The sequence below is a fragment of the Flavobacterium sp. KH_035 genome, from assembly GCF_057839565.1.
The window spans coordinates 2,594,003-2,709,345 of sequence record NZ_CM174492.1; the positions used below are offsets into that span (position 1 = coordinate 2,594,003).

Here is a 115,343-nt window from a genome sequence, read left to right on the forward strand (position 1 = left end):
AGAGACCTATAAAATATTAAAAGAATTTACAGCTATTAATTTTGTGCTACTGGATAAACATTGGGATATAATTTCAGGATATTCAAGACAAGATTTAAGCAGAGCATTATCATCAGATCATTTGGCCTATGTTATCTATACTTCAGGGAGTACAGGAAGACCTAAAGGAGTAATGATTGAACATAAAAATATTGTAAATTTCATTGTTTCTCAGGTTAAGACATTTAATGTTGATTCGAGTGATGTTATTTTGCAGTTTTCAAACTTTGCATTTGATGCCTCTGTTGAACAAATTTTTATAGCGTTGTGTAGCGGTAGTAAATTGGTTTTAATAAGCAAAGAAAAAATACTTGATACAGACAATTTTCTTAATTTTCTTGATGACCAAAAAATAACACATTTCCATACTACTCCGAGTATGTTAAACACCTTAGTTCCAAGAGTAGATTTAAAATTCTTGAAAAGAGTAATTGTTGGAGGGGAAATTTGTAATAAAGATTTAATACTAAGCTGGAATAAGGATTATGAATTTTATAATAAATACGGGCCAACAGAAGCAACAATAACATCTACTATATCTTTTTATGATAAGTGTGTTTGTAATTTTGAAGTTAGTATAGGAACTCCTGTAAACAATACTCATATCTATATTTTAGATTCACAAATGAGCTTATTACCTATTGGTGTAGTTGGTGAGCTATGTATAAGTGGAGCAGGGGTTGCTCGTGGTTATTTAAATCAGGAAGAGTTAACCCGAGAGAAGTTTATAGAGAATCCATTTAAAGAGGGCGATAGAATTTATAAGACGGGAGATTTAGCACGTTGGCTCCCTGATGGTAATCTGGAGTTTATTGGCAGAAAGGATAATCAGGTTAAAATCCGTGGTTATCGAATAGAGCTTGGTGAAATCGAGAATGTATTGTCATCGATAGCAGGAATCAGCCAGTGCTGTGTATTGGCTAAAGAGGATTCAAATGATACCAAACGTTTGGTTGGTTATGTTGTTGTTGAAGGTAAGCTGGACAGGGCTGCTTTACAGGAACAGTTGAAATTAAGTTTACCGGAGTATATGGTTCCTATGATTTGGGTTGAGTTGGCAGAGCTGCCGTTGACGTCAAACGGAAAACTGGACAGAAAAGCTTTACCGGATCCAGATAGTTCAGATTTGTCTACAAAAGAATATGTGGCTCCACGGACAGAGACAGAACACCAATTGGTTCAAATCTGGGAGAATTTGTTGGGAATAGAGAAGGTTGGAGTTCATGATAACTTTTTTGAGTTAGGAGGTCATAGTCTACTGGCTACCCGATTGGTATCGATGATCCGAAAGGGATTATCCATAGAAATATCTATCAGGGAAGTCTTTGAATATACGACGATCGCAACGTTAAGTTCGCATGTATCATCTCAATCAGTTGGGATATTACTACCTGCAGTTATTGTAGAGAATCGTCCGCAGCAGATTCCTTTGTCTTTCAGTCAGGAGCGATTGTGGTTTTTGGATCAGTTGCAGGGAAGTAGTAGTGAATATCACATTCCTACTGTTCTTCATCTGGAAGGGGCCTTAGACGCATCGATATTAGAACAAACGCTTCAAAGTATTGTATCTCGTCATGAGGTTTTGCGTACTATTCTTTTGTCAGAAGATGGTATAGGGTATCAGGAGATAATAAGTCCAAAGGACTGGATATTGGATCAGGTTGATATAACAGATACTTCATCATTTGAAAGTCTGTTACAAAATTATCTGATGATGCCTTTTGATTTATCAAAAGATTATAAATTAAGAGCTTGTCTGTATGATTTAGGAAACCAAGAGTATATCTTAGCTTGTGTATTTCATCATATTGCCAGTGACGGCTGGTCAAGCAGTATTTTGGTAAATGAATTCATGGAGCTTTACAGCGCGCTTCAATCGGGAAGAGCGGCTGTTTTGCCTGAGCTTTCTTTGCAATATTCAGATTATGCGATCTGGCAGCGAAAATATTTGGAAGGAGCTGTTTTGGACTCTCAGTTATCGTATTGGGAAGAGAAGTTAGAGGGAGTAGGTACTTTATCATTGCCAACAGATTATGCTCGTCCATCGATTCAAAGCACAGCAGGATCGAATGTTTCTTTAACCCTTGATAAGAATTTTAGTGATTCTTTAAATGCCTTGTGTCAGGCAGAAGGAGTTACATTATTTATGTTGATGTTGTCAGCCTTTAAGGTATTATTGTCGCGTTATAGTGGTCAGGATGATATTTGTGTTGGAACGCCTATTGCGAATCGTACCCAATCAGAGTTAGAGGGCATGATAGGCTTTTTTGTCAATACACTGGCACTTCGCAGTGATCTGAGTGGTAATCCAGACTTCAGGGAACTTTTAAAAAGAGTAAAAGAAACTACCCTTGGTAGTTATGATCATCAGTTGGCTCCATTTGAGAAAGTAGTAGACCGTGTGGTTACTACCCGTGATATGAGCATGAGTCCATTGTTTCAGGTGATGTTTATATTACAAAATACACCTGAGATGTCTGCAGGAGGAAAATTTGAATTACAGGATATTACTATCTCAGGTTATGAGGTTAAAACTTCTAATTCTAAATATGATTTGACATTGCATGTATTTGAAAATAATAATGGTATTACTTTGAATATGGGGTATTATACAGCTTTGTATGATAAAGTTACAATTGATCATATGTTGTTGCATTACAAAGAATTATTAGTTAGTATTGTAAATAATGTCACCAGGCCAATAAGTCTTTTGCCAATGTTAAGAGTAAATGAAGAGCATCAATTATTACATTTATTCAATGATACAATATTTGCATATTCAAAAGATAAGACACTGGTTGACTTGTTCGAAGATCAGGTTAAAAGAACCCCAGATGCTACGGCTATAGTTTTTGAGGATCAGGTTATAACTTATAAGGAACTGGATGAGCGTTCGAATCAATTGGTTCATTATTTCGAATCTGTAGGTATGGTTGAAGATTCACGAATAGGAATCTTGTTTAACAGAAGTTTCGATATGATCATTAGTATCTTGGGGGTTCTGAAATCAGGATGTACTTATGTTCCTTTAGATCCTTCATTACCTTCAAAAAGATTATCCTATATTTTAGAGGATTCAAATATTAATTTTATCCTTTATAAGGAGGAATCTTTATTGTCAAGTTTATCTGTTTCAGAATTTATTTTCTTTTTAGATATAAAAGAATCTTTAAATTATGAATCTTCAAAAGTTGAGAAAGAAAGGGGTTATGATTCAGTTGCTTATATTATGTATACTTCGGGGACTACAGGAGTTCCTAAAGGAATTTCTATTAATGACGAAAATATAATTACCCTTATTAATGATCCCTTAAGTAAGATTTCTGTTAATAACTTAGATCGGGTACTTCAATGGTCTAACTATGCTTTTGACGGATCAACATATGAGATTTTTGGAAGTCTTTTAAATGGTGCTTGTCTTTATTTAATAGATAAATCTACAGCTTCAGATGCAGGAGTTTTATCTCAAGTCATCAGTAAAAATGAGTTAAGTGTTGTTTTTATTACTACAGCATTGTTTAATTCTTTAGCAGAGTATGATTTGTCCTTATTATCTAGTTTAAGATTGTTGTTATTTGGAGGAGAAAAAGTTTCAGTTTCTCCTGTTAAAAAGATTTTATCAGCATTGGGTCCAGACAAGATACTTCATGTTTATGGTCCTACCGAAACAACAGTATACGCTACCTGCTATGAGATTTGTGAGATATCTGATGATGCAGAAACGATTCCAATAGGTAAGCCTTTATCGAATACAAGTTTATATATCTTAGATTCAAAATTGGAGCTTTTACCCATTGGAGTAGTTGGAGAATTATGTGTTGGAGGATCAGGAGTAGGTCGAGGTTATTTGAATCAGGAAGAATTAACCAGAGAGAAATTTATAGAGAATCCATTTAAAGAGGGGGATATAATTTATAAGACGGGAGATTTGGCTCGTTGGCTTGCTGATGGTACTGTAGAATTTATTGGCAGAAAAGATGATCAGGTTAAGATTCGTGGTTATCGAATAGAGCTTGGTGAAATCGAGAATATATTGTCATCGATAGCAGGAATTATTCATTGTTGTGTATTGGCTAAGGAAGATACAGTTAACAGTAAACGTCTGATTGGTTATGTTGTTGTTGAAGACAAGCTGGACAGGGCTGCTTTACAGGAACAGTTGAAATTAAGTTTACCGGAGTATATGGTTCCTATGATCTGGGTTGAGTTGGCAGAGCTGCCGTTAACGTCAAACGGAAAGCTGGATAAGAAAGCTTTGCCGGATCCTGATAGTTTAGATTTGTCCACGAAAGAATATGTTGCTCCACGCACAGAGACAGAGCACCAATTGGTTCAAATTTGGGAGAATTTGTTGGGAGTAGAGAAGGTTGGAGTTCATGATAACTTTTTTGAGTTAGGAGGTCATAGTCTACTGGCTACCCGATTGGTATCGATGATCCGAAAGGAATTGTCTATAGAGGTTGAAATTGCAGATGTCTTTGAGTATACGACGATCGCAACGTTAAGTTCACATGTATCGCTTCAATCAAAAGGAGTATTATTGCCTACTGTTGTTTTGGAAGATCGTCCAAAGCGTATCCCATTATCTTTCAGTCAGGAACGATTGTGGTTTTTGGATCAGTTGCAGGGAAGTAGTAGTGAATATCACATTCCTATTGTACTTCGTCTGGAAGGAGCGTTAGACACATCGATATTAGAACAAACGCTTCAAAGTATTGTATCTCGTCATGAGGTTTTGCGTACCATTCTGTTATCAGAAGATGGTGTAGGATATCAGGAAGTCATAAGTGAAAAGGAGTGGATCCTTGATCAGGTCGTAATAAGTGATAGATCATTATTTGAAAATATCCTTCAGGATTATCTAAGAATTCCTTTTGATTTGTCAGCAGATTATAAGTTACGAGCTTGTTTGTATGATTTAGGAGATCAAAAATATATATTGGCCTGCGTGTTTCACCACATTGCCAGTGATGGCTGGTCAGGTGGTATCTTGGTAAATGAGTTCATGGAGCTTTACAGCGCGCTTCAATCGGGAAGAGCGGCTGTTTTGCCTGAGCTTTCTTTGCAATATTCAGATTATGCGATCTGGCAGCGAAAATACTTGGAAGGAGCTGTTTTGGACTCTCAGTTATCGTATTGGGAAGAGAAGTTAGAGGGAGTAGCTACTTTATCGTTGCCAACAGATTATGCTCGTCCATCGATTCAAAGCACAGCAGGATCAGTTACTTTCGTTGTATTAGAAAGAGAACTCAGCGAATCTTTAAATGCTTTGTGTCAGGCAGAAGGTGTTACATTATTTATGTTGATGTTGTCAGCCTTTAAGGTATTATTGTCACGTTATAGTGGTCAGGATGATATTTGTGTTGGAACGCCTATTGCGAATCGTACCCAATCAGAGTTAGAGGGCATGATAGGCTTTTTTGTCAATACACTGGCACTTCGCAGTGATCTGAGTGGTAATCCAGACTTCAGAGAACTTTTAAAAAGAGTAAAAGAAACTACACTTGGTAGTTATGATCATCAATTGGCTCCATTTGAGAAAGTAGTAGACCGTGTGGTTACTACCCGTGATATGAGCATGAGTCCATTGTTTCAGGTGATGTTTGATTTTCACAATGAGGTCGAAAGCTCCAAAGTAGAAAAGCCAAAGTTACAAGATCTTACGATTGCAGGTTATGAGCATTCACATATGACCTCCCAATTTGATTTGATGTTTAGTATATCCGAATCTGATTTGGATATTTCGATAGGAATCGGTTATTGTACGGCTTTGTTTGAGAGATCTAGCATTGATCGTATGCTTCTTCATTATAAAGAATTACTTCTTAGTATTGTAAGAGACATTAGTCAGCCTATAAGTGATCTTGGGATGTTGACAAAAGAGGAGGAGTACCAGTTATTGCATTTATTCAATGATACGAGAGTTGCTTATCCTTTGGACCAGACTGTTGTTGATTTGTTCGAAGAGCAAGTTAAGAAGACCCCTGCTGCTATCGCAGTAGTTTATAAGGGAACAGAGTTAACTTATAAGGAATTAGATGAAAAGTCGAATCAATTGGGGCATTATTTAAAAGATCAGGGCGTTGAACGTGATACTTTGGTAGGTATTTGTTTGGAGCGTAGTGTGGATATGCTTATAGGTATCTTGGGTATTTTAAAATCAGGCGGTGCTTATGTACCGATTAAACCGGATTATCCTGCATCTCGTATTTGCTATATTGCTCAGGATACAGGATGTTCTTTGATGCTTACGGACAGAGTGAATTCAGGTGCATTGGGAGATATCTTATCGGATATTATGATGATCGTATTGGATGGTACTTCAGCTGTGTATTCTAATTGTTCATCAGAATCATTAGGATTAACTTATTTACCTGATTCTTTAAGTTACGTTATTTATACTTCAGGAAGTACAGGATCTCCTAAAGGAGCAATGATTGAGCATTCGGGGTTACTGAACCATCTTCTGGTTATGATAGATGATTTGGATATGGACAGTACGAGCGTTGTAGGCTTTACGGCACCTTTTACTTTTGATATTTCCGTATGGCAATTGTTGAGCGGTTTATTATGCGGAGGACGTATTGCAATCTATAGCGAGTCGATGATACTGAATACTGATGATTTTCAGAATGCCTTATGTTCTTATGGAGTTACCCATCTTCAGTTAGTTCCTTCTTATATATTGAGTTTATTAGAGACAGGATCCAGGAAAGGCTTGGAGGATCTGCGTTATTTTCTGGTTACAGGTGAAACTGCTACGATTTCATTGTTAGAATCCTGGTTTTCGATGTTTCCTTCTGTTGCAGTAGTAAATGCTTATGGACCAGCTGAGGCATCAGATGATGTTAGTCTTCATGTTATGCATGAGGTACCTTTGGGAGGTGTTGTGCCTATAGGTAAACCAGTTTCGAATATGAAATTGTATGTTGTAGATTCATTTGATAATTTATGTTCACTGGGAGTTACTGGCGAGTTATGGGTTAGTGGGGTAGGTGTAGGTCGCGGTTATCTGAATCAGGAAGAGTTAACCCGAGAGAAGTTTATATCAAGTCCTTTTGCAGAAGGCGATAGAATTTATAAGACTGGAGATTTAGCACGTTGGCTCCCTGATGGTAATCTGGAGTTTATTGGCAGAAAGGATAATCAGGTTAAAATCCGTGGTTATCGAATAGAGCTTGGTGAAATTGAGAATGTATTATCTTTTATACCAGAAATTAGTCAGTGTTGTGTACTGGCCAGGGAAGATGAAGGTGGAATCAAACGTTTGGTCGCTTATGTAGTTTCGCAGGGTAAGTTGGATAAGATTTATTTGCAACAGCAGTTGAAATTAAGTTTACCGGAGTATATGATTCCTATGATCTGGGTTGAGTTGGCAGAGCTGCCGTTAACGTCAAACGGAAAGGTGGATAGGAAAGCTTTACCGGATCCTGATAGTTCAGATTTGTCTACGAAAGAATATGTGGCTCCACGGACAGAGACAGAACAACAATTGGCTCAAATCTGGGAGAACTTGTTGGGAGTAGAGAAGGTTGGAGTTCATGATAACTTTTTTGAGTTGGGAGGTCATAGTCTACTGGCTACCCGATTGGTATCGATGATCCGAAAGGGATTATCCATAGAAATATCTATCAGGGAAGTCTTTGAATATACTACAATAGAACAACAAGCATCACTTGTTGATTTTTTTGAATTGGATTTTGATGAAGATGAAGAAGAGTATAATGAAAGTATTAAACTATAATAAAACTATTAAAATATAATTTTTAACCATGAACGTAGAAATTTTAAATATTCTAAAAGAAGCTCATAATAAAAAAGTTAAAATTGGTATTGATGAGGATTCTTTGACAATAAAGTCCGTTAATCCTATAGATTCTAATTTATTGCAAAAAATAAAAGAAAATAAGGAACTAATAATTAAATATATTGAGAAACGTCAAGTTAAAAAACAAATAAATATTTTACCAAAGGTTACCAGTTATGATCGAAATTCTATTATAGAAATTCCATTGTCATTTGGACAGGAGCGTTTGTGGTTTTTGGACCAATTACAAGGAAGTGTAGAGTACCATATGCCTGTTATTTTGAAATTAAGTGGAGAAGTATGTTTTGCCTCTTTACAGACTTCTTTTAATAAAATGATTGATAGACATGAAGTGTTACGCACCAATATTCGTTCTGAAAATGGAGTGGGATATCAAGAATTAATTTCAGCTGAAAATTGGGTTTTAGGACAGGAATTATTAAATGATGATTCTAATTTGGGAAAAATTATTTCGAAGTTTATAAAATTACCTTTTGATCTGTCAGCAGATTATAAGTTACGAGCTTGTTTGTATGATTTAGGAGATCAAAAATATATATTGGCCTGTGTGCTGCATCATATTGCTAGTGATGGCTGGTCAGAGGGTATCTTGGTAAATGAGTTTATGGAGCTTTACAGCGCGCTTCAATCGGGAAGAGCGGCTGTTTTACCTGAGCTTTCTTTGCAATATTCAGATTATGCGATCTGGCAGCGAAAATATTTGGAAGGAGCTGTTTTGGACTCTCAGTTATCGTATTGGGAAGAGAAGTTAGAGGGAGTAGGTACTTTATCATTGCCAACAGATTATGCTCGTCCATCGATTCAAAGCACAGCAGGATCGAATGTTTCTTTAACCCTTGATAAGAATCTTAGTGATTCTTTAAATGCCTTGTGTCAGGCAGAAGGTGTTACACTATTTATGTTGATGTTGTCAGCCTTTAAGGTATTATTGTCGCGTTATAGTGGTCAGGATGATATTTGTGTTGGAACGCCTATTGCGAATCGTACCCAATCAGAGTTAGAGGGCATGATAGGCTTTTTTGTCAATACACTGGCACTTCGCAGTGATCTGAGTGGTAATCCAGACTTCAGAGAACTTTTAAAAAGAGTAAAAGAAACTACCCTTGGTAGTTATGATCATCAATTGGCTCCATTTGAGAAAGTAGTAGACCGTGTGGTTACTACCCGTGATATGAGCATGAGTCCATTGTTTCAGGTGATGTTCGTACTGCAGAATGCGTTAGAAAATTCGGGTAAAACAGGAAAAGGTTTGGAAGGAGTTACACTTTCAGGTTATGAGTTTGATACTTTTAATTCGAAAGTTGACCTAACGTTGACTGTTTCTGAAAATAATGACGGTATTATAGTAGGTATAGTGTATTGTACTGCTTTATTTGATAAGGCTACCATTGATCGTATGCTTTTGCACTATAAAGAATTACTACTTAGTATTGTAATTGATATCGATCAGCCAGTAGGCAGTTTGTCGATGTTGACAAAAGAGGAAGAATACCAACTATTGCATTTATTCAATGATACAACAGTTGCTTATCCAAAAGATAAAACTATAGTTGATTTGTTCGAAGAACAGGTGAAGAAGACTCCTGATGCTATAGCTGTGGTTTATGAAGGAGAAACATTAAGTTATAGGGAGTTAAACGAGAAGTCGAATCAACTGGGGCATTATCTAAGAGAACAGGGTGTTGAACCGGATACTTTGGTAGGTATTTGTCTGGAGCGTAGTCTGGAGATGCTTATAGGTATCTTGGGTATTTTAAAATCAGGGGGTGCTTATGTGCCTGTTGATCCTGATTACCCGTCGGATCGTATTGGTTATATGCTTGTTGATGCCGGTATTAAACTGGTATTAAGCAGGGAAGATAGCCATAAGATTCTGGCAGATTATAAGGATATTGCTGTTTTGTTATTGGATAAAGATTGGGCGAAGATCTCTGTTAATCCTACAACAGCACTAAACGTTGCATTATCACCAAGTCATCTGGCTTATGTAATTTATACCTCAGGAAGTACGGGTAATCCTAAAGGTGTCTTGATAAGCCATAGTAATGTTGTTCGTTTGTTTAAGAATGAATCCTATTTATTTGATTTTGGGACTAATGATGTGTGGACATTGTTTCATTCATTTTGTTTTGATTTCTCGGTATGGGAGATGTATGGTGCCCTGCTTCACGGAGGTCGATTGGTAGTTGTACCAAAAGCAGTAACAAAAGATGCTATTTCGTTTAAGGAATTATTGATAAGTGAAGGGGTAACGGTTTTAAATCAAACCCCCGGATCGTTTTATGCACTTCAACAGGAATTTCTCACGGGAGGTTTTAATCATTCGCTTCGTTATGTAATATTTGGAGGAGAAGCCTTGAATCCTATTTATTTAAAAGACTGGAAAGCGTCTTATGTTGATTGTAAAATGATTAACATGTATGGAATAACGGAGACCACGGTGCATGTTACTTATAAAGAGCTTAATGCAGAAGATATGTTAAATCCTGTTAGTATGATAGGTTCCGCTATTCCTACTTTAGGCTGTTATATTTTAGATGACAATTTAAATTTGGTACCGGTGGGAGTTATCGGAGAACTATGTGTAGGGGGAGCTGGAGTAGCCAGAGGTTATCTAAACAGGGAAGAATTAACCAGAGAAAAGTTTATAGAAAATCCTTTTGTAGCAACAGACCGATTATACCGATCAGGGGATTTAGGGCGTTGGCTTGCTGATGGAAATATAGAGTATATTGGCAGGAAAGATAACCAGGTTAAAATTCGTGGTTACCGAATAGAATTGGGAGAGATTGAGAATGTACTATCATCAATACCCGGAATCAACCAGTGTTGCGTATTGGCCAAAGCAGATGCAGGCGGTAATAAACGTCTTGTTGGCTATGTGGTTTCGGAGGGCAAGCTGGATAAGGGTGATTTGCAGCAGCAGTTAAAATTAAGTTTGCCTGAGTATATGGTCCCTATGATTTGGGTTGAATTGGAAGAGATACCGTTAACCTCAAATGGAAAGCTGGACAGAAAAGCTTTACCAGATCCTGATAGTTCAGATTTGTCTACAAAAGAATATGTTGGTCCGCGCACTGATACTGAAAAGCAACTGACAGAGATTTGGCAGAATTTGCTTGGAGTAGAGAAAGTAGGTATTTATGATAATTTCTTTGAGCTGGGAGGTGATTCTATTATTTCTATTAGATTGATCTCAAAAATAAATGAAACTTTCAATCAACGAATTCAATTACGAGATCTTTTTAGATATAGCAATATAGAGCGGTTTTCAGTTTTAGTATTAAATAGTGATCAATATGATAATAAGATAGAACAACTTTACAAAACAGTTGAGTCTGAAATAATATCGTTGCGATTATCAGTCATGAATTCTATCGCGAATTCAGATTTGGTAGAAGATATTTATCCTATGACTGATGTTCAGCAAGGGATGATTATGGAATCCTTGGTGGATCCAAGTTTAGGAGTTTTTCATGATCAGATGTTGTTTCCTTTTCAGGATGTCTCTTTCGATCTTGCTAAGTTTAATAAAGCGATTTCATTATTAATTGAGAAACATTCAATATTTCGTACAAGTTTTAATTTTTCAGATTATGATCAACCCATTCAGATTGTATCTAAGAGAGTTTACTTTGATATAAAACAAATAGATTTAAGTCTATTTGATAAAGAGAATCAGGAAAGGAAAATTGAAGAATTTTTGATATCAGAGCGAGCTATTCCTTTTGATATTCAGGAAGGCTCCTTATATCGTTTTAGTATTTTTAATATAGATAATAGTCATAAGGTATTTGTTTACCAGTTTCATCATTCTATTATGGATGGCTGGAGTGTTGCCTCATTTATTACCGAACTTTACAAGACTTACTTTGAATTAAAAAAAGGGAACGATTCTTTTTTAACTACTTTACTGGCTTGCAGCCAACGTGATTTTATCATCAAGGAATTGATCGCTAAACAAGACGTTGATGCGGTTTCTTTCTGGAAAGAAGAGTTGTCAGGATATAAGTATTTGGATATTTTTTCGGAGGAAACAGAAATAACAGAGTATTATACAAAACAATATGATCTTTCTTTTTTGAATGCTCTAAAGAAACAATGTAGAGATTATAATTTAACACTCAAAAGCGTCTTGTTCGGAGCTTATATTTATGCTTTGCAGATGTTTACCTATGAAAAAGAGCTTACAGTTGGACTGGTGGCAAATAATCGTCCCTCCATTAAAGATGGAGACAAAGTTTTGGGGTGTTTTTTAAATACTTTACCAGTACGATATGTTTTTGAGTCGGAAAAAAGCTGGTTGTCGTATTTTGAAAGCATCGAAAAAAAGATGAATGAAATAAATCTCTATGGTCATTTGACTTTTTTTGAGATTAAACGTCTTATCGGGATAGATAGAGATGATTCCTTTTTTGATGTCTTATTCAACTATATTGATTTCCATGTTTATAATGATATCATTTTGGAAGATACTTCGACAAATATTCCAGTCTCCAATGATGATGTAGAAAGTAACAAGGGATTAAAAACGACTTCTTTTGAGCGAACTAGCTCGAGTTTAAATTTGACAGTAAATTTAACTGGAGGAATGGGAGTTGAGTTTCAATATGCTTTGCATAAGAACTTCAAGTCAGAACTATCTTTAGAACGTTTTCATACATATCTGGATAGTATCTTAAATTGTTTTACTGATAAGCTTGATAGCCATGTAAGTGTGGGCTTAATTTTGCAGGAAAAGGAGTCCCACCAGTTATTGTATTCATTTAATGATACGACAGTTGCTTATCCAAAAGATAAGACTGTAGTTGATTTGTTTGAAGAACAGGTGAAGAAGACTCCTGCTGCTATAGCAGTAGTTTATGAGGGAGCAGAGTTAAGTTATAAAGAATTAGATGAGAAGTCAAATCAGCTTGCAAATTATTTATTAACTACTATCTCAATTAATTCGCAGTGTTTAATTGGGGTTGTTTTGGAACGCAGTGATTGGTTAATAATATCATTTTTAGCTATATTAAAAACAGGATCTGTGTATGTTCCTATAGATCTTAATTACCCTGAGGAAAGAAAAGAATATATAAAGAAAGACAGTGGTTGTAGTATAATTATAGATGATTTATATCTGAGTTTATTCAAAGATACTATTTCCGATTATGCAGTTGCTTTACCGCGTATTGTTATAAATTCAGATGATCTGGCTTATGTTATTTATACTTCGGGAAGTACAGGGCAACCTAAAGGAGTGATGATTGAACATAAAAGTATAATCAATACAATCTTATCTCAAATTTCTGCTTTTAGTATCACAAATATTGATAGTTCCCTTCAATTTGCTAGTCCTTCATTTGACGCTTCAATTTGGGAGATATGTATTTCGCTTTTTAGTGGTTCTCGATTATGCATTATAAAAGAAGAAGAAAAATCTAATATAGAATTTTTTAGAAACTTTATAGTAAATCATACAATTACTTTTGCAACCTTACCTCCTGCATTTTTACAATTATTATCCGTTGAAGATTTAAAGGGGATAAAAACTTTAGTTACTGCAGGTGAGTCAATACCTTTGGCATTAGCAAAGAGATTTTCTCAGGATTATAATTACATCAATGCCTATGGTCCTACCGAAGCTAGTATTTGTGCGACAATTTTTCAGGGAGATATAAAGAATATTGTTTCTATTGGCAAACCTATAGATAATACTAGTGTTTATATTATAGACCAAAGGGGGCAACTTTTACCTATTGGTGTAGTTGGTGAGCTATGTATAAGTGGAGCAGGGGTTGCTCGTGGTTATTTGAATCAGGAAGAGTTAACCCGAGAGAAATTTATAGAGAATCCATTTAAAGAGGGCGATAGAATTTATAAGACTGGAGATTTAGCACGTTGGCTCCCTGATGGTAATCTGGAGTTTATCGGCAGAAAAGATAATCAGGTTAAAATCCGTGGTTATCGAATAGAGCTTGGTGAAATCGAGAATGTATTGTCATCGATAGTAGGAATCATTCATTGTTGTGTATTGGCTAAAGAGGATTCAAATGATACCAAACGTCTGATTGGTTATGTTGTTGTTGAAGATAAGCTGGACAGGGCTGCTTTGCAGGAACAGTTGAAATTAAGTCTACCGGAGTATATGGTTCCTATGATCTGGGTTGAGTTGGCAGAGCTGCCGTTAACGTCAAACGGAAAACTGGATAAGAAAGCTTTACCGGATCCTGGTAGTTCAGATTTGTCTACAAAAGAATATGTGGCTCCAGTCACAGATACAGAACACCAATTGGTTCAAATCTGGGAGAATTTGTTGGGAGTAGAGAAGATTGGAGTTCATGATAACTTTTTTGAGTTGGGAGGTCATAGTCTACTGGCTACCCGATTGGTATCGATGATCCGTAAAGAGCTTTCCATAGAAATATCTATCAGGGAAGTCTTTGAATATACGACGATCGCAACGTTAAGTTCGCATGTATCATCTCAATCAAAAGGAGTATTACTACCTGCTGTTGTCGTAGAAGACCGCTCAGGACGAATTCCTTTGTCTTTCAGTCAGGAGCGACTTTGGTTTTTGGATCAGTTAGAAGGCAGTGTTGCTTATCACATTCCTACTGTTCTTCATCTGGAAGGAGTATTAGATACATCGATATTAGAACAAACGCTTCAAAGTATTGTATCTCGTCACGAGGTTTTGCGTACTATTCTATTATCAGAAGATGGTATAGGGTATCAGGAAGTCATAAGTGAAAAGGAGTGGATCCTTGATCAGGTTGTAATAAGTGATAGATCATTATTTGAAAATATCCTTCAGGATTATCTGATGGCTCCTTTTGATTTGTCAGCAGATTATAAGTTACGAGCATGTTTGTATGATTTAGGAGATCAAAAATATATATTGGCTTGTGTGCTGCATCATATTGCCAGTGATGGATTGTCAGGTGGTATCTTGGTAAATGAGTTCATGGAGCTTTACAGCGCGCTTCAATCGGGAAGAGCGGCTGTTTTGCCTGAGCTTTCTTTGCAATATTCAGATTATGCGATCTGGCAGCGAAAATATTTGGAAGGAGCTGTTTTGGACTCTCAGTTATCGTATTGGGAAGAGAAGTTAGAGGGAGTAGGTACTTTATCATTGCCAACAGATTATGCTCGTCCATCGATTCAAAGCACAGCAGGATCGAATGTTTCTTTAACCCTTGATAAGAATCTTAGTGATTCTTTAAATGCCTTGTGTCAGGCAGAAGGTGTTACACTATTTATGTTGATGTTGTCAGCCTTTAAGGTATTATTGTCGCGTTATAGTGGTCAGGATGATATTTGTGTTGGAACGCCTATTGCGAATCGTACCCAATCAGAGTTAGAGGGCATGATAGGCTTTTTTGTCAATACACTGGCACTTCGCAGTGATCTGAGTGGTAATCCAGACTTCAGAGAACTTTTAAAAAGAGTAAAAGAAACTACCCTTGGTAGTTATGATCATCAATTGGCTCCATTTGAGAAAGTAGTAGACCGTGTGGTTACTACCCGTGATATGAGCATGAGTCCATTGTTTCAGGTGATGTTTGATTTTCACAATGAGGTCGAAAGTTCCAAAGTAGAAAAGCCAAGACTACAAGACCTTGAAATCTCAGGTTATCAGTATACAGATGCTACATGCCAATTTGATTTGATGTTTAGTATATCCGAATCTGATTTGGATATTTCGATAGGAATCGGTTATTGTACGGCTTTGTTTGAGAGATCTAGCATTGATCGTATGCTTCTTCATTATAAAGAATTACTTCTTAGTATTGTAAGAGACATTAGGCAGCCTATAAGTGATCTTGGGATGTTGACAAAAGAGGAGGAGTACCAGTTATTGCATTTATTCAATGATACGAGAGTTGCTTATCCTTTGGACCAGACTGTTGTTGATTTGTTCGAAGAGCAAGTTAAGAAGACCCCTGCTGCTATCGCAGTAGTTTATAAGGGAACAGAGTTAACTTATAAGGAATTAGATGAAAAGTCGAATCAATTGGGTCATTATTTAAAAGATCAGGGCGTTGAGCGTGATACTTTGGTAGGTATTTGTTTGGAGCGTAGTGTGGATATGCTTATAGGTATCTTGGGTATTTTAAAATCAGGCGGTGCTTATGTACCGATTAAACCGGATTATCCTGCATCTCGTATTTGCTATATTGCTCAGGATACAGGATGTTCTTTGATGCTTACGGACAGAGTGAATTCAGGTGCATTGGGAGATATCTTATCGGATATTATGATGATCGTATTGGATGGTACTTCAGCTGTGTATTCTAATTGTTCATCAGAATCATTAGGATTAACTTATTTACCTGATTCTTTAAGTTACGTTATTTATACTTCAGGAAGTACAGGATCTCCTAAAGGAGCAATGATTGAGCATTCGGGGTTACTGAACCATCTTCTGGTTATGATAGATGATTTGGATATGGACAGTACGAGCGTTGTAGGCTTTACGGCACCTTTTACTTTTGATATTTCCGTATGGCAATTGTTGAGCGGTTTATTATGCGGAGGACGTATTGCAATCTATAGCGAGTCGATGATACTGAATACTGATGATTTTCAGAATGCCTTATGTTCTTATGGAGTTACCCATCTTCAGTTAGTTCCTTCTTATATATTGAGTTTATTAGAGACAGGATCCAGGAAAGGCTTGGAGGATCTGCGTTATTTTCTGGTTACAGGTGAAACTGCTACGATTTCATTGTTAGAATCCTGGTTTTCGATGTTTCCTTCTGTTGCAGTAGTAAATGCTTATGGACCAGCTGAGGCATCAGATGATGTTAGTCTTCATGTTATGCATGAGGTACCTTTGGGAGGTGTTGTGCCTATAGGTAAACCAGTTTCGAATATGAAATTGTATGTTGTAGATTCATTTGATAATTTATGTTCACTGGGAGTTACTGGCGAGTTATGGGTTAGTGGGGTAGGTGTAGGTCGCGGTTATCTGAATCAGGAAGAGTTAACCCGAGAGAAGTTTATATCAAGTCCTTTTGCAGAAGGCGATAGAATTTATAAGACTGGAGATTTAGCACGTTGGCTCCCTGATGGTAATCTGGAGTTTATTGGCAGAAAGGATAATCAGGTTAAAATCCGTGGTTATCGAATAGAGCTTGGTGAAATCGAGAATGTATTGTCATCGGTACGTGGAATCAGCCAGTGCTGTGTATTGGCTAAAGCGGATTCAAATGATACCAAACGTTTGGTTGGTTATGTTGTTGTTGAAGGTAAGCTGGACAGGGCCGCTTTGCAGGAACAGTTGAAATTAAGTTTACCGGAGTATATGATTCCTATGATCTGGGTTGAGTTGGCAGAGCTGCCGTTAACGTCAAACGGAAAGGTGGATAGGAAAGCTTTACCGGATCCTGATAGTTCAGATTTGTCTACAAAAGAATATGTGGCTCCACGGACAGAGACAGAACACCAATTGGCTCAAATTTGGGAGAATTTGTTGGGAGTAGAGAAGGTTGGAGTTCATGATAACTTTTTTGAATTGGGAGGTCATAGTTTACTGGCTACCCGATTGGTATCGATGATCCGAAAGGGATTATCCATAGAGGTATCTATCAGGGAAGTCTTTGAATACGCGACGATCGCAACGTTAAGTTCGCATGTATCATCTCAATCAAAAGGAGTATTACTACCTGCTGTTGTCGTAGAAGACCGCTCAGGACGAATTCCTTTGTCTTTCAGTCAGGAGCGACTTTGGTTTTTGGATCAGTTAGAAGGCAGTGTTGCTTATCATATTCCTATTGTACTTCGACTTGAAGGAGCGTTAGATGCATCGATATTAGAACAAACGCTTCAAAGTATTGTATCACGTCATGAGGTTTTGCGTACTATTCTGTTATCAGAAGATGGTATAGGGTATCAGGAAGTCATAAGTGAAAAGGAGTGGATCCTTGATCAGGTTGAAATAAGAGATGTATCATTATTTGAAAATATCCTTCAGGATTATCTAAGAATTCCTTTTGATTTGTCAGCAGATTATAAGTTACGAGCATGTTTGTATGATTTAGGAGATCAAAAATATATATTGGCCTGCGTGTTTCACCACATTGCCAGTGATGGCTGGTCAGAGGGTATCTTGGTAAATGAGTTTATGGAGCTTTACAGCGCGCTTCAATCGGGAAGAGCGGCTGTTTTGCCTGAGCTTTCTTTGCAATATTCAGATTATGCGATCTGGCAGCGAAAATATTTGGAAGGAGCTGTTTTGGACTCTCAGTTATCGTATTGGGAAGAGAAGTTAGAGGGAGTAGGTACTTTATCATTGCCAACAGATTATGCTCGTCCATCGATTCAAAGCACAGCAGGATCGAATGTTTCTTTAACCCTTGATAAGAATCTTAGTGATTCTTTAAATGCCTTGTGTCAGGCAGAAGGTGTTACACTATTTATGTTGATGTTGTCAGCCTTTAAGGTATTATTGTCGCGTTATAGTGGTCAGGATGATATTTGTGTAGGTACTTCTATTGCGAATCGTACTCAATCAGAGTTAGAGGGTATGATTGGTTTTTTTGTAAACATCTTGGCACTTCGCAGTGATCTGAGTGGTGATCCAAGTTTCAGGGAACTCTTAGAAAGAGTAAAAGAAACTACACTTGGGGGCTATGACCATCAGTTGGCTCCATTTGAAAAGGTAGTGGATCGAATGATTACTGCCCGTGATATGAGCATGAGTCCATTATTTCAAGTTTTATTTGTACTGCATAATACACCTGAAGAGTCAGGGAAATCAGAAAAAGATTTAGAAGGGGTTAAACTTTCAGGTTATGAATTTGACTCTGTTACTTCTAAGTCAGATTTAACATTGAATGCATCTGAAGGAGATTCAGGCCTTATATTGACTATAGAGTATTGTACAGCTTTATTTGATAAGTCCACGATTGATCGTATGCTTTTACATTACAAAGAGCTTTTGATTTCTATTTTGGGAGATATTACTCAGCCAGTAGGCACTTTGTCGATGTTGAGTGCAGAGGAGGAGGAGCAGTTATTAAATATTTTTAATGATACTGAATTAATTTATCCTGAGGATAAAACGATAGTTGATTTGTTTGAAGAACAGGTTAAAAGCACACCGGAAGCTATAGCATTGGTTTATGAAGATCAGGTTATGACGTATAAGGAACTCGATGATCGTTCGAATCAATTGGTTCATTATTTCGAATCTGTAGGTATGGTTGAAGATTCGCGAATAGGAATCTTGTTTAACAGAAGTTTCGATATGATCATTAGTATCTTGGGGGTTCTGAAATCAGGATGTACTTATGTTCCTTTAGATCCTTCATTACCTTCAAAAAGATTATCCTATATTTTAGAGGATTCGAGTGTGAATTTCCTTCTTTACAAGGAGGAATCCTTATTGTCAAATTTATCTGTTTCAGAATTTATTTTTTTCTTAGATATAGCAGAATCATTAGCTTTAGAAACGTCTAAATTATCCTACACAATAAATCCGGTTTCCGTTGCTTATATTATGTACACTTCAGGAACTACAGGTAATCCAAAAGGAGTGATGATCACGCATAATAATATTGTTAGTTTGTGTAAAAGCTGTGATTATATTTCATTAAATTCAGATACAGTCTGGTTGTCCACAGGATCTATTTCTTTTGATGCTACGACCTTAGAATTTTTTGGTACTTTATTAAATGGAGGGCAATTAATATTAGCAGATACTAGCTCATTATTAAACATCGTTAGTCTGAGAGACCTTATTATAAAACATAGCGTTACCACTATGTGGATGACGGCTTCCTGGTTTCATCAAATAGTTGAAGATGATATATGTGTTTTTGAAAATTTGACTGATTTATTAGTAGGAGGAGACGTGGTTTTGTTTGCTTATACCAATAAATTAAAAGAACATTATCCAGAGCTACATATTGTCAATGGTTATGGACCTACAGAAAACACTACTTTTTCTACGACTTACAGTATTGATGAAGTTACTTATAAGAACCTTCCTATTGGTAAACCTATTAAAAATAGTCAGGCCTATATCTTAGATTCAAAATTGGAGCTTTTACCCATTGGAGTAGTTGGAGAATTATGTGTTGGAGGATCAGGATTAGGTCGAGGTTATTTGAATCAGGAAGAATTAACCCGAGAGAAGTTTATAGAGAATCCATTTAAAGAGGGGGATATAATTTATAAGACGGGAGATTTGGCTCGTTGGCTTTCTGATGGTACTATAGAATTTATTGGCAGGAAAGATGATCAGGTTAAGATTCGTGGTTATCGAATAGAGCTTGGAGAAATCGAGAATGTATTGTCATCGATAGCAGGAATCATTCATTGTTGTGTATTGGCTAAGGAAGATACAGTTAACAGTAAACGTCTGATTGGTTATGTTGTTGTTGAAGATAAGCTGGACAGGGCTGCTTTGCAGGAACAGTTGAAATTAAGTTTACCGGAGTATATGGTTCCTATGATTTGGGTTGAGTTGGCAGAGCTGCCGTTAACGTCAAACGGAAAGCTGGATAAGAAAGCTTTGCCGGATCCTGATGGTTTAGAATTATATGTAAAAGAATATGTTGCTCCAGTCACAGATACAGAACACCAATTGGTTCAAATTTGGGAGAATTTGTTGGGAGTAGAGAAGGTTGGAGTTCATGATAACTTTTTTGAGTTGGGAGGTCATAGTCTACTGGCTACCCGATTGGTATCGATGATCCGAAAGGAATTGTCTATAGAGGTTGAAATTGCAGATGTCTTTGAATATACGACGATCGCAATGTTAAGTTCACATGTATCGGTTCAATCAAAGGGAGTATTACTGCCGGCTATTGTTGTTCAGGAAAAAGAAGATCGTACGCCATTATCTTTCAGCCAGGAACGATTGTGGTTTTTGGATCAGTTGCAGGGAAGTAGTAGTGAATATCACATTCCTACTGTTCTTCATCTGGAAGGAGCATTAGATACATTGATATTAGAGCAAACGCTTCAAAGTATTGTATCTCGTCACGAGGTTTTGCGTACTATTCTATTATCAGAAGATGGTATAGGGTATCAGGAAGTCATAAGTGAAAAGGAGTGGATCCTTGATCAGGTTGTAATAAGTGATAGATCATTATTTGAAAATATCCTTCAGGATTATCTGATGGCTCCTTTTGATTTGTCAGCAGATTATAAGTTACGAGCATGTTTGTATGATTTAGGAGATCAAAAATATATATTGGCTTGTGTGCTGCATCATATTGCCAGTGATGGCTGGTCAGGTGGTATCTTGGTAAATGAGTTCATGGAGTTTTACAGCGCGCTTCAATCGGGAAGAGCGGCTGTTTTGCCTGAGCTTTCTTTGCAATATTCAGATTATGCGATCTGGCAGCGAAAATATTTGGAAGGAGCTGTTTTGGACTCTCAGTTATCGTATTGGGAAGAGAAGTTAGAGGGAGTAGGTACTTTATCATTGCCAACAGATTATGCTCGTCCATCGATTCAAAGCACAGCAGGATCGAATGTTTCTTTAACCCTTGATAAGAATCTTAGTGATTCTTTAAATGCCTTGTGTCAGGCAGAAGGTGTTACACTATTTATGTTGATGTTGTCAGCCTTTAAGGTATTATTGTCGCGTTATAGTGGTCAGGATGATATTTGTGTTGGAACGCCTATTGCGAATCGTACCCAATCAGAGTTAGAGGGCATGATAGGCTTTTTTGTCAATACACTGGCACTTCGCAGTGATCTGAGTGGTAATCCAGACTTCAGAGAACTTTTAAAAAGAGTAAAAGAAACTACCCTTGGTAGTTATGATCATCAATTGGCTCCATTTGAGAAAGTAGTAGACCGTGTGGTTACTACCCGTGATATGAGCATGAGTCCATTGTTTCAGGTGATGTTTGATTTTCACAATGAGGTCGAAAGTTCCAAAGTAGAAAAGCCAAGACTACAAGACCTTGAAATCTCAGGTTATCAGTATACAGATGCTACATGCCAATTTGATTTGATGTTTAGTATATCCGAATCTGATTTGGATATTTCGATAGGAATCGGTTATTGTACGGCTTTGTTTGAGAGATCTAGCATTGATCGTATGCTTCTTCATTATAAAGAATTACTTCTTAGTATTGTAAGAGACATTAGGCAGCCTATAAGTGATCTTGGGATGTTGACAAAAGAGGAGGAGTACCAGTTATTGCATTTATTCAATGATACGAGAGTTGCTTATCCTTTGGACCAGACTGTTGTTGATTTGTTCGAAGAGCAAGTTAAGAAGACCCCTGCTGCTATCGCAGTAGTTTATAAGGGAACAGAGTTAACTTATAAGGAATTAGATGAAAAGTCGAATCAATTGGGTCATTATTTAAAAGATCAGGGCGTTGAGCGTGATACTTTGGTAGGTATTTGTTTGGAGCGTAGTGTGGATATGCTTATAGGTATCTTGGGTATTTTAAAATCAGGCGGTGCTTATGTACCGATTAAACCGGATTATCCTGCATCTCGTATTTGCTATATTGCTCAGGATACAGGATGTTCTTTGATGCTTACGGACAGAGTGAATTCAGGTGCATTGGGAGATATCTTATCGGATATTATGATGATCGTATTGGATGGTACTTCAGCTGTGTATTCTAATTGTTCATCAGAATCATTAGGATTAACTTATTTACCTGATTCTTTAAGTTACGTTATTTATACTTCAGGAAGTACAGGATCTCCTAAAGGAGCAATGATTGAGCATTCGGGGTTACTGAACCATCTTCTGGTTATGATAGATGATTTGGATATGGACAGTACGAGCGTTGTAGGCTTTACGGCACCTTTTACTTTTGATATTTCCGTATGGCAATTGTTGAGCGGTTTATTATGCGGAGGACGTATTGCAATCTATAGCGAGTCGATGATACTGAATACTGATGATTTTCAGAATGCCTTATGTTCTTATGGAGTTACCCATCTTCAGTTAGTTCCTTCTTATATATTGAGTTTATTAGAGACAGGATCCAGGAAAGGCTTGGAGGATCTGCGTTATTTTCTGGTTACAGGTGAAACTGCTACGATTTCATTGTTAGAATCCTGGTTTTCGATGTTTCCTTCTGTTGCAGTAGTAAATGCTTATGGACCAGCTGAGGCATCAGATGATGTTAGTCTTCATGTTATGCATGAGGTACCTTTGGGAGGTGTTGTGCCTATAGGTAAACCAGTTTCGAATATGAAATTGTATGTTGTAGATTCATTTGATAATTTATGTTCACTGGGAGTTACTGGCGAGTTATGGGTTAGTGGGGTAGGTGTAGGTCGCGGTTATCTGAATCAGGAAGAGTTAACCCGAGAGAAGTTTATATCAAGTCCTTTTGCAGAAGGCGATAGAATTTATAAGACTGGAGATTTAGCACGTTGGCTCCCTGATGGTAATCTGGAGTTTATTGGCAGAAAGGATAATCAGGTTAAAATCCGTGGTTATCGAATAGAGCTTGGTGAAATCGAGAATGTATTGTCATCGGTACGTGGAATCAGCCAGTGCTGTGTATTGGCTAAAGCGGATTCAAATGATACCAAACGTTTGGTTGGTTATGTTGTTGTTGAAGGTAAGCTGGACAGGGCCGCTTTGCAGGAACAGTTGAAATTAAGTTTACCGGAGTATATGATTCCTATGATCTGGGTTGAGTTGGCAGAGCTGCCGTTAACGTCAAACGGAAAGGTGGATAGGAAAGCTTTACCGGATCCTGATAGTTCAGATTTGTCTACAAAAGAATATGTGGCTCCACGGACAGAGACAGAATACCAATTGGCTCAAATCTGGGAGAACTTGTTGGGAATAGAGAAGGTTGGAGTTCATGATAACTTTTTTGAATTGGGAGGTCATAGTTTACTGGCTACCCGATTGGTATCGATGATCCGAAAGGGATTATCCATAGAGGTATCTATCAGGGAAGTCTTTGAATATACGACGATCGCAACGTTAAGTTCGCATGTATCATCTCAATCAAAAGGAGTATTACTACCTGCTGTTGTCGTAGAAGACCGCTCAGGACGAATTCCTTTGTCTTTCAGTCAGGAGCGACTTTGGTTTTTGGATCAGTTAGAAGGCAGTGTTGCTTATCATATTCCTATTGTACTTCGACTTGAAGGAGCGTTAGATGCATCGATATTAGAACAAACGCTTCAAAGTATTGTATCACGTCATGAGGTTTTGCGTACTATTCTGTTATCAGAAGATGGTATAGGGTATCAGGAAGTCATAAGTGAAAAGGAGTGGATCCTTGATCAGGTTGAAATAAGAGATGTATCATTATTTGAAAATATCCTTCAGGATTATCTAAGAATTCCTTTTGATTTGTCAGCAGATTATAAGTTACGAGCTTGTTTGTATGATTTAGGAGATCAAAAATATATATTGGCTTGTGTGCTGCATCATATTGCCAGTGATGGCTGGTCAGAGGGTATCTTGGTAAATGAGTTTATGGAGCTTTACAGCGCGCTTCAATCGGGAAGAGCGGCTGTTTTGCCTGAGCTTTCTTTGCAATATTCAGATTATGCGATCTGGCAGCGAAAATATTTGGAAGGAGCTGTTTTGGACTCTCAGTTATCGTATTGGGAAGAGAAGTTAGAGGGAGTAGGTACTTTATCATTGCCAACAGATTATGCTCGTCCATCGATTCAAAGCACAGCAGGATCGAATGTTTCTTTAACCCTTGATAAGAATCTTAGTGATTCTTTAAATGTCTTGTGTCAGGCAGAAGGTGTTACATTATTTATGTTGATGTTGTCAGCCTTTAAGGTATTATTGTCACGTTATAGTGGTCAGGATGATATTTGTGTTGGAACGCCTATTGCGAATCGTACCCAATCAGAGTTAGAGGGCATGATAGGCTTTTTTGTCAATACACTGGTACTTCGCAGTGATCTGAGTGGTAATCCAGACTTTAGGGAACTTTTAAAAAGAGTAAAAGAAACTACACTTGGTAGTTATGATCATCAATTGGCTCCATTTGAAAAGGTAGTAGACCGTGTGGTTACTACCCGTGATATGAGCATGAGTCCATTGTTTCAGGTGATGTTTGTATTGCAGAATACACCGAAAGAGTCAGAGGAAGTAGAAACAGGTTTAGAAGGAATTTTACTCTCAGGTTATGAATTTGAGCATGTTACATCTCAGTTTGATTTGATATTGAATGTCTCTGAAGGTAATAATGGAATTGGATTAGATATCGTGTATTGCACAGACTTGTTTGATAGGGCTACTATTGATCGTATGATGTTGCATTACAAAGAATTATTGATTGGCATTGTGAGTGATATCACCAGACCAATAAGCATTCTTCCGATGTTAACAGTAAATGAAGAGCATCAGTTATTGTATTCATTTAATGATACGACAGTTGCTTATCCAAAAGATAAGACTGTAGTTGATTTGTTTGAAGAGCAAGTGAAGAAGACCCCTGATGCTATAGCTATTGTTTATGAAGGAGAAGCATTAATTTATAAGGAGTTAGATGAGAAGTCAAATCAGCTTGCAAATTATTTATTAACTGCTATCTCAATTAATTCGCAGTGTTTAATTGGGGTTGTTTTAGAACGCAGTGATTGGTTAATAATATCATTTTTAGCTATATTAAAAACAGGATCTGTGTATGTTCCTATAGATCTTAATTACCCTGAGGAAAGAAAAGAATATATAAAGAAAGACAGTGGTTGTAGTATAATTATAGATGATTTATATCTGAGTTTATTCAAAGATACTATTTCCGATTATGCAGTTGCTTTACCGCGTATTGTTATAAAGTCAGATGATCTGGCTTATGTTATTTATACTTCGGGAAGTACAGGGCAACCTAAAGGAGTGATGATTGAACATAAAAATTTAATTCATTTATGTTTATGGCACAAAAGAATGTATGCTGTTACTGCAAAAAGTAGAAGTTCTTTGTTTTCAGGAATTGGTTTTGATGCAAGTATTTGGGAAATTTGCCCATATTTAGTTTCAGGAGCCAGTCTATATCCTATTTCAGATAAAATACGATATGATTTGGATCAATTCTCCAAGTTTGTGCTTGAGAATTCTATTAGCCATAGTTACATACCAACTTCATTATGTGAAAGTATTATAGAACAAGAAATTTCTTTACCAAATCTTGTTGTTTTAACAGGAGGAGATGTGTTACGTTTAAATAAACAGGTTAATATTGATATTTATAATAATTATGGACCAACAGAGAGTACAGTAGTTGCAACGACTTATAAAGTAGCTAGTACTCCACTAACTAAAATTCCTATTGGAAAACCAATAGATAATACTATGGTTTATATCATGGATGAAGCTCACCATCTTTTGCCAATTGGTGTAATTGGGGAGCTATGTATAGGAGGGGCAGGTGTTGCTCGTGGTTATCTGAACAAAGAAGAATTAACCTGGGAGAAGTTTATCTCGAATCCTTTTATTGAAGGGGATAGAATTTATAAGACTGGAGATTTAGCACGTTGGTTGCCTGATGGTAATCTTGAATTTATCGGTAGGAAGGACGATCAGGTTAAGATTCGTGGTTATCGAATAGAGCTTGGTGAAATCGAGAATGTATTGTCATCGATAGCAGGAATCATTCATTGTTGTGTATTGGCCAAAGAGGATTCAAATTATAACAAACGTTTGATTGGTTATGTTGTTGTTGAAGGCAAGCTGAACAGGGCTGCTTTACAGGAACAGTTGAAATTAAGTTTGCCTGAGTATATGGTTCCTATGATTTGGGTTGAGTTGGCAGAGTTGCCGTTGACGTCAAACGGAAAGCTGGATAAGAAAGCTTTGCCGGATCCTGATAGTTCAGATTTGTCTACAAAAGAGTATATTGCTCCGCGTACAGAGACTGAAGGCAAACTAGCTCAAATTTGGCAGAATTTGTTGGGAGTAGAAAAAGTAGGAGTTTATGATAACTTCTTTGAATTGGGTGGTCATAGTTTACTGGTCGTAAAATTAGTTGCTACTATTAATAAATTGCTCAATACTAACATAAACATTATTGATATATTTAAATATCCAACTATATATAATTTTGTTGAGAATATGAATTCATTGCTTTCTTATAAAAATGATATTATGATACCATTACAGGAAGCAGGAAATAAAAAAGAGATCTTTTTAGCTCCTCCCGGAAGTGGAACAATAAACTCTTATATACAATTAGTGAAGCTATTAGGAGAAGATCAACCAGTTTATGCATTTCAATCCCCTGGTTTGGATGGAAAATCACCAATTTCAAAATCTATTGAAGAGATGGCTTCCACATTTATTATAGAAATGCAAAAATTAAATCCAAGTGGACCTTATAGACTAGGGGGATATTCTTTTGGAGGAATTGTTGCTTATGAAATGGCATCACAATTATTAAATGACGGTTTTGATGTTGAAGAATTATTAATTTTTGATAGCTCCCCTTTAGAATTTAGTTTTCCAAAAGAGGAAAACATAGATCAAGAAGAAGTATATAGAGATTTGTTAAAAAAACTAGTATATGCAATACTAGGAAAAGATTTTAGTTCTTCTGATTTAGTTCTCGAAGATAAAACAAAGGAAGAGCAAATTACGCAGGTGAGTAAATTATTAAACAACTCAAAATTTAAAATAAGTGAGGAGGATATAAGAGGGCATTTGGAAGTTAATATCTGTAATAAAAATTATAATTATTTGCCTCGGGAAGAAAAATTAGATATATCAATTGTTTTATTTAGAGCAATGTATGTATTAAGTGAAGGAGAAAATGAAAAGGAAATAAATTTGGTTCAAAATGATAATGAAGAATTTGATTATGGATGGCAAAGGTATACTACTAAAGAGGTAATTGTACACAATATTCCTTCTACCCACTTAAATATGTTAGATAATATTCATAGCAAACAAGTGTGTGATATTTTGATTGATTTAAATAAACTTGTCTTATAACTACATATTAAATAAAAAAATAGAAATGAAAGTATAAAAAAAGAAATGTAAAAGAAACTCCAAAAACCAAACCTCTGGACTGAAAGTGCAGAGGTTTGGTTCCACGAGAGACTGAAAGTCTCTCTATTTTAAACTTAGATAAAAACTCTAAAAACTGATATCAGCTCAATTTAAAAACTAGTATTTTTATATTCTTTCATATTACTAAAGTACTGCAATAAATTGCAGGGTTTTAAACCCCGATCTGAGACCAATAAAGTACAGTATTACAACTATAAAGGCTATTTCTAATATAAGAATGCCTTATCTAAAAAATTATATAAATAAATTATAAAAATGAATAATCAGAAATTATTTTTAAAGCCTAATGTGGTAATTGAACCGTTGTTTAATAATTGGTATGCGTGGAGTCATTTGATTTCTCCTGCCACTAGTGCAATGAATATAACCGGTCGAAATTTAAAAATCATGAACTCTTATATTCAGGCACCCTCTGCCCATGCAGCTGCAGTAAAAAACCCAAAAATGTTAGGAGGTCCCTTTATTGATTACGAAGGAAAAAGGGTAGATGAAATTCAAAAATTAAAAGAAGAAACCTTGGAGAAGCAGAAGGATATGATCGCTTTTAGTGAAGCAATAAATACACTGGATGCTCTTTTAAAAAATAAAGCAAAGGGCTATTCTTTAGACCCTTTATATGAGGAAGTACCTGAAATACTTAAAGGATATGTAGAGCTTTATTATGATTTAAATAATCAATCTTCTTTTCGCTTTTTTGAGCCTCTTTTGTATCATAGCAAATTTTACAACCCTGATTCGCAAAGTATATTGTTGTGGTTGACAGAAAATGATGAACGTCCTTTTGTTTTAAGTACACCACGTTTAGCAGATGCAGATAAAATTCACTTAGATATTCCGTTTAACCATAAAGGTTTAGACGAGTTGAGCAAGATGAAAAAAAATCCTAGTGATGTAAATTCTATTAAACAACTATTAGGAATAAGTAATGAACAAGAGCACCTTTTTGACTCTTTTTTTACGACTGAAGCTCCAAAAGAATATGAAAAATATCAAGGAGATAAGGTAAGAATGAGATACTTTGGGCATGCTTGTATTCTTGTAGAAACGAAAGATATTAGTATAATGCTGGATCCAGTAATAAGCTATTACGGTTATAACCAAGAAATAGAAAGGTTTTCAGACATGGATTTACCGGAAACTATTGATTATGTACTTATTACCCATAATCATCAGGATCATATTTTGTTTGAAACATTAATTCCCCTGCGCCATAAAATTAAGAATATAGTTGTACCAAGATCATCTAACGGTGCTCTGCAAGATCCAAGTATAAAATTGATGTTGAATGCTCTAGGTTTTTATAATGTTATAGAAATTGATGAAATGGAAGCCATTAAGTTTAGTGATTGTGTGATTACTGGTGTTCCTTTTGTAGGAGAACATTCAGATTTAAATATACAAGCAAAAATATGTCATCATGTTAGTGTAGGGGATTTTAGAATGCTTTTTGTTGCAGACTCATGTAATATTGAATCAAGGCTCTATCAACATGTTCAGGAAATATTAGGAGATGTAGATGTATTATTTTTAGGAATGGAGTGTGATGGAGCTCCTTTGTCATGGCTTTATGGACCATTATTAACAGAAAGTTTAGCTAGAGATAAAGATCTCTCACGGAGGTTAGCTGGCTCAAATTTTGAAAGAGGGAAAGGACTAATCAATGCTTTTAATGCAAAAGAAGTTTACGTTTATGCTATGGGACAGGAGCCGTGGTTAGAGTTTATTAGCAGTATTAAATATACAGATGAATCGAATCCAATTGTCCAATCCAATAAACTTATTGACTATTGTAGAGAAAGAGATATCATTTCAGAAAGATTATTCGGTGAAAAAGAAATTTTTTACAATCACTCTCCTAAAAGTATAATTTAAATAATTTAGGACTTTAATTTTTATTAATTCTTATACTTTATTAGAAATTGGTTAATGTTTCAGAGTTAGTTATATAAGGTTTTTTATTTCTAACATAATGAAATAGAGTAAATATTAATCATGAATAATTTATAGAAGCCGTTTCAATAGTGAGACGGTTTCTTTCTTTATATTTGTGACTCTTTGATCAGTTTGGCATATTTAATTATCGATTAATAGTTGATTATATATGAGGTTCAAACATTAAAAAAAAATAAAACGGTTCTTTTATCTTATTCGTTTGATGATTTAATTACAGAGAAACACCTTGTTCGGATAGTTGACCAAGTAGTCGAGTCAATAAACAACACCCAGCCTCTTTTAAAAGCTTACAGTAAATAAGATAATCAAGCTTATATCATCCAAAAAAAAAAATTAAAAGTAATGTTGTAAGCTTATATGACCAATATTTATTCATCACGAAAAATAGAACTGGTACTTCGTGAAAACATCAATTTTATGTGGCTAACTTCTATGGCTATTGTGGATCACAATATGATTAATAGTTTTAGAAGTGATAAACTTAAAGAGAGTTTTAAAGAAATCTTCAAGCAGGTATTTTTTTGATACTGGCATCAGAAGGATTTATTAATCTAAAACAAATCTATACGGATGGTGCCAAGATAGAAGCTCAGGTAGGCAGATACATTTTTATATGAAGAAATAATATAAAAAACATCAAAGCAAAATACTCACTCAGCTCGAAGAACTATGGGATTACGTTCAGAGTATTGATAATGAGTGTGATGTGGATATTGAACTCACAAGATTCAAGGAAATTAACAAAGAAGTAACCCAGAAAACTGTAGCAAAAATATATACCAAACTCTCTGGCAACCAAAAGGCAATTGATCATCAACTTAAAATTACTCCTTTAATAAATAGAAATAAACACTTTCTCGTCCTAAAAAAAACTAACTATAATTCTTCTGGCAAACGGAATGTTTATCCACAAAGAGAAGTTAAATGGAATAAATGAAGTAGTAAATAACATCGCACTTATTGCATTTCAATAATTTTTATACTTATTCTGCTCTTTCTGAAAAGTAAATCTCCTTATTCTTCCAATTAACACTTCAAGCATCATCAAAATTTATTTTAAAAGCTTAGCATCCCTTTCATTTTGCATCGTTGAGCTTATCATTTTGATAGGTATTAGCAAGTTGAAAAATAAATATATACTGCAATATGATGATATTTAGTGTTTTGGTTTTATTGGATTGTTTTGGCACATCAATTGCATTTAAAGGGAAAATCAAAACAATAATTTTATGGTGTAGGTCATCACCGTAAGATTAAGTTTGAAAACGAAAAGAGTTTTCTGGATTTGCTTAGAATAGTATAGATAAATGTAAAACATTGTAAAATAAAAGAGATGAAAGCAGATAAAATAAGAAAGAAGAACATAGAAAAACTGGGTATATCAAATAAAGGTAGACGGCAAAAAGACAGAGTCATCAACTTAATGGTGTTTTCTATAGTATTCTTTATTGCACTTTTGATGATTTCGCAAATAGTATAAAACATAATTTGTTGGGCGTAATTAATAAAAAAAATAGATTTTAGTGGTAAAAAAGAGAATGAAAAAAGGAGAATATCTTCTCTTTCATATGGTAAGATATGTGTGTTTAAATCAATTGAAACGTCTTTTTTTGGAGATATAGAACCTATGCCACTATGTGTTAAACAAAATTATACTCAGCGGGTTATAACATAATTAATTAAGATATATAAGAAGTAAAACTCGCAGCAACGATGAGTTTTACTTTTCTTGGTTTTATATAAAATGGTTGATGAAAATAATTTAAAAATGACTATTTCAAAATGATAAAATCATATCATTTTGAGATGTTTTTTTTACAGCCACAAAGGCTACTGTAATTGTAATGTGTCAGGTAATAAGGGGGTTAATGCGAATTGGTAAACAGTAAAAATCTATTGGTATGTAATTTGAATATTGTACGTTGTATCTCCATCCCCTCAAATAAGAAGGAAACTAAAAAAGATTTACACCAAATCATATGAGAACCATCGAATGTAAAATAGGACCTACTCAGAGAAACTATATGCTTTCTAAACCCATACAAAATCCAACAACATTTTTGCCTCTTAAAGTGGCGGAGGATTCGGGGGATTTTATTATTGAAAAAGCCCGACCCGTTCATACCTTTTGGATAAAACAAATTTGTGAAGTGACACTTGCATCAGCGATAGCTCGTGGAACCGGAATTTCCGGACGCTCTCCCGAGTTGCTGGAAACAAAGATGAAAAAAGGAGAAGCTGTCATCGCTTTTGCATCAGATGGGAGATGGGCAGGTTTTTCTTTTATCTCTTCCTGGGAAAATGGAAGCTATGTCTCTAATTCCGGATTAATTGTAGCTCCAGAATTCAGACATACCGGACTTGCCAAAAGGATAAAAAGAAAAATTTTTGAGCTCAGCCGACAGAAATACCCCGATGCCCGTATATTTAGCCTAACTACTGGTCTTGCCGTAATGAAAATGAACCATGAACTCGGTTTTGAGCCAGTTACTTATTCCGAACTGACTACAGACGATACTTTCTGGGAAAACTGTAAATCATGTGTCAATTGCCCTATATTGATGAATAAGGACAGGAAAAACTGCTTGTGTACGGCTATGCTTTACGATCCAAAGCAAAAAGGAGCGGAGATGAATCTGGTAAAAGATTTAGAGATTACGCAATAGTATTGCAGATATTGCCTGGGATTTCAACCGTAGGACACAATACACTACCACGATCTAAATATTTTAAATTTTAAATGTCATTTTATAAACACCATTTTAATATTTTGGAATTGGCAAATAAAATTTGCTAGTTTTACTGAAAAACAAATCTTGATAAAAGAATAACATACCTGCCTCTCTTTTTAATTGCTATCATTTCACAACGAAAGTAAAATGATACAACAGGTATTAAAACTTCTTCCGGAATTGTACGCAAATCTTCTGAGAGTTAATTTTTGAAGTAAAGAATTTTGATGAATTAATTCTTGAATCTGATTTGGGTTTAGATGATAAGACATTTAAAAAGACAAGATAATTATTTAGAGAATTAGAATATGCAAGAACAACTTACTGAGATTATAAGGCAAGTTTATCATAAAAGAAACAGAAATCTATTTACATTTTTAACAGGTGCAGGAATTTCTGCAGAAAGCGGTATACCAACTTATAGAGGAGTAGATGGCATTTGGATAAAAGGAACTAAATTTCATAAACCAGAGGAGTTTGGAACGTTTAAATATTTTAAAGAAAATCCCGAAGAAGTTTGGCAATATTCACTGTTTAGAAAAAAGATGTTTGAAAATGCTCAGACAAATGAAAGCCATCATGAAATCGTAGAAATTGAAAATCTTTTACAAGACAGGTTTCATTTATTAACTCAGAATATAGACAATCTACACCGACGTGCCGGTATTGAAAGAATCTATGAAATACACGGAAAAACCAGAGAAATTAAATGTTCGAATGGATGTAAAGGAATAGAAAATTTACCAGCTGAAATTGAAGGTAAAGATATAGATGAAGATCTAACAGAAAAAGATATCGAATTGCTAAAGTGCAAAGAATGTGGCAGCTGGATGAGACCAAACATTTTATGGTTTGATGAATATTATGATGAAAAAACCAATAAAAAATTCAGTTCTTTAAAAATTGCTAAAAACTCAGGAGTCCTTTTTATTGTGGGAACATCGGGAGCAACAAATTTACCAATGGCAATTGCTGAAACAACCTTAAAATATGGAGGAACAATAGTTGATATTAACACTGAGAATAATTTATTTACAGAACTTATTAAAGAGAAGAAAAATAAAATGATCATTCGGGAAACTTCGACCGAAGCATTAAAAATAATTCGGGAAATATTGGAAAACATAACAAAAGAATAAGCTGTTTTAAAAGCAAAAATTATGTGCGAAACTGGGAAAGAAATTAAGCTTTGTACTTGCGTTCCAAACGGGATGAATAGAATTGTACACAACAAAAAATCCCGAAGATTTAAAAATTTGCCTAAAGAATTTACCTGGACATTGCGAAAATATATTGGCTTTAGTAATTCCATGATGGAGGGAATGATAACTTTTCCACTCGATATGCTATCAGAAGATCTTACGACCGAAAAAATGCTTGTTGATCTTAATAGTAGAAATTGTTTTGATTTTGATTATAAGCCTAATGAAGGAGATAATCTTCAAATTTTTACTCCTGAAAAGTACTCGAGACAGTTTTTATCTTTCATCTATAGAAATGGGGAATGGATAGCTGATTTTTATGACGGTTTCAGAGATGCAACTGAAAAAATAAATCATGGGAAAGTATATTTTGACGAAAAAACTGAAAATGATTAAAAAATCGGTTAAAAAAACTGCCAAAATTCTAAAGTGATTGCCCTTTTAGGGTTTGTCGACTTTATAACTTTTAATGGTTAACAACTATTATTAGCTCAATTTTTAAATATTCAACCTACCACTGGTCTTGCTAATAAAAACGAATCATAAACTCGATTTTGACGGATAAAGAAAAAAAATCGAGGTCATTAAAAATCAACAAACACTATAAAAACTATTACAGATATTGCCTGCGGTTTCAACCGCAGGAGCACAATGAATTTTCAGGATACTTTTCTTTGTAAGGCTTGAAGAAACCAATTTCGGCATAAAACAACAAAACCCTCAACATTGTTGAGGGTTTTGTTTTCCGCGGAGAAAGAGGCTCCGCCACCTGTATCGTAAGCTCCAGTAAACACTGGGTGTCATGTTATGTCAAAAATAGAAGGGCACTAATAAGGCACTCTTGAAATTCTAGGGTTTGGAAACCTCTGTAAATGTAGGAAAAAAAATCGAAAAACAGCCGAAAAAATGAGAAATGAAATAAAGCTTTTAATTTAAAAAAAAACCTATTCCCAAGAAATTGTAATCGTCATTTGTAATGTAACATAGTATTCTTGTAAAAAAAGGCTCGAATTTCCACTAGATATTGAAACTATCTTTTTCAATCCTAAATATTCCATATACTCCTCAAAGGTTAAAATCGTATTATTACTATTTGTTTTCATTGCACTTTTAATAATTGCCTTGTCTGAGGTTACAAAAATAATTTTTGAAGTTCCTATTGTATTTTGCCCCACATTGAACATTAAATGTATATCCCAAACAAAATTTGATCTACTATCTCCGAACAAATTAAATTCACTATTTATTAAATTTTCAATACGACTATATATAATGCAATTGGTTCGGGAAATATTTTTAAAAATGTTTTAGCCATTGGAGCTATTTCAGTAAATATATCAAGTTGAAATCCGTTGGTATTTTTTCTACCAAATTAATTTGGGTAAAAAAGGAGTCCAATTAGTCCCATCATGATATTCAATCTGATCAATATAATTAGCACTTTTTGGGAAAGGAGTCGTATTTATCCCCGATAAAAAACTATAAATAGAATTGCATGCCTTTTCCACGGAATTATACTGAAATCTTGGGTCAGTTTTAGGAGGGTTAAAAGAAGGCATTACAGTACCATTATTAGTTCCATAACATTTTTCTGTATAACAGTTACAATTTGCTAAATATGGGGTTCCACCATTTTTGATTAGAAGTAATGAATCACTTAATTTTAGTTCATGGTAAGAGAAATGATTTGTTGCAGCATCTACTGTAACAGTAATTTTTATATTTTTCCCTTTTTCTAGTATACACTTGAAATTACTATTAATATCTAAATTTACTAGTAGTTCTTTTAGATTTGGAATGGCATTTTCAAGTATCTGCAATTCAGCCTTATATATTGGAGAAGTGATTTCATGGTGTGAAAGAGGATGAATTAGATTATGTAGCAAACCAATGATTTTAATAATATCAGAAGTATCAGCATTAATTTTTTCTAAAAATAATTTCGTTTTTGCGAGCAATGAAGTTAATTTATAGTCTGCAATTTGTGTGAATTCTGAATCAACTAATTCATAGGCAGGCACCAAATCCTGTATTAACTCCTCAACAGATTTCCTAAAATAATTAGTTGCGGCGGGATAGTCTGGACGTACTTTATCATGAAGATATTGAACAGCCTTTTCATAATTAGTTAACCCTTTAACAAGTATTGGTTTGGAAATTAGATTATGATTTATAGTCTCTGTTCCAACATAAATTTCTAATGTAGACCATGACTTATCATTATGAACCTCAAATTGTCTTTTTGCCAACTCAAACCAATGCCTATCATATGTTGAAATAAATTTTTGATAATTTGCAAATTCATTCCGTAAAATATCTAAAATTGGTAAGCGATTACCTGCATCTAGTCCAATGAAAACATCATCAAGAAATAATATTTTTAACTCTATATTAGTTGGATTTTGCAGTAAAGAAGCTAAATATAAACAAATGGCAATCGCTGATAATCTTGCTTCATTAAGAAAATCATTATAATTTCCTGCGATTGTTACCCCATCTTTAATTATCTCTAATCTCAAATCAGATGTAGTATACCATTCTGTTTTCCAACCGATATAATTAAAATTTAAAGGAAGAAGCAGATAATTAAGTTGAATGTTAAAGTCAGTGAAGTATGAACTTAGTAAACGATTTAGCTCCGAAAAAACTAAATCTAACGTTGATCTTAGGTGAATTTCATAATTAGGTAATTCAATTATTGCATTTTTATGGCATCTATCATTTCTTGTATATGCATTGAATGTTAAATCTTTTTGAAGTTGTTCCCATTTACTTTTGAATCTAAAATTTCCACCACTGGCTAACGGTATATGATTACCTAAAAGTGACAGAACAATTAAATCAAATAAATTAGGTCTTTCTTCATTATGTAAATAAACTTTTAAAAGGTCTGTATAATCTAAAAAACCTTTCACCAGTGATGCTGTTTGTATAAATTGAATATTATTATTCGATGTATTGCTCCCAAACGTATATTCTTCATATGTGTTAGGAACAATCTGCAAAGGTGATGAATTACTAAATTCTGAAAAATTTATTTTAATTGATCCTTCTAAATGGTTTAAATATCTGTTTTTAACAAAAGGAAATGAAGGTACAATAGATCTTGAAAAATAATTATTCATAGATTTATATAAAGAACTTTTCCCACTTCCATTTTCTCCGTAAATTAAAACATTTTCTCCGTTTGGTAATGTTAAAGCATCATATGTTCCGCAATAAGCTCTACAGTTATCAATTTTTAGTGCTACAATTCGTTTTGTCATCTAATTATAAAAATTATTTTCGATGTCTTTTATCTCATCAATATTTAAAATTTGTAGTAAACTTATATTTATATCATTACTTGGATGACTTAGATGCCTGTATATTGCATCTATTGAATAAAAATCGTTTGTTTCAGTCTCTGGTAGATTGTTTAAATACTCCGAAATTTTGATATTTGAATTTTCAAATTGATCGGAAAAATATATTTCATAAACCATTGCATCAATTAATCGTTCAAAAAAAAGAACAGCTTCTGAATTTGCAGGACTATTTAAAATATAATCAACAATTTTACTAAATTGAATTTGTTTTTCATTTGGTATAATTGGGATCTCAATAGCTTTAATTTCAGATAAAGTAATATTTTTTGTTTCATCGATTTCATTTATATGCTCTAAGTAAAATTTTCTAAAAAAATATCTACTGGAAAGCAATGACAAAACATATTTTGATTCAAATCCATATCGATTAATCACAATACCAACGGTATTAGTGCTAAATACTAATTTTGAGTCATAGTACGCTGTACTGAATCTAATATAAGAAGTCAAAGACCTTTGCAGTAATATTTTATCTTTAAGATTAAAAAAATCTTTGGAATTAAATTTAGATCCTTCTTCTATAAAACTAATATCTTCTTGTCTAATTTGAAAATTTTTAAAATTGCCTTTTTTATAATATGGATAATTATCATTATTATTAAGGTTTTGATCTGTATACTCTTTTATATTTATTCCTTGCGATATATTAGCTATCTCTCCTAGCAAAGCAAATTGCAGGGACTTTTTATTTTGATTATTTAGAAATAGGTCAGTTTGAATGTTTTTATATTTTTTTTTAAATGTACTTACATTAGTATCAAATTGCTGTTTGTTATTAATACCTGCCATATCACCAAATAAAGAATTTAAATCATTCCTTATTTCTGTTTTTGATTTTTGTATTGCTTCTAATGGGATATCATAGAGAAAGTACCACAATGCATAGAAAGATTGTTGAGTCCTGCGACCATTTTCAATATTGAAAATTATATCTAAGTTTTTATTTAAACTCACTATTGAACTAATTTCAGAATCTGAAAGCAAGTTCTTTAATTTTCTTATGAAATTAAATTCAAAGTCATTTGCCGACCTTATGAAATTGCCGGTTAAAACTGTATCTTCCAAAACTTTTGTTATTTCATTTTTAGATTTAACCCTAAAATTAATTTTATTCACAACTTTATATATATCAACATCTTTTGGGGAAAAATCAGCTGGCTTTTCAGCCCGATTCCATGTAAATTGAAAATAAGCTAGAGCTGTATAAATATTTTCATTTTCCATTCTAGAATTATTTTTCCTAATATAAAACCAATCTTTATTATTATTATGTATACCTTTAATAGTAGTTATTAAATCTCTTGAAATATAAGAATTCCACATTTCAAAAGTGTCTTCTTTAATAGGATAGGGTTTATTATTTAATCTAATAAATAAGTCAATTGGCTCAAATTCTGCATTGTTTTTATAATTGATTTCAACAAACCATAAATCAAAATTTTTAATTTTATCCTTTTGATCAGTAGTTAATTGCTCAAATTTTTTGCTGTGCAAATTATTTAAGATGCTATTTCTTAGATATAAAGAGAATCCATTTTTATCAGAATATCGTACTTTGTTATTTTCGTCCAAATATGGTTCATTTATAAAACCTAGAATACTAAGTAATCTTTGCTGGCCATCCAAAACCTCTGATATTCCATCACTTCGTTTAAAAACAAATATTGGTGGCAACTTTATACCTAAAAGAATACTTTCTATAATTGCCGAAGATTTCTTTTTATTGATAACTTCATTCCTTTGATAAGGTGGACGAATAAGAAATTTATTACGAGCCATTTGGCGGCAAATATCCATTATAGCAATAGAAGAAGGCTCTGGTTTATTTATTCGAAGCTCATCAAAACTAACTCTTGCTTCTGTCTCAGGAGTTATTTCTTGGTTTCTTTGCTTAAAATCCGAGTTATATTGGAGATATAGATTAAAGTCGATTTCAAATTTCTCGGAGAAAAAACTTGAAATAACTTCATATCTATTATAAAGTTCTTTTGCAAAAGAACTTCTAATCATCTCATATGATTCAATATTATCGTATAAATATTTACCGAGTTCATCTATTATTTCATCATTAATCAAATATAAGGACAGTTCTTCATTTTCCATTATTGAAAAGGCCCAAAATAAGCACTCCGTAATAAGTCTATTATATTGGCTGCCTTTTTTGGGAAATCTTGATTTAACCTTCGTAATCAAATTTATTTTTTCAATAAAACTTGCATAAATTTGTTGAATTTCAGTTTCGTTTATACTTGAAAATAAAAATTCGTAGTACTTAGAAATAACAGTATCTTTTTTTACAGCGTAATACTTTATTGGAATTTTATGTAGTACTAATAATTGCCTGATTTTCTTTAAAATAATCTCATTGTTAGACTTTTCAAAATGCAGTAAATTTGAAACATCTCGATATAAAATACGATCACTAAGTAACTTCTTCTTGAAGAAGGAATTTAAATCATCATCAAAATAGACAGCATTATCAATTTCAGTTGGTTTAAGCGGAGTAATTCCTGAATTATATCTTTTAAAAATTTCTTTTTTTACGACGTCTTCCATTTCTTCATCAACTAAATTTTGGCTATGGAAGCTAAATTCAATTATTCTAAGTTTAGTTTCCCAAAATAAATCCTGCAACTGAATTTCCAAATCCTTAAAGGATTTATTTGCTATACTGGCTACATCTTCAAGCTTTTGCAAGCCATTCTTTTTAAGCTTAAATTCGTTATTAATGAATCTTAAAATGGTCTGATATCTCTGTCTGCCATCTATTACTTCAACAATTTTTGAGTTTCTGAAATAAATTAATGGTGGAATCTCAGTTCCTAGTAAAATACTTTCAATAAAATAAGTAGCTTTTTCATCATCCCAAACATAGTTTCGTTGATAAAAAGGTTTATAATTAGTCTTTTCAAGTCTTTCAGGATTATTAAAAAGAACTTCAATTGACATTACTTTTGGTTCAATCTTAATTTTATTTTCAAATATTTCTCTAATATCCATTTAATATGATTGTGTTAAAAGTTAAGTTTATTGACGAACAATTTTTTGTTTTTGATGAACAAATTATATTTTTAGTTTTTCTTTGAATGAAAAAGTTTTTTACTATAATTTGTTCCCGAAATTCCTTTGTTTATATATCCCTAGAATTTGACCTACCCAATTAGATCAATTTTAATCTGAACATTGAAAAATATCTATCAATATGCTAAGTTATTGAAAATATTTTATAAAATAAAAACCAGGATTTTACTTTTCTTGGTGTAGAATTGGGTGTAAATATAGCAAAACCGTAATTATAAAGACTTATCGCAAAAGGATACGACTCGAACTTTGGTCGAGAAGGTTATACATATATTGATTATCAAATTTACAATTGCTTGGGTCAACAATACGTTACAAATATTTTCTGTAATTTTTTACGTTATATAGTACCTAAAAAAGACAAATTATTACTTTGTAATTAAACCCCTCTATAAAGTTCAAATCTTAATAACAAAATACGCATAGTAAAGAATAATTTTAACTAAGGCTCAATCTTCAAGTAATCTGCTTTTTGTAATTGATTTGCCCTTTTTAATGATATTACTTTTCACTGAAAGGGAACTTAGTAAAATCTTTGTAATCAGTTTTTTCATTGTTTGACTTTCTATACACAAGCATGAAAGAATTGGTTCTACCCGTTCTTCACATTCAAATCCAAATTCAACTCTTGTTTTTCAAGTATTTAAAAATCAATACAATTCAAAAGCAAATTAAATTTCGACTCTCTCAATGTTGATGATTGTTCTTTTCAATATGTTTAGAATTTATTGTCGTTTTACTTAAATTTGTATAAAAACATTTAAGGTGAGAGAAATAAACTGGAACAACTTTAAAGCAAAATTTAACGGAAAAGAATCATCTACATTTGAGAGTTTAGCCTATCAGCTATTTTGCTACGAGCATAATTTAGACTATGGAATCTTTAGATTTAAAAATCAAACAGGTATTGAGACTGAACCGATCGAATGTGATGGTAAAATGGTTGGATTTCAGGCCAAATATTATGATACAAAAATTTCAGATAATAAAGCTGACATAATTGATTCCCTAAAAAAAGCTAAAGGTAAAAATCCAAATCTGGATATCATCTATCTGTATATAAATAAAGAATTTTCGGAAAGTTCCAGCAAAAATGGCAAAGATCCACAATACAAAATTGAGATAGAAGAAGACGCATCAAATCTCAATCTTCAAATTGAATGGCGAGTACCTAGCCATTTTGAAATACAATTGGCATCCCCACAGAATGCCCTTTTGTTTGAGCATTTTTTTAGTTTGGGCAAAGATGCAGTAGATTTCATTAATGCAATTGTTGACCATACAGAAAACCTTCTATTTCCAATACAGGATAGCATCAACTATGGGATTTCTAAAATTCAGATAGATCGCACTGAGGTATTGGAAGCAATTCAGTCATCAGGTAATTCTAAGATTATAATTATTAGTGGAGAAGGAGGTTGTGGAAAAACAGGTGTTATTAAAAGGTTGCATAGCCATGCTGGAGATAAAATACCTTTATACATCTTTAAGTCTACAGAATTCAAAGTAGAGGATATAAATACCTTTTTCAAGAGGTATGGCAATTATTATCTACAGGATTTTCTTGAAATCCATAAAGATGAAAATGAGAAGATTGTAGTAATTGATTCAGCTGAAAATCTTTCTGAGATAGAAAATCAAGAACCTTTTAAGGAATTTGTGTCAGCATTATTGGCAAATTCATGGAAACTCATATTCACAACTCGTCTAACTTACCTGGATGATTTGAAATTCCAGTTTATTGAAATTTATCGCCTTCCTTTTGAACATTTGCCAATTAGCAAACTAACGATTACAGAACTTAGAGAATTATCAATCGAACATGATTTTGAATTACCAAAGGATGAATCCTTTATTGCATTACTGACCAATCTATTTTATCTGGACGAGTATCTTGAGGATTACGCTAACCGCAGTGAAGCACTAAACTCACGACAGTTTACAAAAGTAGTTTGGCAGAGGAAAATTCAAAAATCTTCGTACACTGCAAGCAATATCCATATTCAGCGAGAAAATTGCTTTCTGGAGATAGCCAGACTAAGATCCGGTTCCGGCAGCTTTTTTGTAATTCCAAACAATCATTGCACTCCGGAGATTCTTAATTTACTGCTAAAGGATGAAATTATTGGTTACGACAGTACAAGTGGAGGATATTTCATTACCCACGACATTTATGAAGAATGGGCATTGGATATAATTATTGACAGAAACTTTGTTAACTCTAGTAATTATAGCGATTTTTTTTCTGCAATAGGAACTTCGCTTCCGATTCGAAGGGCATTTAGAAAATGGCTGTCAGGAAAGCTCAAAAATAATGTTGAGGATATAAAGACACTTATTAATCATGTCTTCTTTGTAAAATCAGAACGTACTTTTTGGGATGATGAAGTAATAATTTCAATCATGCTGTCAGATTATGCATCAGAGTTTTTTTGTGAATTTGAAACTTTTATTCTTGAAAATGATAAATTCATTTTAAGAAAGATGTGTTTTTTATTGCGGATTGCTTGTAAGGAAGTTGATGATATGATGTATCAATTACTAGGAGAAAAGGATAATATCAACTTAGGATACATTTTTACCAAACCAAAAGGAACAGGCTGGAGCAGCATAATTGATTTAGCATATCACAAGATTACAAATTTTTCATATGAAGATTTAGCATTTGTTGTCCCGGTTTTCGAAGATTGGATGGAAAATAATAAGCGTGGTAATACTACTCGGAATGTTGCATTATTTTCATTGCATTTTTATAAAGATATCCAATTTAACGAAGAGAGACGATACAGTTCAAATTTAGAAAAGAACCTAATAAAATTAATTTTAAATGGTGCGTTAGAAATAAAAACGGAGCTTAAAGAAATTTTAGATGAAGTAATATTAAACAGATGGACAAAACACAAGGATCCATATAATGAATTGTGCATGAGATTGCTTACATCCAAACCTGAATGCATCTCTGCAATACTTGCTTTACCGGAGCAGGTAATACAAATCGCAGATTTGTTCTGGTTCAAGGGAGACTCAAAATCCGAAAATCCATATAGCTCAGATTATGGTATGGAGAAATGCTACGGTTTACGCAGTTCTTTAAAACATGATTATTTCCCTGCAAGTGCATTACAGACACCTGTATATATGTTGTTGCAGTTTTCAATGCAGAAAACGGTAGACTTTATACTCAATTTCACAAATAAATGTGTTAAACTATATGCTGTATCGGAAAATGACTTGGATTCGGTTATGCAGATTGAGTTGCATATCACTGATGAAATTGTGCAAAAACAATATGCTAGTCATAGTTTATATCAAATGTTTAGAGGAACCGCATCGCCTGTTACGCCTTACTTATTGCAGTCAATGCATATGGCTTTAGAAAAGCGTCTGTTGGAGATGGCAGAAAAGACAGAACCCAAAGTGATGGAAAGTTGGTTACTTTATTTGCTTAAAAGATCAGAATCGATATCAATAACAGCTGTTGTGGTAAGTGTTGTCCTTTCGCAACCAGATAAATTCTTCGAAGTAGCCAGCGTCCTATTTAAAACTATAAAATTATATCATTTTGATAATTTTAGAATGTCCAACGAACTCCAAAGTAAAAGTTTATATTCTCTGGGTTATGGAATGGATTACAAGATAAAGACCTTTGAAGATGAGAGGATTAAAACTTGTGAAGATAAGCACCGTCAAACTTCCCTTGAGAATCTGGTAGTCAACTATCAATTTTTCAAAAATAATGATATTACAGATGAAGATGCAGACTATAGGCAGACAGAAATCTATAAGATAATTGATGCTACATATTCTAAACTACCAACCGACGGTGAGGAAACCAAACAAGATTCAATTACTAGATTGGTTTTAGCTCGTATTGACAGAAGAAATATGAAACCGATTATAACGCAGGAAGATAATAAGCTTGTAATAGATTTCAATCCCACTTTAGAACCTGAGCTTGAAGAATATCGACAGGAAGCAGTGCAAAAAGATTTCAATATGATGCGTTTTAGCTCACTTAAATTGTGGGCTGAATATAAATTTAACCCTGAACGTAAATATGGAGATTATCCCCAATATGAAAATAATCCTCAATTGGTGTATGAAGAAACAAGGCAAGTTATTGATATGCTTAACAATCCTGATGAGAATAGTTTTCCTTCATTCAATAGAGATATACCTGCATATACCTGTGCAGCATTGATAAGATTTCATTCTGCGGAACTAAATGATGAGCAAAAAGCATTTTGCAAGACGATTATCATGGAGTTCGCAGTATTGCCACTTCAGGAAGGTTACCAATATCAGATAGCTGATGGGGTTGAAGTAGCAATTAATGCTTTGCCTTATTTAATAGAAGACTTTCCCGATGATGTACCAAGTCTAAAATTTGTTTTACTATTCATTCTTTTTGATACTTATCCTATTGGGGAATATAAGAGAGTGTGCGATTATGCAATTGAAGCGATGTACAATAAGTTATGGTCATCTTCCGAAACATTGGCCAATAGTATCTTAACTGGGTATTTGCAATTTGCCCCTCTATATGAAAGCGCCAAACAGGAATATAGGAAAAAGAATGTACGTTTTCATCATGATGATTCAGGGTCAATTATTCGGGATAATTTTATAAAAAAGTATAAAAAGGAGATTGAGAATTTCATTTTAAACGATTTCGGTTTTAACTATATAAATAGCGAAGGAAGTTCAATATCAGTCCTAGAAACTGCATTTAAAATTATACCGGTCGAAACAAAAAATTTGCAACATTTATCTTTTGTTAAATCGATCCTTCCGAAACTTTTTGGGGAATTTCTGCCTGAGAATAGAGATAGTAAATTAGACTACCGACAAAGTAGAAGGTTTTTCAAGCGATTCACGTATTTTATATTACATCGACAAACAGCTGAAGTAGAGTTTTTTTTAGAACCGTTGCTCGAAAATTTTTCTCATTCTCGTGAGCTGAACTCTTTGCTCGTTGAAATGGTTTCCGCTGAGGATATATTAAATACGTATGATATATTTTGGATGGTTTGGAATAAAATTTACCCTTCTTTTTCAAAATTGTTACAAGGCAATAAACACTATCATTACGAAAATGAACTAATACATACTTATCTTCTAGCTTGGCCTTATTGGAAAGCTTCTGCAAAACAATGGCGCAGTCTTAAAAATCGTGAAAAGCAATTTTACGTAAAAATTATAGCTGAAAATGGCAATCATCCAGCTGTACTGTATTCAATTGGAAAGCTATTAAATGATATCGGTAGTGATTTTCTAGATGATGGAATTATCTGGATTAGCGATTTATTGACGGTTCGTACCTACTCCGATTTAGAAATTAATACAATCTATTATTTGGAAATAATTATTCGGAAGTATATTTACTTGAACAGAAATAAAATAAAACAGAATATAAGAATTAAAGGAAAGGTCTTACAGATTTTAAATTTCCTTATTGACAGATCATCTGTTAGCGCATATTTATTAAGGGAAGACATAATGTAGTTTAAATCGATATTAGGTGGCCAATATCACTGATTTTTACAGTAGCTGTAAGCCACAGTTGTCATTAAAAATAGAATACCGAAAAATAGAGAAGATATGTTATGTTTTATGAAGTGAAGAACATTAAGAAAGGACCGTCTAATTTGTGACATATTAAGTTTTTATAGCTAATGTATTGATAAACTAAGTTCATTTGTAAGGCATAATTGATATTTTAGGCAGTCAGATTTCGTGAATTTACCTTTATTATACCATCAATCAGAGACACTAGAGAAATAGATTAGAGCCAAGCAATTAGTCGTTAATGGGGTAATACTCATAATCCCAATCATCAAAGTCGTCGACATTAACTTTAAGAAGATTTCTTTTAAAAGAGTCTTCACTTAAAAAATGGTGAAAAAGCTTCATAAAAGCTGAATGCGATTCAATCTTATCAAGATCAATTATGTTTATACCAGGTTTGGTTGATTCGGCAATAAAAGGTAAAATAGCGCTAAGCGAATCTAACTTGTCATATTCAAGGCCTTCGTATTTCTTTATTTTTATGTTGTAATGACCTGTTTGCCCGTCAATTTCAAAGTCGTATGCCGTTAATCCCTCAGTAGGTAGAATTTCCATTCTAAATCTTACTTTATTAAAGTCAGGATCAACTTTATATTTTTCAAACCGGTCCCAAAAACGGTCCTGATCGTCTTTAATTTCTTTTATCAGTCGGGAACAGTTTGCAAGAAAGATTACCTCCCCGGAAATGATCTCATATCCTGGTCCTGACGACCCGTCACCAAACTGGGTGTATGACATACTGAAGTTAAAAAGGCACCTAAATTTTCTATATTTCGTTTGTGCAAATGTTTCATACAATGAGATCTTCATTATAATTGCTATGAGATTCTGCAGAAGATCCTGCGGCATAGTAGGCAGCAATATTTCACAATAAGGTATATCACGATACAGCTTTTTAATACCTGTATTTTGGTTCTCTAATTTCGAAATAAGCGATTCAAGCTTCTTGATTTTTTCATTAAGGCTACTTTCTATGCTTATTGCTTCCTGCAAGTGTGGAAAATACTTGTTCCGAACAGGGAGACAATCAGTCAATTTAACCTGAATATCATCCCAAGAGAAAAATATTACATTTATTCCATGATTACGGCTTGCCGCCATACATGCGTTTTGAATTTCTTTATTTTTTTTTATTGTGGTTGCAAAGAATAAACTTTCTACAGGATGTGGGAAATCTTTAATTTGTTTTAGCGTTTCCGAAAGATCGGAAAGTAGTTCTCTAATGATAGAGTTTGGAGACCGATTAATATCTTTCTTCTTAGCCTGAATTGCAGTTTTTAAAACAGGACTATATACATCTATCCCATGCTGGGCATTCCCTTTAGTACCATACTCTTCAAATGTATTGGTGGCATGAATAGCATTAAACAAATCTTTGAGAAATGTTTGAAATTTGTATTCGTCACCTAACGGTTCATATTGATAGTTCATGTTATAGCTGAATAGTTTTTGTTGTTAGTTATTAAAAGAAGACCTGTGATCGCGTTCTTAACCAGTATGCCTCAGGTTGGGGCAAGTTTTCAAAATTTATGTAAACGTATAATTCTTAGTCTTGTATTTCCTCTTCCGAATTATCATCACGTTTATTTGAAAATCGGGCGTCCCAGAATTTTTCCCACTTCAGCTCGCCGTTCTCATACCATACCATATATTTGCGGGTTTTCATTGGGTGCTCATCACTTCTGACACTCTCATTAAGTGCATTTTTAGACCGGTAATGATCAGCGAACCATACGATTTCTTTATCTTCTGCAACTAACCTGGCTAAAAACTCATCTTTTGGTACCAGCGTCATTTCCTGTTTATCGTAATTAGGGCGACTAAGGATATGATTAATTGCCATAATTTCTTCCTTATCATCCAGAAATATTTGCTGCGACATCTCACTGATGCCAAGCAAATCCCTGACTACTTTGGATGGTATATATATTTCATCCTCGCCACCTTCAACCGTATTTTTAGTTACGCTGGTCACTGTGTACTGCATGATTTTTTCCTCTCCGTCAGGAGGTAGGTAATATTCTTCTTTATCGTAATTTTCGCCAATCCACTTCATCCATACCACATCAGTTGGATTGCTATAGATATCTGTATCGGGTGAACTTACCATCCTGTCGATAGATTCCACAAAGGAACTGCGGCCAGAATGGTTTTTAACGATGTCCAGCAAGGCTGGCGTCTGCCCCTTTTCGATAAGCACACCGCGAATATCTACACTGGAACGGATATAGGCTTTGGAATCATGAACGGCGGTATAATTAAATAGGGCGAGCCATTCTTTATCAGTGCCTTCGGTGCGCAAATCTTTATCGTTGATATGTAACCATCTATTAAAATTAATAACAGGTTCACTTTCCACAGCCACTTTCACCTGCTCGTCCGGTGTTCCTATTTCCAGCATTTCCAGGGCAAGCGGTTCTTTAACGATCCAGTTATCCTCGATATCCGGCATTTCTTGATGAACCGCTATCGCCAAAAATTCGGAAGGGTTATCTACATTTATTATCTGCATATAGTCATTAACAAACTCTGAGGTATCTTTATGAGGCAGGTAATCGGATAAATAACCCTGAATATAATGCACCGCCAGCCAGGTATATTTTTCCTCTTGGGTAAACAGTTTGCTTTTTGAGCCATGACTAGCTTCGGTAAATCCGTTACCATTACCTGCGGTTCTCCTAAAGCCTAAAGATTTCATATATGCAATAGCAGCTGAAATCGCCCATTCATAAACCGAAAGGTCTTCGAGACCAAAATGATCAAGGTAAGCTTTTAAAAATTTATCGCCGTTATTCGCCGGCTTTGTTTCCTTATCCACAGACTGGTATTCCAGAAAATCATCGAATGAGCGTTTGATTACGTACCAGGCCAGGTCATGAACGATGGGATAAATTTGCTCGCCGCCTTTTGCCAGGGCATCTCTATCGAGCTCAATAAATTGAAAAGATTCTACTTGACGCGGCCGCGCATGCAAGGCCTGTTCTCGGCTAATTGCCCCTAAATAGAACGCCTTTTCAACCACTGAGCGGAAGCCGGTCCTGACAAGGATATCAGGATGGTTGCCCGGTTGAGCAAAAACATTTGCCAGTGCCCATTCTGCCAGCTCTTGTAGTGAGTTCTTATCTTTCAGTCTGGAGGCTACCCCTAAAGTTATCGCGGCCAGGTCTTCCTGTATCTGCGGATCGTTGCATGGGAATAGTTTATCCAGCAACAATTTAAACTCCTTTGGTTGTTTGATTGCCCAGCCTGTCAGCGCGGTGCGAAGGCGCTCCCTGAACGACTGATCCAAGGAGGCGAGTGCCCATCCAAATATAAGCGGGTATTCATTGTGTAGCGAAAGTTCGGCTAGGTAAAGATCGCCTTCCCCATTAAGGTCAATAACCCCTTGCAGGTCGTAGCGATAAAACTGGCTACTTTTGTCCTCACCCAGTTCATGAATATCGTGGTGATCCATGCCAAGCCAGATTTTGTCGCGGTCAACTGCCGTAGGTTGCTGTATCAATAAGCCATGAAGGTATTCCGAACCGAAATAATTTGCTGCCGATGTTGCTGAAGGATAGATAAGAGTGCGAAATACAAAATGACGGCTCATATGGTCTGCAAAATACAAGCGGTCAATATTTGCCTTGAATGAGGAGGCTACTTCCGTTGGGGCCTGAATCAATGCCGTAGCCTGTAATTGCTGAATTGTGGCCGGTGAAAATCCCTCACTTAAATAACCATTTTGTCCAATTAGGAGGTTGTGTTTATGAAATAGCGTGTTGGTAATCTCTTGAACGATCCGAAGGTTAACCAATTGCTTTTCTGTTCGCCTCCTACTTTCTGGTACAGCTCGCAGAAATTCCGGTATTGCAGTTAATTCCCCATTTATAATACCATCTACATACTTTTCAGCCATAATCACTTCCATGATCGATTGATAGGTGAGTGTATAATTTACCTGCTTCTTCTTCATTGCTCCCGTACCAACCGGAATCTCGCTTTTAGTCATGAAAGCATTATTTACCAAAAATTCAATGGCTCTTTCCACTTCTTCGTTTGCTAAATAATTTAAAGAATCACCCTTCAACAGGGAAAACAGGTCTGCATGTGAGATCTCTTGTTTGGCATAAAATACTTCCGAAATGGCTTCGATTGCCTCTCTTATCGGGTTACGGGCAGTACCAGGGTTCTTTACCTTCTTGTATTCCTCATCCATCCGATCAATTTTTTCATTGAGCAGGTCATTTTCAGCAGTGAGTATCTGGTCTTCTGCAGTAAGCTTTTCACCTTCATATAGTTTACAGAATAAACGCAGGGCATAAAGACTGTCAATACCACGGATAAGTGATCTTGGCTCCACGGTGATGTCAAAATGCTTGAAATATTTATCAACCACTTCCTGAACCGGTATGTCACCTTCGCGTGGAATTTCGATTACCTGGAAATTAGGATCTGCAGGCAATTCCTCGTCATTCAGGAAATATGGCCTCGCGGTAAATGCAAAACGTACCCTTGGATAGCGGCCTGTGAGGACAACGCTTTCTCTTATTCGGGCATACCACTCCGGCCAGTGGTCAGTATCCTCCTCTAAGCCATCGATGCATATTATCACTTTTGTCGACTCATTTTTTAATTCCTCACCAGCCTTAATAGCTTTAGCGGCTTGGTGGTCGGCGCGGAAGGCAAGCGTTTCGAGGGCGGATAACATTTCATTCTTGTTCCAATCGTTAATATCCAGTGCCTTTTGTAATAAAGTCTTCCAATCTCCATTTGGTGCACCTTTAGCCCTGATGATTAGTGCGGGAACCTTTTGATGATTCAAACGGAGATCTACTGTATTGGAAAACGCGTGGGTCTTCCCGGTACCGGAATTACCAAGGAAAAGTCGGCCAAATTGAGATACTTCATCCTGAATTTTGTCTACTACGACCGCTAAGTCAAGATCGGCGATACGGTCAAGCATTGCTGATAAACGCTTGGGCAGGCCAATCTGGAGATCACTTGGACGCCATGCCTCCAGCTCTATAAACAAATCGCTGCTAACAGGCATGGGTTGAACTGAAACAGTGGGCAGCTTGTTATTGCCTTCTTGTATTGCTGTGATCAATGGCAATAAGGAAGATAAGTTATGATCAATATTAGTTTGTATGGCATTCAGTTCCATTAGAACAGAGCTGCCTTCTTTCAGGGTGTCAGTAAATCGTGAGATAAGGGAAGTTGCATTTTGCAATATTTTAGTGGTTTCCCCGACACGGCCAAGCAACTCCTTGCGGTAATCCTGGCTAAATAATATTTGTTGGATATGCTCCTGAATAACACCAGGCCCATGTAATTCCGGAATATAGCGTTTGTCAATCCAGCCGGCTTTTTCCAATTCGAACTGATCCACCAATTGCTTATGGGTGACCACATCACGTTCGAACCAGAATTTATTCATACCCTCATTATCACCCTCTAACAACTCATTTTGCATGTCCTGCTCGAACCACCAGGTAAATGTCGTGTTGCTATATGACAACTTTATTTTAGCGTTAAGCTGATCTACCCGTGATTCTTCAGTTTTGGCCACTGGAACCTTACCTTTACCTATTTTGATAGAGTTGAGGGATCGGGGAACACAAATAATATATTCTACAATCCTTTTACGGAATTTTAAAGCTGTATTTACAGACTTTTCTATTTGTGTTATCTGACTATCCTGCATAGCAGTTATGAACCATTTCGCCTGCACGGCAATTAGGTCACCGTTTTTTAGTTCTGCATATGCCTCGATCCCGCCATCGCCACCAGCACCATTGACCACACGAAATTTTATAAGATCACTTCCGTATTTTCGTCGCAGGTAACGCTCAAATATCTGAGTACAAAAAGTTTCAAATGCATTTTGCGGGCTGTCACTGTAGGTTTTAAAATTGTTAAAGTCCATTAGGCTATAGGTATATATAAACATGTCTTGGACTAGCAGTCCATATCTGCATGTTACAAGTTATTATCAAGTTAAAATTTGGCTTCTTAAAAAATAAATTTCATTGTAACTCCCGAAATCATAACTAATAAAACTATAGTCTATGTATGACCAGAGAAGAGGCAGTCTATTTTAGTGGCTATAAGAAGAGGTGATATTATTTGACCCAAATTGATAAAGTTATAATTTTATTTAATTCGTAAAAGGATTCCCATAGAAAATTTTGGTAAATGGCTTAATATATCTGATAAGGATTGTATAGCTGATTACAATAAGTTATTCTAAATTGAGGAGGCGATAATCTTACACCACACTAGATGCGTCAGAATCTTAATATAACATAAAATAGATCGGATAACTAGCCCTTAAAATGGTACAACTACATAATATCATTGTTCTAAAAGGGTTGGGATTTCACCTGCCCCTTATCTCCAAGTTGACCTTTATCGAAGCCCACTACAATGTGAAATATCTGATGCTGCCTGATTTATAACTGAAATCTCCCAGAGAGATGAAGGACATATGGATGTTCAGGACTCAATCACTTTCAGCCTTCTTACATATTCTTCCAAACTTTTAGGATCGTTGCCCTCATCCAGAGGGCGGGTGCTTTTTTTCCAAAAAGGAATGAGAGAAATCTGTTCATTAATTTAAATTATTGATTGGTATTTGGGGTTGTGCAATATCCACCACAAGCATGTCCAACCAGATTGTCTGATTGGGCTATCATTTTAGGTCACGAAGTGCCTGAGTTTATGAAAAGGGCTTGGGGCGTTACAGAAAAGAGCAATATTAGTCATTTTTATTTTAAAATGCTAGATGATATGATACTACGTCAACGTAAAAATTATGCTTTTACCATTATCAAGTACTTTTTCATATTTTAAAAAGTTTACTTTGCTACTAAGTCTACACATGCTGCTATTTCACCTAAAAAATGTTTAAAGTTGTTACTTTTAAAATTATTTAATGCAGCCAATATCAAACTTTTAAAATTTTTACCATTTCCAAATTCTTGAAACTTACCGAGTAAAAAAGTTAAAATAACCAAATTAATTTCTTATGTCTGAAGATGTATTGGTATAATGTTCTTCAATGATTTTAAAAAATGTAACCAAAAAAATATTATTCGAAGTTCCTCCTCCGTGTTCTTCAGAGTGATTGTATGATTTTCGCAAAAATTGTTCAAATTCCTTTTCAGAAATATATTCAAATAAATTGGGCCGATACATTTTCATCAAACCAATTCTATTAATTATAAAAAGATGTCTAAACATCTTTTTATAATTCTTCAAAATTAAATAGTGATTGGATATTGACATTTAATTCTTTGGCAATAGCAAACAATGTTTCAATTTTCGGATTAGTTTGACCTCTTTCAATTTTTCCTATGTGATTTTTTGCAAGTCCAGTTCTTAATCCTAATTCTTCTTGTGAAATTGGCTTATCAGTGTCTTTATTAATACACTGATTTCTCAGATGCATTATCCTTTTTCCTAATTGTATTCTCTCCTTTTTAAAGCCATTTTCTTCCATATTATAAAAATCGCTTTTAAAAGGAATAAAAAAGGCAATCTGTAGATTGCTTTTTTGAAAAAAATTATTATATTTGATTTTAATAATTAAATTTGCGATACTTCATTTAAAATATTTGAAGCATTCGCTTTGAATCTCGTCCTCAAAACTGGTAATTTTAACACGCGAGATGATAAGTGCAAATGCTCACGCCTTAAAGGGTGTGGGCTCACTTATTCGCGTGTGGGTATACCAGTACCTTGAGGGCAATAAGCTGAGTACCCACGCCTCTTTTTTTGGCTCTATTGCAGAATTTTCTCGGCTTTATTCTTAGCGCACTTCACTATTAAATGGTCTCGTAGTTACTTATTGTCTAACCAATAAACCTGCTTGCTTATGAACTAAAAAAGATTAAAGCCATTATTTAGCCTGCGCTGCCTTATTTCCTTTTGAGTTAGTCACATTACAGTTGCAGGCTATTAAAAACCGATGAATTAAGTCATGGTTTCAGTATGCTTCCTAATTGAAACTAGACAAAAAAAAGGCCCTCTAACCCGTCGACAAACTAGTATAGAGGACCAAAGCTAATAAAACTAACGTCTCATTAAACTAACCCAATATTATGAAAACTTTTTCATTAAATAAAGGGTTGGCGTCACTTTGGTATCCGTTTATTTTCGGGTTTTACCTTTTTTGCACGCCAGCCTTAGCAAGGAATCCCTTGCGGTTTTCCGTTTCACAACAACAATCTCAAGTCATGGGTACCATTACCGATGGTACAAATCCCCTTCCTGGTGTCAGCATTACAGTCAAAGGCCAAAAAAAAATAGTCTTTTCGGATTTCGATGGCAAATTTGCCATAAATGTATCTCATAACGATACCCTGATTTTTACTTACCTTGGTTTTAAGACCGTAACAATTCTTGTTGGGGATCGCAAAGTAATCAATGTGCAAATGCGGGAAGATGCGACCTCCTTACAGGAAGTAAGGATCAATGCCGGTTACTACTCTGTAAAGAACAGTGAACGCACCGGAAGTATTTCAAAAATCAGTTCAAAAGATATCGAAAAGCAGCCTGTCACCAATGTGTTGGCGGCTATGCAGGGACGAATGGCAGGTGTTAATATTACTCAAAATTCAGGTGTTGCCGGAGGCGGTTTCGATATACAAATCAGAGGACAGAACAGTTTACGCTCTGATGGGAACAGGCCGTTATATATTATTGATGATGTTCCTTACTCCTCGGATGCCGTAGGTTCTGATCTGACAGGGATTGTGCTCCCCGGACCGACAAGTCCTTTAAGCAGTATCAATCCAGCAGATATAGAAAGTATTGAAGTTCTAAAAGATGCCGATGCAACCGCCATTTACGGTTCAAGGGGAGCAAACGGAGTGGTACTTATAACCACTAAAAAAGGCAAGGAAGGCAAAACAAGATTTACTGCAAATGTATCGGGTGGATTTGGCTCTGTGACTCGCCTTATGGAACTTATGTATACACAGCAGTACCTGCAAATGCGCAGGGAAGCTTTTATCAATGATGGTATTCCTTACGGTCCAACCGATTATGATGTCAATGGAACATGGGATCAGAACCGCTATACAGATTGGCAAAAAGTGCTCATTGGAGGAACTTCAGAAATTAATGATGTTCGAGCTTCCATATCTGGAGGCTCTTCCCAAACGCAATTTCTTATCAATGGTAATTTTCATAAGGAAACCACAGTTTTTCCCGGCAACTACAATTACCGCAAAGGAAATCTGCATGCAAATCTGAACCATGAATCTGAAAACAAAAAATTTCATATCAATTTTTCTATGGGATATACTGCGCAGGAAAATAACCAGCCGGGAATTGATATAACCCAACAAGTTATTCTTCTTCCTCCCAATGCACCCGGATTATATGATGAGAATGGCAATTTAAACTGGGAAAACAGCACTTGGAATAATCCCATGAGCAATCTCGAAGGGAAATATACTTCAAAATCTAATGATCTTTTTGCCAATAGCCTCTTATCTTATAATATCCTGCCCAATTTAATTGCCAAAGCAAGCTTTGGTTTTACCGATACGCGTTTTGATGACAGTCGGACACAGCCCTCCACCATGTATGATCCTGCTTATGGATTAGGCAGTGAATACTCCTCGATCTATGTCAATAACACTACCAGAAAATCATGGATTATGGAACCTCAGATATCATGGTCAAAAAAAATTGGCAAGGGAAAAACCGAAATCCTCATTGGAAGTACATTTCAACAGCAGACAGCAAACCAATTGGTACAGGAAGCCAATGGATTCAGCAGCAACAGCCTGATTCATAACCTTTCCTCAGCCTTTCACGTATTTGACTTAGTAGATAGTAACTCAGTCTATAAATATCAGGCTTTTTTCGGAAGGGTAAATTTTTCATGGAATGAGAAGTACATCATAAACATAACGGGGCGCAGGGATGGCTCAAGCAGGTTCGGCCCCGGAAGGCAGTTCGCTACCTTCGGGGCTATTGGAAGTGCATGGCTGTTTTCAAATGAAACATTCGTAAAAGAGAATCTTAGTTTCTTAAGTTTTGGAAAATTAAGAGCCAGTTATGGTACTACCGGAAATGACCAAATTGGCGACTACCAGTTTTTAGACACATATGGCTCATCGGGAAACAACTATGGAGGTATGAATGGTCTGGAACCGACACGTTTGTTTAATCCCAATTTTGGTTGGGAAACCAATAAAAAATTGGAACTGGCATTGGAAACCGGTTTTCTAAAAGACCGTATTTTTATAACGTCTGGTTGGTACAGTAACCGTTCTTCGAACCAATTGGTAGGAATTCCTCTCCCTGCTACAACCGGATTTAATTCGATACAGGCAAATTTAGATGCCACAGTTCAAAACAGAGGGATCGAGCTTACCCTTAGAACAGTAAACTTTCAAAAAGAATCCTTTAACTGGACAAGCAGTTTTAATTTGACAATCGCCCGCAATAAACTGTTGTCTTTTCCTGATCTGAAAGGATCAACTTATGAGAACCAATATGTAATAGGCCAGCCTTTAAACATTAAGAAATTATACCACTATACGGGAATAGATCCCACGACAGGAATTTACCAATTTGAGGATTTCAATATGGACGGTTTAATTACATCGCCACAGGATAAGCAGGCTATCCGTGATTTGAATCCAAAATATTTTGGTGGGTTTCAAAATACCATTACCTACAAAAACTGGCAATTGGATTTTCTTTTTCAGTTTGTCAATCAGCTGAACTATAACGGATCATATAGTACTGGACTACCCGGCGCCATGGCCAATCAGCCTGTGCAGGTCATGAACCACTGGCAAAACCCCGGAGATACGGCCACCTATCAAAAGTACAACACAGGGGTAAATAGTGAAGATATGGATGCATTTTACAAGTTTTATGCCAGTGATGCCATGATAACGGATGCCTCTTACATACGGCTTAAAAATTTATCATTGTCTTATACTATCCCTGAGCAGTGGCTTAAAGGAGTAAAATGCCGACTGGTATTTCAGGGACAGAACCTTTTCACGATCACTTCCTATAAGGGTGCTGATCCCGAATCCAGATTTACTACAAGCCTTCCTCCACTAAGGGTATTTACAACTGGGCTTCAGCTTACTTTTTAACTTCTTAATTTAAACATTATGAAAAAGAAATCATTTTTACGTTTTATCCAAAACTATAAAATCAAAATAGTAAACCACAGGCTTCTAATAGGATTACTTGTGTCCTGTATGGTAGTTCTGGGTGGCTGTGATAATTTTGTTGAGGTTGACCTTCCGTCCTCACAACTAACAGCAAGCGCCGTTTTTCAGAGCAGAGCTACTGCCAATGCAGCGATGGTAAGCATTTATGCTAAAATGCGCGACGAGGGTATTTTAAGCGGGAGTGTCGCAGGAATCTCCAATCAAATGGGAAACTATGCAGATGAGCTTGTGTATTACGGCGATATTTCCGGCACAACCCGAAACTTTTACAACAATACGCTACTTGCTTCCAATTCGGAGGTCTTTAACTGGTGGAGTAGCAGTTACAACCAAATTTATGCTGCAAATGCCATTATTGAAGGAGTGAATGCTTCTACGGCGCTCAATACTGTAGATAAAAACCAGCTTACAGGAGAGGCTTTGTTTGTACGATCACTGTTGCATTTTTATCTTCTTAATCTCTATGGGGACGTGCCTTATATCACCGCAACAGACTATCAGCAAAATAAAGTGGCACACAGAATGCCTTCTGCTGAGCTGTATTCCCATATCATAAATGATCTGGAACTGGCTGTTTCATTATTACCGGAAGATTATATTTCCAGTGATCGTGTGCGTCCGAATAAATCCGTAGCGATGGCACTATTGGCAAGGGTTTATCTTTACAAAGGCATGTGGGCAGAAGCAGCAAATGCGGCTTCTTATACCCTAAAAAATACCGGGATGTACACTTGGGAGACCAATCTGGAAGCTATATTTCTCAAAGAAAGTACCACAACGATTTGGCAGTTCATGCCTAGAGCAGGTGGGCAGAATACACAAGAAGGCGAAACATTCATCTTTACGGCACCACCGCCATCACTTGTTGCTTTAAGTAATGAACTTATAAGCGAATTTGAATCGGGTGACCAGCGAAAGGATCATTGGACTCATGCCATTACAAACGGTACAGACACTTGGTATCATGTCAATAAGTACAAACAGAAATCAAATACTCCGAGTTCATTAGAGTATTCCATAGTGTTTCGTTTGGCAGAGCAATACCTGATTCGTTCTGAAGCCCGTGCACAACAAGGTGACCTTATAGGAGCCAAAGAAGATTTGGATAAAATCAGAAACACAGTCGGGCTTGCGGGAACGACTGCCGTAAGTCAGCAAGATATACTCAGTGCCATATTACATGAGAGAAGAGTGGAATTTTTTACAGAGCTGGGACACCGCTTTTTCGATTTAAAAAGAACGGATCATTTGGATGATGCATTATTATCTGGAAAAGTAGGCTGGAATACTACCGACAGATTACTGCCACTGCCTGAATCGGAACTTACACTGAATCCGAATCTAAAACCTCAAAATCCGGGCTACTAAAATGAGACCTAATAATATAAAATATAACAGGAAAACTGGTACTCTCAGAAAGAGGGTGCCAGTTTTTTATATAGTACTCATCGCTTTGCTGATCTCATTTTTTGGTTTTGCGCAAAACAATCCTAAAAAGCAGCTCACGGCTGCCGATTATCACTTATGGAGTTATCTTAAAGCTGAGAAACTCTCCGAAAATGCAAAATGGGTAAGTTTTTCTGTTTCGTATGAAAATGGCAGCGACACTTTATTTGTTAAAAACAATACAGGAACAAGAACCTTTAGTTTCCCCGGAGCAGGCAAAGGAGAATTTATCGGTGACAATTGGTTTTGTGCGATGTCCGCCAAAGGAGAACTTCTAATCACGGACTTGTTAACTTCAAAACAAGAGATTATTGCCAAGGTGCTCAGGTATGATTTGAAAACCGGAACCAAAGATATCATCCTTTTGAAAAAGCAGTCCGATGAGAAAAAAGAATTGGAGCTTAAAAATGTAGCCACCAGTAAATCTATCATTTTAAATGATATTTACAACTACTGGTATAATCCTGAGGCCGATGCAGTGATCTACACTACAAAGTCTGATAACAATACCATAATTGCACTGCTGAATTTAAGTGATAAAACCACAACTGTAATAAGCAATAATCCTAACGTTTTTGAATATTCCGATATCGTTTGGCAAAAGAGCGGAAAATCCATAGCCTTTTTGAAGCAGCCTTTGATTGATGATAAAAAAACAACCCGTACTTGCGTTGGGTATTACACTATTGCAGAACATAGGTTGTATACTTTTAATCCGGTTCAGCAGGATAATTTCCCGGCTAATATGGAGATTATCTCATCTTCTTTTGCCTATCTCAGCATTTCTGAGGATGGCAAAAGAATATTCTTTGGATTGCAGAAAACTGTAATTCCTGTGGATCCTTCACAAGTACAAACCTGGAACGCGCAAGATAAATTTCTTTATCCTGCCAAAGTACAGATTGACGGTTGGGACAGAACAGCAAAAGTAGCTGTTTGGTGGCCTGAGCAGAATCGCTTTAACTGTATTACAGATAATGAATTTCCGAAAATGATGTTAAGTGGAGATCAAAAACAGGCTTTGCTCTATAATCCTCAACAGTACGAGCCACAGGCAAACCGTGATGCTCCTCTGGATATTTATATTTTGAATCCTGAAACAGGCGATCGGAAATTAGTATTGCAAAACCAGTTAGGAGGTGAAACAGGAACTTCTGTTTCTATATACGAAAAGCATATCGTTTATTTTAAAAACAAGCATTGGTGGGTTTATGATTTGGAGAATGGATTGCATAAAAATCTCACCAAAGATCTTGGTGTGACTTTTTCAGATGAGGAGTCCGACTGGCCTGAAGAAGCAAGTCCTTTCGGAAATCCGGGCTGGATGAGGCACGATAAAACACTTTTTGTTTATGACAAGTATGATATCTGGAGTATTCCCATAGATGGTTCAATGGCGGTTAGACTCACTCGGGGACGCGAAAATAAAACAGTCTACAGAATCGTTTCCCAATCTAAAGACGAGTCAAATAAAATGAATTACGACGGCAGTTATAAAGGTCAGTTTGGGCCTAGTGACAGGTTACTAATCAAAACCGAAGCACTGGAACATACCGGATATTGCTTTTGGGATAAGAAGAATGGTTTAAAATCATTATTGGACAAGAAAATGCACACCAGCCAGTTTATAACCTCTGTAAAGAGTGAAGTTTATCTTTATGTTGAGCAAAACTTTAATTTACCACCGAGGGTAGTCATAAAAGAAAGCCTAAATTCAAAAGAAAAAATACTTTTTCAAAGCAACCCACAACATTTTAAATACAATTGGGGAAATTCTAAGCTGATAACCTATACCAATTCCAAAGGCAATGTTTTAACTGGCGTTTTATTCTATCCTGCAAATTATCATGCAGATAAAAAATATCCGATGGTGGTGCATGTTTATGAAAAACAATCCAAAGAATTGTATAGCTATGTAAATCCATCACAGAATAACCCAACAGGCTTTAATATCGCCAATTTTACTTCAAAAAGTTACTTCGTGTTTTTACCCGATATTGTGTATGAAATTGGAAATCCGGGATCTTCCGCAGTAGATTGTGTAGTCTCCGCTACCAGAAAAGTCATTGTCGGTGAATCATCTATTGACAGTATCCGCCTTGGTATTACCGGTCATTCTTATGGAGGATATCAAACCGATTACATCATCACGCAGACCAATATGTTTAAGACCGCAGTAGCAGGTGCAGCTATTACCGATTATGTGAGCGGCTATCTTCGGGTAGCATGGGGGCTTGAAAAGCCCAATTTTTGGCACTATGAATATGGTCAATTGAGAATAGGCAAATCACTGTATGACAATTATCCGGCGTACCTGAGAAACTCTCCCGTATATCATGCGGATAAAGTAGAAACTCCACTCTTGTCGTGGGCAGGCGAAATGGATAGTGTGGTGCATTATTATCAGAGTATTGAATTTTATTTGGCGCTCAGACGACTCGGAAAGATAAATATGATGCTGATTTATCCCGGAGAAGATCATGTACTAATGGAAGAAAAACATCAGCAAGACTTGACCGGTAGAATTGAACAGTGGTTCGATTATTATTTAAAAGGAGAAAAAAGACCGGAATGGTTTTAAAAATATAAGACCGCCAATAAAAAACAATGCAGTTCCCTGCTGGAACTGCATTGCCATTTCTACCAGCAATGGAATCACGGTTTATAAACCGGAACCTTACATTCGTTGGCAGAATTTTTACCAAATAATTGTGCACCGCTTGGTACCAAACCAACTCTACAGATGGTTCCATTATTGGTTGTTGAACACATATCATGCTCCTCACAAGAGGTTGCTTCTGGGTTCAATTTGATGTACCCTCGAATTGGCGCCGATGATTTGGCGCGCTCATTCATGGCATGGGTTGTAAATGCACCAACTGTTGCAAGTGCAAATATCGCTACAGGTAAAACCTGTTTTGCAAAATTTAATTTCATAATAAAAAATTTAAAGTGTTAGTGATCTACTCTTTTACAGGTTTTCGATCTTTTCCCTGACACTGCAGTATACTTTGATGACGGAATCTTACTTTTGATATGAGTTTGTGAGTTTCTTGCTTAATTTATAATGAACCAAATGTGGTCCTATAAATCCATAAAAATTGTTGTCGAGAATAAAGAAGTTTTTTAACTTTTCATTTTTAATATGATAGATGTAAAAACTACCCTGATAGGAATTGGTAATAAGGTCATATATATCAATTACACTGGCATCCTTCCACATCTCAGCAGGTTCATATTTGCCTAATAATGCTGAATTGACAAACAATAAATTTTTACAAACGGCACTTGTTTTATTGACAATTACAGGGGGTGCTGAAAATTTCATTTCCTGTCTGCTTGCCACAGTAGTCACTTTAATTTGGGCTTTACTGATGGTGTCTATTGTCTTACCTCGATAGTCAAGATTAAGAACCGGATCTGTTACAATAAATTGATTACGGTAGAGATAAATATATACCAACTTCTGAATGTCTTTGTCGTAATGCAGTGTTCCATCGACATCAAAAATTCCATCGATCTGTTTCTGTAACAGACTTGTATTGAAACGTGTTTTTGGTCTCCTACCAAAATCTAGGGATCCCAGTACACTTTCTCCATTTACATTGCTGTTGGAACGAAATGCCAATGTGAGCGAATCCATGAGCTGATAATGGGAAAAAGTAGTAGACCCATTCCATTTTACATAGCCCTTCCAATTGTTCATATTTCCTTTAAAAATAACAGGAACAGATCCGTCTATAAGATAAAAATAAGGAGGTAAAATTCTAACTTGGACGGATTGGAATAAAAAATCTGTCCTATTGGGATGAATCTTAAACTCATTTCTTTTCATAAGGGCTGTATCCAGCATTGTCACTAATAAAGGTGCAGTATGACTGCCCAAGTATATCTTCTCTTTTGAAGCTCCGGCAAAATAATAGGAACTAAACTTGAGATCGATGTCGTTAACTTTTACAGCATTTCCGGGAAAACGGCGAACGAAATTGTTTCGATGATGAATTATGTCTTCTGATAATATAAATAGCAGGGCAATAGTACCAATACTAAAAAAAATAGTTATCGAAAAGGCACTGACCAGTGCAGCAGGTTTTGAAATAAAGTGCACTTTTGGCACTCTTACGGCCAGTATCAGGATACCTGCTGCGGCCAGCATCATGAAAACAAAATTAAAAATGAAATGCTCCCTCCATCCCATTTTTTCCAAAATTCCTCCACAGGAACAAGGGACAAATGGGCTATAATTTAAAATAATGAAAATATATGCGGTAAACATAATCATCAGGCACAACGCTCCAAAAAGGCCCGTAATTCTCCACCTTTTTGAAACGATAAGCAATGCAATGAATAATTCAAGCATCGGTACCATCCATGCAATATATCCGGCAAACGCACTTAATAAAGGTGACTGCCCCAATTGCACCAGGAAGTTCTCAAAGTCAAGCAGTTTACTTACAGACGCGTAAACAAAAAGCAGGATATAAAGCAGGCAGATTATGTCGGCTATGGTATTTTTAAAGGATATTGATGTTTTCATGTCATTGCTTTTAATGTTTACAATGTTTTATAATGTGACTTAAGTCATATTAAATAGTCTAACAGGTGTGTTTCTTTTAAAATACCCACTTTATAAGTGTTTTATAAATCTAAATTAGAACAAAGCCACCAAAGGATTGATGTAAAAAACGATCAGTTTTTTACTTATAACGTTGTCTAAATTTTACTGTAATGCAATTGATATTTGTAATGTAAAGTTCTGTAAAATAATTAATTAACCCTTGTTTAATCAGGAGGATCATATGCCTAAAACGGATTAAAAATGTCATTAGTAACTATAGTTGAATAACAAATTTTCAAAATCGAATGTTTTGCTTATGGATGTATATACAATAGCAGAATATAAATCCGCGCATATTCTGTGAATCATAATTGACATGTCGTTCGGGCATACTAATTTACCCCTAGCTCGTACTGCTAGAAATTAGCTAGCGATCACATATTTAGTATTTTGTAAAGCTAAATTAGAACAATATTGTAGAAGGATTGTTAACAAAAACGATCCAAAATTTGCAAAAAACGATCCATTTTACAGGCTCTCTAAAAAAGCTAAAACATATAAAAAGGCTGGCAAATAAAGGCCTTATGACGAAAAAGCAATAGTCTTTTCCTTTTATACCTAAAAATAACCTTAGAATTATGGAGTATAAAAAACGTCGTAAACCTGAAAGGATGTTTAATATGATATCGATACTAAAAAATCAGGGGAGCTTATAAAGAGGGGAGCTAACACTGAAACATTCAATACAACTAATTAAAAAAACGACTTTGGAGTTTTTTCCAGCCCCTGCAAGGGCAAGTGGTTTTGAGCTGCGGAAAGTATTTCAAGCAGCTCAGAACACAACTTGCTATTTTCTCTCGAAAATATTATTGCAATAGTTTTAATTGAAAGGGCTTGATGCCCTTTTTAAATTTAGCAGGTATTTCATGCTTTATAATTAATTTTTAAAATCAACCTTTATAAGGCTTAAAAAAACATAATAGTATTGGCAGTTCTAACTTCAATCCTTTCGAATAAATTCCAAAGATCTTAAGTTTAGTTTTTCTCTGAATTGTAACTATATTGCTCTGTACAATAAAATTTACATACTCATTTACAACTGCTCGGACTTATCTGGTTATGTGCATATGGCTAAAAGTAAAGATAGATTTACAGCTATTTGTAACCCTGTAAGCAAATGAAGTTGTAGAACTGTACTGATGTAGATATGTATTTACAGTTTTACTCTTTTACATATTTATGCTTTTACGTAAAGACATAAATGCTTCTTTATGTAAATACGCAAATAAGCTTTCAGTTAAAGCCTTATCTACCTGTATAAAACCATACATATATTTCCAAAAGAAACAGAAAAACGGAAAAAAGAAAAAGAAAGTAATTTAAAAGGACGGGATGCAGACAGATCAAAAGGAAACGGAATAAGTCCCGAAGGGTGTTTTGTGAGCACGCGAGCAAAACATTATGCCGTAGTCTTTTGGTCAGGCTGATCCAGCACGTCCTACCTTGGTTTTCTTTTTATTGTTTCTTTGATTAAAAAAATAAAGTTACATGTAAAAATATCTATCCTTTCTTTTGAGACACATCAGGCCAAATGCTTCCAAAGATTTCCAAATCTAAGAGGAGTTACTGATAATAAAATATATTGGTTTTTATTTTTAAGTAATAACCAGTACGTATAGGAATGGAAAACAAAAGTACAGCCAATCCCCGTAAAGGTGGCAGGCATCCTAAAAACGATCCTGCTGTCCATCGCTATTCTATCAGTCTTACCGCCGAAGAAAATGCGCGTTTCCTGAGTCTTTTTGAGAGCTCGGGCATGAATGTAATGGCACATTTTATTACAGCGTGTATTTTTCAAAAAGGGATCAAGACAGTTAAGATTGATAAAGAAACAATGGATTATTACATACTTCTCACTGCCTTATTTGGTCAGTTTCGGGCTATTGGGGTGAATTACAATCAGGTTGTGAAGATTATGTACCGTAATTTTTCCGAAAAGACAGCTCCGGTATATCTCCACAAATTGGTAAAACAAACAATGGAATTTGCTCTTTTAGCGCAAAAGATAATACAGCTCACAGCGGAATTTGAAGAAAAATACCTGAAAAAGTGATAGCAAAAATAGGAAGAGGAAGCAATCTGTATGGAGCATTAGTCTATAATTATCAAAAAGTTGAAAAAGAAACTGGACAGGTTTTGTTTACCCAAAATATAATCCAAGCCCCTGACGGGAGTTATAACGTAGAACAGCTCTCCCGTTCTTTTGAATTACACTTACTGGCTAACAGAAAAACCGAAAAGCCGATACTTCATATCTCTTTAAATCCTGATCCGAAAGATAATGTAAGTGATACTAATTTTGAGAATATGGCACAGGACTATATGAGGCAGATGGGCTACGGAAATCAGCCTTTTGTGGTATTTAAACATACCGATATAGACCGTACTCATATCCATATCGTATCGGTGTGCGTGGATGCAGACGGCAGGAAAATATCCGATAAATTTGAAAAAAGGCGCTCGATGGCGGTCTGCAGGTCACTGGAAAAACAGTACAGCCTTATATCAGCTTTAGAAAAAAAGCAGGAGACACACAGCCCAACTTTCAAACCTGTTGACTATAAGGCAGGAGATATAAAAAGCCAGATGGCTTCGATACTGCGTCATCTGTCTAAATATTACCAGTTCCAAACTTTTGGGGCATACAATGCCGTGCTTTCACTTTTTAATATTACTGCCCAGGAAGTCAAAGGCGAATATAATGGAATTCCAAAACTAGGACTGGTATATTTTGCATTAAATGAAAAGGGAGAAAAAGGAAGCAGTCCCTTTAAGGCTTCCCTGTTTGGCAAAAGTACAGGTTATCTGCAACTACAATCCCAATGCGGCCAGAACAGGATAAAACTAAAAGATAGTCCTACTAAGGGATCAGTTAAGGAAAGGATCGAATCAGTAATGCGGAATACATCAAACGAATCCGAATTTAGGAAAAAGCTGATGCAGGAAGGGATCAGTATTGTTGTACGACGAAATGCTGCAGGACGAATTTACGGCATCACTTTTATTGACCACAAATCCCGCAGTGTATGGAACGGATCAGAGCTGGCTAAAAACCTCTCGGCCAATACATTTAACGAGTGGTGGAATAATAATAAGAAACCAGAAAATCCCATATATAAAAGCAGTGTTTCCCAAAAAGGTGCTATGATGAAAACAGAGATAGGCCAATCACTTTACACGCCTGACTTTTTAATAAATGAAAATATGCCCTATACTTATGAACAAAACAGTTTTGACCTATTGGGCGCTTTACTGCCGAAGGCACAGACAGAAGATTACGAGGAACTGTCATTTGACAATAGAATGAAACGAAAGGTTAAAAGCAGAAGATTGTAGGTATAAAATTGAGTTTCCTCTTCATCAAAGAACAACCTGAACTCAATAAAAGAAAGACTACAAAAATTTCCTGTGATTCAGTATTATTCGGCAATGAGAGCTGGTGCTGAAGTTTCGTTTCACTTTTCTGGCCGTTTCCAATGCTGTATTTTTTCATTTCTGACATTTTTTTTATTCGTCTAAAGAGCCGCAGTATGCTTTGTTTCGTTTCACGAGCATAAAAGGTTAGTGTCTAGCAGCAGCAAGGTTCTGACAGGAAATACGACCCGTAGAGGTGGAGATTTTCTGGCATACCCGAAGGCCATGACCTTGATGCTGGGTTAAGGGCAAGATCATAGCTGCTCTTGAAATGGGATAAAACAGCATACCGGCCCTTTGGGTAAAACCGGTGTGGAAGCCTGTGAAAAAGGCATCGGAAAAACGGCTGGTGTGATTGGAAGCGCTGCATTTAAGGATAGCAGAATTTGAAAATAAGGTTTGCGGGTTTAAAATATTGCAACTGGTAATACCATGAAAAGAACACTTATAAATCTTTGATGTAATAGCTCTGGAACTGTCTCTATTTAATTTCTTAAAACAGGTACTTTTACGTGCTCCCTTTATTTTTTTTAAAGCTAATTTGCTGTTTAAAAACACTATTTACGGAAAACCGTATAAATAATTAAAGCCGATTTGATATGTTTGATAAGAAAATTATTTTGGTTTACAGTCTTCTTCTATTTTAAGGATATCAGCCATTGTATAAAAAAGTATCAAAATGGAATTTGGAATAAACAACTTTAAGGATTTCGCAGAAACTGTCTCTTATTGTGTAACAGCGATTTCTTTAGTGGGATTATGGTGGGCGTACAGTTCTTCAAAGAAACAAATTCATTTTACCACTATGGAAAAGTGTGTTTCCAATTTTAAGAAAATCACAAAACGCAGTGGAGTGCCGATTGATAAATCCGCTGAATATATAGAATTTGTCAGTGAAGAACTTTTTTATTTTGAGAATAGCTATCTGCCTCTGGCGGTCAGTATTGAATGGATTGACGGAATGATTGATTACTTGCCATTCTACGATAAAAGCAAAGTATTTATTGCAAGTAATCGATTGGATTCATTAAAAAGCCAGGATCAAGCTACTAGGCTTCTTCGGGATTATCCAAGAATTCGAAAAGCAATTCAAATGCGTGAAACAATTGATTTTGAAATTGTGCATATCTCGATTGAAAATGAAATTGACCGTGAAAAAAGAAGGCAGGAACGTGACAAAATTATTTACGCTGTAATAATGAACTTAAAAATCAGCTGGCTGAGAAAAATTCGCCTTAAGCAAAAAATTGCCAATCGTTAGTGTTTATTTGGTCAATTGAATCAGGCTTAATGAAGGAGATTATTAATTAAGGGATATTCTAAGCTTAAAACAAATGATATCGAATTTTATAAGAGATCTTCGAAATTTTATAAGTGTACGGAAAAAGCGATATTTTTAATTTAAAGAATAAGCATTAATTAAGATTTGTAAAACAAACAATTTATTGCAATTGAAAAATGCCGAACAGACAAATTTTGACTTCATTAAAATTCTAAATGAAGAAAAAACCTATAAACTGCTATTTCCTGATAGGGAGATCGGCCTTGCCATAGTACTGATTTACGAGAAAATTATTGAGGGTCTTTTTGATGATGATAAATTTACGGAAAAAGATCTTCATGATGCTTTTGAAAGGATATACAAGACAAAAGAACGTTATCCAAAAGAGGTCTATTCCAGTCATATAATGGACCTGCAGGAGTATTTTTTAGATTACAGCCAGGAATCCCAAAAGTATTTTTTTAAAGATTATGCCTATAAATTCTGCAGACATGCAAAAGAAACCCTTAAAGGAGCTTTTAATCCGACGCGGATCCAGGAAATCTGCAGCCATCTTTCCAAAACACTGGAAGAAAGCAGCGATGAAAGAGAGCTGCTGTTCTGGCTCAGAGAAATTTTTAAAAAGTACGAACCTGACCTTAGGGAACAGATTGATTTCTTAGACAGACAGATAACAGAGTCTATTGAAGTACTTAAGAGGGAAACTGATTTTAGCAACCAAAAATTCATCGAGATCCTTATAGCTACAGACGTGAGTATGAACAATGCGCAGAACCACGTAAAAGAACTGCGGTCGGCCTATTCTGAAACAAAAACGATAAGGGGCCTGCTGGAGAATAAGCAAAATACAGACAATGAGATAAATGAGCTGATTTCCGAAGTGTATTCATTTGTGAAATACATCAATGAAAGGCTGAATTCAATTGATAGGAAATTAGACAGGATCCAGCCCAAAATAAGGCAGTTATTTTCAACATTAAGCAAACCGCTGCTGAGTTCAAAAATTGAGAAGTTCATTCATCTGCTATTATATAAAAGCACTGTAGAATCCAACAACAGAAATAAACCCGTTGTGTTTCCCGGAAATTTAACTGTTCCTAAAATTCATATCGATACACCAAACTTTACGATAATTGACAAAGACCGCGAATTATTTCCATCCAAGCCAAAGGAAAGAAAAAAATATATTGAGAACCAGAAGGAAATAGGGGAAAACGTTAAGAAAGCCCATGATAAAATAAAGGAAATAGATACTATCAGGAATTGGGAAAAATACATTTTGTCAGAAATAGAACTAAAAGGAAGCATCAGGTTATCAGAAGTCTTTTTTAAAATTATTCAAGAAAATAAAAGCGGCCAGATTGCTGTGAGCGTAACATTTAATATCATTAAATATGTTTATGGCAATAAAGAAAAATTTAAGCTGCAGATTGATAAAGAACTGGAAATCCATCCTGAATTTAAAAATATAACGCTATGGAAAATGAAAGTAATAAAATTAGCCTGAGCAGTTTTCTCTACAGTGACAACGCAGAGGAGTTGTTTGCATCAATTGATTATTTACTGAAGGATGGGATGCACTTTCAAAAGCAGGGGAAACAAATAAATCAGTTCAATTTTATCTCACAGAACCAGGAAAGCCTAAAAATGTATTATAATACTTTTTTTAAGGTTGACCTGGTTGAAGCAGGCCAGGATAGTGCAATTTATTATTACCTGGATTTTATCAACAATAATAGAGGAAACATTTCTGAGAAGCACAGGCATATGCTCAAAAGCGAGTATGTAATTATTGGGTTTCTGATTTATAAAATTGTTTTTATTGACAGAGAAATTGATCTGGAATCTGTTCAAAAATTAAAAGAAAAAATCCGTATTGAATCTGAAGACTATAAAAAGGGAATTTATGCTTTAATAGCCAAATCTAAAAACACAACTCCCGGGAATTACAATGATGACCTTATTGATAAGACCATCGGGTCTGCTCTTGAAGAATTTAAGAAAATCGGGTGGATAACCCTGGAAAAAGATGAGTTTCATACACTGCCGGCTTTTCAACGATTGCTAAAAGTATATGAGGACTATATTATAAACATAGATGAAACGCTAAACGAACTGACATGAAAAAATATCCTATAATTAAAAGGCTGTCCGCTTTAGGGATAGTTCACCATCAGGGATTTGACTATGATTTCAATTCGTTCAGGACTGATTTTGTCGGTGAGGGCGGAGCCGGAAAGAGTATGATTTCTGATATGCTGCAATTGATCTGTGTAGGTGCTGCCGCATTTCATTCCCCAACAAAAAGTACAGGTCCCAGACAGCCCAGTACAATGGTTTTAAGAACTGATGGCAAGGGGACCGATATGGCGTATGCTTTTATAAATGTCGAAGTAGAGAAGAATAAATTTATTGCGATCGGCATTTATTTGGAAAGCTCCGGCATGTCTAATATGTTTATTATCCAGAAAGGCAGTAATTTTGAAGACGACACTACACTAGAGGCTTTCGATAAAACTTTGGGATATGCCGATTTTCTTAAAGATGACCAGATACTGCCTATGGAGAATTTGAAAGAACATCTCATAGATACCTTGGAGCTGACCTGCGAGTCGTGGTATAAGACTTCAAATTATCATAAAATTCTTTTTAAAAATGAAATACTGCCCATTGATTTGTCAATCAGCAGTAAAACTCTGGAGAATTATGCCAAAATTATCCAGGCATTTTCCAGAGAATCACTGGACATGAATAAAAGCGTAAAATTGCAGAACTTTTTATTTGGAGAGGAAAAAGAAAAAGAATTACTCAGAAAATTCAATGATACCGTGATAGCATTAAACGGAGATTCCAAAGAATTTGAAAAAAACCTAAACGAAATTGAACTGCTCACAGATAAGCAGAAAGCGCTGAGTGAACTGCTGAAACTGAAAGATGAAAAAGATAAAAAGCAGCAGATTTTTCTCCTGGCATCTTTTAATTTTTATTCAAAAGAAATTGCCGATGCAGAAAAACAGGTCACTGAGAAGATCAATCTTTATGAGGAGAGTTCAGAAAGACTTACTGAATTAAAAAATATTGTCGAGCATAAAATAATCAGCACAAAAGAAAAAATAGACCGTATAGAACCAAACTGGGTGGCTGCATTTAAAGAAAAAAACAAGTGGGAGGAAAGTGCCGGTAAAGTAAAAGTATTGAGCGACTGGCTCAAAGATTTTAATTGCTCCAAAGAAGATCTGCAGGCGCGCTATAGTAAATACCATCAAAACAAGCATCAGATAGCCCAGGTAAAGGAACTGACCGAAAAACTGAAAGCTAAAAACATTTTAAACTTTTTTATCGCTGAAAGGCTTGCTGGTAAAAATATACTGGTGCAGATTAATTCAAAAAGCGACTTTTATAGAAAAGAGCTTGAAATCAAAAACAAATTAAAGGCTTTAAATAATATTGAAGATGAAAAATCTTTAGCACATTGGACTTTAAATCAGACGGCAACATTAGATTTATTTCAAGAAAGCGTAGTTCATAAATACCAAAATGAGGATATTCGTGTCCAAGAACCAGATAATCCTGCTTTGCGGTTTATCCCCAAACCAGATCAATTACTAGAAAATCTTAAAATAGCAAAAAAAGACGGCAAAGGTTTTTGGATTAGTTTAGAGGGGCTTATGGAGTATATACCAATTGTAGAATCGCCCATTTTTGATAAGCAGGATAAAGAAGGGATTAAGGAATATTTCCAGAAACAAACCTCTACAATAAAAGAAGATATTATAGTTTTAGAGGGAAAACTATCAAGTATTGAACTTCTTAGAGAAGTTTTGGAAGAACTCGAAAATCCCGATGATTACCTACTGGCATTTAATTCAGACCTGGGGCTTGAATATCAGCTTGAAGACCACCAGATGTACAATTTGGAAAAGGCAGTTTTTGATGATTATTTGGATGAATTTTCCAGAGAGATACAAATTAGCGAAGAGCTTGCAAATGCAGAAATAAATTTCAGTAAACTAGAGCAGGAGAAAAGAAAATGGGTTAATCTGAATCTTAACCTGGAACAGGAACTGAAAACTTTTAAAATACCGGTCATAATTGAGAATATAGACTTTTACAAAAATAAATATAATTTCAAGCCCACCTATAATGCAGGTCTTGAATATTTAAAGCAATCGATAGAAGAGGCACCTGACTATTTTTTTAAACTCAAGAAAGAATTCAGCACTCAATTCATCAATAACAATCAGTCTGAATTCTTAAAGGAGATAGACCTGAGAATTTCGGATTATGTGCATAAAAAAAATGAGATTTATATCCAAAATCCTGAACTGTTTACAATTGAAACAGCCTTGGATACTTCGGATGATATTGCCATTGAAGAGTTAGAAAAAAAATATATCGCTTCTAATATTGACTATATTTCCAGGTATAATACTGTGGTTTATACTTTCATTAAGGACAAACAGAACCACTATGAAGGAACAGATGATTTTAGTTCTTTATGCAGAGAAATTCTGCCTCAGGAAATATTTGACCAAAGGGATCTGTTGGAAGAGGATATAGTGGAGAATATATCTAATTACCTGCGAAATATAAATATTAAAAATAGAAAGCTAAACAGCCGAAAGCTCCAAAAATTAAGTGAAATCATAGATGATGTTTCCAATGAGGTAAGCAGCCAATTGATGGATATAAGAATTATAACCAACTTTTTAAATTCGGAAGAAAAAAAAATAAGCGGGGGGCATAAAGTCAGTCTGGATGTATTATATGATGATGTCCTTAAAAAAGAGTGGATGAATAATTTCACCGAGCAAATCAATAAAGATATCCAGTACGGTATTGATGAGTCCTTATTTGAAACCCTTAAAACATTTTCTGCAGAATTTGAAAATTTCCCGGCATTAGAAGATAAATTAAGGGAAGCATTTTATCGAACCGGCGGTTCAAGGACAGTTAAACTTGAAATTAAGGATTTACTGAATCCGAAATCCTATTATGGATTGAAGTTTTCGATTAAATCAGCGCAAGGCAACAAGACCGACGGCAGTACCAGCCAGACGTATTCAGCAATAGCACTTTTATGCATGGCAAAATTATCATTGCTGGACAAAGGGACAAAATCTAAAAATCAAGAAGGGATCCGATATATGGCAATTGATGAGGCAGAAGGACTTGGAAGTAATTTTGATATGCTTTACCAGATCGCAATAGCAAATCATTACCAGATTTTATCATTATCGATAAACCCCAATAAAATTGATGCGGAGAATCAAAACATATATCTGCTTCATAATAGTTTAGAAGATGAAAATGTAAATTATACTCCAGTTCCAATTTTTGGACTTTCAAACAGTTGATTATGAAAAAAATGGAATGGAAATACCTAAAGGGACTGTATCAGCTTTACACTTTAAAACAAACAAAATTAAAAATTATAAATTGTGATTTCATCAATCAGGTAATTTTAAAACAGAAGAAACTGATAAAATATAAAGTCGGCAATCACAATATTATTGAAGCATCACCAAGATTTAAGGAGTATTTTGAGCAGGAATTTTTAGAAACCTATCAATATTACAATAATTTCTTTGAAAGATCAGGTATTGAAAACGATGCGAAAAAATCTTTTGACGAACAGGATTTAAAGGCACTCATGTTTGTTTTTTATAATAAGGAAGAAATAAAAAAGAATGTGACGACAGAGAAAAAGTTATCTGCTTTAATTTATAAAAATCAAAATTCTAAATATTTATCAAATAAACTCAGTGTAAGGAATGCTGTTCTGAAAATATTGGAATTGTCTGAATTTCCGGAAAAAGACCCTAAAAATAATCAGTGGCGGTTTGTTGTTGACTGCTATGAACCAAAAATCATTGTGCTTTGCGAAAATATAGACTGTCTTAAAGTTCCTCTGGAATATAAAAACCGCAATATTGAATTATGGTATGTCGGGGGTAATAATACTAAACCGCTGGAAGATATTTCCCAGGACAAATTAAAGCTTCCAATATATTATTTTTGCGATTGGGATTATAACGGATTGCTGATATATTCAACTGTTAAAATGATATTCAGGTCCAAAGGTACTGAGGTTAAAATTATACAGCCCCTTTCACTTGAGGCTGCAATTGATGTTGATGTAAAACACCATAAAAGCAAATGGAAGGGCAATGATTTTTCAAATTTAAACAGAAATGATTTTTCATCGCAACAAATTGAATTAATTACTGAATTAATTGCCCAAGACAAATGGATTGAAGAAGAATCTTTAGATTTAATTCATATATTGACTGATAATAATTATTTATAAAGCTGAACATGAGCCTGCCATATGACCAAAATCTGCTAGTGAACAAATTGGCATCGGTATTTGCCAATACTTCTGCCACCTATAAATTTTACTGGTTCCTGGCTATTCTGGAACTGGTAGAACAAGATCATACATATATTCCTAAGCGCATGCTTTTTGCGAGAATGATCAGCAGCTCCTGGTATACGGTAAATTATTTTCATGTGTCTTTTGGAAAACAGGATCTTATCCAGGAATCTGTTAGGGGGATTTTAAGAATAGAAGGCCTCAGGGTAAATGAAAATAAAAATGTAATCAATTCTGTTTTAGAAAACACCCCCAGCCCTGAAACAATAAAAGTATTAAATCATTTTGATAAAAATGTACCCCACTGGTTTATTTCGTCCTGGTTTCCGGGCAATCGCAATAACATTTATTCCCTTTCTCAGAATTTTGAGCACGGATGCATGTACCGTTTAGAAAAAGATGCTATAGAGATAAATCCCCTCTGGATATCTTATCTAAAATCAAATTCAAAAATACTTAGAGACTTCTGTTATTGGAATTTGTCACTTTTTCTTCAAAAAAGAAATCCTAATGTTCCGGATATTTCAAATAAAATAGGCAGGGCTTTATCCAGAAACTCTTTAATGAAGCAAACCAATGAGTATTGGAAGCTGGTCTTTGCTGAATTGGGAGCTGTAGAATGTATTTTTACAAATAAAAGACTGGTTTTTGAGGAGAAGAAATTTGCTTTAGACCATTTCGTTCCTCATGCTTTTGTTTCTCATGATTTAATTTGGAACTTAATCCCAATTGATAAAATTTTTAATTCTTCCAAAGGTGATAAGCTTCCCTTGATCGAAAAACATTTTGATGATTTTTTTAATCTCCAAAAGCTAGCCTATGAAATAGTGAAAAACCGTAACGCAAAGAATAAATTTTTGGAAGATTATCTTACCATTTTTCCTGATTTGCAACAGGATACAGTGCTTGATTATCTGCGGTACAAACAGGCTGTTCAGCCTCTTGTTACCATTGCCGGTAATAACGGTTTTTTATATATGAAGGATTAGACGTCAACACCACTTTGGTCATATGATACTATTTGTAAAACAGGTGGCAAAATACAGCGGGGTCATTGGGTACTGAAAAACAGGTAATTCTACTTGTGGTTTTTATTTTTTAAAGCAGTTAATTTGGTGCTTTAAACTTTATAACTAAAAAATTATATTAATGACATTAATTCTAAAATTGTAGAGAAAGTAAGTACCAGCTGCAAAAGCTAGAATCTGTACAACTGTTGTTAATAGTTTCCAAAATGGATAAAAGATAAAAAGTGCTTCGGACGCTTTTTATAGAATACCAAGACAAATTGAAGCTTGAACAAAAGTTTTTGATTATCTTTCAATCGTAGTAGATGGGAAATGTGACCAAAAAATAAATTTTCTAATAAATTGAAAGGGATTTTGATTTGCGATGAAAAAATGGTGTTAAATCAATTAGTGGATTGCTTAAACCTAATTTAAAATCAAAATAGAGAGCCAACAGTTAATTTTAATACTAATTCACTGTCAGAAATGAGTAATAGAGAAACTTGGAAATAAAAATATATTAAAAAAAAAAGCATAAGTTTGTCAAATTAAACCAACTAACATCATACTACCAATTATATCTGAAATATAACCAATGACTGAAGCAAAAAAAAAAATTATATTACTCTACTTGATTCTGTTAATCAATCTGATATTCATGAATTACTAAAAAAGTATAAAGAAGAAAATAAAGAAGTTATAAAATTAACAGGAAATAAAATTTTTCTTATAAATAACCTTCTTGATGCTGTTGATAGTGGTATAATTACTGAATTTGAAGTTCAATCATTAATTAAGGATTCCGAAGAATTTGGAGATCAATATATTTATTTTTTCAAACCTATTGATAACTCAGTAATCAATAAATACAATGATGGAGATAAAATTGCAGATTCTATTATTCATCCTTCAGTACGCTCTAGATTTCCAAAGTTAAATCTTGCGGCAGCATCTTTCGAATGGGCAGATTTTCGTTATCCTTACAGAGGTATTTCAGAATCATGGATGCTAAAAATTTACGATAAGAAAGTTAGAGAAATTAAAGCAGACGAAAAAATTGATTATGCAAACCGTGAGCGATATGTTACATTTAAAACAATTGAAAGTAGATTAATATATTTAGTTGAATGGAATGATGCAAAACAGTTAGAAATCAAGATTAGTCGTACTTCTTTTGATTCTAATAAAAGCTTAGAATCTTCTATAAAGTTGATTAAAAAAAATATTTACAATAATGGCAGTGGTATTGATATGTCAAGTGAAGTTACACCTTTGAATTTAACTTCTTGCATAAATAATTTACTAGACAATTCAGTAATAAATAGAAAAATTTACGCCTTACTGAGTGTTAATTTATTAGATGCAGAATTTGGTAAAGCATCCATCAGATGTTATGATGAAGATAGTGACTTATTATCTGATAATTCGCGAAAGAAAGCAATAGAGGCTTATAAAAAAGGGGGCGGAAGAGCTGATGGTATAGCTGTTAGATTTTTAGCGGAAGGATCAAACGGTGAGCTGAAAAGTGATTTAAGTGTTATAATTGGGAAAGATGCCATTAACAAGATAATAATTCCAGCAAAAATTAAACCTCAAGAATATAGATATGTCAAAAGAAAAATTGCAGAGTTTAGTTAAAGAATTCCCAGAATATTCGGAAATTTTTGACGCTGTTTTAGTTTGGTTTGAAAAACATCCTAAAATAACTGCAATTTCTATGGATACATTTTATTCAAGTAATTTTGGTTTTTCCGAAAATCGCATTAGTATAGCTTTTATACTTATGAAGCAAACAAAAATTCTCAATACAATATATCGCGTTTTAGACCAAGATGGGTCTAAAATTGGAAAGGATTTTAATACTATCGATGAGATTCCGAGCACTGTTGATACTATGTCTGGAGAAAAGAAAGATATAGATGATGTTTTTATTGTGCCGTTTTACTCAATTAATAAATAGAGAGTATTGGAAACAAGTAAAGAAGAATTACTGATAACAATCGATTTACTAAATCAATTTCATAATGAAATTAAGGTAGGATGTAAATCACTTGAAGATTTGGTTAAAACAGGACATCAGTGGGTTGAAGAAATCAGGAAAAAATATAATAGTGATGCTATTTATTCTGGCGTAAAAGATGTTCTATTGCAGGCTATTTTTAAATTTAAAGGACAGCCAAGCATTAGATATAACGCTTTAATTATGAAAGGCGGCGGAATTAAGGGAGTAGCCTATGTTGGAGCTTTAGAGGAATTATTAAAGTTTTATACTTTTAACTGGTATGCAGGAACATCTGCTGGAGCAATTACAGCAATTCTCTTAGGTGCAGGGTATACCGTTGAGGAGTTACGAGATATTCTTGGGACAAAGAATTTTAAAGATTTTAAAGATGCAAACGTATTAAAAGCTATTTATAACTTATTTGCACGAAGTGGTCTTTATGAAGCACAGACTTTTAATATTTGGCTAGAGGAATTATTAGCAAAAAAGTTAGATTTCTCTTTTTCAGTAGAAATGGGAGATTTACCCTCTCGGACTACTGTATTTGCGAGCAGAAAAGATAAGAATGTTCAAGTTTTTGACTCGCATAAATTAGACTCTCAAAAATCTATAGCCGCTTTTGCAGCTAGGTGCAGTATGTCGATACCTTATGTATTTACACCTCAAAAGATTGATGGTAGAAATGTTTTAGATGGGGGTATGAAAAATAATTTTCCTGTTGATTTAATATTAAAAGATGAAGATGCTAATTTTGTAGGTCTTTATTTAGGCAATAAGATTTACAAGCATGAAAAAAATTCAGTTTTTTGGGATGTATTTAAAATTTGGATGGAATCTGCTGATCCCGAAATACTTAGAAAATATAAAGACAACATAATTATAATTGACCCTAGTCCGATATCAACTTTAAAATTTAAATTAAATGATGTTGAGAAGGAATTTCTGCTAGAGTCAGGAAGGCTGGCTGCTATAGACTTTCTTCATAAAAAAAGTTATTTAGATAAAGATTTCTATAATTACGAAAATCGAATACTTGAAATTGAAAAGACTAGAAAAGAATTAAATTTTGACAATGAAGCGAAAAAAGTACTATACATATTTTTTTTCTTGCTGGTATTTGTTTGTGGAATAATCTGGAATAATCTGGTGTAATTGAAGAGTTAAAATATATTTTAGAGAAGCTCGGAGAAAGGTAAGCTCAAACTTAATCAATGCCACTTAAATTATGCCTGCCATCAGGAAGCTTGCCTGTCAAAACTTTTAATAAAAACTTTAGAACCTTCAAAGTGTAATAAAGTACTTAAAGATTCACTTAAAAAAAAAATTTTCGAATCCGTTACGTTTATTAATTATGTAATCTTCAAAAAAAATATAGCCGGCATTATTTACTTTTTACAATACAAATGGGACTTCAATAGAAGTGAAATAATAAACGCATCGATTGTATCACAGCACTTAGAATTTGGAAGGTATTTCGTAAAAGTCATATTGATTTGGTCAATAGTCGATGTTGTTATTTTAATAATTAATGATCTCGCCGTGCTTTTAATTTCAAAATATATCCTATCTTAAAATGTTATTTGAATGATTGTCTTTTAAAATGGAACATTATACAATTAAGAGACAAATACTTCCAATAGTTGCAAGTTTCTAATTAATTTTAAAACCGTCTTATACATTTGACATACAAATGTACCAGCATAATGATGGCAACCGGATCTTTCTATCTTACGCTGGTTTGAAGACTTAATATTATATTTTCATTTATAATGTTACGATTAAATTTATTTGTGATGAAAAGTGAAAAGATAGCAACGTTGCTCAATGATATTTTAAAATTTGATGAAAGGCTTTGCTTTTTAGAAAATTTGTGCAGTGTAGACGGCCAGGACAATAAAATGCAGTTCGTTTCTTTGAAAGAAAAATGTAAATCCATTTACAATAAAATAGATTTTGCGCAGCTTTTCTATATTTTAATGGATGAGGGGTTATTGTTTTTTGATGCGAAAGATGAAAAAAACAATAGGATTAAGTTCCAGCTCTTTATTGAAAATAATTTTACATATGCTGGCGATGAAGATGGGCAGTCGAAAATTAAGTCGATCAGCAGACAGTTCTCTGAATGTAAGGGCTATACATATAAAGAGAAGCAGATTACATTTTTAGAAGATCTTATCACAAGATTGCAGGAGAGAAAAAGAAGAATTGAGAGTTGGTAAGATAGTGTAGTATAAAATTTAAATCTTTAGTGATGACAAAAAAAGAAAGAAAGCTCTCTTTTGTTATAAGAGTAGAACAATTAATAGAGACTGTACTTTTAAAACTGCAAACAATTGATTCAAAAATCAGCCAAGGGAAAGTTTTGAGACCTGAATATTACAGAAACGAGGATTTAAAAAAGATGTTTGGACTGTCCAATAATACCATTATAAAATACAGACAGACCGGAATTCTACCCTACACTAAGCTGGGAGATATTTTTTTGTATGACAGTGGAAAGATCGATATAATACTCAGAAGCAACGAATCATAATTTAGCATTTAATTAGTTACCCAGATTTTTGAAAAAGAACTCAAAGTAGAGTGGGTGACTAAAAAGGAACAATTTTTTACAATTTAGGATTCGACATAATATTAAATAAAAAAAGCCTTTAAACACTAGTGTTTAAAGGCTTTTGACTTTTAAAGTTTCTCTAGAAACTTCATTTAGCGGAGGAAGAGGGATTCGAACCCCCGGACCTGTTACAGTCAACAGTTTTCAAGACTGCCGCATTCGACCGCTCTGCCATTCCTCCAGTAAGATGCAATCATCAGCTGTTTGCGGTTGCAAATATAATATGTTTTTTTAATTGCAGAAATTTATTTCACAGTTTTCTGCAAGAAAAAATTTCGGCCGGGGCCTGCAGCTTTAGGTTACGCTGTTAACTCTCTGGAATAGTGACGTAACAGATTCCATTACCGGCCTAGTAAAAAAACATAATGCAGTTTGGTAGCAGATCCTGATAAAATCTATGCAGTGGAAAAATTACAATTGTGTCCACAGTGCGGACACAATTGTAATGATTTGTGGAGCTATCGATTAACATTTTTTGCAGCAGCCGTTCTTTAGGGTTTAACTATTAAAGTTTAAAAGGGCAGGTCATCAGGCTCATCTACAATAGGTGCTATACCGGAAGAATTAAAAAGCCAGTTGATAGACATGAATTCATGATCTGTTTTCTGCTGAAATCCTTCGATTTTAACTTCTGCTTTTTCACTCGTTTTCTTGTTTGCTGCCAGTTGCTCTGCGGTGTCGTACTGGTATTCCATAACTGCGGGAGAACTGTCGAGGCCGATCGCAAAATTTATTCCTTTAGCATGCTGCTTTCTTGTTTCGATGATCTCTTCCAGTTCCTGAAGCTCCAGAGCTTTATCAAAACCGTATGCGTCGGAGATAAAATCATTGGAATGTATGTCCCAACAGCTGTTGATATAATTTTGGATTTCATTGTAATAATCAATTTTGTCCACCTTCGCCTTTTTTATAATAGAAGAAAAGCAGTCATTTTCATGAATTAGGATCGAAAACGTTTCCAGCTGATGGTGCGACGGGATGTTCTGGGCCAGAATTTTAAGCAGATACGGTACTGTTGTATTTGAAAGAGCCAAATTATTTGATGCAATAAACTGCAGAATTTCAGTTAGGTGGTCCCGATCCTCCCATGATAAAAGATCGATTTGCAGGTTTTCGATCTGCTCCTCCAAAAAATTCTCGCTTACCACCTTACTGAAAAGTCTGGCGGTAATCGTGATGTGGTACAAATCTTTGTGAACCTGGCTGTAACTTTTTAAGGTTTCTTTTACGTCTGAAAAGACATGCAGCAATTCTTTCTGCAGCTCCGCAGAAACAAACGTTATCCTTTTCACATTGTTTTCTTCAACGGTAGTAATTCTGAACTTAAACTGTTCAAAAAAAACTGCGCTGCGCAGAACATTGAAGTAGAGACGCTGATTATCGTGAAAAAGATCAAATATAAAGTCTTCAATCGAAGGATTGAAGAAAGTAAAATGCGTTGAATTTTTATTAACTGTCCGAATAATAAAAGAACCCACCAGTTCGCGGAGAGCGTTTTTATATTCATTTCCAATTATCTGGTAATTATTATTTCTAACCTCGAAATTCAGCCTTGATCCATAGGCCTCCATCAATTTTTCTTCCGTAATATAATAATATCCTCCGCCAAGCGAGTACATCGTGACTAAAAGTAGCCTCGAGGCCTGTGATATCTGAACAGTAAATGGCTGCTCCCAGATTTCTTTCGGATCGTTTAATATCTTTAAAATGCTGTCATGAGAATACTCTCGGTTTGTTGTTATTTTTCGAGATGTAATTCCCTGAATGAGCCGTGGATTGTAAAATCTATGCCTGATTACCTTCCAGTAAAAACTGTCCCTAAAGAATAAATCTTTCTGATCCTGCTGCAGATCTGATCTTGAGATGTGATTGTACAATATCCTTGCTTTCTCCCAATCAGTATAATTTTCAAGTTTTACTTCGTAGTTAGAAATATCAATATTAGAGTTCTGGATTTTGTTGGAAATGCTTTTTGCCTGGCTCAGAATTGTAGTGCGGCAAGTAAGGATAAGTCTTTTGGATTTGTCACTGCGTACCCTGTCGATAAATTGGACTATAGCGGAGTCTGCGTTTCGGGAGCTGTACAAATCAAGTGTGATTGCACCGAGGAAATCGTCGAAGTAGAATACTTGATTTTTTTCCGGAAGATAAGCCTCTTCTGCTTCAATAATTTCCCTGACACACACCAGTTGAAAATCTTCTGCAAGGAGCTGATAGGTGAGCATATCTGCAAGAGTTGATTTACCTATTCCCGGTGCCCCTGTTATAAGAATAAAGTGAGTACTGTTTAATATCTCTACGGCCTGGTCATGAGTCGTGTTAGGAACATACAGAGAGATGTCATTTTCTATTTTTTTCTGATAGAAAGCGGATCGTCCTGATTCTGCATTTTTCACAATTTTTTTAATTACCTCCACTGATGACAGCCACAGCTTAAAATGCCTGATCTGGATGTCGGGATACTCTTCAAGCCATTTATTTAAATCCTCGCTCCCAATAACATCTGCCGTGGTCTGGATGTAAGGTGAAAATATTTCAAGAATGTCGTCCTTATCTTGAGGAGATAATGGGAGAGAGGTACATACTATATATCTTTGAGGTTTCAGAGAAGCTACCTTTGGTGCCTCGTGGTTTTTGAGGTGATATTTTAGTTTTGTTATACCGCTTTGCAGATAATGTTTGACCTGAATTACAATTTCATTTTTATTGCTGCTTGTAGCAAAGCGCAGATCTATTCCCTTGTCCGGTCCTGGTTTAAATGATTGAAATTCAACTTTCAGTTTCTTTGAGAGCAGATCTCGCACTAATTCCTCCAGATCTGCATCAAGGAGCGTTGAAAAATTATAATTAGCCATAAATTAATAGAGATAGTATTTGTATTGTAAAATAAAGAAGTTTTAGTAATGGCCGTCGTTGCGTGATGCAGTAATGACAAACCTGCCAGCTTTTATTTTGTTAGTTTCTGATTATTCTTTCAAATCTCTGCTCCCGTTTTTCTGCGGACTTAAGGTGTTCCCTCTCAGTGTTTCCTTAGGCTTCCAGTCCAATTCTGTGCTGCCGGTGTTTCCTGACGTTTTTCCCTGGGGCAGTATGCCATTATCTGCCGTATCTCTGATCACAACTTGCGCACCTCCAGTAGAAGAGCCTATGAATTTGGCGTCCTTGGCCTTAGCCCGAACAATAACAGTGGTCTGTTTCGGGTAGGCAGAAAAGAAAAAAAGCGACAGGATAAAAAGATGCAGGTTTCTCATGGTGCTGAATAATAGGGTTAAAGGACAGCTGGACTGCCCGGATTGTTGGACGAAATCTAAAAAAAAGCTGCCTGTAAAAGTAAGAAAAATAATTGAAGGCTTATTTCTTAAACCGGCCGGGAGTGATGCGGTAAAATTTTTTTAAAGCTACGGTAAAGTTTGTTGTATCATTGTGAAATAAATCAACTTCTGAGCTCCACTTGAGAAACAGGCAATTTTGTGTATATATAAAATTTTTATTGTGAAAAAAAATATTGAGAAATAGAGAATAAAACAAGAGCTTCAGACTCTATAGACAAATTAATTGAAAGCACTGAAAATTAATAGGCCATTATACAATTAGGTCCAAACTGCAGATACAATAGTGAAAACCAATTGTGCCGTCACTGTCGGCACAATTAGAAAGTAAATACCAAATTAACTTTGGGAAAATAAAGTGCAAGCATTTTACAGCTAGTTAACAGGAAAATTGTCGTGACACTGTAACGACAATTGAGATCCATATTTTCAAACTCAGATAAAATTGTTAAAGATTACTGAAGCTCTACCATTCGAACCCAAGTTAAAAAGAGTTTGATTTTAATCTTAGCAGACTTATTGATAAGAGCTGAGTGTCATGATTCTGCTCCAAAACATTGACCCGTGAAATATTTTTAAAAACCGCCTTAGTTTTTTTTGACAAAAAGGTATGCCCTCCAATTAACGTTTAGAGTTTTTTTTGCCTTTGAATTTTATAATTTGATGATGGTAAGATTTGAGATGTATTCTGTCCAAGATCTGTATAGAGTTATGAGTTTATGTATAGAAAACTATATACATATATGAGGTTAAATATAGGACTTAAGTTCAACTGGAAGGGTTTCCTATCTTTTAAAGGTCTTTTTAAAAGTAATTTTAATGTTGATTGAGTATTAGCTTTTAATGTTGTATCAATATTAGCTTTTAGTGCTGATATAAATTTAAGCTTATGCAGATGGTGCTGTTTCAGTTAGATATGCTAATAAAGATAATGCAGGAACTGTTGTTTCTGATAGAAGTAGAACTGCAGACTCTGCAACATTAAGATGCTTGATGAATTACCGTCACAGATGTAGCAGGATTTAAGAAAGCCTGCAGATTTTCTGCAGGCTTTCTGTTTTGTGCCTTATCGGTACCTTATTTAATTACATCGTCTGCGGAAACTGTGTTGTGAATTTCTCTGAACTTATTTTTAAAATCATTTTTTGTCTTCTTCGAAATTTGCCAGTTCTTTCTTGACTTCTTCAAGTAGTTGCTCTTCAGTCGGAAGGTATAAATGATACTGGCTTGCAATTATGCTTTTGTTGTTTTCGGGTAATGTGAATTTAACTACTCCGTCATTCTTATCAGCACACAGCAATATTCCTATAGTAGGGTTTTCGTTGTCGTTTTTTTCAATGCGGTCATAATAATTGACATACATCTGCAATTGTCCAATATCTTGATGGGTAAGTTTGTGCGTTTTAATTTCTATCAAAACAAAACACTGAAGTAATCTATTGTACAAAACCATGTCGACAAAAAACTCATCTCCATCGATATGTATTCTTTTTTGTCTGGCAACAAAGGAAAATCCATTTCCTATTTCTAATAAGAACTCTTGAAGATGAGTGATAATTGCCTGCTCCAAATCTTTTTCATAGTATGCGGCTTCACGTTTCAAGCCTAAGAATTCCAAATACATTGGATCTTTTATAATTTCCCGTGCATCTGAAGGTAATTTTTCATTTTTGGCTACAGCCAATACGCTTTCTTTATCACTGCTTATTAAAAGTCGTTCGTATAAACTGCTGTTTATCTGGCGTTCCAGCTGGCGCGATGTCCAATTGTTTTTAATGCTTTCAGAAATATAGAAGTCTCTTTTTTCCTGATTAGCAATGGATATTAAAAGTTTATATTGTGTCCAGCTCAATTGCGTCCGCAGTGCGGACGCAATTGGAAAAGTTCTGTAAAATTGGCGATATCGTTCTAATTGCCTTATTGAAAAGCCAGTTCCGTACTGCGGCTGTAATTCTTCTGCAAGATATTTAATTAAATAAGCGCCATAGTCGGCTCTTTCTTTTCCCTGCTGTTCTTCCTCGAAAATTCGTTTTCCGATCGACCAATACATCGCAGTTCTTTCATTGTCGACAGCTCTAATTGCGCGTTCTTTTGAAGTTTCAATTATTGCTTTTATATCAGGAATTATGGAATGGTTTTTTAGCATTTTTTTTAATTTAATAGTTAGACGTAGTTGATTAAGTTTTAAAAGGAAGTTTCAAATGAAGAAACCTCTTCTTGAAAGTATTTTACCTAAATTTAGATTTCAGTTTTTCCATGTCTTCCATTATGTTCACATCCAAAACCTTTGCGTAATGCTGGGTTTGTTTAGTGTTTGTATGTCCCATCATTGCCGAAACATTTTCCAGTCTTACTCCATTCCCTAAAGTGACAGTGGTGGCAAAGGTATGTCTGGCAACATACCATGTAAGATGCTTGTCTATGCCGCAGACATCAGCAATTTCCTTGAGATAAGCATTCATTTTCTGGTTGGAAATTTTTGGGATAAGACCTTTCTGCTGGTTCTTATATTTGGCAATAATTTTTTCAACTGTTGCTAGTACAGGAACATTGGCTCTAATAGCAGTTTTAGCTCTGCTGGTTATAATCCACAAATTTCCATTTGAATCTTCTGATAAATTTCTTTGAGTCAGTTCCAAGGCATCGACAGGTGCATATCCTGTGTAGCAGCTGAAAAGAAATATGTCCTTAACTTTTTCCAGTCGTGGCGTTGAAAATATTTTGTTCTCTATTGTGTTCAGTTCCTGCTGGGTTAGGAAAACAGCATCTTTTACACTCAGCCTGCCGTCATAAATGTTGAAGGGGTTTTTTATGATCAAATCCATCTTAATGGCGTAATTGCATGCAGTTTTATACATTTTCATATATTTTACCACCGAATTGTTTTTGATACCTGTCTGCTCTTTAAAACTGCTCTCATACTTAAGGAACTGTTCCAGTTTAAAGACAAATGAGCTTGATAGTTCAGATGCCGGCATATCTTCCTTTTTATAGTTGCTACTGATGAAATTTAAAAGCAGCTCTTTTGCTCTTTTATACTTCTGTAGAGAAGCCGTTGCGCGCTCTCCTGAGTTAACTCTTTTGGTAAAAAATAAGTTGTAAGTGTCCATAATCTCAATTATGGTTGGGCCTTCAGGCTGGTTGATTTTTACTTTTCCTGTGAGTTCAGCTTTTAATAATTCCAAGTCAACTTCAGGGTCAATCCTGAAGAGTTCAGTGAACTTTTTTTCGGCATTAAGCTGCGTAAGATCAAGAGAGCTTTTAATTACCTTCTCTTTTTCCGCCTTCAATGTATTTTTCAAGTGATTTGTCTGAATCCATCTTTCTTTCGAGATGAATTTTCCCGAGGCGATTGTGATTATTTTGTTTTTATAAGAAAGTCTTAGAATAATGGAGCTTTCTCCGTCTCGATTAACTCTGCCAGATTTTAGCAGAAAAATTGTTTTTAACATGTTATCTAGTTTTAAAATTAATAATCAAATTGAATTAATAATTTTAAGAGAGCCCATTAACAGTAGGGAATTCCTGGGGAATTCTTTTGTTTTAGTGGTCCAATTTTGAGAAAAAAGATCTCAAAAAAAGTGGGTCACTAATTGTGCCACCATTCTTTGATAAAACATGTGCTTTTTGAAAAGTATGCAAAAACGAAAAAGCCTTTAAACACTAGTGTTTAAAGGCTTTTGACTTTTAAAGTTTCTTTTGAAACTTCTACTGGCGGAGAAAGAGGTTCCGCTGATTTTATGTCAATTCCAGCAAAGACAAGGATTGTGATATATTATTTAATCAAGGGTCACCTATAGGGTCACTTAACTTACAGCGTATTAAATTATTACGATGTAAATATATGGAATATCTTTTAAATGAGTATTCCAATATCTGTTTTATAAAGATTTGTTAGTATTAATGATGCTTAACTGATATTTAGAAATTAGGTGTATCAACTTTGTTTTGGGTGTACACTACATTCGGTACTTCATAACCCATTTAGTATAAAATAAATATCAATCGTCTAATAAATAAACTACTAACAGTTTAACTATAAGATTTGAACGTAATAAAGTCAAGTAACTATTTATTACTAAAAAGTGATTATTCATTTCATAACTGCAACTTTATATGAAGAAGAAACAATGGAACTAAGAGAAATATAATTGGTTCAATTTTTCCAGAAAAGCTCACTTCTGAAGGAATGGAACGTTGAATCACCTAAATAAATGAAGCTCTTCGATTACAGCTGTTATTTTATTAGACTCTAGATAGTAAAAAAAAGGATAAATCAGATGCTTTCTGACTTGTACCAAGATGTGAACTCCTTGGTACAAAATTCGAACCTTTTATTTGAAGATTTTCAAGTTTTAAGCGAGTTGACAGAGGTTTAAGAATGAAATTATTTGATTGCCGGAGTTTATAAAAAGTTTCAACTAGCCTACATGGGGTTGATACAAAGCACATCTAATTGTATGGAATATAAATCCCCTTGAGTTTAAGGATATCTAGTAAATAACTAAAATTTAAAATTATGAAACAGTTACCTGATTTAGAAGCATTCGAAAAAATTCTCATAGACAAAGGCTTTAATGGTTACTTTCAAACACAAGTAGCCTATCCGGGAAAGTTGAAAGAAAGCATTACCGAATATATGGAAGCCTGTAACAATGGTAAAGAAAGATCTGATAGAGACGGAAACTTTTTACTATCGACTTATCTACAATGGTCAGGAGATGATAATCCGAGTATTGTATGCAATTTTTGGGTAAGACAAGAAAACGACGGTTTTGATATACAAAAAATGGAAATTACAAGTAAAGACCGATACGGACAACTTTTGAAAAAATCGGAACTAAAAAACCCTTCAATAAGTTCAATTCCGACATTAAAGGAAGCCATTGCTCAGGTTTCAGTATTTTCTCAACAAAAACTTTCTTCTCAAAAAAGAGGATTTAGAATGTAACAACTATAAAATAATTATCACATAAAAAACAAAAGACAGTACCTTTATTTGTCTTTATGTGGAGAAAGAGGGTTCGATGACTTTATGAATTATCCAGTAAATACAAGGTTAAGTAACGGTCGCCTATAGGAACACTTAACTTCAAAGGTATGAAATTAACACAATATCACAGATAAGAAGTAAATAAATGTGTGTCAATTATTGACCGAGAAATTACCCATATAAATATTTACTGAATTATTGATTAATAAGTTAAAGGATAAAGTATACTGTGAATACTTTGGTGAAAATTCAAACCTTTTATTTCAAAATTTCCATATTTTAAGCAAGCTCACAGAGGTTTAGAAGTAAAAGCATTTGATTTTTCAACGTTTGACAGTAAGGCTTAAATATACTGATTTATATTCATTCAATTTAAAACTCGCACCACTGGTGCGAGTTTTAGAGGCTCGTTTAAGTTCTTTCTAATGAGAATGGATATTACTTTTTTATAGCTAAAAGAAGATTATATAAACTAACAGCATTGAATTTTATTTCTTAAGTTATTCCAATGAGTTCTTGTTTTTGGAATACATAAAAGCAAGTGCACCAGAGCAATCAAAATTGCACCAGGCAAAAGATTAATAACGATAGTATGGAATATTTTATAGTTTTGATATTGAACAATATTAGATAAAATTGCCATTTGATTATTTTCATAGTGTAGTTTAATAGACAGGAAAACTGCAATTGATGCAAAATGAAATCCATTGACAAAAAGATGAAGAATATATTCCCATCGTGGCAGCCCGCCCATAAATTTTCTACTGTCTTTTTCTATGAAGGCATCGATCGCCATAACTAGAATATCAAGAGTTACAATGATTAGACCTATTACAAAACTTATATTACAGTCTTGATTTGAGAATAAAAAGTACAAAATTAAAGGAAAGAATATTGCCCTAATTGTATGTGTGTAATGCTCTGTTTTACTTTCGGAATTGTTATGAAGCTTATATTTTAATATGTGAAGATAAAATCCGTCGTAGAGAGCCAGAACTGAAAAGAGTAAAAGTAAAACTGTGGTAATGATAATTGCTGTTTCCATTTGTTTAATTAATTTTAAAGCAAAAGTAGCAGCTGGTAATTATCATTAAAAGGACAAATGTCCTCAATTTACAGTAATTTCTTTTCGAATCCGGCTAAGTGTCCTGCGGGTTACTCCTAGATAAGTGGCAATATCATTTATGGATCCTTTGTTTAGAATTGATGGATGTTCTTTTAGCAGTCGTAAATATTTTTCTTTTGCGGTTTCATTGCACAAAACACTGGCATACTGTTCCATTACCATGTATTGTCTTTCTGCAATTACTCTTCCTATATTCTGCCAAAAATTACTTTGCCTATACAGATTTTGTAGATCCGCGTAGGTAATAACCAAAAGCTCAGTATCTTCAATAGCCTGAATTGATAGGTCTGAAGGCTGCTGGGAAACAAAACTTTTATATGATGTTGTTAAGTTATTTTCCGTACAGAAACAAGAGGTTATTTCCTCGGATTTTTCATTAGTATAATAAGTTCTTAATGTTCCTTTCTTTATAAAAGCTACCTCTTGACATATTTTACCCTGCAATGCAAAATAGCTGTTTTTGGGTAAACGATGGCTTTTAAAATATTGGCTGTAATTTTCAAATTCCTGATTGCTTATAGGAGTAATACTATTTAAAAAAAAATTAAAACTTTCCATAAATGATTTTATTATGACAACTCTTAATATGCTTTTCTAAGCATAAGTGCGTAAACGTTTGGCAGTGGACTTTCTTCAATGGCTTGGGCTGTTTTTTCGATATCATAGCCAACTCTGATAAAATCGACTTTTACACCATCTTTTCTTGAGAAATTACTGCTTTTGTCGATAGTTATTACCGCATAACAGCATTTGGGATTTCCATCTTTAGGCTTGCCTACTGATCCCGCGTTTATAGCATGGAAATAACTGCCTTTCTTATTAGGGTTTTCCATAATACGATGATACGGCTTGTGCGAATGTCCGCAGATAATTATGTCAACACAACAGTCAAGGAAGATATTAGTATAATCATTTTCTTTTTTATCCTCAAGTAGATATTCCTTATTACTATAGGGACTGCCATGTACCATTAAAATCTTGATTAGCTTATCAGCTGCTTGATATTCCAATTTAATATGATCAGGCAGAGCAGAAAGATATTTTATCTGCTCTTTACCAACAATTTGATAAGCATAACTTTCTGACTCGTTGTATCCTTCATTGTCTATATCTACAGCTTTTACATCATGGTTTCCCGCAAGTGTAGGAATATGTCTTTTACGGATTTCATTGATTACCGCATTGGGACATAGATTGTAACCTACTAAATCTCCTAAACAGTAAACAGCGTCAATATTCTGCTCTTCAATGCTTTTCAAAGTTTGTTCTAATGCCGGAAAATTGGCATGTATATCTGATATTATTGCAATTCTCATATGCACTATTAAAACAATTATTAGCTGGTAACTGGTTTTTTATAATACTTTTTTCTGAACCAGAAAGCAACATTAACTAATGCAATAAGTGCAGGCACTTCAACTAAAGGCCCTATAACTCCCGCAAATGCCTGACCGCTGTTTATTCCAAATACACCAATTGCTACTGCAATGGCTAGCTCAAAGTTATTTCCAGTAGCGGTAAAAGCTATAGCAGTAGCTTTTGAATAATCAGCACCAAAATATTTTCCAACGAAAAAGCTTATAATAAACATTAAAGTAAAGTAAATTACTAGTGGAACAGCGATGCGTACAACATCCATAGGGATTTGAACAATCAGCTCGCCTTTAAGACTGAACATTACTATAATTGTAAAGAGCAATGAAATAAGTGTAATTGGTGAAATAAAAGGTACGTATTTAGTTTCAAACCATTCTGAACCTCTTAGTGCAATTAGAACATATCGGCTGATTATTCCTAATGCAAAAGGAATTCCCAAATATATCCCAACACTCTCGGCAATCTGAGCAATACTTATGTTAACTTCAAACCCATTGTAACCAAAATATGGAGGCAGAACGGTAATAAAGAGATAAGCGTAGACACTGTAGAGTAAAACCTGAAAAATACTATTAAGTGCAATAAGACCTGCTGCATATTCTCTGTTTCCATCTGCCAAATCATTCCAAACTACTACCATGGCAATACAGCGCGCCAATCCAATTAGAATGACACCGATCATATATTCTGGATAACCATTTAAAAAAAGCAGGGCTAAAGAAAACATTAAAATTGGTCCAACAATCCAATTTAGAAACAATGAAGCACCTAAAATTTTAGTGTTTCTAAAAACCTGTCCCATTTGCTCGTATTTTACTTTTGCCAAGGGGGGATACATCATAAGAATAAGTCCAATAGCCAAGGGAATGTTTGTTGTTCCACTTGAAAAGGAGTTGATGAAATTTCCACTAGACGGAATAAAATAACCTATTACTACACCAAGAGCCATAGCGAGGAAAATCCACAGGGTTAAAAATCTATTAAGGAAACCTAATTTCTTTCGCTCCGCAACGGGGGCACAGTTATTTGCTGACATTTTTATTGTTTGATTTGTGAGAATACATAAAACATTTCAGTTCCGATTTGAAGACTACGCTCTTGATATACTTGTTTTTGTTGTGGAGTATTATCGGATACTTTTGGATCTTCAAAAGTAATTGGTATGCGTTTTTCTGCGCCTGCAATAAATGGACATCCTCCATCGGCTTGTGAACAGGTCATAATAGCAACAAATTCGCTCTCAGGATTAAAATCGTCATCATAAGCTTTAGAAAACCCGATTACAGGAAGTTCATTCGATGAGTATTTTATTGAATAAACGGGATTTTTACCCTCTGAAAGACTTTTTACTTTAAATCCTGAATGCTGCAGAGTTTCGGCAATCATAGGAAATAAGGCAGTAGCTTCAGTACCTCCCGAATAGCATGAAACATTTTTTATATCATAGTTTGCAGCGGCAGTCTGTGCCCAGACTTGAGATAAATGACTTCTTCTGGAATTGTGTGTACAGATTAAATTAAGTCTAATCTCTTGTTTATTTTCTGCTTTGTTTTGGATGTAATCCACTAATGGCTGCAGGATAGTTTTACGTTCTGCGGAGATTTGATTAAAATCAAATGAATTAATCGTGTTTTTTATTTCTGTAAATAACATAGTTTTTCTGTATTGAAAATAAATATTTAGATTATAGTTTAAAAATTAACAACAGCCTGCGCTAGGTGTGCATGAATTTGTACTGTCAGCATTTAATTCGGATAATTTTATCTTAGATTTATCTGATGGGATTCCGCATTGATCCTGAGCCAGACACGCCGTCTGTTTATTTAATAAAATGAAATTCTTACCATTAAAATCTAAATCGTATTTGCCAATTGTGGTGTCCTGATATTCTACTTCAATCTCATGATCTTCAATCCCTAAAACCTTTTCAGAAAGTTCAATGATGTGAATTAATTTTTGAGGTTTTAGTCTGTGTTCATAATCATTGGCATCCCAAAGCTGAAAATTCACAACCGTTTCTTTTCTGACTACCCCACCGCAGTCAATAAAATTTTTAGTGATCAAACCAACTTCTGTTACGTGAAAATATTCCGGCACAAAAGTTCCGTTTGGCAGTTCAAAATTTACAGCCTCAACTGTATTAAGTACTTTTTTAATTTCTGAAAGTTTCATAATTTATGTATTTTAAAAATTTGTATCTTTTATCCTTATATAGCAAAAGCATGAGCAAAAATTGATTTATCTATGCTTTTATATTATTTGTAATTATTTAATCAATTCGCTTCGTCTTTCCAGAAGTACAGTATCTCTCCAGATTCCATTTTGTTTCCCTATTTTTTCGCGAATGCCTAATATTCTAAATCCAGCTTTCTCATGGATGCGCAGACTTGCTGCGTTTTCAGGAAATATACCGGCCTGTAAAGTCCATATACCTTCGGCTTCACTCAGATGAACAAGCTCATTTAAAAGTGCAAGACCTATTCCATTGCCGGAATGTTCAGTGTCAACGTATACGCTTACCTCGGCTACACCCGCATAAACACATCGTGAAGAAACAGGAGTAAGTGCTGCCCAACCTGTAAGCAAATCATCACTTTCAGCAACAATTCTACAAGTAGCAAGATGCGAATTATTCCAGTCTTCCCAAGTTGGTGTAGTGGTCTGAAAAGTAGCGTTTCCGGTATTTATGCCTTTTTCATAAATTAATCTAACCTGCTGCCAATCGGTATCCAATAGTTTTCTGATTTTCATATTTATGAGATTAGCAACATTCGTTTCTCTTTTTTTCAAGATGAGCTGTAATATGTTCGAAAAAGCCTTTTATTTTTTCTAATCCTGGTTCATTAATACAGTAACAAATAGAGTTACCATCAATACTTCCTTTTATTAAGCCAGCATTTTTAAGTTCCTTAAGATGTTGTGAAACCGTTGGCTGAGAGAGAGGTAATTCGTTAACTATATCTCCGCAAATGCAAGTGTCTACCTTTAACAGATATTCCATAATTGCTATACGTGCAGGATGTCCTAAAGCTTTAGCTAAAATTGCTAATTCGTTTTGATTATCTGTAAAGTGATCTGTTTTTGTAGCTCCCATCGTTTTATATTTATATTGCAATATTACGATATATATTTAAAATAATAAGCCTTTATAGTATTTTTTATTTTAGGTCAATTTGTTTTAATAGTCTAAAATAAAGCAATTGTTTGTAGAAACTCTAGCAAAAAGAGATAAAGAGCAGCTCAAAGCGGTTTTCGATAATTATTTCCTATTGAAAGATGCACTGGTAAAAACAGATGGTAAAGCTGCCGCGTCAGCCTCAAAAGAATTATTGACCGCAATATCTTCCGTAAAAATGGAAACGCTAAAAACAGAAGAACATATGGTCTGGATGAAAGTATCCAAAGATATGAGTCAACAAGCTAATAGTATTTCAGCTACACAGGATATTAAAAAGCACCGTGAATTTTTCAATCCTTTGTCTAAAAATATGTATACCCTGATAAAAACTTCAGAAGCCGTTTATTACCAATACTGCCCGATGCAAAAGACAAACTGGCTGAGCAAAGAGAACACAATTAAAAATCCTTACTACGGTTCCCAAATGCTGGGTTGTGGTAAAACTGTAGAAATAATTAAATAGAAAAAAAGATGAAAGCAATACTTATCATATTAAATGCATTTTTTGCATTTAATTTAACCGCAACAGCACAAACAGCTGCAAAAAATGAGGAGCAAAAAATAGTTTATATCTGCCCTTCACATCCTGAGGCGATGAACCCAAGTTCTGGATTATGTCCAAAATGTGGCATGAAATTAACAAAAACGACTCAAAAGATAGATACTAATGCTCAAAAAGGAAGTCAGCCTATGAGCAAAACGGTGACAAAATATGTGTGTCCCATGGACGGTTCAACTTCTGATCAAACAGGGGACTGCTCTAAATGTGCCATGAAGATGGTAAAAGTTACCGAAAAAATAGACACCCATGCTCAAAAAGGAAGCCAGCCTATGAGTAAAACCGTGACAAAATATGTCTGCGCGAAGGATGGGGCAACTTCAGACCAACCCGGTGTATGTTCCAAATGCGGAATGGAAATGGTAAAAGTCACTGAAAAAATAGATACCCATGCCCAAAAAGGAAGTCAGGCTATGAGTAAAACGGTGACAAAATATGTTTGTCCTATGGACGGATCGGTTTCTGAAACTCAAGGGAAATGTACAAAATGCGGAATGGAAATGATTGAAAAAGGATCGGATAAAAAATAGGAATCTAATAACGAAAATGCTGTCAATGGCAGCAATAAAGGATTACTGCCCTATGGCAAACGAGCTCTATGGATCAGTGAAATAAAAGAGATCACAAAACCCTATTATAGATCAAAAAAGAGCAACTGCGGATCAATAAAAAAAACATTCTATAATGAAACAATTCATCAGAAAGATTCTTTTTATTGGGTTAATTATCTTTCTGCTGATGCAATTCTATTAGCCTGTCCTAAATTCCGATTACGGACAGGTTTTATCAATCCATATTTCTAAAGTCTATCAAATTCCTGTAAATATCGAATCAATCTTGCAGACTTCCTGCTATTACTGCCATAGCAATAACACCCAGTATCCGCGGTATTTCTACATTCAGCCTGCACGACTTTTCATGGAAAGCCATATTCCCCAGGGGAAGAAGGATTTGAATTTTAGTGAGTGGGAGATTATTAGAAACGAAAACAAGGAAATAAATTAGACTGAATTATAAAGCAGGTAAAAGTGAACAAAATACCTTTAAATCTACAGGCTTTTTATTTAATTATGTACAGCTTAAAAATAAGTTGATATTCCCATATTAAACCCATCCGTAATGGATGGCGGATTAGAAAAAATGTCCCTTTGTTTTAAATAGCGATAGTTTAGGCGGATTACGGTCTGAGAGGTGGGCCTAAAACTAATGGCGGGCATTATACTCCATAGATCTTCACCAATATTGCCTGCGGTTTCTTTAAATTTTCCCACATTCCAATCCACGTATTCCAATCTGCAGGCGATGCTTACGGTTGCTTTTTCCCATCCCAGCATTGTTTTTCTCAGGATGGGCTGTACAATATCTATAAAGCCCCCCCTTTGTTTGTTTCCAAATTGCTGGGAGTAGGTCTGGGGTACATCAACATAAATCCAGGCAAATTCTGTAGTGATAAAGGTTTTGATTTTTGGCAGTGTCGTGTTAAAATCCAGGGCGAAAACAGCTACCCGTCTTTTTTGGTCAACAACAATTCCGTCATCCTGAAATTTGTTATAAATCCCTCCCATATATGAAATTCCCAGTTCGCCTATTTTACTGTTTCGAAGGGCTATTTTTCCAGTAAATAAGGGCTCACCGCTATTTATTTCCTCAAATCTTTCGGGGTTGTTTTTTGCCGCGGGCAGGAAAGTTTTATTCTGGGTGTTCTCAATTATAGAATTATCGAAACTCCCTGATAAATAGGCTTCATAGCCAAACATCCAGTTTTTTGTGTATTTTTTCCCAAAAAGCCCCACTCCGGCATTACTAAAGGTGGCGGGCAGCATCTGGGTAGATGAAATTGGGCGGTCGGTAAATTCCCATTTAGGCCCGTCATGATTTTGATTGAAGGAGCCAATCGGATTCAAAATTATTCCGGCCCTTAAATTGACCAGAGGATCAAATTCAACATCTACAGATGCAAATTCGATTGCAATCTCTTTGCCTCCATCTTCAAATTCAATTTCACTTAAAAACTTTACTCTTTTGCTAATAGCTGATGAGATGAAAACAGACAGTCTTCTGGCTTGAAACTGATGGCCTTCCGATACTCCGTCCGTGGTCAGTTTCTGCCAGTTTATTTCAAGATACCCACCAATAGAAATTGGTGTTTTGTTTGCATTCAATGCCGGTCTGTTGTACAGGGCATCCATGTTTAAGATGTTTTTTACAGTATCTTTAGGTATTCTTTTAAGTAAACTGGGATCAATTTGCGCAAAAGAAGTTAAATTAAAAAGAAGTGTAAAAAGGAATATATAAGTTGGTTTTATTCTCATTTCAGGGATATTTTCAGGAAGTTGTTTTCAATTGCTATTGGAAATTTTCTAAGATCTCTCTCAGCAGGCCCATTTTCTAAAACCCCTCTGCTGCTAAACTCGCTTCCATGCGCAGGGCATTGGAGTTTATCTCCAAAAACCTGTAATTCTGCGCCCTGATGCGTGCACAGCATAAACATGGCGCAATAATCCTCTGCACTAAATCGATACACGCAAATCGGGGCTTTTAATATTTCATTTTGAATGATGATGTATTTTTTGAATTCTGTTTTTGTTCCCTTTTGTATTATAAAATCAGAAACGGGAACTAAAAGATCAGAGTCTTTGATCTCTCTTGATAGAATCTGGGAAGAAGCACAGCTTTGTAATAAAGTTGCTCCGGTTAATGCTGCCAGGCATCCAAAACCGCATGTTTTTAAAAATTGTTTTCGATCCATTGATTATAATGATTTTATAAATTTCAGTAAAGCTTCTTTGTCTTGTGTGGAAAGTTTTTCAAATGCATTTCTGCTTTGCTGCGCCTCGCCGCCATGCAATGTTATGGCCTGCTCAATGGTTTTTGCACGGCCGTCATGCATCAGAAATAAGTTTCCTCCCTGTGAATTTTCTGAAAGGCCGATTCCCCAAAGTGGCGGTGTCCGCCATTCGTAGGTTTTGGCGCTTCCTTCTGTATAACCATCGTCTAATGCACTTCCCATATCATGCAAAAGCAAGTCAGTGTAAGGGGCAAAAGTTTTATAAGAAAGGGAGTTTACAGGAGCATAACTTGTCTTGAGCTCACTTTTATGACAAGCCGCACAATTAATTTGAGCAAATATGTTTTTACCGCGGATAACACCGGCATCATTCTGATTGCGCTGAATTGGGGCTTTTAAGGTACTTAGGTAAAAAACAACATCGTTGACTTTGGAAGTTGGAATCTCAGGATCAATCTCTAAATTAGAATAATGGTCTATGGGATTGTAAAAGGATGCTATTCCCATGTCCTGATTGTAGGCGTTAACTGTCTGATGCAGCAAATCAAAGGCGGATGCTTTTTTTCCGTATCTCCCAATGTATTTACCGTTTTGGATTATTGCCGTGGGGGCTGGAATGGAATAATTGGGTATAGTAATCCAATTTACAGCCCCTGAAATGCCATCACCATCACTATCGTCAGGATCTGCCATTGCTACGAGATCCGCATCTGAAACATATTGCAGAAAACCCAGTCCTGTAAATGCCGGCGGGGTAAATTTGGAGAATGTTGCCCCGGCTGGAATTTGTTCGGGTAAAAAACCCGGAAGTGCCCTGTTTTGGAGCTGTGGGGCTCCTTGATTTAAAAACAGATTTCCAGTCTCATTGATTTGTCCAAAGCGGGTAAGGGTGGTAAATAAATGTCCTTTTCCATCACCCGCATGGCAAATTATACAGCTCGTTCCAACAAATGTTGGTCCCAGGCCTGTTTCGCGTGTAAAAACTTCGTTTACAGCTGCATCACCTCTTAAGAACTGCGCAGCTTCAGAATAAGACAAACCATCGACTGGACCGTCCAGTAGTTGGTCATCAGCGGGTATTTCAACATAAGTTGTATCACAAGATAATAGTGAGAAACATAAGATTAGCAGCAAGAAAGATTTTCTTAAAAAAATATTTAAATAACACATGGTTTAATTTTTAGACAAAGCTAAAAAAATATTTAGAATAATATTGTTTTTCTTAAAATATTTTAAGGCACAATATTTTATATTTTGTAAATAATAAAAGTCAAATGACAAAACCACATATATAAAAATAAAAAAAGAAAAAATTGCCGCAGAAACCTTTGTCTGCTGATCTTATTTACGTGCGATAATGAAAAGGATAATGTAATGTTTTAGTATTCATCTTGAATAATTATCAGGGATTTAAAAAAAAAACTTACTTTTGCAAAGTTGAAACTTACAAATACCATATTATCAATTATCTTGTTAGTACTTTCGTGTATGCCATGTGCAGATATGAAAGCAGCTGTTTCGCGTACTGTAACAGAATCCAGTTTCAGCCATGATGATGATCATTCTCATAACAATAAGCTTGATTTATGTTCGCCGTTTTGTATCTGCAGCTGCTGCGGCTTGCAAATGGTAAATTTGTCGCAGGTACTTATTGACTTTCCAATACCTTTTAAAAGAATTAACATACAATTGCCTACCTATAAATCAATTTTTACTTCCAATTTCTTCGGAAGTATTTGGCAGCCTCCTCAGATAGTATAATAAAGTCCGTCCCGACACTTCGAGATCCGGGTCAGATTGTGATTGCTCACAAATAAAAGCAAAGCTACTTTAGCTGATTTTTAATTCATTGTAATATTTCCAGCCTTTGGCAAAATTTAATATTGAGCTTTATCAAGAAGCTTATATATTTTTATTTGCCTTAATTCTATTTTGCCTTATGCAGTATTGCAATTGAAGGTAAAATTATTGCGTGAATACCAGCACTTGTTTTTAAGTTATTGAACAGCAGTTTTACGATTATTAATTTTTAAATAATAGTAAAAATCACAAATCTTGAAAATTTTAATGCTATTGTCCTTTGTACCGGTCATTACAAAGGAAATGCATCTCAAATAATCAAAAATATACCTTTCAAAAATCCCCTAAACTAAGAGATAAAATAGGAAAAGAAAAAAAACTCTGAAAGGTTTAATTTAAATAATTCTACTGTAAATTATGTTCTATAAAATCAATATATCACCGCGTTACAATTTACTTTTTGCATTTTTATTTTGGTTCCTTGCATTCTCGTTCATTATGCGCATAGTACTCATTATTTGGCAGTACGACGAGGTTTCTCTTAATTTGTTTGTAATTATTCGAACATTGTTAACTGGATTGTTTTATGACATAGGCACTATTAGCTATGTTTTAATTCCTTCACTGCTCTATTACTTTATTGTTCCTAATAAATGGATTGGATCATGGCTTGATAAAACCTTAGTTTGGTTTTTCACTTCTCTAATAATTTTTATATTAGTTTTTACTTTTTTTGCTGAGATTACCTTTTGGGATGAATTCAAAACAAGGTTTAACTTTATCGCTGTAGATTATTTGATTTACACTCATGAAGTAGTTGCCAATATACAGGAATCATATCCATTACCAATGCTTGTTTCTGGTGTTTTAATGATAACTTCAATCATACTTTTTGTTTTTTACAAATTAAATATTATTAAAAGCACATTCCAATCCAGGGTAAGTATTAAAGACAGAATTATTACCTTATCCGCTGGAATTGCTATAGCATTATTTTTTACATTTTTCATTACAAATGAGCAGGCAGAATGGTCTAAAAACCGATATAATTCTGAAATTTCAAAATCGGGTATTTATTCTTTTTTTGCAGCGTTTAGAAACAATCAAATGGCATATAATGAATTCTATACTTCAGTCAAAAATGTAGAGGCTTTTAATGTTGTCAGAAATAAATTAAAAGATAAGTATAGTAAATACGAAATAGAAGGATTATCCATTCATAGAACAATAACAGACACTACCAACAAAGAGCCAAGTAAGAAGAATGTAGTTTTTATTCTGGTAGAAAGCTTAAGTGGAAGTTTTATGAAAGAGTTTGGCAACACAGAAAATATAACACCATTTTTAGACAGTTTAGCACAAAAAAGCATCTTCTTCGAAAATTTATATGCCACAGGAACCAGAACTGTCCGCGGTATGGAAGCAGTGACGCTCTGTATTCCTCCAACACCGGGGCAAAGTATTGTCAAACGTCCTGAGAATCAAAACTTATACACCATTTCAAATGTTTTTAAAACAAAAGGATATAGCACTAATTTCTTTTATGGAGGCGACGGTTATTTTGATAATATGAACTCCTATTTTGGAGGAAATGGCTTTACAATTTACGATCGTGGCCGCGGCAGTGTATTGAGTGATAAAATCAGGACAATACGAAATAACATTGACGATGATGAAGTAACATTCGAAAACGCTTGGGGAATTTGTGATCAGGACATCTATTCTAAAATGATTAGAGTAGCTGATGGACATTACAGGAGAAATAAACCATTTTTCAATTTTGTAATGACAACTTCGAACCACAGGCCATTTACCTATCCGGACAATACTATAGATATTCCATCGGGAACCGGCCGAGAAGGAGCTGTGAAATATACTGATTATTCCATAAAAAAAATGTTTGAGGAGGCTAAAAAGAAACCCTGGTTCAAAAATACTGTCTTTATAATCATTGCGGACCATTGCGCCAGCAGTGCCGGAAAAGATGAAATAGATGTGGCCAATTACCATATTCCGGCTTTTATAGTAAATTTTCCAAAAGAACTGAATCAAAAAGTGAATAAGCAATGTTCTCAAATAGATTTTTTTCCAACTTTTTTTGCAATGATGAATTGGAGCTATGAAAGCAACTTCTTTGGTAAAAATGTATTGAAATCAAATTTTGAACAACGGGCCCTGATAGGAACATATAGAAAACTAGCCTTAATGAAAAAAGATAAAGTAATGATTTTATCCGATCAGAAAAAGCAGACTTTTTATAAATGGAACAAAACCGATAATAGTCTAAAAACACTACCAATGGATAAAGCTTTTCTTAATGAAACAATTTCATGGTATCAGACTGCCGATTATTTATTTACCAACAAACTCCTAAAATAATGATATCCATTCATTTTATTCTCAATCCAATATCAGGTACGGGAAAACACAACTTCGGAAAAACCGAATTAGAAAAATATTTTCCAAAGAGCATTTATAAGATTGAAGTAGATTATTCAAATTATAAAAGACACGCCATAGTACTGACCCAAAATGCAATTGTCAAAAAGCCCCACTATGTTGTAGCATGCGGCGGGGACGGCACTATAAACGAAGTCGCATCTTGTCTGATCAATACTGAAATTAAGTTTGGAATTATTCCGGTTGGTTCTGGAAATGGTCTGGCTTCAAATCTAAGTATTTCAAGATCACTGGAAAAAACAGCCGAAATTATACGCAGGGGCAGAACAAGATTTATTGATGTTGGAAAAATAAACGGGCACTATTTTTTCAGCAACGCTGGTGTTGGAATTGATGCATTAATCATAAAGAAATATGAGAGATACAATAAGAGAACTTTGATTTCTTATCTCCGGGCTGCAATAGCATCCAGCATTGAGTTTAAGCCAATTCAGGCAACACTCTCATTTAACGGTAAAATTATCGATACAAATGCCTTTATGCTTTTTATTTCTAATTCAAATCAAATGGGATATGGAATGACCCTTACACCTGATGCAAATTTAAATGACGGTCTTTTGGATTTAGTGGTTGTCCCAAAACTAAGTTTTCTCGATAAGATACTTTTTGGTCTGTGCGTGCTAACCAATAAAATTGAAAAATTCAAAAAAGCAAGACACATATTAATCGAGAAATTACATATAGAGATGCCGGAGAAAATTTTCCTGGACATACAAATTGACGGCGAATCACACAACTTAAAAACCAATAAAATTGAAATAGCAGTAATAAAAAGCGGTCTGGAGGTTCTGGCGCATTAAGCTTTAAAAGAAATAAGAAATAACAAGTAAAATGATATTTAGGTATTTTGCACGATTAACCTGGATTGCTGATAAAGCCTGTAAAATTCAGCATCTGATATGGTAAAAACAAAGAAAATAATTCTGCTGAAATTAATCCCTGTATTTTCTTGGATTTTAAATTAATTACACATTTCAACATGGCAAAACAAAGAACAAAAAAACAGAACAAACCAAAATATCAACCCAAAACTAAATCTAAAAAGCCAATTACAGCATACGCTGTGATTCGTGTTTTAATGATAATTTTAGTGTGCTTAATATTGTTAATAGGAATAGTAGCAAAGGTTATTCACTATTTTGAGTTTCACTGGAAATAATTAGTTATAATAAATAAAAAATTATTACTTTTATAGCTTGAAATTTACAATCTTCATATTATCAATTGTTTTACTTCTACTTTCGTGTATGCCTTGTGCAGATATAAAAGTAGATAGTTCAGTGTATGGTAAAACAGAAGTAGCTTCAAACCACGAAAAACATTCTCACGATAAAGAAAATGATTTATGTTCACCGTTTTGTGTTTGCAGTTGTTGTGGTTCACAAATGACAACTTTTTTGCAATCTATAATTATTGACTTTCCAATACCTTCTAATGGTATTAAAACACAATTACCTACATACAAATCAATTTTTACTTCCAATTTCTTCGGAAGTATTTGGCAACCACCTCAAATAGCATAATGATGCCCCGTCTTTTTGGACGGGGTTAGAATCTTGTGACCTTTTCACAAATAATAGCAGATAATTTATTTGCTAATTTCTAATTCATTATAATATTTTCAATGTTAGACAAAATCATACAATTTAGTATAAAGAACAAGTTTATTATACTTTTATTTACCCTTGTGCTTATAGCCTGGGGGAGTTATTCTCTTAAAAACTTACCTCTGGATGCTCTGCCAGATGTAACCAATAATCAAGTACAAATTATTACTACTGCCCCCACATTGGCAAGTCAGGAAATAGAGCAATTAATTACCTATCCTCTTGAACAATCTGTAAAAACAATTCCCAAAGTAATCGAATTGCGAAGCATTTCTCGTTTCGGATTATCGGTAGTAACCGTAGTTTTCAAGGACGATGTAGATATTTATTGGGCCAGAGCACAAGTTTCACAACGGCTAAAAGTAGCCGAAGAAAACATACCGGCATATGCAGGAAAACCAGATTTAGGCCCTATTTCTACAGGTTTGGGCGAAATCTACCAATATGATGTTTATGCCAAAAAAGGCTATGAAGACAAATACGATGCCGTAAAATTGCGAACCATTCAGGATTGGATTATCATTCCTCAATTACAGGGAGTTGAAGGCGTAGCTGAAGTAAGTACATGGGGTGGAAAATTAAAACAATATGAAGTAGCGGTAAATCCAAATACCTTAAATAGTCTTGGAGTAACCATCACAGAAATATTTGATGCTTTAGAACAAAACAACCAAAATACAGGTGGTGCTTATATCGAAAAAGACCAATATTCTTATTTTATTCGTGGTGTTGGTATGGCTACCGGCATCAAAGATTTAGAAAATGTAGTAGTCAAAAATAGAAATGGTTCACCTGTTTTAGTACGTGATGTAGCAGAAGTAAGAGAAGGAATTTCCTTGCGTTATGGAGCTTCTACAAAAGACGGGAAAGGCGAAATTGTTTGTGGTATGGCCCTTATGCTGAAAGGTGAAAATTCAAAAGCCGTAACCGAAAGGGTAAAAGAAAGAATGGTTCAGATTAACAAAAGCCTGCCCGAGGGAGTTGTTGCCGAAGCCTTTATTGATAGAAGTAAATTAGTCGATAATGCCATTGGAACGGTAACGAAAAATTTACTTGAAGGAGCATTAATCGTAATTTTTGTACTGATTTTATTTCTTGGTAATCTTCGTGCGGGATTAATCGTTGCTTCCGTAATTCCGCTTTCGATGCTGGTTGCCGTTATACTTATGAACGCTTTTGGCGTCAGCGGAAACCTGATGAGTCTTGGAGCAATCGATTTTGGAATTATTGTCGATGGCGCAGTCATAATTGTCGAAGCCACTATGCATCATTTGCAGAAACTCAAAAGAAAAAAAGATTTAACCCAATCTGAAATGGATGAAGAAGTATATCAATCTGCTTCAAAAATTAGAAATAGTGCTGCTTTTGGGGAAATCATTATCTTAATTGTCTATTTGCCAATTCTGGCATTAGTAGGAACAGAAGGTAAAATGTTCAAACCTATGGCAATGACGGTAGGATTTGCTGTAATCGGAGCCTTTATTCTTTCTTTGACTTATGTTCCTATGATGAGTGCCATGTTCTTATCCAAAAATACAGAACACAAATCTAATTTCAGTGACCGTATGATGGCTTGGTTAGAGGGTATATATACCCCATTTCTTGAAAAAGCATTACTTTTCAAAAAAACCGTTCTGGCAATCTCATTAGGATTATTTGTCCTGGCAATCGTAATTTTTCAAAATATGGGTGGCGAGTTTATTCCAACAATTGAGGAAGGGGATTTAGCTATTAATGCTACTATTATGACAGGAAGTTCGCTTTCGCAAATGGTAAAAACGACTACAGAATACGAAAAAATTCTAAAAGCAAAATTCCCCGAAATAAAAACGATTGTGACTAAAATAGGCAGCGGCGAAATACCAACCGATCCAATGCCAATTGAAAGTGGAGATATGATTATTGTATTGAAAGACAAAAGTGAATGGACTGGCGATTATGACAACTGGGAAGATTTAGCCAATGCAATGAAAGAAGAAATGGAAGCCATTCCAGGTGCCAATATAGAAGTATCGCAACCCATCCAAATGCGATTCAACGAATTAATGACAGGAAGCCGAAGTGATATTGCCATTAAAATATTTGGTGATGATTTAGAAACTTTAGGAAACAAAGCTACCGAGTTAATAAGCAAAATCAATAAAATTGAAGGTGTGGGCGATTTAAAAGCCGATAAAGTAACCGGATTGCCGCAAATTACTGTAAAATACGACTATAATAAAATAGCATTATACGGTTTGAATATTACTGATATCAATCAAATTATCCGTTCCTCATTTGCAGGAGAAAGTGCCGGTAAAATCTATGAAGAAAGCAAACGATTTGATGTAGTAGTAAGAATGAATGCTACTAATAGAAGTGATATTACTGATGTAAGTAACCTTTTTATTCCTCTGCCTAATGGTCAACAAGTGCCGCTTTCACAAGTAGCAACGGTTTCGTATGAACAAGGTCCTGTTCAGGTTTCCCGTGAAAATGGTAGACGTAGAATTACTGTTGGATTAAACGTTCGTGGTCGTGATATTAAAAGTGTTGTCGAAGAGATTCAGCAAAAATTAGACAAAGATTTTAAACTTCCAGCAGGTTATTACGTAACCTATGGCGGACAGTTTGAAAATTTAATTGAAGCTACTAAAAGACTTTCGGTAGCGGTGCCAATTGCATTAGGATTAATAATGGTTCTTTTATTTTTTACATTCAATAGTATGAAGCAGGCGGGATTAATATTTACCGCTATTCCACTATCAGCTATTGGTGGTGTTTTTGCCTTGTGGATGCGAGGAATGCCTTTTAGTATTTCGGCAGGAATTGGATTTATAGCCCTTTTCGGAATTGCAGTGCTAAATGGAATTGTATTGATTTCCTATTTCAACCAGCTAAAAACCGAAGGAATAACCGATCCATTGCAACGAGTTTTAATGGGTACAAAAACACGATTACGTCCTGTTTTAATGACAGCTGCTGTAGCCTCTTTAGGTTTTATGCCAATGGCATTATCAACAAGCGGTGGTGCCGAAGTACAAAAACCATTGGCAACCGTAGTTATTGGCGGATTATTATCAGCCACGTTATTGACATTGATTGTTTTACCAATTTTATATTTACTCTTTGAGAAAGGAATTAAAGGAAGAAGAAAAAAAATAAAAACTTCATTCGTTACCTCAATTGTTTTATTGATAAGTAGTTTTTCTTTTGCTCAAAACAGTCAGCCTATTTCACTTCAAAAAGCAATAGAAATGGCAAAAACAAACAATATCGATTTAAAAATTGCCGATAAGGAAATTGAAAAACAAACGGTGCTGAAAAAGACTGCCTTTCAGGCAGATCCTTTGCAAATACAGTACCAGGGCGGGCAATTTAATAGTAAGTATTATGACAGTAATGTTTCTATACAACAATATTTCCCAATAGGAAGAATTACAAAAGCCAACCGACAATTGCAGGAAGAATTGGTAAAGCTAGCAGAAAAGCGAAAAGCATTATCCGAATTTGAAATTGAAAAAGCGGTATCAATCGCTTACTATCAATATTTATACGGCGTTACTATTCAAAAGCTAAATACAGATTTATTGGATATTTATTCTAAATTTCTGAAGAATGCAGAACTTCGTTTTGAAACAGGCGAAAGTGGAAAAATTGAAGTAATCAGTGCCAAAGCAAAATCGAAAGAAATTGAAACCCAGCAAGCACAACTCGAATTTGATTTGGCAATTTATCAAAAGCAATTGCAGTTTTTTATTCAAACCGAAGATAATATTGTACCGGATAGTGCAACACCAATGAAGTTTTCAATGCTGTCGGATGAAAACCAATCTAAAGCAGCAACTTTAGTAAGTGATTATTATACACAACAAATTTCGGTGTATCAAAAAGAAGCCAATACGTTTAAAGCAATGCGAACTCCAAAATTAGGATTGGGTTATTTTGCACAAACCATTGATACCAAATCTTATTTTCAAGGATTTACCGCAGGTTTGCAAATTCCTCTATTTGGTGGTGTAAATTCAGCTAAAGCCAAAGCATCAGCCATTAGTATTTCGCAATCCCAATTAGAATTGGATAAAAATAAATTGGCTTTGAAGTTAAAAATGCAGGAATTGAAAAATGATTTCGAAAAACAACAAAAAGCATTAGAATACTATCAAAAAGAAGGTCTGCAATATGCAGAACAGATTATTGCAACAGCGCAAAAAAGTTATGCTAATGGCGATATGAGTTATTGGATGTACATTAGTTTTTTGAATCAGGCTATCGACATCAAAAAACAAAATGCCGAAGCTACCAATGCTTACAATCAAAGTGCCATTCAATTACAATTCCCATCCATTTCTAACAATTAATAATTTCTACAATGAAAAATATAAAGATAAATACAATTTCAAATATCAAGATTAAAACCACACTCTTACTACTTACTTCTTGCCTCTTACTTCTTACTTCTTGTGGAGAAAAGAAAACAGAAGAAGCAGCTCACGAAGAAGAAAAATCAGAAAATGAAGTAGCATTAACTGCTATACAATACAAAACTGTTGGAATTCAAACAGGTTCTGTAGAAAATAGAAATTTGAATTTAGTGATTAAAGCCAATGGATACACTACAGTTCCACCACAAAATATGGCAAATGTTTCTACTTTAATTGGTGGAACGGTTAAAGATATTTTAGTTCTTGAAGGTACTTATGTAAACAAAGGAAAAGTATTGGCTACCATTCAAAACCTGGAAGTAGTTGAAATGCAGGAAAATTATAATTCGGCTATTGCCAATATTGAATACCTGCAATTAGAATACAATCGTCAGAAAACATTAAGCGACCAAGATGTAAATCCTAGAAAATTGCTACAGGAAGTAAAAGCAAAATTAGCAATTGAAAAAGCAAGAGCTAAAGCATCTAAAGATAAATTACAGGCTTTGAATATGAGTACTAAAGGATCAAGTGTGGTACCAATAGTTTCGCCGATATCAGGTTATATTGGGAAAATTAATATTGCCAAAGGCGCATTTGCCGAAACAGGAATTACACTTTTTGAAGTAGTTGATAATAGCCAAATGCACTTGGATTTGAATGTCTATGAAAAAGATTTAGGATCTATTGCCGTAGGACAAACGATAGACTTCATCTTAACAAATCAAGGAAATAAATCTATAAAAGGAAAAATATTTGGGATCAATAAATCATTTTCAAACGAAAGTAAAACCGTAGCCGTTCACGCCAAAATTAATCCGGCTGATTCCAAGGATTTAATTTCGGGAATGTATGTTTCTGCCAATATCAGTATTAAAAATGCCACTGTTCCTGCCCTGCCAAAAGATGCTGTAGTAAAAAATGGCGATAAATATTTTGTTTACATTCAGGAAGAACACGAAGAAAAGGCTACAGCTAAAAAACCTGAAGCTCATGCGCATAAAGAAGGCGAAGCACATTCTGAAGAAACAGCAGGCGAAGAAGAAGGACACAACGAAATTCATTTCAAAGCAATTGAAGTTGTACCTGGAACTACGGATTTAGGTTATACCGAAGTGAAATTTGTGGAAGAAATCCCTGCCGATGCAAAAATTGTAACCAAAGGTGCTTTCTATTTACTATCCGCATCGAAAGGTGGTGGAGAACACGAACATTAGTAATTGTATTATGGAAAATAAAAAATCACATTGGGAAAATGTTTTCACAACAAAAAAACAAACGAAGTGAGTTGGACACAAAAGTATCCCAAAATCTCAATGGATTTTTTAGAAAGTTTAAACCTATCAAAAACCGCCAATATCATTGATATTGGCGGTGGCGATAGTAATTTCGTAGATGCATTATTAGAAAAAGGCTATCAAAACATTTGGGTTTTGGATATTTCAGCAGTAGCATTAGAAAAAGCTAAAAATAGATTAGGAGAAAAAGCCAACTTGGTGCATTGGATTGTTTCAGACATAACCGAATTCAAATTCGATATAAAATTTGATTTTTGGCACGACAGAGCTGTTTTTCATTTCTTGACCGATGAAATAAGTAGTAGCAAATATGTAGCTTTAGTTGAAAATGCAATCGCTCCGAATGGAAATTTCTTACTAGGCACTTTTTCTGAAAATGGACCTTTGAAATGTAGCGGATTAGAAATAAAGCAATATTCTGAAAATTCGATGAAAAATACTTTTAAAGAAAACTTTGAAGTTATAAAATGCTTTACTGAAAATCATATTACACCGTTTGATACCATTCAAAATTTTCAATTTTGTGGATTTAAAAAAACGATATGATTTCTGCTATAAAAATCACAGCCTATTTTATTCTTGCAGGTCTATGTGAAATTAGCGGAGGTTATCTTGTTTGGCTTTGGCTGAAAGAAGAAAAATCCGTTTGGTATGGTGTTACAGGAGCAATAATTCTTGCTTTATATGGATACGTAATGACTTTGTAAACTACCTCTTTTGGAAAATATTATGTTGTATATGGAGGTGTTTTCATTGTTATGGCGCTGTTGTGGGCATGGAAGATTGATAATTTCAAACCCGACAAATACGATTGGATAGGAACTGCAATAATACTCATTGGTATAGCGGTGATTTTATTTATGCCAAGAAAATAACAAAATAAGAATATAAAACTAACGTTAAATACTGATAAATTGTAAGAAATAAGACTTTTCCCTTATTTGCTTTCGAGGGATTAGTAATTGGACTTGGAAATTAAACTTCACGGAAATTGTATAACAACTTATTAAAAAAAATTATGAAAAACGTATTAAAATCAACTGTTTTATTAGCACTAACTCTTTTTTTATTCTCTCAAAATTGTTTTGCCCATTCGTATTGGCTTGAAGTAAAAGGCAATGGCAAAGTAAATGATACAGCCACGGTATATTTATATTTTGGGGAATTTGAAAAGGGATTGAGAGAAAGCAAAGAACATTTCTTTAAAAATATGGAATCGTTTACTGCCTATTATTTGGACTCAAAAGGAGTAAAACAAGATTTGATTTTGCAAAGAGACAGCAATTGTTACAAAGCAAGTTTTGTTCCAACTAGCGATGGAATTTACACTATAATGATGAAAGAAAATTCAAGAGCAGTTCAAGATTGGACAAAACACGGCTTGGGAATTATTAGACCTTTTGAAAACTTAAAAGCAAATTATAATGTTGGAAATATAAAAAATTCACAACTCGCAAATTTTGAAACAAGAAAAATAGATATTATCGTTAAAAAAGAAAAATTCCAATTAGTTCTCGATAATAAAGAATTTGCAAATAAATCAATATCAATTACTAATGACAAAGGTAAATCGGAGGAAGTAAAAACAGATAAAAATGGTTTTTTTACTATCCCAAATTCAAAAGGTATGTTTATTATAGATGTAGATTATAAAGATGGTATTAAAGGAGAATACAACGGTAAACCCTTTGATAACAGCAGATATAAATATGCGTTAACTCTATATGTACACTAAATATTTCACTGATTCACTTTAACATAAAACAAAATAACTGTTATGACACATCAACACAAATACGATGCAAACGGCAAACAGCTTTGTTGCACACAGGAAGAAAAGATAAATAATAAAAGTGGTTGTTGTTCTAACTTATAATAAAAAAGGAAAATATTCAGACCATGATGATAACAACCATTAATAAGAGGACATAGTAAATGTGTACTGTTTAGTATTAGTTCATTTGCGTTTTAATTTTTTGTTCAAAAAAATAAGACAATGAGAAACAATGTATATCTGTTTAAAGTAACCACTTCAATAATATTATTGTTGTTGCTGAATTTTGCAAATGCACAGAATTCAGATATTGATTTTTTAAGAAATATCAATCTAAACCGAAACAAATCACAAGATCAAGCATTAAAAGTAGTCACAAATAGTCTAACTCCTGTAAGCATTGCGACTCCTGTTATTATGTACTCTGTTGGATTGATTATGAAAGACAGTACAGTCAAAAAGAAGGCGATCTTTGTTGGGGAAACTTTGCTCGTTTCAAGATTTATTACATTGGCTTTAAAAAAAACAGTAAATAGAGACAGACCTTTTGAAACTTACTCTGATATTGAGCAAGCAACCACAGCAACTGGTTCTTCCTTTCCTTCAGGGCACGCTTCTTTAGCTTTTGCAACTGCCACATCCTTGAGTATGGCGTATCCAAAATGGTACATTATTGCTCCTTCGTTTGCCTGGGCAAGTGCAGTTAGCTATTCTCGTATGGCATTGGGTGTTCATTATCCAAGTGACGTGTTAGCTGGCGCAATCATAGGAAGCGGATCAGCTTATCTTTGCTATAAATTGAATAAATGGATTAATAAAAAACATAGTAAAAAAATCCCACAGCTCTGGGAATAATTATAATTTAGATTATTAGCAGACTTTAAGTTTATTTTTTATTATAATCTATTTGAAATAAAACATCAACACAAATATGATCTAAACGGCAAATAGCTTTGTTTGTAAACTCAAATAAAAATTAATCATAAAATTCATGACAACGGACAATAAAGCAATACACATTTAAAAATTAAACTAATTAATAGAAATAAATTTATGGACATAAATGCCGAATTAATTATTGTATCTAAATTGATTGCTTCTTTTTTGTTAGGGGCTTTTATTGGTTTAGACAGAGAAAAGCACGGTCATGATGCAGGAATAAGAACCTATGCAGCAGTTTGTATTGGCGCAACATTATTTACATCAATAACTGCACATTTGGTAAATAATCCAGTGGACACTTCAAGAGTAATTGCAAATATTGTAACGGGTGTTGGTTTTCTTGGTGCAGGAATTATTTATCGTAATTCTAGTGCAGGAACATCGCATGGCTTAACAACTGCAGCAACAGTATGGTGTACTTCAGCTGTTGGAGTTGCTATAGGGCTAAATATGTTTATTATAGCAATAATTGGTTCTGTAGCATTGTACTTTTTACTTTCATTACACCATTTGAAATGGTACATTAAATGGAAAGAAAAAATGATTAAAAAACATGGAGAAGAGCACGAGAACAACTGATAAATAAGGCCTTAAAAAAACACAACATCAACTTGGGAATGAATTTAACAAATCTATAAAGATTTTATTTTCCATATAATTAACCTACTTATGCTGATAAAAAACAACTATAAAGCCATTCTTTTTTTTCTAAAAGGGCTCAAATGGCAAATTGTGTTGATCATATCCTATGCAATAATTGCAAGTTTATTTGATCACAGCCCTGTTGGGGTTTTAATAAATATCCCAATTACTATTTCAACGGTTATAGCCACAATGATATCATTATTATTGGCATTCAGAATTGCTCAATCGTATGATAGATGGTGGGAAGCCAGAAAAGTATGGGGCGAAATTGTTAATGATTCCAGAACCTTGATTAGGCAAATAATGCTCTTTATACCTAATCCTAATAGTGAAGAACGAAAATCTGAAATTAAAATATTTGCAGAGAGACAAATAATATGGTGCTACACACTTTCAGAATCTTTGAGAGTACAAAAAACTTCTAGTAAAGTGCAGCAATATTTAACGGCACATAATTTACAAGCAGATAATATCCCACTGCTTTTAATACAAAAGCATTCTGAAAACTTGCATTTTATCACAGAAAAATATACACTAAATTCAAATCAACAAGTACAAATAGATACAACGATAGCTAGATTAACGGATGCTATGGGTAAGTGCGAAAGAATAAAAAATACAGTTTTCCCAAAAAATTATAGCTATTTAATTCATTGTCTAATTTACTTATTTGTGACCTTATTACCTTTTGGTTTAAGTGAAATAGATATTATTACTGAAATTTTGTTAACCTCTTTAATTCCTTTAATGTTTATCGCATTTGAAAAAACAGCTATAATAATGCAAGATCCATTTGAAAATATACCTACTGATATTCCTATGACAACAATTTGTAATACCATAGAAAATAATATCAATCAAATTATAGGAGAAGTAAATTATCAAAAAGAAAATATGCGATTCGAAAAATATTATAAAAATTAAATTTATAGCAAACAAATAATCAAAAAATAGGATTTGAAAAACAGTTAAAAAACTAAAACATTTAGCATTTCTATTTAAACTTTTAAAGTACGCTTTTATGATTACAAATTTAGTTAAGTAGCTCAAAAATAATTTTCAAAAAAATCAAAAATGAATATTTTTTAAGGATTTTGATTAGTAGATTTTAGAGTATTTTACAATAGTTGCCTTTGTTCACTTTTAAATATTCCTTTTAACAGGAAAGATAATTTAATTTAAAATGGAAAATAAAATAAAATATCACTGGATTGAAAAAATTTCTGGAGTTACTAGATTAATTATTTCTATACTATTTGCATTAATTGTATATTTTATATTATTCACTTTTAAAATTGACAACCAAAGTAAAATTATATTGAGTTGGGATACTTTTTGTATGACTAGTTTGTTTTTTTGTTGGATACTTTTTTTCTCAACTAATGAAAATGAATTATGTCACATTGTTGCTAAACAAGACGAAAACCTCAAAACTATTTTTAGTATTGTAATTATTGCTATTGTATTAAGTCTTTTTGGAACTTTGTCACTTATTAATCAGACTAGTAATATAACCGAAAACAAACTATTTCATTCTATTATATCCTTATCACCAGTAGTATTTTCTTGGTTACTTTTGCATACCACTTTCACAATTCGTTATGCCCATTTATACCACGATCATAACGAACTCAACACAGGTTCTAGCATTGGAGGAATCAAATTTCCGGGTAAGACAAAACCTGATTATCTAGATTTTGCTTACTTTTCTTTTGTAATTGGTATGACCTTTCAGGTATCTGACGTTATTATAACTTCAAAAACTATTAGAAGATTTGCTTTAATGCATAGCCTAATATCATTTCTATTTAACACAATTATAGTGGCACTCACTATAAGTGCAATTTCTAATTTAAAATAACAAATTAAAAAAATAAAATTATGAAAAATACAGACTCAAATCATATACACAAATATGATGCAAAAGGCAGACAAATTTGCTGTACGCAAGAAGAAAAAATAAATCATCTGGCAGATAAAAATATCAAAGTCAAAACTAAAAAAGACAGTTGCTGTGCTGATGAAAAACCAGTAAAAGCCGCACACAGCAATAACGATGGTCACAACCATGACAAACATTCAGATGATGACGGTCACGACCACTCTAGTGGTGACCAAACGGCGTTTCAAATGTTTTTACCAGCTGTAATAAGTTTTGCATTGTTGCTTATTGCTATTGGTTTTGATAACTATTTTCCACAAACTTGGTTTACAGGCTGGGTGCGTGTTGTTTGGTATTTAGTTGCCTATGCACCGGTAGGTTTCCCTGTAATTAAAGAAGCTTTTGAAAGCATTCGTAAGGGCGATATTTTTTCAGAGTTTTTGTTAATGTCCATTGCAACTATTGGCGCATTCATTATTGCAGAATATCCGGAAGGGGTGGCAGTAATGTTATTTTATGCAGTTGGCGAAGTATTTCAGACACTGGCAGTACAAAGAGCAAAAATGAACATTAAATTATTATTGGATCAAAGACCAGATACCGCTACGGTAATTGAAGGGGCAAATAGTATTTCTAAAAAAGCGTCCGAAATAACTATTGGAGAAATTATCCAATTGCGCCCGGGAGAAAAAGTAGCTCTTGATGGAAAATTACTTTCAGACACGGCTTCTTTGAATACAGCTGCTTTAACAGGAGAAAGTAAACCTGACACGAAACAAAAAGGAGAAACAATTCTTGCAGGAATGATTAATCTAAATACTGTTGTTCAAATTGAAGTCACTACAGCCTACAACGATAGTAAATTATCCAAAATTCTTGAAATGGTGCAGGACGCAACAGCTAAAAAAGCACCAACAGAATTGTTTATTAGAAAATTCGCTAAAATTTACACGCCTATTGTTGTGTTTTTAGCAATTGGAATTTGTTTGCTTCCAATGCTTTTTATTGATAATTATGTATTTAGAGACTGGTTGTACAGAGCATTAGTTTTCTTGGTTATTTCTTGTCCTTGTGCGTTAGTAATTTCAATTCCATTAGGATATTTTGGAGGAATTGGCGCAGCAAGTAAAAACGGAATATTATTTAAAGGATCTAGTTTTCTCGACATAATGGCAGCTATTCAAGCAGTAGTAATGGATAAAACAGGAACGCTGACCAAAGGTGTTTTCAAAGTTCAAAAAGTAATAGCCGTTGGTGTTCCCGAAGCTGATTTAATTAAATACACATCAGCACTCGAAACCAAATCAACACACCCTGTTGGAACAGCAATTATAGAATATGCTAAAGGTGCTGAAAAAAATGTGAATGTCACCGATGTGGAAGAAATTGCAGGACACGGACTAAAAGGAAAAGTGGATGGAAACGAAATCCTGGCAGGAAATGTAAAATTGATGAAAAAATTCAATATCAGCTATGATGCCGAAATTGATA

Annotated in this window: 64 protein-coding genes, 1 tRNA gene and 1 pseudogene (2 of these 66 running past the window's edge); 42 read left to right on the forward strand and 24 right to left on the reverse strand. The window is 34.7% G+C overall.

Translation table 11 applies throughout. The features are described 5' to 3' along the window. The 7 genes from AC3IS6_RS10695 to AC3IS6_RS10725 form a co-directional block, all read left to right on the forward strand. A protein-coding gene (locus AC3IS6_RS10695) for a non-ribosomal peptide synthase/polyketide synthase (protein ID WP_489164862.1) crosses the window boundary here: on the forward strand, positions 1-7,783 show its end. The gene continues 8,231 nt to the left of window position 1, outside the view; the window shows 7,783 of its 16,014 coding nt (coding positions 8,232-16,014); its start codon lies off the left edge, out of view; its stop codon occupies positions 7,781-7,783. A gap of 28 nt (positions 7,784-7,811) precedes the next feature. Further along, positions 7,812-27,755, forward strand: a complete 19,944-nt coding sequence (locus AC3IS6_RS10700) for a non-ribosomal peptide synthase/polyketide synthase (protein ID WP_489164863.1) — start codon at positions 7,812-7,814, stop codon at positions 27,753-27,755. Positions 27,756-28,091: 336 nt separating this feature from the next. Next, on the forward strand, positions 28,092-29,708 hold the full coding sequence (locus AC3IS6_RS10705) for an MBL fold metallo-hydrolase (RefSeq protein ID WP_489164864.1): 1,617 nt from the start codon (positions 28,092-28,094) through the stop codon (positions 29,706-29,708). Positions 29,709-30,146: 438 nt separating this feature from the next. Next, a complete protein-coding gene (locus AC3IS6_RS10710; protein WP_489164865.1) occupies positions 30,147-30,314 on the forward strand; it encodes a transposase in 168 nt (55 codons plus the stop codon). A 1,454-nt stretch (positions 30,315-31,768) separates the two neighbouring features. Further along, positions 31,769-32,455 (forward strand): GNAT family N-acetyltransferase, encoded by a 687-nt coding sequence (locus tag AC3IS6_RS10715; protein WP_489164866.1) that lies wholly within the window; start codon positions 31,769-31,771, stop codon positions 32,453-32,455. A gap of 374 nt (positions 32,456-32,829) precedes the next feature. Then, positions 32,830-33,660 carry an SIR2 family NAD-dependent protein deacylase gene (locus tag AC3IS6_RS10720; protein WP_489164867.1) on the forward strand — a complete coding sequence of 277 codons (831 nt, stop codon included), beginning with the start codon at positions 32,830-32,832 and terminating at the stop codon, positions 33,658-33,660. Between the two features lie 72 nt (positions 33,661-33,732). Then, positions 33,733-34,119, forward strand: coding sequence for a hypothetical protein (locus tag AC3IS6_RS10725; RefSeq protein WP_489164868.1), 387 nt, complete (start codon positions 33,733-33,735; stop codon positions 34,117-34,119). A gap of 968 nt (positions 34,120-35,087) precedes the next feature. Here AC3IS6_RS10725 and AC3IS6_RS10730 read toward each other — a convergent pair. Both AC3IS6_RS10730 and AC3IS6_RS10735 read right to left on the reverse strand, forming a co-directional pair. After that, positions 35,088-36,989 carry a hypothetical protein gene (locus AC3IS6_RS10730; protein WP_489164869.1) on the reverse strand — a complete coding sequence of 634 codons (1,902 nt, stop codon included), beginning with the start codon at positions 36,987-36,989 and terminating at the stop codon, positions 35,088-35,090. Then, entirely contained in the window at positions 36,990-40,091 is a 3,102-nt protein-coding gene (locus tag AC3IS6_RS10735) for a GmrSD restriction endonuclease domain-containing protein (protein WP_489164870.1), read from the reverse strand. An 846-nt stretch (positions 40,092-40,937) separates the two neighbouring features. On the opposite strand from AC3IS6_RS10735, the gene avs4 reads away from it, so the two are divergent. Further along, a complete protein-coding gene (gene avs4 / locus AC3IS6_RS10740; RefSeq protein ID WP_489164871.1) occupies positions 40,938-45,677 on the forward strand; it encodes an AVAST type 4 anti-phage nuclease Avs4 in 4,740 nt (1,579 codons plus the stop codon). Positions 45,678-45,971: 294 nt separating this feature from the next. On the opposite strand, the gene AC3IS6_RS10745 is transcribed toward avs4, so the two are convergent. The 4 genes from AC3IS6_RS10745 to AC3IS6_RS10760 all read right to left on the reverse strand — a co-directional run bounded on the left by AC3IS6_RS10745 (position 45,972) and on the right by AC3IS6_RS10760 (position 53,223). Then, the gene (locus tag AC3IS6_RS10745; RefSeq protein ID WP_489164872.1) at positions 45,972-47,171 is read right to left on the reverse strand and encodes a hypothetical protein; all 1,200 of its coding nucleotides are present in this window, start codon (positions 47,169-47,171) and stop codon (positions 45,972-45,974) included. Positions 47,172-47,286: 115 nt separating this feature from the next. Next, positions 47,287-51,648, reverse strand: a complete 4,362-nt coding sequence (locus AC3IS6_RS10750; RefSeq protein ID WP_489164873.1) for an NACHT domain-containing protein — start codon at positions 51,646-51,648, stop codon at positions 47,287-47,289. A 1,091-nt stretch (positions 51,649-52,739) separates the two neighbouring features. Next, positions 52,740-52,964, reverse strand: coding sequence for a hypothetical protein (locus AC3IS6_RS10755; protein WP_489164874.1), 225 nt, complete (start codon positions 52,962-52,964; stop codon positions 52,740-52,742). Positions 52,965-52,968: 4 nt separating this feature from the next. Further along, positions 52,969-53,223 (reverse strand): helix-turn-helix domain-containing protein, encoded by a 255-nt coding sequence (locus AC3IS6_RS10760; protein ID WP_489164875.1) that lies wholly within the window; start codon positions 53,221-53,223, stop codon positions 52,969-52,971. Positions 53,224-53,824: 601 nt separating this feature from the next. Between AC3IS6_RS10760 and AC3IS6_RS10765 the strand changes: the two genes are divergently transcribed. From AC3IS6_RS10765 to AC3IS6_RS10775, 3 genes are read left to right on the forward strand one after another with little or no spacing between them, the layout of a single operon-like run. Then, entirely contained in the window at positions 53,825-56,851 is a 3,027-nt protein-coding gene (locus tag AC3IS6_RS10765) for a SusC/RagA family TonB-linked outer membrane protein (protein WP_489164876.1), read from the forward strand. A gap of 18 nt (positions 56,852-56,869) precedes the next feature. Then, positions 56,870-58,300 (forward strand): RagB/SusD family nutrient uptake outer membrane protein, encoded by a 1,431-nt coding sequence (locus AC3IS6_RS10770; RefSeq protein WP_489164877.1) that lies wholly within the window; start codon positions 56,870-56,872, stop codon positions 58,298-58,300. A 1-nt stretch (position 58,301) separates the two neighbouring features. Then, on the forward strand, positions 58,302-60,959 hold the full coding sequence (locus AC3IS6_RS10775) for a S9 family peptidase (RefSeq protein ID WP_489164878.1): 2,658 nt from the start codon (positions 58,302-58,304) through the stop codon (positions 60,957-60,959). A gap of 74 nt (positions 60,960-61,033) precedes the next feature. On the opposite strand, the gene AC3IS6_RS10780 is transcribed toward AC3IS6_RS10775, so the two are convergent. Beyond that, positions 61,034-61,315 (reverse strand): DUF6520 family protein, encoded by a 282-nt coding sequence (locus tag AC3IS6_RS10780; protein WP_489164879.1) that lies wholly within the window; start codon positions 61,313-61,315, stop codon positions 61,034-61,036. An 88-nt stretch (positions 61,316-61,403) separates the two neighbouring features. Further along, the gene (locus AC3IS6_RS10785; RefSeq protein WP_489164880.1) at positions 61,404-62,915 is read right to left on the reverse strand and encodes a DoxX family protein; all 1,512 of its coding nucleotides are present in this window, start codon (positions 62,913-62,915) and stop codon (positions 61,404-61,406) included. A 1,702-nt stretch (positions 62,916-64,617) separates the two neighbouring features. Here AC3IS6_RS10785 and mobA point away from each other — a divergent pair. The 13 genes from mobA to AC3IS6_RS10850 all read left to right on the forward strand — a co-directional run bounded on the left by mobA (position 64,618) and on the right by AC3IS6_RS10850 (position 79,610). Next, complete coding sequence (mobA, locus tag AC3IS6_RS10790; protein WP_489164881.1) at positions 64,618-65,049, forward strand: conjugal transfer protein MobA; 432 nt, start codon at positions 64,618-64,620, stop codon at positions 65,047-65,049. Then, positions 65,046-66,332: a conjugal transfer protein MobB gene (gene mobB / locus AC3IS6_RS10795; protein WP_489164882.1), complete on the forward strand. Its 1,287-nt coding sequence runs from the start codon at positions 65,046-65,048 to the stop codon at positions 66,330-66,332. The genes mobA and mobB overlap by 4 nt, the downstream gene beginning before the upstream one ends. Before the next feature lie 757 nt (positions 66,333-67,089). Next, positions 67,090-67,671, forward strand: coding sequence for a hypothetical protein (locus tag AC3IS6_RS10800; protein WP_489164883.1), 582 nt, complete (start codon positions 67,090-67,092; stop codon positions 67,669-67,671). 190 nt (positions 67,672-67,861) lie between these two features. After that, a complete protein-coding gene (locus AC3IS6_RS10805; RefSeq protein WP_489164884.1) occupies positions 67,862-69,199 on the forward strand; it encodes a hypothetical protein in 1,338 nt (445 codons plus the stop codon). After that, a complete protein-coding gene (locus AC3IS6_RS10810; protein WP_489164885.1) occupies positions 69,169-69,816 on the forward strand; it encodes a condensin complex protein MksE in 648 nt (215 codons plus the stop codon). The genes AC3IS6_RS10805 and AC3IS6_RS10810 overlap by 31 nt, the downstream gene beginning before the upstream one ends. Continuing rightward, on the forward strand, positions 69,813-73,049 hold the full coding sequence (locus tag AC3IS6_RS10815; RefSeq protein WP_489164886.1) for a DNA repair protein Rad50: 3,237 nt from the start codon (positions 69,813-69,815) through the stop codon (positions 73,047-73,049). Before AC3IS6_RS10810 ends, AC3IS6_RS10815 begins: the two co-directional genes overlap by 4 nt. A 2-nt stretch (positions 73,050-73,051) precedes the next feature. Further along, complete coding sequence (locus AC3IS6_RS10820; RefSeq protein ID WP_489164887.1) at positions 73,052-74,002, forward strand: toprim domain-containing protein; 951 nt, start codon at positions 73,052-73,054, stop codon at positions 74,000-74,002. 8 nt (positions 74,003-74,010) lie between these two features. Beyond that, positions 74,011-75,057 (forward strand): HNH endonuclease domain-containing protein, encoded by a 1,047-nt coding sequence (locus tag AC3IS6_RS10825; RefSeq protein WP_489164888.1) that lies wholly within the window; start codon positions 74,011-74,013, stop codon positions 75,055-75,057. A 1,023-nt stretch (positions 75,058-76,080) separates the two neighbouring features. After that, a complete protein-coding gene (locus AC3IS6_RS10830; protein ID WP_489164889.1) occupies positions 76,081-76,713 on the forward strand; it encodes a hypothetical protein in 633 nt (210 codons plus the stop codon). Further along, positions 76,682-77,035 carry a hypothetical protein gene (locus tag AC3IS6_RS10835; RefSeq protein ID WP_489164890.1) on the forward strand — a complete coding sequence of 118 codons (354 nt, stop codon included), beginning with the start codon at positions 76,682-76,684 and terminating at the stop codon, positions 77,033-77,035. The genes AC3IS6_RS10830 and AC3IS6_RS10835 overlap by 32 nt, the downstream gene beginning before the upstream one ends. 6 nt (positions 77,036-77,041) lie before the next feature. Next, the gene (locus tag AC3IS6_RS10840; protein ID WP_489164891.1) at positions 77,042-78,229 is read left to right on the forward strand and encodes a patatin-like phospholipase family protein; all 1,188 of its coding nucleotides are present in this window, start codon (positions 77,042-77,044) and stop codon (positions 78,227-78,229) included. A gap of 641 nt (positions 78,230-78,870) precedes the next feature. Then, the gene (locus AC3IS6_RS10845; RefSeq protein WP_489164892.1) at positions 78,871-79,296 is read left to right on the forward strand and encodes a hypothetical protein; all 426 of its coding nucleotides are present in this window, start codon (positions 78,871-78,873) and stop codon (positions 79,294-79,296) included. 32 nt (positions 79,297-79,328) lie between these two features. Then, positions 79,329-79,610, forward strand: a complete 282-nt coding sequence (locus AC3IS6_RS10850) for a helix-turn-helix domain-containing protein (protein ID WP_489164893.1) — start codon at positions 79,329-79,331, stop codon at positions 79,608-79,610. A gap of 177 nt (positions 79,611-79,787) precedes the next feature. Here the strand turns inward: AC3IS6_RS10850 and AC3IS6_RS10855 are convergent. The 5 genes from AC3IS6_RS10855 to AC3IS6_RS10875 form a co-directional block, all read right to left on the reverse strand. Then, positions 79,788-79,872 (reverse strand) — tRNA-Ser (locus AC3IS6_RS10855). 331 nt (positions 79,873-80,203) lie between these two features. Beyond that, complete coding sequence (locus AC3IS6_RS10860; protein ID WP_489164894.1) at positions 80,204-82,546, reverse strand: nSTAND3 domain-containing NTPase; 2,343 nt, start codon at positions 82,544-82,546, stop codon at positions 80,204-80,206. A 111-nt stretch (positions 82,547-82,657) separates the two neighbouring features. Further along, positions 82,658-82,942, reverse strand: coding sequence for a hypothetical protein (locus AC3IS6_RS10865; protein WP_489164895.1), 285 nt, complete (start codon positions 82,940-82,942; stop codon positions 82,658-82,660). Positions 82,943-84,158: 1,216 nt separating this feature from the next. Then, positions 84,159-85,166: a PDDEXK nuclease domain-containing protein gene (locus AC3IS6_RS10870; RefSeq protein WP_489164896.1), complete on the reverse strand. Its 1,008-nt coding sequence runs from the start codon at positions 85,164-85,166 to the stop codon at positions 84,159-84,161. 82 nt (positions 85,167-85,248) lie between these two features. Then, the gene (locus AC3IS6_RS10875) at positions 85,249-86,472 is read right to left on the reverse strand and encodes a site-specific integrase (protein ID WP_489164897.1); all 1,224 of its coding nucleotides are present in this window, start codon (positions 86,470-86,472) and stop codon (positions 85,249-85,251) included. A 1,067-nt stretch (positions 86,473-87,539) separates the two neighbouring features. Between AC3IS6_RS10875 and AC3IS6_RS10880 the strand changes: the two genes are divergently transcribed. After that, positions 87,540-87,971 (forward strand): hypothetical protein, encoded by a 432-nt coding sequence (locus tag AC3IS6_RS10880; RefSeq protein ID WP_291286653.1) that lies wholly within the window; start codon positions 87,540-87,542, stop codon positions 87,969-87,971. Positions 87,972-88,485: 514 nt separating this feature from the next. Here AC3IS6_RS10880 and AC3IS6_RS10885 read toward each other — a convergent pair. From AC3IS6_RS10885 to AC3IS6_RS10920, 8 genes are all read right to left on the reverse strand, one after another. Beyond that, positions 88,486-89,058 (reverse strand): hypothetical protein, encoded by a 573-nt coding sequence (locus AC3IS6_RS10885; protein ID WP_291286654.1) that lies wholly within the window; start codon positions 89,056-89,058, stop codon positions 88,486-88,488. A 63-nt stretch (positions 89,059-89,121) separates the two neighbouring features. Beyond that, positions 89,122-89,697, reverse strand: coding sequence for a Crp/Fnr family transcriptional regulator (locus AC3IS6_RS10890; RefSeq protein ID WP_291286655.1), 576 nt, complete (start codon positions 89,695-89,697; stop codon positions 89,122-89,124). A 23-nt stretch (positions 89,698-89,720) separates the two neighbouring features. Then, a complete protein-coding gene (locus AC3IS6_RS10895) occupies positions 89,721-90,455 on the reverse strand; it encodes a metallophosphoesterase family protein (protein ID WP_291286656.1) in 735 nt (244 codons plus the stop codon). Between the two features lie 20 nt (positions 90,456-90,475). After that, a complete protein-coding gene (gene arsB / locus AC3IS6_RS10900) occupies positions 90,476-91,552 on the reverse strand; it encodes an ACR3 family arsenite efflux transporter (RefSeq protein WP_291286657.1) in 1,077 nt (358 codons plus the stop codon). 2 nt (positions 91,553-91,554) lie between these two features. After that, a complete protein-coding gene (locus tag AC3IS6_RS10905; protein WP_291286658.1) occupies positions 91,555-92,169 on the reverse strand; it encodes an arsenate-mycothiol transferase ArsC in 615 nt (204 codons plus the stop codon). A 45-nt stretch (positions 92,170-92,214) separates the two neighbouring features. After that, on the reverse strand, positions 92,215-92,688 hold the full coding sequence (locus AC3IS6_RS10910; protein ID WP_291286659.1) for a DUF6428 family protein: 474 nt from the start codon (positions 92,686-92,688) through the stop codon (positions 92,215-92,217). 93 nt (positions 92,689-92,781) lie between these two features. Then, the gene (locus AC3IS6_RS10915) at positions 92,782-93,267 is read right to left on the reverse strand and encodes a GNAT family N-acetyltransferase (protein WP_291286660.1); all 486 of its coding nucleotides are present in this window, start codon (positions 93,265-93,267) and stop codon (positions 92,782-92,784) included. A 10-nt stretch (positions 93,268-93,277) separates the two neighbouring features. Beyond that, positions 93,278-93,610, reverse strand: coding sequence for an ArsR/SmtB family transcription factor (locus AC3IS6_RS10920; protein ID WP_291286661.1), 333 nt, complete (start codon positions 93,608-93,610; stop codon positions 93,278-93,280). 106 nt (positions 93,611-93,716) lie between these two features. Here AC3IS6_RS10920 and AC3IS6_RS10925 point away from each other — a divergent pair, with 106 nt between their 5' ends. The 3 genes from AC3IS6_RS10925 to AC3IS6_RS10935 all read left to right on the forward strand — a co-directional run bounded on the left by AC3IS6_RS10925 (position 93,717) and on the right by AC3IS6_RS10935 (position 95,258). After that, a complete protein-coding gene (locus AC3IS6_RS10925; RefSeq protein WP_291286662.1) occupies positions 93,717-94,157 on the forward strand; it encodes a DUF3347 domain-containing protein in 441 nt (146 codons plus the stop codon). Between the two features lie 8 nt (positions 94,158-94,165). Continuing rightward, on the forward strand, positions 94,166-94,783 hold the full coding sequence (locus AC3IS6_RS10930; RefSeq protein WP_291286663.1) for a heavy metal-binding domain-containing protein: 618 nt from the start codon (positions 94,166-94,168) through the stop codon (positions 94,781-94,783). A 307-nt stretch (positions 94,784-95,090) separates the two neighbouring features. Next, positions 95,091-95,258: a heme-binding domain-containing protein gene (locus AC3IS6_RS10935; RefSeq protein WP_291286664.1), complete on the forward strand. Its 168-nt coding sequence runs from the start codon at positions 95,091-95,093 to the stop codon at positions 95,256-95,258. A gap of 74 nt (positions 95,259-95,332) precedes the next feature. On the opposite strand, the gene AC3IS6_RS10940 is transcribed toward AC3IS6_RS10935, so the two are convergent. Genes AC3IS6_RS10940 through AC3IS6_RS10950 form a run of 3 tightly spaced genes read right to left on the reverse strand, consistent with a single transcriptional unit; the run spans position 95,333 to position 98,211 of the window. Then, positions 95,333-96,565 carry a hypothetical protein gene (locus tag AC3IS6_RS10940; protein ID WP_291286665.1) on the reverse strand — a complete coding sequence of 411 codons (1,233 nt, stop codon included), beginning with the start codon at positions 96,563-96,565 and terminating at the stop codon, positions 95,333-95,335. Further along, positions 96,562-97,002 (reverse strand): Rieske (2Fe-2S) protein, encoded by a 441-nt coding sequence (locus AC3IS6_RS10945; RefSeq protein ID WP_291286666.1) that lies wholly within the window; start codon positions 97,000-97,002, stop codon positions 96,562-96,564. Before AC3IS6_RS10945 ends, AC3IS6_RS10940 begins: the two co-directional genes overlap by 4 nt. Positions 97,003-97,005: 3 nt before the next feature. Next, on the reverse strand, positions 97,006-98,211 hold the full coding sequence (locus AC3IS6_RS10950; protein ID WP_489164898.1) for a di-heme oxidoredictase family protein: 1,206 nt from the start codon (positions 98,209-98,211) through the stop codon (positions 97,006-97,008). A 267-nt stretch (positions 98,212-98,478) separates the two neighbouring features. Between AC3IS6_RS10950 and AC3IS6_RS10955 the strand changes: the two genes are divergently transcribed. The 14 genes and pseudogenes from AC3IS6_RS10955 to AC3IS6_RS11020 form a co-directional block, all read left to right on the forward strand. Next, positions 98,479-98,802 carry a DUF6660 family protein gene (locus AC3IS6_RS10955; RefSeq protein WP_366046699.1) on the forward strand — a complete coding sequence of 108 codons (324 nt, stop codon included), beginning with the start codon at positions 98,479-98,481 and terminating at the stop codon, positions 98,800-98,802. 537 nt (positions 98,803-99,339) lie between these two features. Beyond that, positions 99,340-101,220, forward strand: a complete 1,881-nt coding sequence (locus tag AC3IS6_RS10960; RefSeq protein WP_291286669.1) for an LTA synthase family protein — start codon at positions 99,340-99,342, stop codon at positions 101,218-101,220. Further along, complete coding sequence (locus AC3IS6_RS10965) at positions 101,220-102,101, forward strand: diacylglycerol/lipid kinase family protein (protein ID WP_291286670.1); 882 nt, start codon at positions 101,220-101,222, stop codon at positions 102,099-102,101. Before AC3IS6_RS10960 ends, AC3IS6_RS10965 begins: the two co-directional genes overlap by 1 nt. 396 nt (positions 102,102-102,497) lie before the next feature. Beyond that, positions 102,498-102,824 (forward strand): DUF6660 family protein, encoded by a 327-nt coding sequence (locus AC3IS6_RS10970; RefSeq protein ID WP_366046701.1) that lies wholly within the window; start codon positions 102,498-102,500, stop codon positions 102,822-102,824. 101 nt (positions 102,825-102,925) lie between these two features. Then, positions 102,926-107,248, forward strand: coding sequence for a CusA/CzcA family heavy metal efflux RND transporter (locus AC3IS6_RS10975; protein ID WP_291286671.1), 4,323 nt, complete (start codon positions 102,926-102,928; stop codon positions 107,246-107,248). A gap of 11 nt (positions 107,249-107,259) precedes the next feature. Next, complete coding sequence (locus AC3IS6_RS10980) at positions 107,260-108,528, forward strand: efflux RND transporter periplasmic adaptor subunit (RefSeq protein WP_291286672.1); 1,269 nt, start codon at positions 107,260-107,262, stop codon at positions 108,526-108,528. Between the two features lie 99 nt (positions 108,529-108,627). Beyond that, on the forward strand, positions 108,628-109,155 hold the full coding sequence (locus tag AC3IS6_RS10985; RefSeq protein WP_366046704.1) for a class I SAM-dependent methyltransferase: 528 nt from the start codon (positions 108,628-108,630) through the stop codon (positions 109,153-109,155). After that, a pseudogene (locus tag AC3IS6_RS10990) lies at positions 109,152-109,484 on the forward strand (YnfA family protein). The gene AC3IS6_RS10985 and the pseudogene AC3IS6_RS10990 overlap by 4 nt, the downstream one beginning before the upstream one ends. Before the next feature lie 143 nt (positions 109,485-109,627). Then, on the forward strand, positions 109,628-110,344 hold the full coding sequence (locus AC3IS6_RS10995) for a hypothetical protein (RefSeq protein ID WP_291286673.1): 717 nt from the start codon (positions 109,628-109,630) through the stop codon (positions 110,342-110,344). A gap of 261 nt (positions 110,345-110,605) precedes the next feature. Continuing rightward, positions 110,606-111,238 (forward strand): phosphatase PAP2 family protein, encoded by a 633-nt coding sequence (locus AC3IS6_RS11000; RefSeq protein ID WP_291286674.1) that lies wholly within the window; start codon positions 110,606-110,608, stop codon positions 111,236-111,238. Between the two features lie 198 nt (positions 111,239-111,436). Then, positions 111,437-111,904, forward strand: coding sequence for an MgtC/SapB family protein (locus tag AC3IS6_RS11005; RefSeq protein WP_291286675.1), 468 nt, complete (start codon positions 111,437-111,439; stop codon positions 111,902-111,904). A gap of 90 nt (positions 111,905-111,994) precedes the next feature. Then, a complete protein-coding gene (locus AC3IS6_RS11010) occupies positions 111,995-112,894 on the forward strand; it encodes a bestrophin family protein (RefSeq protein ID WP_291286676.1) in 900 nt (299 codons plus the stop codon). 259 nt (positions 112,895-113,153) lie between these two features. Beyond that, a complete protein-coding gene (locus AC3IS6_RS11015; protein WP_291286677.1) occupies positions 113,154-113,831 on the forward strand; it encodes a DUF1345 domain-containing protein in 678 nt (225 codons plus the stop codon). Positions 113,832-113,851: 20 nt separating this feature from the next. Next, positions 113,852-115,343 carry the 5' portion of a heavy metal translocating P-type ATPase gene (locus tag AC3IS6_RS11020; protein WP_291286678.1) on the forward strand. 602 nt of this gene lie beyond the right edge of the window, so only the first 1,492 of its 2,094 coding nucleotides appear in the window; its start codon is at positions 113,852-113,854; its stop codon lies off the right edge, out of view.

Bases quoted from the DNA above. Each gene is read 5' to 3' on its own strand.
- AC3IS6_RS10800 (WP_489164883.1), top strand. From the start codon at position 67,090: ATGGAATTTGGAATAAACAACTTTAAGGATTTCGCAGAAACTGTCTCT.
- AC3IS6_RS10810 (WP_489164885.1), top strand. From the start codon at position 69,169: ATGGAAAATGAAAGTAATAAAATTAGCCTGAGCAGTTTTCTCTACAGT.
- AC3IS6_RS10820 (WP_489164887.1), top strand. From the start codon at position 73,052: ATGAAAAAAATGGAATGGAAATACCTAAAGGGACTGTATCAGCTTTAC.
- AC3IS6_RS10845 (WP_489164892.1), top strand. From the start codon at position 78,871: ATGAAAAGTGAAAAGATAGCAACGTTGCTCAATGATATTTTAAAATTT.
- AC3IS6_RS11000 (WP_291286674.1), top strand. From the start codon at position 110,606: ATGAGAAACAATGTATATCTGTTTAAAGTAACCACTTCAATAATATTA.
- AC3IS6_RS11005 (WP_291286675.1), top strand. From the start codon at position 111,437: ATGGACATAAATGCCGAATTAATTATTGTATCTAAATTGATTGCTTCT.
- AC3IS6_RS10735 (WP_489164870.1), bottom strand. From the start codon at position 40,091: ATGGATATTAGAGAAATATTTGAAAATAAAATTAAGATTGAACCAAAA.
- AC3IS6_RS10965 (WP_291286670.1), top strand. From the start codon at position 101,220: ATGATATCCATTCATTTTATTCTCAATCCAATATCAGGTACGGGAAAA.
- mobA (WP_489164881.1), top strand. From the start codon at position 64,618: ATGGAAAACAAAAGTACAGCCAATCCCCGTAAAGGTGGCAGGCATCCT.
- AC3IS6_RS10985 (WP_366046704.1), top strand. From the start codon at position 108,628: ATGGATTTTTTAGAAAGTTTAAACCTATCAAAAACCGCCAATATCATT.
- AC3IS6_RS10865 (WP_489164895.1), bottom strand. From the start codon at position 82,942: ATGAGAAACCTGCATCTTTTTATCCTGTCGCTTTTTTTCTTTTCTGCC.
- AC3IS6_RS10785 (WP_489164880.1), bottom strand. From the start codon at position 62,915: ATGAAAACATCAATATCCTTTAAAAATACCATAGCCGACATAATCTGC.
- AC3IS6_RS10880 (WP_291286653.1), top strand. From the start codon at position 87,540: ATGAAACAGTTACCTGATTTAGAAGCATTCGAAAAAATTCTCATAGAC.
- AC3IS6_RS10705 (WP_489164864.1), top strand. From the start codon at position 28,092: ATGAATAATCAGAAATTATTTTTAAAGCCTAATGTGGTAATTGAACCG.
- AC3IS6_RS10755 (WP_489164874.1), bottom strand. From the start codon at position 52,964: ATGTTTAGACATCTTTTTATAATTAATAGAATTGGTTTGATGAAAATG.
- AC3IS6_RS10875 (WP_489164897.1), bottom strand. From the start codon at position 86,472: ATGTTAAAAACAATTTTTCTGCTAAAATCTGGCAGAGTTAATCGAGAC.
- AC3IS6_RS10750 (WP_489164873.1), bottom strand. From the start codon at position 51,648: ATGGACTTTAACAATTTTAAAACCTACAGTGACAGCCCGCAAAATGCA.
- AC3IS6_RS10720 (WP_489164867.1), top strand. From the start codon at position 32,830: ATGCAAGAACAACTTACTGAGATTATAAGGCAAGTTTATCATAAAAGA.
- AC3IS6_RS10780 (WP_489164879.1), bottom strand. From the start codon at position 61,315: ATGAAATTAAATTTTGCAAAACAGGTTTTACCTGTAGCGATATTTGCA.
- AC3IS6_RS11015 (WP_291286677.1), top strand. From the start codon at position 113,154: ATGGAAAATAAAATAAAATATCACTGGATTGAAAAAATTTCTGGAGTT.
- AC3IS6_RS10945 (WP_291286666.1), bottom strand. From the start codon at position 97,002: ATGGATCGAAAACAATTTTTAAAAACATGCGGTTTTGGATGCCTGGCA.
- AC3IS6_RS10885 (WP_291286654.1), bottom strand. From the start codon at position 89,058: ATGGAAACAGCAATTATCATTACCACAGTTTTACTTTTACTCTTTTCA.
- AC3IS6_RS10930 (WP_291286663.1), top strand. From the start codon at position 94,166: ATGAAAGCAATACTTATCATATTAAATGCATTTTTTGCATTTAATTTA.
- AC3IS6_RS10915 (WP_291286660.1), bottom strand. From the start codon at position 93,267: ATGAAAATCAGAAAACTATTGGATACCGATTGGCAGCAGGTTAGATTA.
- AC3IS6_RS10825 (WP_489164888.1), top strand. From the start codon at position 74,011: ATGAGCCTGCCATATGACCAAAATCTGCTAGTGAACAAATTGGCATCG.
- AC3IS6_RS10710 (WP_489164865.1), top strand. From the start codon at position 30,147: ATGACCAATATTTATTCATCACGAAAAATAGAACTGGTACTTCGTGAA.
- AC3IS6_RS10835 (WP_489164890.1), top strand. From the start codon at position 76,682: ATGTCAAAAGAAAAATTGCAGAGTTTAGTTAAAGAATTCCCAGAATAT.
- AC3IS6_RS10905 (WP_291286658.1), bottom strand. From the start codon at position 92,169: ATGTTATTTACAGAAATAAAAAACACGATTAATTCATTTGATTTTAAT.
- AC3IS6_RS10700 (WP_489164863.1), top strand. From the start codon at position 7,812: ATGAACGTAGAAATTTTAAATATTCTAAAAGAAGCTCATAATAAAAAA.
- AC3IS6_RS10765 (WP_489164876.1), top strand. From the start codon at position 53,825: ATGAAAACTTTTTCATTAAATAAAGGGTTGGCGTCACTTTGGTATCCG.
- arsB (WP_291286657.1), bottom strand. From the start codon at position 91,552: ATGTCAGCAAATAACTGTGCCCCCGTTGCGGAGCGAAAGAAATTAGGT.
- AC3IS6_RS10815 (WP_489164886.1), top strand. From the start codon at position 69,813: ATGAAAAAATATCCTATAATTAAAAGGCTGTCCGCTTTAGGGATAGTT.
- AC3IS6_RS10760 (WP_489164875.1), bottom strand. From the start codon at position 53,223: ATGGAAGAAAATGGCTTTAAAAAGGAGAGAATACAATTAGGAAAAAGG.
- AC3IS6_RS10980 (WP_291286672.1), top strand. From the start codon at position 107,260: ATGAAAAATATAAAGATAAATACAATTTCAAATATCAAGATTAAAACC.
- AC3IS6_RS10725 (WP_489164868.1), top strand. From the start codon at position 33,733: ATGAATAGAATTGTACACAACAAAAAATCCCGAAGATTTAAAAATTTG.
- AC3IS6_RS11010 (WP_291286676.1), top strand. From the start codon at position 111,995: ATGCTGATAAAAAACAACTATAAAGCCATTCTTTTTTTTCTAAAAGGG.
- AC3IS6_RS10715 (WP_489164866.1), top strand. From the start codon at position 31,769: ATGAGAACCATCGAATGTAAAATAGGACCTACTCAGAGAAACTATATG.
- AC3IS6_RS10960 (WP_291286669.1), top strand. From the start codon at position 99,340: ATGCGCATAGTACTCATTATTTGGCAGTACGACGAGGTTTCTCTTAAT.
- AC3IS6_RS10775 (WP_489164878.1), top strand. From the start codon at position 58,302: ATGAGACCTAATAATATAAAATATAACAGGAAAACTGGTACTCTCAGA.
- AC3IS6_RS10940 (WP_291286665.1), bottom strand. From the start codon at position 96,565: ATGAGAATAAAACCAACTTATATATTCCTTTTTACACTTCTTTTTAAT.
- AC3IS6_RS10870 (WP_489164896.1), bottom strand. From the start codon at position 85,166: ATGCTAAAAAACCATTCCATAATTCCTGATATAAAAGCAATAATTGAA.
- AC3IS6_RS10950 (WP_489164898.1), bottom strand. From the start codon at position 98,211: ATGTGTTATTTAAATATTTTTTTAAGAAAATCTTTCTTGCTGCTAATC.
- AC3IS6_RS10890 (WP_291286655.1), bottom strand. From the start codon at position 89,697: ATGGAAAGTTTTAATTTTTTTTTAAATAGTATTACTCCTATAAGCAAT.
- AC3IS6_RS10770 (WP_489164877.1), top strand. From the start codon at position 56,870: ATGAAAAAGAAATCATTTTTACGTTTTATCCAAAACTATAAAATCAAA.
- AC3IS6_RS10910 (WP_291286659.1), bottom strand. From the start codon at position 92,688: ATGAAACTTTCAGAAATTAAAAAAGTACTTAATACAGTTGAGGCTGTA.
- AC3IS6_RS10975 (WP_291286671.1), top strand. From the start codon at position 102,926: ATGTTAGACAAAATCATACAATTTAGTATAAAGAACAAGTTTATTATA.
- AC3IS6_RS10995 (WP_291286673.1), top strand. From the start codon at position 109,628: ATGAAAAACGTATTAAAATCAACTGTTTTATTAGCACTAACTCTTTTT.
- AC3IS6_RS10830 (WP_489164889.1), top strand. From the start codon at position 76,081: ATGCTAAAAATTTACGATAAGAAAGTTAGAGAAATTAAAGCAGACGAA.
- AC3IS6_RS10895 (WP_291286656.1), bottom strand. From the start codon at position 90,455: ATGAGAATTGCAATAATATCAGATATACATGCCAATTTTCCGGCATTA.
- AC3IS6_RS10745 (WP_489164872.1), bottom strand. From the start codon at position 47,171: ATGAACTATCAATATGAACCGTTAGGTGACGAATACAAATTTCAAACA.
- AC3IS6_RS10850 (WP_489164893.1), top strand. From the start codon at position 79,329: ATGACAAAAAAAGAAAGAAAGCTCTCTTTTGTTATAAGAGTAGAACAA.
- AC3IS6_RS10920 (WP_291286661.1), bottom strand. From the start codon at position 93,610: ATGGGAGCTACAAAAACAGATCACTTTACAGATAATCAAAACGAATTA.
- AC3IS6_RS10730 (WP_489164869.1), bottom strand. From the start codon at position 36,989: ATGACAAAACGAATTGTAGCACTAAAAATTGATAACTGTAGAGCTTAT.
- AC3IS6_RS10860 (WP_489164894.1), bottom strand. From the start codon at position 82,546: ATGGCTAATTATAATTTTTCAACGCTCCTTGATGCAGATCTGGAGGAA.